Below are 115343 nucleotides of genomic sequence, written 5' to 3' on the forward strand. Positions count from 1 at the left end.
TGACGCACTGTCTGTCTGCTAGCGCTTCCGGCCGTCGGTGCACACGGGACTTGAACCCGATAAGTATAGTGCGCTGCCAAGCGCACAAAGAGGCTACTTCACAGCAGCCCCCATTTGATTCTATTCTGTCTTATCTGGAATCCGGCAACCTGATTCGTCACAAACTTCCCCTTGGTCGTTCAACACAGTCAATGGTTGTGTTTCCTGCCAAGCTTTTTCTAATGCCTGAAGAAAAACCTCACTTGGTTGTGCCCCAGACACCGCATATTTACGATCGATCACATAAAAAGGTACACCTGTCACTCCGAGATGTGAGGCTTCTTGCTCCTCACCGCGTACTACCATGGCATATTCGTTCCCTTTAAGCATAGTTGCAACTTCCTCGCCATTTAATCCAACCTCTTCGGCCAGCTGGATTAGCGTCTGATGGTCACCGATGTGCTTCGAATCTGTAAAATAAGCACGGAATAACCGCTCTGTCATTTCGTGCATTTTTCCTTTTTCTGCCGCAAATTGCGTTAATCGATGGGCATCAAAAGTATTCGTCATGACTATGGTTTCAAAGTTAAATTCTAATCCTACCATCTGTGCTTGTCTTTCCAAATTCTTTGCAGATTCGATCGCTTGGTTCCGAGTCATCCCGTATTTATTCACCAGTTTTTCAAAATAGTCGCCGTCAACATCTCTTTCTGATGTAGGATCTAGTTCAAAGCTACGGTATAGGACTTCAACCTGGTCTTTGTGTGCAAAATTATTAAGCGCGGCATCCAGCCGACGATCGCCAATATAGCAAAACGGTCAGGCATAATCGGACCAAATTTCAATTTTCATTTTATGTACACCTCTCTTTTCCTTTATCCGGCATTAACGGGCAGTAAGATCCTCTTTTCCAAAACATTTCGGAACGAAAAGAGGACTACTGCCCGTAAATGCCCGATAAGTGCAACTAACCATCAGGGTGGGATGAAGGAAAGCCCCTCCTTCTGATGGAAGTTTTCTTTATTGTATCATATGGGGTTTCAAAGCGAAAATTCAGAGTGGCCCCTTCAAAAGAGTTTAAAATCATTCCTTTAAGGAAAAATATGTAGGTCCTTCCTAGTCTTTCAACCCCAATCATTGTATGATGATGTTAAACACTTACTGATAAAGGAGGCTGTCCCTTGGAAGACTATCAATCATTTCTAGAAGGCTTATTTATCTGCGGCGAAATAGATGTCCCTACTGTCATCGACAAGGAAAAGGCGAATTTCATCGTAGACGTCCGTGCGGAAGCAAAGGAATCTGCTGGAGGTCAAGAGAATAGAAGGGTAAATATCCCTCTCGAAGCCAGTAAACCAAATCAGTCGAAAGAGTTAAAGGAAGCTATTGATCAATTGGTCGCCGCTTACAAAAAGGGAGAAAAGGCTGTTCTCCATTGAAAAGGCGGAGGTGGCCGCGCTGGAAGCGTGGCAGCAGGTGTTTTATTGGCTTTAAACAAGGCAGAATCGATAGATAAAGCAGAAGCCATGATCCTAAAAATTCGTCCTAAAGCGAAGATCTCGCAGGAGTTAAAAGAGGATTTACAGAGAATATTTCCTGACAAATAAGAGAAGCTTCTTATGCCGAGAGGGATGTAGATTCGAGGAAGTTTATAACTTCCTATGCGGAAAGAAAAACGACCCAAGGGGCGGACAACTCTGTGCCACCTCTTTGGGTCAAATCTTACTCTATGTATTGTGCAATTCGATCAGGATTAACGGATACATCTTTGGCAGCAGTGCCGTCATCATCTATCATCCTTTTCCCATAAAGGAAATGAGCGTTCCACCAGCCCTTGTCAAGGTTGGCGTTCATTTTTGAGTCTGTGACACCGATCCCCTTTTGAAAGGTATGGATAAACTCAATTTCTCCATTATCCTTCACTTCTTTTACAATCCCGACATGGCCAATCCGGCGGTAATCATCCTTTTTGTATTTCCTTGCAGTACCTGCGGTAGAAAAGAAAACCAGATCACCCCTGCGCAATTGATCCCGGCTCAATACGTCGCCACCGTCATAAATGAACTGTGATCGCGAAGTCCTGCGCAGCTTAATGTTATTTTTCCAGAAAACATATTGTGTAAGGGAAGAGCAATCAAACACATCTGTCCGTCCTGACTTCGCTCCGTATAGGTAATCAACGCCATAGTATTTTTCCGCTAACCGGATCACGGCATCCGCTTTTTTCTCCCAACCAGGCTTGTCCATTTCATTTTCAGAAATGGGCTCGTTTGGGGTATCATTTTCCTCGGACTCATCGACTGGTCCCGTTGGTTCTTCGATAATATCCTTGGTCAGAATCATCGCGTGATGATTACGAGCATCCCATTGAACATCCGCACCAAAAGCCTCAGCTATGTAACGAAGCGGTACATAGGTCCGGGAATCCATAATCGCAGATTCATATTGTCCTATGCGAAAATATAGATTTTGAGCGTCCTTACTTAGTTTAATCGACTGCTTTGCCTGATTCCAGGCAACTTTATATCCCAATTCCTCAACAACAAATCGAACAGGAACGATCGTATGATTATTGTCATTCACCCTAGGTGACCCATCTGTAAACAGAACTTGTTCATGATCCACGCTAACTGCTATCTCTTTATTTCCCCCTTGTGCATAACCTGCTTCGGCCGGAAGGGCGAGAGACAGACACAGGAGAGGAACAATCCACTTTTTGAACATAACCTTACCTCCGAAAGATGAAATTTGGGGACAATTGGATATATCCACTATAACATCCTTCGGAGGGGGATCACTGGGTTTGACGCCAAATTATACATAGGTAAAAGTTACCAGTTATTATCCTACCTGCGAATCCTCTTTTTCGAGAAGCTTATTTAATTGACTTGTTGAATCTATGTAAGACCCAGGAATCGGAAACAGATCCGATAATCTCTGAACGTTCCCATTTGCATCATGAAATACGACATGTTCGCGTGTAAACTTCAAAGGAGAATCAATCCCACAAGCTGCAGCGAGGGCAAATAATCCTTGCCTTACATTTATAATATAATTCATCACACGCCATTGTTTTTCTTCTGGGACTAATGCTTCCTGATATTTCGGGTCTGTCGTCGTTACCCCTGCTGGACACTTACCTGTGTGGCATTGCATGGCCATGATACATCCATTCGCAATCATAAAGCCTCGTGCCGAATTCACCGCATCTGCACCGATAGCGAGGGCAATGGCGATTTTATCCGCTGATATTAACTTACCCGAAGCAAAAATTTTGAACTGATTCCGTATGCCGAATTGATGTGCCTTATCCACTACAGCTAGCAGGGCGGGATAGAGTGGGAGCCCCATTGAATCTGCCATCGATTTATAGGTTGCGCCAGTCCCCCCTTCGCCACCATCAACGGTAAGAAAATCCGGAAAGATCTGCAGTTTTCTCATTGTTTCAAAGAAAGCATCTAATTGTGCGGCATGCCCAACCACAATCTTCATTCCAACGGGCTTTCCACCTTCATCTTGCAAGGTTTTGATAAATTTCAAGGTCTCTTCGGCATTGCTTAAAAAGGGGAAGCGATTCGGTGAATTGATCGTTTGGCCTATTTGTACTTTCCGGATGCTTGCCACCTTATCTGTTACCTTCGATCCCTCCAGATGGCCCCCACGAATTTTTGCCCCTTGCCCGAACTTTAATTCAAACGCCTTCACATGAGGCTCTCCGGCGTGTTGTTTAAATTCCTCCAAGGAAAAAATCCCTTCATCATCCCGATAACCAAACAAGCCGGGACCGATTTGTGCCACAACATCTGCACCGCTTTGCAAATGTTCAGGGGCAATACCGCCCTCCCCCGTATTGATCCATGACCCCCCAGCCATCCTGCTGCCATTCCCTGTTGAAAGAATATAATGTTCCCCTACCGAACCATAGGATGTGGCAGATGCTCCAAAGGGACCACGTAGCTTCCATGGAAATTTCCGCTTCGGACCAACGATAATCGTATCTTCTTCAGGATAGAGCCAACGAGTGGTTTGATCTTTTTCCAGCGTTTCACGTCGTGTAAACAAACCCTCATGGTCAATTTTGTACTTTGCTGCATGAATTTTCTCCTGATTATCTACTTTCAACTCCGCATTTAAGAGTGGAAATAACCCGTTAGCAATATAGTAGCCTGGCTTTTCAAAATCTCTTTTGGAACCGAAGCTAACCAAGTCATTCCGATATTTAGCAGAAAATACAATCCCTAAGAAGTCTGCTCTAGAAAAAGGTCTGTTTTCGTTATCGCCATCAAACCAATACTGTCTCAACTCTGGTCCCAGCTTTTCTAGCAAATATCTCATCCACCCTAGATAGGGATGTGCACGAATGATGGAATGCTGCGGTTTTCTTGCTAGTTGACGAAGCCATAGAAGAAAACAAAATGGACCGGCAAAAAAAACGACCAAAAGAATAATCAAGATGGTTAACAACAATGGACATGACCTCCCGCTTGAATTTTAGCCATTAAAGACTATCTCTCATTTTCTTCAGTCTTTCTATCATATAATCATAGTCTAGTTGATCAAGATCAGGATAAGCATCTAGCTTTTGCCTCACATGCTTAAGTTCTTGGGGAAGGTGATCATCCTTATTGCTCGTAAAAATAGAGGCAACAGTCCCTGTGATCACCCCGATGATCCCAATCCCGGACAACATAAGAACACTTGCAATGACCCTGCCAACAGTCGTTTGCGGCGCCAAATCACCATAACCCACCGTTGTCATGGTAACGATTGCCCACCAAAGGGCGTCCCCGTAGGAATCGAATTCTGGTTCAATCTCTTTCATCGGTAAAGATACGAGGAATAATAGACACATGACTAAAACAACAAGGGTATCAATTTTATATTTTCGCAATAAAAGGTCTAGAAAAGCTGTTCTACGATTCATGATGATGATTAAGCGGAGGATTCGGAAGACCCTTACAAAACGCGCGGTACGTAAGAATTGGTCCAAAGGAAGAATCGCGATAAAGTCTAAGGGATGTTCTTTAAAATACCTCCATTTATTGTCGCTTTTGAAGAAGCGGACAGAGTAATCAATAAAAAAGATGGACCAGATAAACCAATCAAAGATTGCACCCTCGTGTGGCGGGAGTTCCAGAACCAGTGAAAGGATCACAAGTACCGCAAGAATCAATTCATAAATAAGGCCAAAAGATATTTTTTTCATATAACCATCCCTTCACCACCCCATTTTATTACGTATACTAACCTATATTTTACCATAACAATTAGGGAACAAAAGAAATAGACCTTCTTCCATGACCGGATAAGGCCTATTTCTGCTCCTTAAGAATATAAGAAATCCCTAGTAAGCTCCAGTTCATTGTTTACCCCTTTGGAAAATAAAAACTGGTGTATATTCAGTCCGCCATTTCTAAAGAAAGCGGCGCTCGATTGCAAATATAATCTCCACATCCTGACAAAGCGCTGATCATACATTTGCTCGACCTTTTCCACCTGCTGTTCAAAGCGCTCAGCCCAATGATCTAGAGTTTTCGCATAATGAAGCCGCAAGCTTTCTACATCCAGGAGATGAAAGTCATAATCGGGTAATAACATGACGATCTCACGCAAAGATGGAATATATCCCCCAGGAAAGATATTTTTTTCAATCCACGGATCAACAGGGACCTCTGTCTGGTGTGTAATGGTATGAAGTAAAACTAATCCTTTTTCCCCAAGCAACTCGTGCACCGTTTTCATAAATATTGGATAGTGGGCCTTGCCCACGTGTTCAAACATTCCCACACTTGCAATCTTGTCATACGAATATCCTTTACGAGCCAACTCCGTATAATCCATGAGCGCTACGTCCACTTGCCCCTCTAGGCCGAGTGATCGAATTCGTTCTTTTGTTTTCCTATACTGTTCCTCACTAATAGTCACACCGAAGGATTTCACCCCGTATTGCTGCGCAGCTCTTAGAATAAGCCATCCCCAACCGCTGCCAATATCCAGCAACCTTTCACCCTTTTTTAATTGGAGTTTCTTCAACACATGGTCAATTTTTTGCAGTTGCGCCTGGTGCAGGGAATCCTTGGGTGATTTGAAGTAGGCACAGGAATAACTCATCGTTTCGTCCAACCACAGGCTATAGAATTCATTCCCAATATCATAGTGATGTTGAATATTTTCTTTCCGTTTACCAAGGGAAGTCAGTTTTGGTAAAAAGGACAAGCTTTTCGTCCAAAGCATCTCTTTATTCGATATCGCTAATGAGATCACATCTTCAATCTTCCCTTCAATCTCAATAGAGCCATTCATATATGCATCTCCAAAGGTAAGGGTTTTCTCCTTTAAGAAGCCTGCAATCGAAATCTTTTCATTGAATATAATCGTAACGTTAGGCTCCCCATCCCCATATATTTCAGATGTTCCGTCCCAATAACGAATTTGAAAAGCATGCCGCGGACTCAACCCTTGAAAAAAACGTTCAAGCATATACTTTTGCATACAAACCACCTTTAAGCTTACAGAATACTTTTTCTTCTTAGATTATGAAACGAATGAAACGGAAATGCAAAATTTTTCCAAACATAGGGATAAGCAATGTAAAGTTAATATTGATTTTAGTAACAGATCCATCTATATTAAATACTTAGCGACAATTTGCAGCGATCTGCTGGGATTGGAAAGGGGAAACACTTCGTGAACGGTTTACATTTCATGAAAAATAAAAGGGATGGGAAAATCCTATGAAGAATCAAGGTAAATTACGTATGGTCATTGAGATATTCGGAGTTATCTTCGGAAGCTTACTCTTTTCCTTAGGTTCAAACACTTTGTTGATTCCTTCAAACCTGCTTGCGGGCGGAATCACTGGGGTATGTATGTTGTTTTATCATATTTTCGGTTGGTCCGTAGGGACACAATATTTCCTTTACAACATCCCGCTTTTGATTTTAGGTTATATCCATTTAGGTCGGAAATTTATCATCTACACAATTCTTGCTGTATCTTCTGATACCATGTTCCTGCACCTCCTTCCGATTCGTCTCATGTGGACAGATAATATCATTCTCAATTCCATTTTTGGTGCGGTGGCAACAGGTGTCGGAGGAGCCCTAATGCTTCGGGCTGGCGGGTCAAATGGCGGTTTGGATGTATTGGGAAGGGTCATTGCCAAGCACCGAAATATTTCCATTGCCAAGTTTGGCCTGATCGTCAATGTCGTTATTGTAGCAGTATCTGCTGTATTCTTTGATGTTCAATCGGCGATGTTTACTGTTCTTTCTATATATGTTGGCGCAAAAACTTACGAATCGCTGCTAAACATTGCGGAAAGAAGTTCGGTTATCATCGTAACAGACAAAGGCCGTGAGGTATCAGAAGCACTCAATCATTCCTTACATCGAGGGGTTACTTCCTGGGAAGCCTTGGGCGCTTACTCAAATGCAGAAAAAAAGGTTATTCTCTGTATTATTGTGAATATTCAATGGTCGGAGCTATATGAAACCGTCCATCGAATCGACCCGCAAGCTTTTATCACAGCGTTGCCAGCACATAAAGTTGTGGGGAATTTTAAAAATACATGGTAGAGGGTATAGGATAAGAATATCTTTCCGCTAACCACTGATCAAATAAGAAACAAAATCCATAACGGAAAAGTTCTCCGTTATGGATTTTTTGTAATTTAGCGGGAATTTCCTATGTTATTGTTATTACTGGAGAAACACCACCGATCATAGGTTTCCAATATAAGAAATAAAATCAGATAAAGGATAAAAAAATGGATTAAAGACCAATGGGTAGACAAAGTTAGAATGCCTTCTTTTATTAAATAACCATTCAGTACTGTTATTAGGACAATTGCCGCTACTCTCCACTTCCAGGAAATTCTCTTTATGACCAACATCACATAGATAACATTCAGACAAAAAATGTAGGCTGATGCAAATGCAAAATGATCACGGATCGGGTTCGAGAACCAGCCAATATGAAAGAGAAACATGTTTCCGGTCGCAACAAGTAGATAGAACGCGCTAGCCTGAAAGAGGAAATTGCTTAAGAATAAAGTGAACAAATGTACTAAAAAGGAGGCCTCTCCTTGTAGTTTCTTATCCCAAACCTTTGCGAGGAAAAAACAGATAACAAGCCCTATGGCGGTATAATAAATTCTCCACCAAAAGTGCTGGTAAATCTCTAACCATAGAAATAACTTTTCAATGGAAAGTATAATTCCAATCACCAAGAGAATCCATCTCCAACCAAGCTGCAGCGTTCCGATCATAGCTGCAGTCATGGGAACAATAACAGCATTGGAAAAGATGGATCCAAGGATATTATCAAAGTACTTGTTACTTATTATGTGAGGGTAATATTCATAACTTCTAAAGAGTACAAGGATGAAATATTCCATACAATAAATTAATCCAGCAATAAATGTATAAACGGCAAAAACTCTTTGATTCTTGACTTTCCATAAAGTCACGGTAAATATAATCAAGCCAATGAGGCCAAGTAAACCGTACCAATAAGCAGGAGCCAAAAGAACCAACTCTTCCCGAATATTTTTACCTTTAAAACATAGGTAAAAATAGTATCAACCGTCTCGGGAAATTTATGCTAGCGAATAACCCCCATCGCCTCTTGATACTGTTCATCTCTTACATAAATTCCATCCTCAAATACCTTCGTTTCAATTCCCGATTCCTCTAATCTTTTTGACATATTTTGCAATCGGAATGGGTTTACATCAATATAAGCGATACTCCACTTGTCCAAAGATGAGGGTTTGTTTAACCATTTTTTCAAAATATTCATGGGCATATGCCCCTCCCTTCTACTAACTATTCGAAGGACACCTCTATTTTTGGGGGCATTAGGAAGGGTTAATTGCTAAGTTTCTGTGCGCTTTAACCGAACTTTCTTATCAAAATAAAATCGGTAGGATGCAACACTGACCATGATCCCACTAATTACAACAACTGCTGTGATGCTAAACATAATGACGATCTGAAAACGGACGGCCTGGTATGGTGGACTTCCCGCCAGAATCATCCCTGTCATCATTCCGGGCATTTGAACAAGACCTACCGTTTTTAGTGTATCAATGTTCGGGATCAAAATAGTTCTTACTGTTTGTTGAATCCATTCCTGTGACGCCTGATACATCGTAAACCCAAGAGCAAGCTTGGTTTCAATCAGATCCTTCGTTTGCGTATATTCCCGCTGCAATAGATGAAAAGTTAGCCCCGTAGAGGTCATTGCATTCCCAATCACCATCCCGCTTACAGCCAACACCTGCGGGGTTTCTAAAGGAATCACCTGAAAAATAACCCAGAGCGGAACCGTGATCAGCCAGCAAATGAAAATACTGCAAAAGCTTGTTATCCCTGCAAAAGGAATAGCCTTTCCTCGTTTACGCGCTGTAATAGCTGCTACCAGTGTCATAAATAGGATATAAGCAAAGATATGGAGCCAGTTCGTCAGAGAAAAAATAAATGATAACACAAACCCTAGAGCCAATAATTGGAGAAAGGCTCTTAAGGAGGAAATAAAAATTTCCTTTTCAAGTTTAAGCTGATAATACAATGAGATAGCTAAAGGAAATACAATAAATAATAGCGTAATCAATAATTCTATGAGAAGGTCCCCCTTACATTTATTTCTCTTGCTTTAGTTTTGACATTTCGATCGGCTTTCCTGTTATATTCTGAATGAAAATTTGGGTCGCTTTTGTTAGGTAGGGATCTTTCCTTAAAATAATCGAGAAATCCCGTAAGAAAGGTACTTCACGAACTTTCAAACGGACTAGCGTCCCTGCTTCTAACTCCCTTTCCACCACCGCTTTGGAAAGAAAACCAATCCCTAATCCGGCAGCCACAGCTTCCTTTACTCCTTGACTGCTGCTAAAAACGTAAGATTTTTTTACCCGAATTTGATTTTGTTCGATGACACGGTCGTTGTAAGCCCTCGTACCCGAGCCATTTTCCCTAAAAATCCAGACCAGATCATGTAAGTCCTTCATCTGAACAACTGTTTGAAAGGCCAATGGATGAGTGGGTGCGGAAATAAAAACCATTTCGTCTTTTTGGAAAGGCTCTATTGCCAAGTCTTTGCTGTTAACCTCACCTTCAACCAATCCCAAGTCAAACTCACTAGACTTTACACAATGCACGACATCCTCTGTATTGTTAATCATCACGTCGATGTCAACTTGTGGATATTGAAACGAAAATTGCGCCAAAATCCCTGGTAATATATACTCGCCAATCGTATAGCTTGCCCCTATTTTTAAACTGCCTGTCACTTTATTCTGCAGTAAGTGAATCCTTTGTTTCGCATCCTCATACAAATCTAAAATCTCAATTGCTCTGTCATAAAGGATTTGCCCTGCCTGCGTAGGTTCAACCTGTTTGGCCGAACGATGAATAAGCTTCATTCCCAGTTCCTGTTCTAGATTCTGAATTTGTAGGCTGACAGCCGGCTGGGAGAGGTGCAAGGTTTCAGCCGCTTTGGAAAAACCATGCTTTTGTATAACCGTAATAAAGATTTTCAGTGAATCGACAATCATGAAAAGTGTCCTTCTCTCTATTATCTATTGAGTACATAAAAAGTATTATTAAAATTCCTAATCCAATATATAAAGTATCGGTATTTCCCTTTTATTTCTCCACATCGTAAAGTTAAACTTACAAAAAATTCATTGAGAAAGGTGGAGCGAGACCATGCAGGCTCGAAATACGCCCCATGTTATACACGGTCCGGAAAGAAAGCAACCAGATGAAGACCCACGTTGGAGGTCCATCTTTGGAGTTGGATTTACCTTTTTTATCGCCATGATCGGTATGGGATTAGCGAAAGTTCCCCTTATTAGCCACTTGGGTTCGATGGTAACAGCGATCCTACTCGCGATTTTCTTCCGACAATTTTTTGGCTATCCTGAAATCTTGCGAACAGGGATTCAGTTTTCTGGAAAAAAGATATTAAGATACGCGATCGTCCTTTTTGGCTTCAGACTAAATGTTGAAGTTATTTTACAGCAAGGAATAGGACTTCTGCTCAAAGATGTATTCAGTATTGTTCTAGCGATTATCGTTACAATGCTTATTGCCAAATGGATTAAAGCAGAAAAAGCCTTATCGTTTATGCTTGCCGTTGGGACCGGTGTTTGTGGAGCAGCAGCGATTGCAGCCGTTTCTCCGATCATTAAAGCCAACGATGATGACACAGCCATCGGCGTAGGAATGATTGCCCTTATGGGAACTATTTTCACTATTATTTATACACTATTATTGCCGATTTTGCCGCTTACAAATATTCAGTATGGGGTTTGGTCAGGTGTCAGTCTGCACGAGATTGCTCATGTTGCCGCAGCGGCCGCACCTGCCGGGGCGGATGCACTGGCGATTGCCTTACTGGCGAAACTTGGAAGGGTCTTGTTATTGGTTCCCCTTTGTTTTCTTTTAGCCTACTGGATGAAACGAAAAGATAAAGGAACAGAAGCAAACGTAGATTTCCCTTGGTTCCTTCTCGGATTTATCATCACCAGCTTAATTGGAACCTACGCAGGGCTCCCCCAGGAACTCTTAGATGGCATTGCCGTTTTCAGTTCCTTCCTACTCACTGCCGCAATGGTTGGTTTAGGCCTTAATGTTAGTTTCCAAGCGCTTAAGCAGAAAGGTTTAAAGCCATTATTTGCGATGTTAGTAGCCTCAATCCTACTTTCCATTGTCACATTTACTTATCAAGCCTTGGGGTAAACACAAAGAAGCCAGTGATCTGGATAAAACCAGATCCTGGCTTTTCTTAATTGAAGCCACTTATCGCATAAGCATAGCGAAGAGGTGTAAAGCGTATACTCTCATATTGTTCCTGATGAAATTGCCGGATTCCTTTAAAGCTTGGGTACACATTGGCTTCGATAATCCAAACCTTTCCATTTTGATCAATCCCGAGATCAATTCCAAACTCGGCAAAATGGTGTTCCGTTTGATCCATCTTTAGACAGATTTGCTTGCTTAATTCAACAACCTCTTCGATCTTCTGCGCCACCTGGTTCGGAGAAAAACCAAAAGCTAAATAGAGAGCTTGTTGAACAGAAGTAGCATGACCTCCTTTTGCTAGGTTCGTAACATAGCTGTTAGGGATTGCATGGCGTGCCTCCATTCCGTTGCAAACCCACTTCCCTTGATCCTCCTTTTGCATGACCACACGAATGTCAAAGGGTGAGGAATTAATTTTTACAATGGGAATAAGCTCCTGAATGATATGTTTATCTGGAAATTTTACTTCTTCTTTTAAATAAGAGAAAAATTTGTTGCCAGAAAGCTGCATCTTTACGGGCTGCTTCGGCCGATGGTCAATAACAAGAAAATTTCTTCCTTGAAGACGTTGAATATAGAGGATCCCTCTTCCACGGGAGAGGTCAACAGGTTTTATAATGGCCTTAGGATGGGAGTTGAGAAAGCTATGAAGGAAGTTTTTTTCGATAGACAATATTGCGGTATGTGGAAGATGCCTACGCAGGTTGGGGTCAGAATACAAAATCGAGTGGAAATCCATTTTTGTAAAACGATAGGAATTAAAGATACGGGAATTCGTGATTTTCTTTAGTTTTTCAATCTTCTCCTCATCGTTGTGGAAGTATCGTCGGTAAATTACATTTGGAATGGGAAAAACCCCAAACTCCCATTGGGCCTCAATGTTTTTTCCATTCGGATTAAAGTAGAGTCCATGAACAATCTTCCTATCCCAATCTATATTTTCCTCCGCAAAGGCGCAGATAAATCCTTTAATATCTTGATAAATCGCAAAACGATCCATAAACTTTTGCATAAAACTGGCTGAATAGGAATGTGGACTATCACCTAGCAGAAATCCAATGGTCGGCCCAATTTCTATCGTATCGGAATTCAACCACCTAAGTTTGTAATCAATCCCATCCTTTAAATATAACCGTTGAAACAACTCATTCGGGACAACGAAATGGGAGCTGTTGTTTGGAAGAGTAGATGGCTTTATTTTAACCTTTTTGATCTGTATACTGCCAAATTGAAGGTTAATAACTCTTTCGGAATGAATGCCCATTTGCCTGCACAGTAGTTCTGAGCATTTGACGATCCTACTCATTTAGATGCCCTCCAGATCTTTGCTGTAACAAAAACTTTCCATACGCAACTGGCTGCTTATACGAATTTTCCCACATCTTCCATTCTTCTGCTTCATGGTACAGCTCTTTTCTTTCCATTAAACACAAATCAAATAAAAATAAATCGCCAGTGGGCGAGATGACGAAGTCGAATGAGATATCCGAAAGTTGCGGGAGAAAGGCCTCCAAATACATGGCTGATTTAAGGCCGATTAATTTCATAAGCTCAAAACTTGGTCCTTCCATCCAGCTAGATTGATCGTCTGCCATTTGATTAATAGAAAATGGCTTTGGTTTCGTTTTTATGGGGTGGGATTTGGAGGAATAAAGAAGGCTAATTAATCCATTAAGGCTCCATTTTCCATGTTCATTCTTTTGATATCCGGTATGAAATACATACGGATGTCCCTGCCACTTTGGAAATGGAATACACTCACGAACCATATAGGGTCCTCTGCCAAGGATGCCATTTAGGCGCTCTTTCCAATTATCCTCAGAAAAACTCCCTTTTACGTACTTTCCTTTGTTCACCGCTTGATAATGAACAAGTCCCTCTCTTTTCGTCATTTCAACCAACTTTTTGCCTGGTCCTTTTTCTCGATAAACTAATTGGTGATAATTAGGCAGCTGTTCTTGTGTGTTCGCACTCAAAACTTGTATTTTGGGCAGAAAGGGAATTAATTCCTCATTTGTCTGTAAAATCCGGATAGCCTTTATCAGACTAAAGCGACAGACCGGATTAAAAAGAGTTGATATTTTTTGCGACCGCAGTTTCCTCACTTTATTGATGGTATCAGATTTTAAATTGATTGATCGATTATAAATGGCTTTCGGGAGGGGAATAACACAATTCACCAATTCCATTTTCCGGTTAAAATAGTAGGCTTTCGTCTTGCCTTCTTCCAATTGCAAACTTTCCGGTTGTATAAAAAACACTTGAATATTCATAGCTTCCGCAAATCTATGGTATAAATCCAAGTGTTCGCGTTCTGGGTGATACATCATAAATCTACGAATCGTTCGCCCATTGACAAGAATACCCAACGATCGTTCCATATGCTTCCTCCTTGCTAGATACTATCCTATTTTAGATATAACGTCCCCTTCCTCTATACCCATATTACTTAAAGTGGATGGCTATGGTAACGGCGGATATCTAGTTCAAAAGGAAATAACTTTTCTTATTTAATTTTGACTCAGCAGGAGTCTATAAAACGTTCATAGATTTGCTTCCCTTTTGCTTTTTGCATTGATTTAGCAGATAACGCCCATAGGCTAAAGGAGATTCAAACAGCCTTCCCCAGACATCGAGCATCTTCCCCTTTACAAAACATTTTCGCTGGTCACGCAAGTTCATTTCGATAAAATAAGGATGCCCCTTCTGATCTATTCCAAAATCAAATCCGACATCTGCTAAATGGGGGATTTTTCCATCTAAATACTTCACAAATTGAATCGCTACTTCCTCCAAGTGATCCTTAATCTTTGGAGCTTTTAAAGGAGGATCTAGGATGCTTTCCAGCGGATAGCATTTCCCCCCCTGGGCCACATTGGTTAAAAAATTCCCTTTCGCAGCCACTTTGGCCACCATACCTGGTACTTTCCAAGTACCATCCATCCCTTTCTGAACAGAGATCCTAATATCAAAAGGGGCTCCTTTCCACCTGGCAAGCGGGATGGTTTCTTGAATATGGTGTCTCCTCGATAAAGCACTTGTGAGAAACGCCGTGAGCGCTTCTTTATTCATAACTTTCCTTTCCCTTACACCATGTTTAACATATTGCAGTTCCCATTCCCCATCCGACAATTTTGTTGCTTTTTTAATTCCCATCCCAACAGAACCTTTGTTTGGTTTCACAAAAAAAGATGTCCATTGATCTATACACTTATTTAGATGATCCTTGTCAAATGGGAGGGTTTGAGGCAAATAAGGACGTAATTTTTTATTTTCCGTCAAAAGTTCATAAAGATATAATTTCCCATACAAATTCCATTGATTAAAAACAATCCTACCGGTTTTCACTAATTGCTGCAGTGTTCTTTTATCACCTTGGGAATACAGCCGGGCCCGATTATAAATCACTCTTGGGATTTCCATTACTTCTTGTTTCCATTCATCATTTTCATAATAATAGACTTTAACACGCTCGGTTTCACTCGAAACATCCCTTATACGAAAGAAGCAGAGCTCTAACTGGTACTTTTTAGCTAATTTCTGATATAATGAAACTTTTTCGAAAGATTTTTTGTTGTTAATGACTCTGTTAAGAATTGAATTCCCAAGCAAAATACCTAATCGTTCCACCCCATAACACCACCTTTTATCACTTTTAACTGCTTCTTTTATCGTATTAATAACAAAATCTAGGGGTTCTAGTTTCCTGTCTAGCAAGTGGCCTATCCTTTGTATGAAGGGTCTAAGGATTGTGACTAGTGCCAGGTGGTTTGTACTTTCTGTTATAGCGAAAATAGGATCTAATCCTTCTATACATGGTTTTATCCTCTAATCTGCGGAATCCCCGCAATCCGGATCCTGCATTCACCTCGATGTTCCATATCTTCCCTGTTTTATCAATGCCCATATCAAGCCCCCATAACGTTCTCTCAGGCTCTTGATTTTGTATCAGTGAAGCTATCCTTAGGCAAAGCATATTCAATTCTTGCAGCAAATTCTGCACATTTTGTTTCTCCATATTTGAATTCTCTATGGCTGCCTCAACCGTCATAGCTCTCCCTTTTTTTGCTATATTTGTCGTGATTAATCCTTCTCGCGCAACTTTCGCATATTGACCAGTTACCACCCATGCCGTTGAACCTTTTTTCCGCTGCACAATCACGCGCAAATCAAAAGGACAATAATTAACCTCTGCTAACCTAATTCGTTGCTGAACAAGATAACGAGAATTCTTAGTCAAAACAAGGATTTGCTCTATTAGCTTTTCTTTATTCATTCTCTTCCGATTGCTAGAATGGTGGATTTCAAGTTCATCATCTGCAATCAAAGCAACCTTAAAAATCCCATTCCCTTTTGTTCCCGCAATTGGTTTTAAAATAATCTCTTCGTATTTTTGCAGCATATCAAAAACCGTTTCCACATCGAATAATCTAGTTTCCGGCAAACAGTTCCTTATCACATCATCCTTTACCAGAATATGATATCGCTCCCACTTTACATTTCTCATATTTTTTCTCTCCCTACAAAAATGGATGACAATTTTATTTCTATTAATATATGAAAATTCTTCTCTTAAGAAACGGCTAACATCCTATCAATTGAATTTATCTTATCGTTGAAAGATAGAAACACCTTATCAAAACGGGAAAAAGGACATGCCAATAATGCATGCCCTTTTAGAGATTTTCTTAATCTAAAATAATTTGATCAATGTAACGCTCTTCGTGATTTCTTTTTCGCTTTTGATTGGTGGAGTCATCCCATGTGGAAGACTCAAGAAACTGCTCAAAATTATCCAATGAATCATCATGATAAATGGAATGAGGCGTTTCCTCATTGGCCTCTTTTTTTAGAGCTTGGCTTGATTTCTTCCTAGGCTGTTCTTTCGCAAATGGAGCCATTTTTTTCGTAGTATGACCACTTGGTGTCGCTTCTTTTTTGACTGTTTCCTGACTAGCATTGGCGGGGACTTCTTTTTTAGTTTTGGGGTCGACTGTTGTTGCGGATAATGCCTTTTTTGCTGGCTGCATTATGTTCTTTTTTTGCGGTTTACGATTGACTGTTTTCGCTGGTACCTCTTTGATTTGCTGTTGGTTTGAAGAGGGGCCGGTTTCTGCTTTAAGTTTCCGACGAACTGTTTTTGAAGGCTCCTCTTTCACTAACTGTTGGTTCGAGGAAGGGGCTGTTTCTGCTTTAGGTTTCCGACGAACTGTTTTTGAAGGTTCCTCTTTCACTAACTGTTGGTTCGAGGAAGGGGCGGTTTCTGCTTTAGGTTTCCGACGAACTGTTTTTGAAGGTTCCTCTTTCACTAACTGTTGGTTCGAGGAGTGGGCGGTTTCTGCTTTAGGTTTCCGACGAAAAGTTGTTGCATTCATTTCCTTTTGAGATTTCTGCTGTCCTTGCGTTGTTATGTCTTCTTTTTTTGTTTCGCGTTGAGTTATTACTTGATTTTTTGTTGCAAGACGTCCTTTGGTTGCTGGCACCTCTTTTTTGTTAAAAAGCTTTAGATCCTGTTGTTCAAAAGACTTTCTTTTCGTTTCGGAATTGTGGGCTTTTATAATAGTTGGTTGAACCGTAGCCTTCTTTTCTATAATGACCTTCCTTGTTCCCTGATTGACAGTCTCAACATTCTTTACCCATGAGACTTTTCTAATCGACCCACTATTCCCAACCATGTCCCCGTGTGGTTTCTTGCTGTATCTCATAGTAATACAACCCGAATTTTTGAGAGCATAAAAATACTCTTTATTAAGTGTACTCATGATCTTTAATAACATTTCTCGAGCGTCTTGGTTCGCAATATGGAAGAAGGAATTTAGGTAAAATTTCATTCCGATAAGATTACTAACGATCCTTTCAATTCTATTGACAAGAAGAACATTGTTTAAGAGACGCCTATTCATTTTCCTTCGCCTGGTCCATACATTTTTATTAATAAGGACCGAATGACCAGCAATCCTTACTTTGACAAATTGGCTAAATTTAGGGTTGACTCTCCACATTAGCCTCATCATCGTTAAATCAAACTCTTTTAACCCTTGTAATAACCTCTGACGCCTTTCCCCGTGAATAGAAGTCCGTAGCCTGCCAATGTTCTTTCTCATCCGAATAAGTTGAACGATTAATTGGTTAATCTGCCTTCGAAAATCTTCCTTACCACCCGACCCAGCCGTCCGCCAAACTAAATACTTTTCCAATTTACCATCTCCTTCAAACCTATGTGCTATATCCTATTGGCGAAACGCGGAAAGGACACGGCGTTTGTTCATAGGTCCCTGACACGATTTTCAGGTTATGCTTCTATAAAAGCATAATTTAATAAACGGTACCCAAAATCTGGTGATTAAGTGGTGGAATTGTTGAGTTTTGAACTTGTCCAAAGGAGGGTGTTACAGATGAAGGACAAACCGGTCCCTCTTCTAGCCAGAGTCTGTTTCAAAGGCTTGCCTGGGCGCGCTATCTAAAAAAAGGCACGCATATGACTGCGTGCCACTTGAATTCTTATCTTCTTTTTCGTTTTTTCGATTTATTCCTTTGGTCCTTTTTATTTCTTTGGTTTCTTTCTTTAGTGATTTGGGCCATTTCAACAGTTTCTACAGTTTCGCTAGATTCTGGAGTTTCTTCTGGTTCTACAGGGTCCGGCAGTTCCACCTTTTCCCCGATGGCAATCCATGAAAACATTCCCTGATGAGGGTCTTGTATTTTTCGGCGTACAACGGTGACCGTTGCTGTCTTATTCGTCTGCTCTTTTAAGACGGCATAACATTCAACCATGTTCGTCATTGCTACAAGGACAAATGGCACACTATAGGGTTGGTCTAGTTCAACAACAACGTCAACCATTTCATCTACCCCAGAAAACTCAAAGGTACTCATTCCGAATTGCTGCAAAGTGTTTTTGTATCCTGCGTTAACCTGAACCGGATTAAAATTCAGTTTTTCACATGAGACTGCCCCATCAGCAATATGTTCAGTTTTCACTTCATTAGGAGCAATCTGATTAGCTGTTACCGCGTGGGTAGAAATGTGATTTGAGCAAATCACATCATCTCTTAAGTGTGAGCCCGTTATGCTACCATTAGCAATTTTTTCTGCCGTGATACTTTCTCCCTTTAGTTTCTCTGTGTTGATGCTTTCATCCTGAAGCTTACTAGTTGAGATGGATTGATCCTTAAGATTCATCTCTCCTATAATGTCATCCATCAGGTGTTCTTCCACGATTGAAGCTTTTTCAAGATGACGACTTTGAATCGCTCTATCTATAATGTGTGTACCAGTAATTGAATCTGGTACGATATTATTTCCTGTCACCGATTGTTGACTCAGCTTTTTGTTAGTGACACTCTGATCTGATAAATGTTTTGTGGAGATAACCAGATCTTGCAAGTGTTCTGACGAAATAATTTTCAAACCAAGGTGTTGACTAAATATACTGCTATCCTTTAAATGCTCACCGGAAAGTGCCTTCTTACGTACGTGAACCCCAGAAACAACACCATGAACCAACTTTTCACTAGTTACGCTTTGATCCTGCAACTTTTTTGTACTCACTGAACCCGCTTGTAAATGCTTTTCGGATACGGTGTTAAAGGTTAGTTTTTCACTGGTTACCGAATGATCGGCTAATTTCTCTACGGTTACACTGCTATCTTGTAGTTTATCTGTACTCACTGATCCAGATTGCAAATGCTTATCGTTTACAGCGTCTAAAGTTAACTTTTCACTAGTTACCGAGTAATCGGCTAATTTCTCTACGGTTACACTGCTATCTTGTAGTTTATCTGTACTCACTGATCCAGATTGCAAATGCTTATCGTTTACAGCGTCTAAAGTTAACTTTTCACTAGTTACCGAGTAATCTGATAATTTTTCCCAAGTTACGCTTTGATCTTGCAATTTTTCCGTACTTACTGATTCGGGCTGCAAATGATCCCCGTTGATGGAACCGGTGATTAGCTTCTCACTGGTAACCGAGTGGTCTGCCAACTTCTCAAATGTCACGCTTTGATCTTGCAGTTTTTCTGTACTTACTGAATCAGCCTGTAAATGATTTTCATTGATGGAACCTGCGATTAGTTTCTCACTGGTAACTGATAGATCGGCCAACTTCTCCACGGTTACACTACTATCCCGCAATTTATCGGTAGTCACTGATCCATCTTGTAAATGCTTATCGCTGACAGCCTCAAAAGTTAATTTTTCACTGGTTATAGACTGATCAGACAATTTTTCACTAGTCACGCTGCCAGCTTGCAGTTTCTCCATACTTACCGTTCCAGCCTGTAGGAGTTCTCCGCTTATTGAGTCAAGTGCTAGCTTTTCAATGGTTATAGATTGATCCGCCAACTTCTCCCTAGTCACACTACAATCCTGCAATTTCACTGTACTTACCGAATCATCCTGTAGATGCTCTTCGTTGACAGATCCATTGCTTATCTTTTCACTGGTTACCGAGCCATCTGCCAGCTTCTCCTCAGTCACACTACCATCCTGCAGTTTCTCCCTGCTTACCGAATCATCCTGTAGATGCTCTTCGTTGACAGATCCATTGCTTATCTTTTCACTGGTTACCGAGCCATCTGCCAGCTTCTCCTCAGTCACACTACCATCCTGCAGTTTCTCCGTGCTTACCGAATCAACCTGTAGATGTTCTTCACTGACCGAACCTCTGCTTAACTTTTCACCGGTTACCGAGTCATCTGCCAACTTTTCTTCAGTCACACTGCTATCTTGCAGTTTCGCCGTGCTTACCGAATCTCCCTGTAGGTGCCCTTCACTGACTGAGTCATTGCTTAACTTTTCACCAGTTATCGAACCTTCTGCCAACTTTTCTTCAGTCACACTGCCATCCTGCAGTTTCTCTGTGCTTACTGAACCAACCTTTAGTTGCTCTTCACCGACCGAGCCCTTGCTTAACTTTTCACTGGTTACCGAACCTTCTGCCAACTTTTCTTCAGTCACACTGCTATCTTGCAGTTTCGCCGTGCTTACCGAATCTCCCTGTAGGTGCTCTTCACCAACTGAGCCTGCGATCAGCTTTTCTCCCGTTACAGAACCATCTGCCAGCTTTTCCTCAGTCACACTGCCGTCCTGCAGCTTCTCCCTGCTCACCGAACCAACCTTTAGTTGCTCTTCACCGACCGAGCCCTTGCTTAACTTTTCACTGGTTACCGAACCTTCTGCCAACTTTTCTTCAGTCACACTGCTATCTTGCAGTTTCGCCGTGCTTACCGAATCTCCCTGTAGGTGCCCTTCACTGACTGAGTCATTGCTTAACTTTTCACCAGTTACCGAACCATCTGCTAGCTTTTCTTCAGTCACACTGCCATCCTGCAGTTTTTCCGTGCTTACCGAGTCAACCTGTAGATGTTCTTCACCGACTGAGCTATTGCTTAATTTTTCACCGGTTACAGAACCATCTGCCAGCTTTTCCTCAGTCACACTGCTATCTTGCAGTTTCTCTATGCTTACTGAGCCAACCTGTAGATGTTCTTCACCGACTGAGCCTTTGCTTAACTTTTCACTGGTTACCGAATCTTCTGCTAGCTTTTCTTCAGTCACACTGCCATCCTGCAGTTTCTCCGTGCTCACCGAACCAACCCGTAGATGCTCTTCATCGACTGAGCCCTTACTTAGCTTTTCTCCCGTTACAGAACCATCTGCCAGCTTTTCCTCAGTCACACTGCCATCCTGCAGTTTCTCCGTGCTAACCGAATCAACCTGTAGATGTTCTTCACCGACTGAGCCTTTGCTTAACTTTTCATCGGTTACTGAGCCTTCTGCCAACTTTTCTTCTGTCACACTGCCATCCTGCAGTTTCTCCGCGCTTACTGAATCAACCTGTAGGTGTTCTTCACTAATGGAACTGGCTGTTAGCTTCTCTCCAGTAATCGAGTGATCCACTAACTTTTCTGCTGTTACACTGCCATCCTGTAGTTTATCGTTGCTTACTGACCCGGTCTGTAGATGCTCTTCACACACAGCTTGATGAGCCAATTTTTCACCCGTCACCGACCGATTATTTAGTTTGGCAGAGGTAACCGTTTGATCGCCGATATGATGTTCCGAAATAGAACCTTCAGCCAATTTCTCCCCTGTGACAGATTGATTCTCAAGTTTCTCAGTAGTAATACTTTGATCCTTTAATTTTGCGGTGGTAATGGCTTCATTCTGAATATGGTCAGATGATATCGATTCAAGCTGCAAATGCTTGCCTTGAATAACATCTCCTGCCAGGTGATCGCCTGAAATGGAACCCAATGCAATCTTTTCACCCGTAACGGAATGTGAATCTAATTTCTCCGTCGTAACACTTTCATTTTCAAGTTTTGCAGTGGTTATGGCCTGATCTTCGATATGGTCCGTCACAATAGAATCCTTATTTAAATGATGGGACCCAATGGATTCATTTTTTAAATGCTTACCATCCAATGAACCTTCCCAAATGCGCTCCCCATCGATGGAACCAATGCTTAATTTATCTAATGTTACAGATCCGGGAGCTAATTTTTCTGAGGTGATACTAAAATTATGAATTTTTTCTGTTGTAATGGAATCACACTGCAGATGCTCAGTCCCTACGGAATTCGAAGTAAGGTGATCGCTAACAATAGAATTTATTGCAATATGGTCCTGCCCAATCGCCCCCGATTGAATAATTTCACCCGTAACTGCTTCTGGTGCGAGTTTTTCCCTAGTGATACTCGCATCTGCTATTTTCTCTGTAATTACGGTCTGATCTTTTAGTTTATCGTAGGTAACAGATTCAGCTGCAAGTTTAGCGTTCGTGATGGAAAGATCGACAAGCTGTGCGGAATGGACAGAACCATAAGCCAAATGCTCTTTTTGAACAGACTGTTTCCCTAATTGTTCAGATTGGACACTTCCAGCTGCCAAATGCTCTGTTTGCACGGCTTTTGGCTGTAGATGTCGGGAAGCCACTGCCCTTTCAACCAACTTATCGGAACTTACACTTTGGTTGGAAATTTTAGACTCTGTTATGGATAAATCTTTTAGTTTATCTGTGGCAACAGATTCCGGTGCAAGGTTGGACGTATGGATAGAGTGCTTTGAGAGATGTTCTGAAAGAATAGATTCTTTCTTTAGGTGATCTGATCCAATCGATTCTTCTTGAATGTGCTCAGAAGAGATGGACTCATTCGCTAATTTCTCTGTTGTAATGCTGCCATTCTTAATTTTCGAAGTTGTAACCGAATCCTTTTGCAAATGCTCGGCTCCAACAAGATCCTTAGCAAGATGCTCGTTGGCAATGGCACCATAGGCAATATGTTCCTGATGGATAGCCTCCTTCTCAATGGTCTCCCGCGTGATCGAACCAGAAGCTATCTTTTCTTTGGTAATGGCTGCATCAGCAATTTTTTCAGTAGTCACTGATTGATCAATTAACTTCCTTGAAGAGATGGATTCATCCGACAGTTTAGTGGTTGTAACAGAATAATCCGCTAAATGTTCTGAATCAATAACCCCAATTGTTAGATGCTCTTTACGAATCGCTTGAGAACCCAACTGTTCAGATTGGACACTTCCCAATGATAGCTTTTGACTTGTGACACTGCCATCCATCAATTTCTCTGTACTAACCGAGTCGTCAGCCAATTTTTCTGAGGTTACTGATCCAGGTGCAAGCTTCGGTTCCTCAATGGATTGGTCCTGTAAATGATGCGTATCAACGGAACCTGCTGCTAAATGCCCCGCTTGCACTGCCTGTGCTTGAATATGCTTGGATGCAACTGATCGTTCAGCTAGTTTTTTAGAACTGATGCTGCCATCGGCAATTTTTGATTCTGTTACTGTTTGATCCACCAATTTATCTGTTGAAACAGACTCTGATGCAAGGTTGGGGGCGTGAACGGAATGTTGTGAAAGGTGATAAGGTAAAATGGAGCCATTGGCGAGATGCTTAGCCCCAATGGATTCCGCCTGAATCTGTACTGAAGTGATCGAATCTTTGGCTATCTTTTCCGAGGTAATGGCCTCGTTCTGAATTTGCTCCGTACCAACTGAATTTTCAGCCAACTTATTCGCGGTAATACTTTGGTTTGCTATCTTTTTCGTTGTCACTGCGCCATCCTGAATCTTCTCAGTGGTAACAGAAGACTTGTTGAGCTTTGATTCAACAACGGCATTTTCTACTAATTGGTCACTAGACACCGATCCGAATTGCAAATGGTGTTCAGAAATAATTCGATCCTGTAAGTGTTTGGATTGGATGGATTCATCCGCAAGCTTTCCAGAAGTGACACTATGATCTGCCAATTTACGTGTGGAAATCGATTGATCAATAATTTTATCAACAGAGACCGATTCTGCCGCCAATTTGACGGTTGTGATCGAATGATCGGCAATTTTTGGCGTGCTAATGCTTCCATCTAAGAGATGCCTTCGCTCGATTGACTGCTCTTCAATATGCTTCGCTTGGACCGAGTTGTCAGCCAGTTTTTTACCAGTAATACTTCCATCCACCAATTTTTCGGAATGAATAGATTGGTTTCTAAAATGATCCCCTGTGATGGAGCCTGGCGCGATTTTCGATCCCGTAATCGCTCCCTCTGCTACTTTTTCGGAATGAATAGCGTGATCCTTCAGTTTTTCCACAGTCACCGCTTGATCAGCAAGCTTGGAAGTATTTACTGCCTGGTCAGCAAGGTGGGTGGAAGAAATAATTTCACTATTTAAATGGGAAGGGGCAATCGCCTTTTTCTGGATATGACTTGAACCGATTGAATCCATGGCCACTTTATCGGATGTAATGGATCCATTCTTCAAATGATAGGTACTGATAGCATCATTGGCTAATTTAGCTGTATCAATAATGTTATTTGTTAGATGGTCGCTTTGAATGGTCCCTTTTTTAATTTTTTCCCCCGTAACGCTTTGCTCTTGAAGCAATTCGGTTGTAATGCTGTTTGGACTTAGGTGTTTGGCCAAAATAGATCCTTCTGCAATCTTTATCGAATCAATGGTTTTATCGGCTAATTTCTCCGAGGTGATACTGTTGTTCATCAGCTTTTCCCCAGAGATGGAACGGTCCATCAGCTTCTTTCCCGAGATTTGGTTTTCTGCAATATGCATGTCTTCAATCGATCCTGGGGCGATTTTGCTGGAGATTACACTTTCGTTAGCGATTTTATTACTATCAACGGCATAGTCCACCAGTGCTTCCCTGTGAATACTATCAGGTTTAATTTTACTTGCATCGATCGACTGATTGGCGATCTTCTCATTCGTAACAGCCTGATCATGAATATCATCCGTATAAATAATGGCCTGCCCTGGAGCCTTCCTTCTTTCTTTTAATCTAATTTCTTTTTCAGACGATTTATTTTCCCTTTGCAATTTACCGGTTAATTTTTTATTTGTTTTCTTTTTAGGTGCAGGCTCCGCTCTGATCGTTTCATGTTGAGCTGTGTCTGATTCTGCTTTTACAACTGGTTCACTAACGGTGACACTAATCTCTTTTTCTACATCCTCCGACCAATTTTGTTTTGCGATCTCCTCATTCGGTTCCTCATCGGTCAATCCCATTTTTTTATTAAAATCGTTCATTAAGTTAAGGCTTAATGTGGTGCCTAAACCTGTGTCTTTTCCTTTAATCTTGTTTAATCCTCGACGCTTCGGATTGGCCATTTCATTCATCCTTTCCTAGACTCGTGTACTCTCCTGTAGTAAATTATTCACATGCCTAGGATATGTCACTATTTTAGAGAAATTGGGTGAATGTACAATCCAAATTGTAAAATATAGGCTTGACCTTTTCCACAAAGAAAAATAAAGAAGGCGCCCCCGGACGCCTTCCTAAAGATTCTCCTATGTTTTTTTTGCCACTCCCCAATAGTGGAAGCCAATAGCTGTCAATTCCTTTGCTGAAAGTGCATTTCGCCCATCAAACAGATAGTTTCCTCTCATCATTCTTTTGGCTCTCATCCAGTCAAGCTTTTGAAATTGCTTCCACTCCGTACACAACACTACGATATCTGCCCCATCAAACACTTGATAACAGTCCTCAGCCATCGTAATTTGTGGAAATATATTCTGGATCGGCTTCATTGCCTTGGGATCGTATGCACTTATTTTTGCTCCATTTCTAAGAAATAGGTCGATTAGCTTAATAGACGGTGCTTCCCTTATATCATCGGTTTCCGGCTTAAAAGATAAGCCAAGCAAGGCAATATTTTTCCCTTCCAAGTTTACAATCCCCTTCATTTTCTCCACAAACCAATCACACTGGGTTTGATTAACCTTCTGCGCTTCGCGGAGGATCGGCATCTCCAAATGTGCTTGTTGACCCATTGAATAAAGGGCTGCCACATCTTTTGGAAAACAGGAACCGCCATAGCCAATTCCAGCTTGTAGAAAATAAGGTCCAATTCGCTTATCCATGCCCATTCCTTGGGCCACTTCCGTTACATCTACCTCAAGCGTATCACATAGTCTTGCCATTTCATTCATAAAGGAGATTTTGGTTGCGAGGAAAGCGTTTGAGGCATATTTAATCATTTCCGCATTTTTTGGCGAGGTAAAGTATTTTGGTGCTTGCACTCCCTGATATAATTTGTTCATCAGGTTTTTCGCATTTTCTGATGCACAACCCAATATGATTCGATCCGGCCACCTTGCATCTTGTAAAGCTTTCCCTTCCTGCAGGAATTCGGGATTGGACACAACATCAAATTTAATGAACTGATCCCGTTTATTTACTTCGGATGTAATAATCTTTTTAACCCGTTCAGCTGTTCCAATAGGAACAGTACTTTTGTTTACTATTACTTTATAGCAGTCCATACATTTGCCAATTCCTGCTGCTGCGCTTTCCACATATGCTAAATCAGCCTGCCCATTTGGTAAAGAAGGAGTGCCAACTGCAATAAAAATAATATCGGCAAAACAGACTGCCTCTCTCAGATCCGTAGTAAACTGAATGCGCCCCTGCCTCATTAGGTCCTGGATCAAAGGTTCAACTCCTGGTTCATAAATCGGAAGAATTCCACTTTGCAGCTTCTTTATTTTTTCCTCATCTATATCCACACCCATAATTTGGTGTCCCATTTCTCCAAGAGAGGCTGCAGTTGTTATTCCCACATATCCTGTGCCTATAACCGCTACCTTCATTAGTGTTCCACACCCTTTTTTCATTTTGAAAAAATAGACCCCATCTATCGCATCTCTAGGTTTGGGTGTACAAGGTTTTCATATATTCAACCTGTAGTTTCAAGCCTTTTTCGATGGAAACCTTGGGGTTATAAGCGAGCATTTTCTCCGCCTTTGAAATGTTCGCCCATGTGTGCGGTGGATCTCCTGCCTGCTTTTGCAAGTATTCAATTTTGGGTTTTTTCCCTATTAGATCCCCCAACTTATCAATTACAGTATGCAGAACAATCCGTGAACGTCCACCAATATTGAAAACTTCTCCAACAAAAGGACTTTTTACAGCAAGTAGATTTGCTTCTACAGCATCGGATATATAAGTAAAATCCCTCGTCTGGGTACCATCCCCATAGACCGTAATGGGTGCGTCGTTAAGCATCGCCTTAATGAATTTATGAAAAGCCATATCTGGCCTTTGCCCAGGACCATACACTGTAAAATATCTCAGGGAAACAGTCGGGACTTGATAATTATCGGCATAGAGATGGCACAGCTGTTCTCCAGCTAATTTTGTCACCCCATAAGGGGAAAGCGGCCTCGGCAGACGTGTTTCCTCTGTGCTTCCTTCTGTTAACCCATAAATCGAGGATGAAGAGGCATAGACAAATTTATCAATTGAACCATTTTTTGCCGCCTCTAAAAGTATCTGTGTGGCCAGTACATTATTTTCAACATATTGATCAAAGCTTTTTCCCCAACTGGACCGGACACCTGGAATAGCAGCCTGATGGAATATATATTGAATACCTTTAAGTTGGTGACTCCAATCGATTTGCAAGATATCTTTTTCGAGTAGGGTGAAATTCGGATGCATACGCAGGGATTGCAAATTTCGCTGTTTCAATACTTTATCGTAATTATTTGTAAAGCAATCTACCCCCAACACTTCAAAGCCTTCATCCAACAAACGACCAGATAAAGCGGATCCGATAAACCCCGCACACCCTGTCACAAGAACTTTTGACATGCTGATTTCTCACCACCCTATGATCGATTTTTCCTTCGTACCAATCGTTTAACAATGAGCAATCCATTGCGATAAGAAAAAACGGGAGTGTATTTACTCCCCCAGCTTTTTAACGATTTTTTCACCAATTCCTTGCGCAGCTGGTTTCTTGCCTCGTAACCTTTCCGATTGGTCAATTGATCACGATGTTTTCGGCGATTGTACATGATCTTGTTGATCCAATGGAAGGGATATTTTTCTATTAATTTGACACAGATTCTGCGATCTTCCATAATCCGCCCATCGTAAGGATCATCCACCTGCCAACCGCCAACAGCCCTTACAGCTTCCGTGCGGTAACACCGCGGGTGAAGCATGTAGGTCATATAACATAAAAATTGGTACTTATTCGAGAATTTTCGGTGTCGAATAATTTGATGCACACTCCATTTGTTTTTTCGATTCGGTATCCATAATCGAATATTCCCATAGTATAATGCCGCCTTTGGATTCTTCTTCATCGCTTTAACAAATCGCTTAATCGTGTCTTTCTCCAGCCAGTCATCAGAGTCTAGCTGGAGAAAAGCTTCCGTATCCACCTCTTCCAGAGCCCTATTCATGACTCTGGAAATCCCGGCATTTTCGGAAAGAGAAATCATCCGGATCCGCTCATCTGTTAAATATTTCTGAAGCCTCGAAACCGTATCATCGGTTGAGGCATCATCAATAATAAGCAATTTCCAACGGGGATGGCTTTGCTTCAAAACACTACGCACTGCTTTTTCAATATATTCCGCCCGATTATAAGAAGGAATGACAACAGTAATTTTGGGTTTACCCATCAGAATCTTCCTCATCTTTGGGAATAATGAGCTGTGCTTTATCGCCAACATAAAAGTGGACTTTATTTTTCGATACCCCGGTCAACCCCTTTAAGTTCACTTCACGTCCAAAGACACTCTGTGAGACCGGCATATCAATATGGCTAAGATGAGATTTCTCCAGCAGGATACTGTGATCGATATGGCATTTTTCAACGTAACAATCATCTTGAATGGAAACAAAAGGTCCAATTTCCGCATCCTTCAGAACACAGTTGTCACCTATAATTACTGGACCTCTTAACGTACAGTTTTCTATGATCGTATTGTTTCCGACAACTATCTTTTTTTCAAGCCTTTTGGATAACATCCATTCATTAGCCTCTAACCAACGGCCAATCGTACCTACATCAGAATATAGTTTTTTGGTTATTGTGTAGGATATTTTGAAGCCATTGTCGATCAGCCATTGAATAGCATCCGTAATTTCATATTCTCCTCTCTTTGAAGGACGAATATTATGAACGGCTTTAAAGATACTTTGATCAAATAAATAGGCTCCTATGACCGCCAAATTACTTTTTGGTTTTGCTGGTTTTTCCTCCAGATTGATGATTTCATTCCCCTTAACAACAGCGATTCCATAATCTTGCGGATTACTCACTTGGGACAACAGAACTGCACCACTTGTTTGATCCCTTTGATATGATTCAATTAAGGTTTCCAAATCTTCAGCGATTAAATTATCCCCTAATACCAAAACAAAAGGGTCTTGACCGATAAACGCTTCTGCTGCCTTAACAGCATGAGAAATTCCCTTCTGTTCCAGTTGGTAGATATAATGCAGCTTAACCCCAAATCGCTCTCCGTTTCCTAATGATTTAAAAATGCTATCCTGTGATGGATTGACCACAATTCCTATTTCCTTAATGCCCTGTTTGATAAGATTTTCCAGACAATACTCCAAAACAGACTTTCCCGCCACAGGCAGCAAGGTTTTAGGCTGCGAGTAGGAAAAAGGCTGTAATCTTGTTCCTTTGCCGGCGCATAAAATAAGTCCTTTCAATCTCCATCACTCCTATTTAATGTAGCCTCCTCCTCAATCTTTCTCTTGTCTTGGATAGATTCACTTGTTAGATCTTCAAAAATCTGCAGATACTCCTTTGCTGTTTTTGACCAAGTGAAATTCTTTGCTAATTCCAACCCTCTTTTCCCATATTCCTCTCGTAGTTCTTCAGATTCCAATAATTTAGAAATTCCTTCGTAGAGTTCATCTCGATACCTTCGTATCGAAACGATAAAGCCATTCTCCTGATCACGAATAACTTCAGGAATCCCGCCCCGATTGCTGGCCACGACGGCTTTCGTTGAAGCCATTGCCTCAAGATTCACCCTGCCAAACGGCTCTTGCCAAAGAGAAGGAATGACAACGACATCTGCGAGTTGGTAGATATAAGGAATTTTGTCAGGCGGCACAAAATTGGTAAAGACAATATGTTTGTGCAATTTGCTGGTTTTTTGTTTTAGCATCCTGACATAAGGTGTGCTAATGTTCCTTCCATAACGCGGACTTCCTGCAATAACCAGCTTTAATTTGGGATATTTTTTGACGAGCCGAGGCATGACATTGAGCAACAAATGAATTCCTTTCGCCCTCATAAGCCTGCCTACAAATAATATAGTAGGTTCTCCTTCTTTCAAATTGAATTTCTGTCTAATTTCTGCAATTTTTTCCTCTCTTTCCGAAGCTTCCTCAAAAGGGGCTGCATTGATCCCCAAATGGACACCAAAGGCTTTATTTTTAAATGGTGGGTACTTCGTAACATAATAATTTTCCAAGTATTTACTGTTCGTTAATAAAGTGTCACAAGTTTTAGCGACCTTCAGCATCTCCGGATAACTGATATAAGGCGGAGACGCAAAAACCGTAGAATGCATATTTAAGACAATGGGAAGATCCGGGAAATTCTCTCGAAGTTTCACAATATAACGAGGTCTGTTCTCGACCAAAATAACGTCAGGCCTATGTCTCTTTAAGTGTCTAATGACCCTCCGCAAATAATATTCATAACGTTTAAACCCAATTCGTTTATAATAGAGCTTTCCATGTCTGCTTGATCTTTTATATTCCCTGCATTTTCGCGTGTAGACCGTGACCTCATGGTGTTCCTCAACCATTTGCTCGGCAACCATTTGAATGTCATGTTCTACAGAGCTTCCTATGACAGGGGGAACGGAGAAACTACCTGGACTAATGATGGCAATTTTCATCCATCAACACCCTCTTTTGACTAATTTCATTGGTATAGACTATGAGTTAGACAGGTATCCGGAAACGGCGTTTGTCCCAAATGAAAATGCCTAATCTTAAAGAGAGCCCCCCCCTTTTCGGGTAACACGTTAAAAAAGAAGGATCTCGTTTACTGAGATCCTTCTTTTTTGTCTAATAAATATTTTCCATAAGCAATAGGGTTTTCGTAGGTAAGACGCCAACGATCCATCATATTCCCTTTGGCAAAACTGTAGCGTTGGTCGCGACTATTCATTTCGATGAAGTAGGGCTGGCCCTGCTCATCAATTCCGAAATCATAACCAAGGTCCGCCAAATGCGGAAGTTTCTGATCCAAGTAATGAGTAACAGTAAGAGCTGCCTGCTCCACCTTTTTCGTCACCTTTTCGACGTGCAAATGGGGGTATGCAGATACGGCTTTCTCTAAATTCACAACCCGTCCCCCTTGTGCTACATTGCTCAAAAAATGTCCGGGGTGGGCTACTTTACATACAATTCCTGTAACTCCCCATTCTCCTGTGCCATTTTTTTGTACAGATACACGCAGGTCAAAAGGTGATCCTTCAAAAGTAGCAAGCTGAATTTTCTCTTGCAACAAATATCTGGCATTACCAGTTATCCGTTTTAAACCCAGGTATAAATTTGTATTCGACACCCTACGTTTAATCACTCGATTATTTTGCCTAAATTTAATAATAAATGATTGCTCATCCGCGTTCTCACATAAAATGATTCCTTCTCCAACACTTCCTTTTACAGGTTTTGCCAGAAAGGAAGGGAATTCCTCACACATGGTTTGACAATTTTCTCGAGTGAACAACATTGTTTTGGGCAAAAATGGGTGTAATTGGGGTTCCTCTTCAAGCAACCTGGAAATATAAAGTTTGCTGTAACGGTTCCAAAAATTATAGATCTGCACCCCTTGATCTTCTAACCATTTCATCCGCTCTAATGCCTTTGGCGTATGGAAAATTGCACGATTGTGGATAATCGACGGCAGGGAAATTCTAACTGTCCTCCAGATGCCATTTGATTCTGTGAAAGCTGTCACTCTCATCGCTCGGAGGGAAATATCCTGCAAGCGAAAATAACAGGGAGTCAATTGATACTTTTCACCTGCTTCTTGATAGAAACGCAAATTTTCATGTCCTGTGTTTCTCTTACGAATCCCTTCAATTAAAGAATCATTCACAAGGATTCCTAGCCATTCCCTTTTCATATGTCATCACCCATAATTTTTCTCCAGATACGATATGAAGAGAATAAAAATAGGTGACTTTTGGGAAAGAAATGGGCTCACCTAGAATCTGCCTCAAGCCAGTTGTAAAAAGGAAAAGCTTCTGTCTTCTGCTGTGGTTGGGACACCGGGGGCTTGCGGAAGCGCAAACTAAACTCTCGAGCCTGTTGCGGCGTGCGAATCCGGTTCCTCTGCCATTCCAGGAGGATTCGATCAATATAGCGAAAATAGAGTTTACCTGAAATCACTGCCTCACGTAATGCAGCGATGATAAGATCATCTGAATAATAATCATTATCTTGCCACATTGCCAGGTTTTCAGCTTCAATGGGGGATAAAGGCCTGCCAAACTCCTGTTCAAAAATCGTATAGAGATTGTCTCGTTGTTTTACTTCTTGGGTTGCTTTGTCTTTGGCATGAGCTGCCATTAGGTATTGTGTCAATTTTTGATATAGCGGATCAATGTGAATCAATTCAGACCGAACACCTTTGTCCATCTTGTCCTCTACTGTGAGAAAGCCGTTTTTGATTAAGCGCTGAAGCATTGAAAGGATAATCGGTTCATCCATTGTCATCCGTTCTTTCAGTTGTTCAGTTGTTGGAAAATCAAAGCCCTCGTTTTTAAAATTCATAATATGTATAACCAGGATGAACTCTAGGTCAGACAACCCTATGTCCTTGTAATGTTTAACAAGTGTTGTTGAAACGGACATGACCCCTTCCTTCAACAATTTCAAAATGAACTTCTCCATGTTTCTACACCTCACCTTTATTATACTATTTCGTTAGGTGAAATGTTAGGCTTGACCTTTCGTTAACTTTTTCGTATGAGGGTTAAGAGGACAATATGGGGGAGGTTTTAGAATTCGGACTGTAACCCGGGGGTTCCTGGTTTTTCAGTCCGAATTCACCACGGATTCGGACTGTAACCCGGGGGGTTCTAGTTTTTCAGTCCAAATTCACCACGGATTCGGACTGTAACCCTGGGGTTCCTGGTTTTTCAGTCCAAATTCACCACGGATTCGGACCGTAACCCGGGGGGGCCTGGTTTTTCAGTCCGAATTCACCACGGATTCGGACTGTAACCCAGGGGGTTCTGGTTTTTCAATCCGAATTCACCACTCCATCCCCATCTTTGCACCCCTGATTAAGTTGATGGACGGTTCGGACCATCCAACTTCTTATCCCCAAATCCAGTGGCTGCTTCTCTAGCGGACTCCGGTTGTTTTGTCATCTCTTTTTCACGAACTTCTGTATTATTACTGTTTCGTTGTTTTGAGTATTTCACAATTCATCCTCCTTCGTCAAAAAACTGCTAACATCCTTTACTATCCCTCGATCATGCTAAAATAATGTACTACCCTTCAAATACAAAAAAGTGCTATCTGAAAACTCTCAGACAGCACTCTCAAACTTACTTCTTCTCTACAAACTTTTTAATTCGCTGAATCCCTTTTTCAAGCTGTTCCATTGAAGTCGCATAGGAAATGCGCATATGGTTTGGAGCACCAAAACCACTACCTGGAACAACCGCTACAAATTCTTCTTCGAGCAATGCTTTTGCCCATTCATCTGTATCGGCGTAACCGCCCTTCTTCACAGCCTCAGACACGTTGGCGAATACATAGAAAGCACCTTTTGGCTTAATACAGTGAATTCCTTCGATCTCATTTAATAATTCGACTACGCGATTTCTCCGCTTTTCGAATTCCGTTCTCATCATTTCTAATGGTTCTTGAGATCCCTGTAAAGCCTCAAGCGCACCATACTGAGCAAAGGTCGTAGGATTGGACGTGGAATGACTGGATAGATTGGTCATCGCCGAAATTAGCTCCTGGCTTCCTGCAGCATAACCTATGCGCCATCCGGTCATGGAATAAGGTTTAGACATCCCGTTTACGACAATTGTATGTTTGTAAGCTTCTGGGCTTAAGCTTGCAACACTTACATGTTCTACACCATCGTAGACCAATTTCTCATAGATTTCATCGGAAACCATTAAGATCCCCTTTTTGATACAAACTTCACTAAGCGCCTCTAATTCTTCACGAGTATAGACACTTCCGGTTGGATTACTTGGTGAAGTAATGATCAACGCCTGCGTTTTCTCTGTAATTGCTTCTTCCAACTGCTGTGGCGTAATTTTAAACTCCAGCTCTTCTTTTCCTTCCACAAAAACAGGTACTCCACCAGCCAAGGAAACCTGCTCAGGATAGGAAACCCAATAAGGAATCGGTACAATTACTTCATCCCCAGGATTAAGAATCGCTTGAAAGATATTATATAAAACATGTTTTGCCCCATTACCGATCATAATTTGGTTTGGTTTATAATCTAACCCATTGTCATCTTTTAATTTTTTGCAAACCGCTTCTTTTAATTCGATGATCCCTGCAGCTGGCGTATACTTCGTCTTGCCTTCTTGCATTGCCTTCACAGCGGCATCAATAATATGTTGTGGTGTATTAAAATCCGGTTCACCGGCACCTAGTCCTACAATATCAATCCCTTGTTTTTTTAACTCATTTGCCTTGGCAGTTATGGCCAGTGTAGGGGATGGGGCTAACTGCTTCACTCGTGTAGATAATCTCATAAAAAAACAAACCTCCTATAGGCTCCAATGGTCCTTACTAAATTATTCCCTTTCATTCTACTTTAAACCAGATAAAATTCAATAACCTTATTAGAAAAAAAACGCATTAATGCGCTTTAAAAAGGAAATTCTCCAGTTAACGAGATTGGGGGTCAGACCTGTTGTAATTTGTTGAATAGTAAAATCCAGATCCCTTAATACTGCAGGGTTATTGATTCAACAAATTTCTACAGAGGTCTGACCCCCTTATTAAGCTTTTCAACTCACCTCTTGATGCGGTTCTGCTGCAAACTGGCGAAAGAAATCACCGCTAAGCACTTCTTCCTTCACCAATATCGCTGCGCCTTCCTCCATCAATCGACGTTTGGCAGCTAAAATTTTTCGTGTTTTCTCTAACAGATGATCTAAAATCTTAGTTGTTTCATTTTGAATCAAGTCTTTTTTCACCATATCAAATTTCACGATCCCCAGGCTTGATAACCCTGCATCAATCATTGTGTGAACTAATCGTAAAGCTTGATCAAAATCGCTTTTAGAGCCTGTACTGCGTTCCCCGTATTCTAATTCTTCTGCTACCGCGCCACCTAAACAGATCATAATTTGCTTCTCCAAATACTCTTTTGTATAGAGATAATGATCTTCCTGCGGGTTCTGACGAACATACCCAAGGGCTTGTCCACGCGGACTGACGGTAACCTGAGAAACAGAATTTGGATTCACTTCCTCGGAAACAATCGCATGTCCCAATTCATGAATCGCAACACGTTCTTTTTCCTGCTCATTGGTTTCACGATCGGTTTTTTCCCCCATCATGACTTTATCAATCGCAAAGGAAAAATGTTTGGGAAGCAATTCTTTTGATTTTTCCCGGAAAGCATAGATTGCCGCTTCGTTGGTTACACTTTCTAATTGGGCACCGGAAAAACCGTAGGACTCCGCAGCCACCTGCTCAAGGTTGACGTCGCCAGACATTGGTTTATTTTTGGTATGAATCTTCAAGATTTGCAGTCTTGCCTTTTTGTCCGGAAGATCAACACCAATTTTCCGGTCAAAACGACCTGGACGGAGCAGTGCTTCATCAAGCATGTCTGCCCGGTTGGTTGCAGCCATGATCAGGATACGTGGATGCTCTGAAGTAGATATTCCATCCATTTCGGTGAGCAATTGGTTTAGGGTTTGGTCATATTCTCTATGATGACTTCCTTCCCTTTTTCCACCAAGGACATCGATTTCATCAATGAAGACAATCCCACTGGATTGGTTATTCTTTTCCGCCATCGTTTTAACATCCTTAAATAGATCCCGAATCCGCTGGGCCCCAACCCCTACGTACATTTCCACAAATTCAGATCCACTGGCAGCCACAAAAGCAGAATTTGTATAGTTCGCCGCTGCTTTCGCCATGAGGGTTTTTCCGGTTCCAGGAGGTCCAGTAAGCAAAATCCCTTTTAAGGGACGGATGCCATATTCCGCTGCTACATCCTTTTGAATAAGAAAATCTAGCGCTTCTGTTAGTTCACCCTTTGCCCTCTCTTGCCCTCCGATATCCTCGAATTTGATATCTGTTTTTGGAACAGAGTTTTTTGCCTTTTTACCAGAACCAATAGCCATCCCGCCGCCTTGTCGCATAATGAGGAAAAGTACTACTCCCACAAGAATACCACCAATTAATAAAGGAGCGATATTAACCCCTAAAAAGGCTAGAAAGATAAATAAGGCTGGGATCATTCCAAATACGATTTCTTTACTCAAGGTCTTTCACCTCTTCCTTTAAGGGAAGAACAGCATATAGATGGTCTGTTCCATTTTGTAGGTACAAATAAACAAAATCCTCATCCATTTTTGCCATAGCCTGCTGTAATTGTTCTTTTTTCTTCATCTCTTCCATCATGAGTGGAATTTTGGTATATTCTTTCGTCTGAATAGCCTCCGCTACACCGAAATATTCATCCTCCCATAGGTCTCGCATTTTCTCTCCATATTGAGGCAGACGAATGAGGATTTCTTTCCCACCCATTTGCTCTTCCATATATTGATTGATTTCTTTGTAATCACTCACAAATTTTTCAGGGTTTTTAAAGTCAATATCGACAACGACTTGATCCTGGGTGATCTTCAAATCGTTTAGAATTAAATCATTTTTTGCTGCGATAAAATCTTGAACAGGTTGCTTGATGTAAAAATGCTGATACGTATACCACCCACCAAATAACAGGGCTAATGTCGAAATCAAAGACAACATCACGGGCATTGTACGCAATTTCATACTAGCCCCCCTTTCTATTTTTCATTTAATTTTTTTTGCAGACGATACATATTAAAGTATATCACAGGATATATCTCAGAGGGAGCAGAATGTTTTTCCTTGTTCTTTGAAAAAAAAGAGAAACTTTCCAAGTTTAGGATAGAGGTTTTGAACTGATTCAAAATTGAGGAATTCTATTCAATGGGGAACTATTTGAAGAAGTTGCGTGAATGGGCAAATAATACTACTCATTAGCTTGAGGAGTGGGGTTAATAATATAGTTACCGCGCAAGAGGGAGGTGAATGCGTGGCCCTTAAAGGATCATCCCTAAACGAATTACATGACATGCCTCCAGACATTGTCGAGAGAATTCTGAACGACCACCACATGTCATGGGTTGCACTATCATCAAGTTTTCGCATTCAGGAAGACGCAGCACCTTCATTTCGGCATCCGGATTTTTCCGCTTGGATTAAAGTTGAATAAAATTAAAACCTACCTATACCTCGCTAAAAAAGGGTGCTATGCACCCTTTTTTAGTTTTAAGCTTATAGGCGGAGCCGAATTATTTCTCAAGAGAATCAAACATCCGATTGGTTTCATAAATAATTTTTTCTTCATCAAGTGTTTTTATTTCCCCGTTATCAACAAGCATTTTTCCATTTACATAGACGTCTTTAACATCGTAACCGGACGTTGCGTAAACCAAGTGGGAAACTGGGTCATGGAGCGGATGGAAATGCGCACGGTCTGTTCGTACTACAATGATGTCCGCTTTCTTTCCAGCTTCCAATGAACCTGTTTGCTTTCCTATAAACATTGCCTCCGCACCATAACGCGTACCCATCCGTAAGGCCTCTTCTGCTGGAACGACAACAGGGTTATAGCTCACCCCTTTATGCAACAAGGCCGCCATTTTTATTTCTTCAAATAAATTGAGGTTATTGTTACTGGCTGAGCTATCAGTCCCCAGGGAAACCGTTATACCCGCTCCCAACATTTCCGGCACTCTGGCAATACCACTGGCCAATTTTAGGTTACTGATTGGATTATGAGATACCTTGACATCGTATTTCGCCAACAATTCAATCTCCTCATCGGTTAAATGAACAGCATGGGCAACTAAGGTTGGGCGTTCAAAAACCCCTAACTTCTCGAGGTGGGCAGGTGGCCTTAATCCATAATCGTTTCTGTTTTGCTCAACCTCTCTTTGCGATTCAGACATATGAATATGGATAGGAAGGTCCAATTCGTGGGCTTTCTCTACAATTTGTCTGATATAATCTGGTGGACAGGTATATGGAGCATGTGGTGACATCATCGTTGTAATTCGCCCATCAGCTTTTCCATTCCAGCGTTGAGCAAAATCAGCTGCCTCTTCCAGTTTTTGTTTCTGTACATCAACAGGGCAAAGACCGATTACCCCCCGTGCCAATCCAGCTCGCATTCCACTCACTTCTGCCGCTTCAGCCACCTGGTCCATGTGGTCATACATGTCCATAAAGCAGGTTGTCCCCGTACGAAGCATCTCGATTATCGAGAGATATGTCCCCCATTTCACATGTTCGGAAGTAAATTGTCCTTCCAACGGCCACATTTTTGTTTCTAGCCATTCCTGTAAGGGAAGATCATCTGCATAGCCGCGAAGTAAAGACATCGCGGCATGGCCATGGGTGTTTACTAATCCAGGCATAATGATGGCCCCGCGAACGTCAATCACTTCATCGTATACAGACAAATCTTCTGGAACCTCTCCAACGTATGTAATAACATCCCCGTCAAAAGCAACTGCACCTTGCCGGTATACCATATTTTCCTCGTTAACTGTAATGACAAATCCATTTGTTAGAATTTTTGGCATACTTTTTCACTCCATTCTGATGATAAAGCCATTAAAGCAGAGCGAAACAGGACTAGTCAAGTTGCTTTTGCTTAAGGAAGGCCAAAATCTCATCCAAAGACTGTTCTTTCTTTTCTGTTGTTATCGATGCAAAGAGATCTCCTATGCTTTTGATCCGCTCCATGATGTTTCGGATTGTAAAATCTGTGGGATGAAACCCTGATTGGACTTCCTCCCATGTAACAGGGGTCGAAACTGTTCCTCCCCCTCTTGCCCGAGTTGAATAAGGTGCTGGAAGTGTCCGCCCTTCCCCATGCTGTATATAATCAAAATAAAGCTTGGTTCCTCTATTTTTAACAAGACGTTCCAATGTTACCTGCTGTGGATTTTTGCCGACAATGTATTCGGCAATAAATTTATTAAGTTTTCGCGTCTGGTCATACGTATAGCGTTCAACTATAGGAATATAAATCTGCAGTCCCGATGCGCCCGATGTCTTCGCTTGACTAAACAGCCCTAACGAATCAAGGACTTCCTTTATTTTACTAGCCACTTCTAAAACAAGTTCATAATTTTCTACATCTGTAGGATCCAAATCAAACACTAGTTCGGTAGGAAACTGTTCCCTTTGATATTTATTAAAGGAAACATGCAATTCCAGGCATGCCTGATTTCCTAACCAAATCAGGGTTTCCAACTTGTTTGCAAGAACATAGTTGGTTTCCCTCCAGTAGCAACTCTCAATCCATTCTGGTGCATGTTCCGGTCTGTTTTTCTGGTAAAAAGACTTTCCGTGAATTCCATCGGGATAGCGAATCGTTGTCAGCAATCGATCGTGCAAATAGGGCAGCATGACAGGTGCGACTGCGATAAGGTAATGAATATAATCCAATTTTGTGATAGCATCCTCTGGCCAAAGAAGCTTCGCAGGGTTGGTAATCCTTAATTTTCGTTCTCCAATTTCGAGGTCAAATTCTTCACTTTTTTTCATTAACACACTAACCATGGCTAAATTTCCTTATACAGTAGCTTTTCGTTTACGTTTTTTAACTGGTTCCTTTGCTTCTGTGGCAGTCGAAGCAGCTTTCTCCTTTTTATCCTGCCGGGTGGCATCCAGACTCGCCTGTAAGGCCGCCATTAAATCGACCACTTTTGCTGCACGTGGGACATTGGGAGCCTCCTGGATTTCTTCTCCTTCAATTTTTGCATGGATGAGCTCCAACAATTTATTTCGGTAATCATCTGCATACTTTTCTGGATTAAAGTCAGTAGCCAAATTTTCAATTAATTGGATCGCCATATTCATTTCCGATTCATTTAATTCCATGTTTCCAGGCAACCCCGGTACATGTTCCACGGAGCGAACTTCATCTGGATAAAAAATGGTTTCCATGACAATACAATTTTCATACAATCGTACAGCTGCCAAGCTTTCTTTTGATCGGATGGTAATCTTGGCAATGGCAATTTTCCCTGCCCTTTTCATTGCTTCACGCAATAAGCTATAGGCCTTGTCCCCCGTTTCCTGCGGTGAGAGAAAATAGGTTTTATCAAAATAAATCGGATCAATTTGTTCTAAATGGACGAAATCTAAGATTTCAATGGTTTTCCTTGTTTCCGGAGTGATCGCGTCAATCTCTTCATTTTCCATTAAAACAAATCGACCCGGCTCGTATTCATATCCTTTTACAATTTCCTCATTTTGAACCTCACGATCGCACACTGGACAGGTTTTTATATATTTAATAGGTGTACCACATTCCTTATGCAACGTACGAAAACGAACATCTTTGTCTTCCGTGGCACTAAACATTTTAATAGGAATATTGACCAACCCGAAACTAATGGAGCCTTTCCACATTGTATGCATTAGTTTGCATCTCCTTCTTGTTTCTTTTTGTTAGCGTGCCCCAAAAAATCGACAAAAAAGACAGCCAAAATATGACTGCCTTAAGGTTCTTGATACTCTTCATGCTCTTGAAAAAAACCCTTCGATTTTTCCCGCTTAATTTGATAGTCCCTTCCATCCGATAATACGCTCACTGTTCCGTGTGTTTTTGTCTGATATACATCCAACCAGGTTTCATTCAACCGTTCAATCACATCATCAAAGCCTATTGTATTTGTTAGATCTTGAAAAATCACGGCTACATGTGCATCAACCTTCTCCAAAAAGGAGGGGCTTGATGCCTGATTGCTGCCACTGTCACTAACCTTTAAAATTTGTGACTTTAGATTATATTTTTCGATTAGTTGATATTCAATTTCATCGTTAATATCACTCGTGAACATCCACTTCACTTTATCATGTATAAGCTGAAACACTAGAGAATTTGCTTGTGGAGATAAAGATAATGGTTCACTAGGACTTAACACGCGCATTTTTAATATTTTTGCAAAAGTAAAAGTCTGTCCTTCAGTAACAGCGACAATTGATTGAACTGGTTGTGTGATTCTTTCTAAGATTGTTTGTTGTATAAGTTCAGGCACCATTAATTGATCAACAGGGTAGTGTTGTAAAATGGTATTAGCGCCATCCACATGACCATCCATCTCACCCGTTAATACCAGAGTATCAATTCTCTCGACCTCAAATTGCTCCAAAATTTCTATTATTTCATTTGCGCTTTTTGCTGATCCTGCGTCAACTAGCATCGTAAAGTTTTTAGCCAAAACCAAGGTGGATTCCCCTTCAGAAATTCCAAGGAAATGAACGCTGACTGGAAAATCTGCTATTTCGACCGGGGCATGGTGTGTGGCCATTATCGTTTGCTCTTTTGCTTGACATGCACTTAAAACCAGCAATAGGACCCATAAACCCAACAATCCAAATCTCAATCCCATTTAGATCACCTGCAATTTTTTCTCCATTTAATCTATGAAGAAAGAAGAAAGGATTATCCTAACCAATTTTTAATTAAAGGTATTAATTCATCAAATGGTTTGTAATGAAGCGTTGTTTCTGGTAAGGATTTTATAAAATATTTCCCATATCTTGCTTCCACCAATCGTTTATCAAATACAAGGACAACCCCACGGTCCGTACGGCTTCTTACTAATCGTCCAAAGCCTTGTTTGAACCGAATGACAGCTTGTGGGATAGACAGTTCCATAAAAGGATTCCCTTTATCCCTTTTAATATGTTCACTTCTTGCTTCAACCACCGGATGGGTGGGAGGCCAGAAAGGCAAGCGAACAATGACCAGGCAGGAGAGGTCATCCCCGGGAATATCTACTCCTTCCCAAAAACTGCTGGACCCAAGCAACACGCTTTTAGATGTCATTTTAAACTGTTTGGTCAATTTGCTGCGGCTGCTTGAATCAATTCCATGGCCTAGAAGACAATACCCTTCGGCAGTCAAGGGATTCTTCATTCCTTCGTATACACGTCGCAGCATTTGATGGGAAGTAAATAACACCAGCATTCGTCCATTTGTGGCCATTGCGGTTTGAATCAGGCTGTCTGTAATCTGTTCAATAAATTGTTCTTCGTTCCCAGCATTTAGTGAAGGTAAATCTGCTGGTACACATAACAGGGCCTGTTTCTGGTAATCAAATGGTGAATCATGAATCTCCGTTTCCACTTTCTCCGTTTGCAAGCCCATCCGTTTTATCACATAGGAAAAAGATTGGTTCACGCTAAGTGTGGCAGATGTTAACACGACACTTTCTTTTTTAGTAAAGAATTGCTCCTGCAGCAAAGGTCCAACATCCATCGGTACCATATTGATTCGTACGGCTTTGCGATTTGAACGTGTGTCAAGCTCCATCCAATATATACAATCCACTTTTTGTTCAAGTAATAGTTGTTGAAGCAAATTTCTTTGCCCTTGACACTCCCTGATCACTCCGTGTAGATCAGTCAGTAACCCACGAAGCGAATAGGTTAATTCTTTTGCCTGGTGAAGTTCTTCATAGATTTTCCCCAGCGATGTCACCAGCACATCGATACCTTTAATCGCTTCTTCAATAGCAACTTCCACCCCATTCGGGGCTTTTGCAAGCCAATGTTCCGAATCAAATCTACGGACTAATCTACCGGATTCCGTACCTTCTTTGGCCGTTCGAATCCCCCAGTTAAACAATTTTTGAAACATCTGCTTAACCCGCTCACGAGCTTCTGTTATGTCGAAAGTCGTTATCGTTAACTGCTCTTTTTTGACGTGTAAGTTCAGTTCAGATTGGTCCATTTCCTTGGTTAATTTTTCGATCATGCCTGTCCCTTTATCTGAATAAAGGTCAGTAAAAAGTGCATCCATCTGCAAGGAATGAAGCGATTCACCTAAATGATGGCTAGCTACATCTTCAAAATGGTGGGCCTCGTCAATAATGGCATAGGAATAAGCAGGAAGAATCCTTTGCTCGGCTCGGACATCTGTTAGCATTAGAGAATGATTGGTTATAATGACTTCAGCTTGTTGGGCTTTCTGCCGCGCCTGGTGATAAAAACACCGCGAAAACCAGGGACAAGCTCGATTCAAGCATGAATTGGCATCGCTTTGAACCTGACGCCAATAGGCCTGCCCACCAGAAGGCAAATTTAATTCCTCTACATCCCCTGTCGTCGTATCCGTTAACCAGGTTAAAATTTGTCCTTTTGATAATAAAACATCATAATTATCTATAGCGTGGTCCGAAAGGCTTAGCTCATACTTCCGCAAACAAAGGTAGTTGTTTCTGCCTTTAAAAAGCGAAACATGAATATCCCTACCGAAAATTCGTTGTAACATCGGGATATCCCGTGTAAATAATTGCTCTTGGAGCTGTATCGTGTGGGTTCCGATAACAATCTTCTCATTGCTCTCTCTTGCCCAATAGAAAGTCGGGATTAGATAGGCCAGTGATTTCCCTGTTCCGGTTCCTGCTTCCACAAGTAAATGGTAGGCCCCGGAAAAAGCTGCATAAATTCGTTCCATTAACACCTGTTGAGCATCACGCCACTCAAAACCTGGCATTTCCGTAGGAAGAATTTTCTGCAATTCTTCAAGTAATTCTTCATAATTTTCGCTTTCAATCATCTTCTTCGAATGGACTTCACTTGAAGCTTTTCTTAAGACAATCTGACGGTAGTAATCAAAGTTGTCATCATCTTCCCTCTCCAGTGTTCCTTTATTAAGACGCTGTTGTTCAATGGAGTGGATCAAATCCCCGACATTGGAAGAGAAACCTTTCGTCAAGTCCCCTAAACGTTGTAACACGGGGTAAGGCAACCGATCCAGCTTTTCCACAAGGGCAATGAGAATTTGGGCCGTTGCCAACGCATCAGAATCTGCCTGATGTGGGTTTTCATGCTCCACATCCAGTTCCATGGATAGATCAGAAAGTCGATAACCCGTTTGATTGGGTAAAAGCAACCGCGACAGTTCAACCGTGTCCAAAATAGGTCCATCGTAAGAATTATACCCGCAAGAACTTAGTGTATATTGTAAAAATCCAAGATCAAAGAATACATTATGTGCCACCAATACCGATCCATCGAGCAAAGACAATAGATCTGGAAGAATATCTTCTACAAAGGGGGCCTGCTGGACCATCTCATTCGTAATCCCAGTAAGTTGTTGTATAAAGGGCGGAATTTTTACACCTGGATTGACTAAAGTTGAATACTCAGAAACAATTTGTTTATTTTCAATCAAGACGGCACCAACTTGAATAATTTGGTCCCCTTCTTTTGCCTTGTTTCCAGTCGTTTCAAAATCCACCACTAAAAACTTTTTCAATAACGTTCACCTCAGGCTATATGCTATCCCCCATTCTACCATATCCGGCATTAAAGGGCATACTCCCAGCATTCCATCGCCTGTTCCTTCTCCCCCTTTAAAAATTGAACAAGACCAAGCATTAAGTAACTGTCTTTCATCTTCGGATTTTCCCGAATGGATTGTTTCCATTCTTTTTCCGCGGCAGTGTAATTCCCTTGAATCAGATAAGCCTTTCCTTGTAAAAAATGTCCTAACGCTCTTGTTTGCGTTTGTTCATCTAGGATCAGCTGATTACAATAACCTTTTACATGTTCCCAATGTTCTTTTCCAATCATGATCTGCACTAACCCAGCCAAGGCCAATGGATAATTTTTTTCCTGCTGAAGAACGTGCTGGAAGACTTTTTCAGCCTGTCCCCACTCCCCCATATAAAAAAGAATCCAACCATAAGAAAATTGAAAATCAGGGTTTTTCGGGGCTAGAGAAATGGCTTTTTGAATGTACTGAAGACTATATGGGTAACCCTCGGCGTGATACAGGTTCCAACCCAGGCCATGCCAAGCACTAGCTTTAGAAGGATCCAAATTAACAAGCAGTTGATAGCACAGGGCTGCATTGCCAAACTGGCGTAAATCCTCAAAACCCTGTCCAACTTGCCAAAGCAATTCCGGATCATCTGTTGCCCTGTAGATCCTTTCCATCGTCTTTTCTGCCAGAAGGAGATTACCCTCGTGTCGAAAACATTGAGAAAGCTGAAAAAGGGCTTCCCAATCGTCAGAAAATCTTTCCACATAGTTCAGCCAACTTTTTTTCGCTTCACCATATTGCCCTAATTTCATATAAACCAAAGCCACATTAAACAACGGATCACCTAATTTTGAATGAGAATCAATGGCTTTTTCAAAAATAAAAACTGCTTCCTCCCATTTTCCATTCCCAGCCATTAAACACCCTAAGGCATTTAATGCGATAGCCCGGAATAAACGATGGTCTGTTGTTTCCGATAAAAGGTGAAAATGGTGCCTGGCCAATTCAAACTGACCATCCATCATATAGCTGTATGCCAAAAACATTCGACCAATATCTAAATCAGGTTCACGTTCCAGCAATTCACCAAAATGTTTGGAAGCCTGTTTAAACATAAAAAGATTATAATAGCCCTGACCTCTTCGGAACGAGATCGCTGCATCCCCAGTTAATAAAGAGATTGTTGAAGGAGAAGATGGAGGTGGAGGTGCTGGTGCAGCCTGAAGATTGGGATCTTTTCCTTCTTTCAAGTTTAAATTTTTTACTTCCTTTAAGATTTTTGCCGCCACCTCATCTGACATCTGCTCAATTTCTTGATCAACAACAGATAATTCATCGGAGAATTCCTGTTGGAACTGCGTTATTTTTTCCTCAAGGGTTAACCAATGATCCAGGATTTCATCACTTAATGCACGTAATTGCAGCATCTCATTTCTCAACTTTTCTTTTCCTGGTTTGGAGGCAGATGTCCATTGCTCCTCAATTTCTTTCAATCGCTCCATTAAAGAAAAAAACAAATGTTGAACGAGCATAATAAAAATACCGCCTTTCTCACACAGGTCTGGTACTTTATCTTTTTCCAAAACACAAATAAAAATGCGACCTTAAAAAATGGTCGCATGAATTTCTTCCCCTAGCATTTCAATAATTTTATTTTCTTCATCCATCACTGCCACCTTTGGCTGATGATAAGCAATTTCTTCGTTTGTTAACTGACAGTACGACATGATGATCACCTTATCGCCTGGCTGAACAAGCCTAGCAGCAGCCCCATTTAGACAAATTACACCGCTTCCCCGAGGTCCGGGAATAACATACGTTTCTAACCTGGCGCCATTGTTATTATTTACAATTTGGACCATCTCATTAGGAAGGATATCAACCGCTTCAAGAAGATCCGTATCGATTGTAATACTCCCTACGTAATTGAGATTGGCCTCAGTGACTGTTGCCCGGTGTATTTTGGCTTTTAACATGGTTCTTAGCATGAACGCCCTCCTATTAAGAAAAGATTTTATTATCGATTAATCGTGTGTCCCCAAACCTAACAGCCAAAGCCAAAATAAACGGTTGTCCATTAAATTTCTCCAGTGGTTTCAGTGACGGGTATGTCAGCAACTCAACGTAATCAATATCTGCTAAAGGCTGGGTTTTAATGAGGGACATTGCACGTTCTTTGATTTCCCCCGGCTGCAGTCCCTGCTGATAATCTGCCTCAGCTTGTTTCAGGCTCCTCGATAAAACGACTGCTTGTTTTCTCGCCTCTTCGCTGAGGTAAACATTCCGTGAACTCTTTGCAAGACCATCTGGTTCACGGACAATGGGGCATGGGATAATTTCTAAAGGCATATTTAAGTCATCAACCATTTGTTTGATAACGGCAACCTGTTGGGCATCTTTTTGGCCAAAGAAGGCAAAATCAGGTTGTACAATATGAAACAATTTGCTGACCACAGTCGCCACCCCATCGAAATGACCAGGGCGGGAAGCTCCGCAAAGGGTGTCGGTGATTTCGGAAACAACAACCGTTGTTTTCATTTTATGCGGATACATTTCGGCTACCGAAGGGGCAAAGATTATATCAACCCCACTCTCATTTGCCAGTTGGCTATCTCGTTCCATATCTCTAGGGTAACGTTCAAAATCCTCTGTCGGTCCAAACTGCAAAGGATTCACGAATAAACTCATCACAACTTTTGAACAGCGTTTTTTCGCTTCCGCTATAAGGCTAAGGTGCCCTTCATGAAGATACCCCATGGTTGGAACTAATCCAATACTTTCCCCATTTTCTCGCCATTCTTTTTGTACTTTGCGCATTTCAGAAATCGTTTCGATAATTCTCATTTTCATCCGTTCTCCCCCATTTTTCTCCGAGCGAAAGGTTACTGAAAAAAATAAAACCTTCAGGCACAGCCTGAAGGTGGACATATACAATACAGAGGTATCCCGTACACGGACGGTTTGTCTGTCTCGGTCCCTAAATCAGGCTCAGAGCAGATTGTGTTCTTATTGTTTCTTTAATGATGCAAAAAGATTAATTCACTCGTGTGTTATTCCACATAGGGATATAACCACTTGCCTCCAAGTTACCATAAATTATGTGGAAGGGGAAGATGCATTTTCAATATCAGCGGAATAAACCTTTTCTATTTCCCCATTATCTTTTCGAACTAATAAAGTACCTTCCTCATTAATCCCAATGGCCAATCCCTCTAATGACCCATGAAGCTGCCTTAGCACGACTCGTTTTCCAATGGTGTTCGCATGGGCCTCCCATAAACTTTTTATGGGTGAAAAACCATATTCTATATATAGCTTATATAACTTTTCCAGATTTTCTAAAATCCGTTGAATAAGCGGGATCCGTTTTACAGGCGTGCCTACCTGGATGCGCAGAGAGGTAGCAATGTCGCGTAGTTCACTAGGAAAATCTTCGGTGTTTACATTCATTCCAATCCCGATAATTAGATAGTTAATTTGATCCGTTTCTGCATTTAGCTCTGTAAGAATGCCGCAAAGCTTCTTTTGCTCCACTAAAATATCGTTTGGCCATTTGATCTCCGCTCGTACACCCGTTGTTTCGCGTATAGCTTGTACAACAGCAACAGCCGCTAAGAGGGTGAGTTGAGGACAACGATATAGTGGAAGCTCAGGCCTTAGCAAAATACTCATCCAAATTCCAGTTCCGGCTGGTGAATGCCAGGGTCTCCCCATTCTGCCTTTTCCGCCTGCTTGCTGATCAGCGATAATAACCGTTCCATGGGGGGCGCCCCCTTTAGCTAGTTCATGCGCTTTATGTTGGGTGGAATCAATGGCCCCAAAATAATGGATTTCTCGGCCTAATTCCTTCGCTTGAAGACCTGTTTGTACTTCAACCTGGGAGGGTATATCTGGCGAGGAGATCAAACGGTATCCCGATCTGCGAACAGCTTCAAATGTATAGCCTTCTTCGCGTAATTCCTCAATATGCTTCCAAATTGCTGTTCTTGAACAGTTCAAGGCTTTACTAAGACTTTCTCCAGAGACAAAATCACCATTTGCGTCTTTAAAAATTTGCAGTATTTTCTCCTTCATTTTAAATTACCTTTCTTGCCTCAATTATTAGATTATCAAAGTGGTTATCTACTTCCCCTAATGCGGCTTTCTCAAACAGATGAGCGAGGGCTTGCCCGATCCAGGGACCGGACTCCCTGCCGAACACTTCAATTAATTGCCTTGCATTTACCCTCAATTCAGAAGGTTGGCGGATGACCAATTGCTGATTCCAGCTTTCCCATTGTTCCTTATCAATTGTAAATTCAGGAAATAGCATGGAACGAATGGAATGAGCTTTGATCATTTGTTCAGTACCATACTTAAGAATACACTTTTTCCCTTGCCTCTCACTCTTAATGTCCATTTGACAGAGGAAAACCATTTCTGCAATCTTTTTAATAGATCCTTTAGAAAAACGCCATTGTTGCAAGAAATAAGGGACATCGCTTACTTTTGTAGCAGCAAAGAGAAATGTCCAGCGATCAAGGGGGGCTTTCCGCTCTTTCATGAGGGAGAATCCTGGGTGCTGAAGGACATGTTGAAAGATGTGATTCCAATCATCAAATGGAAAAATGGATGAGTCCGAAAGCAGTTTAATCGCCAGAATAGGGTTCGGCCCCTCGATCATCTTCACTAATTCCTGATGGATTCGTTCCACGGAGATCTCTCTCAGCCAATGCCCCTCACTGTAAAGGGCTTCCCATGTATTTTCCTCAATGGTAAACCCAAGTTGCGCGGCAAAACGAACAGCACGCAGAATGCGCAGTGAATCCTCTCCAAACCGTAGTTTGGGATCACCGACAGCACGAATTAAACCGCTAGCAAGATCCTTTTGACCCCCATACGGATCAATGATTCGACCACGGAGATCCATGGCCAAAGCATTGATAGTAAAATCCCGGCGCCCCAAGTCCTCTTCAATTCGATTGACGAATTGAACAATTTGCGGCCTGCGGTGGTCTGAGTACTCAGCTTCCACCCGAAACGTTGTAACCTCAAAAGCTTGATTCTCCAGAACCACAATTACTGTTCCGTGCTTTATACCGGTAGGAATAACCTTTGGAAACATTCCAATCACTTGTTCAGGTCTTGCAGAAGTGGCGATATCAATATCGTGAACGGGTAATCCCAATAGCTTATCTCGGACATAACCGCCTACTTTATAAGCAAAAAAACCCTGCTTTTCCAAATGCTGTAGGATTTTATTCGCGCTGTCCTCCACTAATGATACCTCCCAACAGGTCAGACCGCTAAATCTAACCCCTTAATCAAGGACTTTGGATTGTCCTGAACAAAGCATTTCATAGATTTCTTCATATTCCCTTGTGATTTTATCTTGACAAAACGTATGGTAGGCACGATCCAATCCGTTCTTTGAGAGCTGTTCATATAGGGCTGGATTGGTAAAAAGGTGAGTAACCTTCTCCGCCATCCCAGCTATATCTCCAATCGGTTTCAAAAAACCAGTAATCCCATCTTCCACAACTTCCGGGATTCCCCCTGTCTGTGTAGCGACTACCGGTTTACCACATGCCATCGCCTCAAGAGCGACCAAGCCAAAACTCTCTTTTTCCGAGGTTAGCAATAACACATCCGCTAACGAGTAGACACAGGCTACATCATCCTGCTTGCCCATGAACCGTACTGCATTTGATAAACCAAGCTCATTTACCATTTGTCGAACAAAAGATGTGTCTGGTCCTTCACCAATTAGCAATAATTTGGCGTCTATCTTTTTATGTACTTCAGCAAAAACTTTAATAACATCAAATGTCCGCTTCACCGGCCGAAAATTGGAAACATGTAAAAGTATTTTCTCCCCATTTGGCGCTAGTTCTCTTTTATAATCAGACATATCCCTTGGATAATATTCTCTTTTATCCACAAAATTGTAGACCTTTTTTATTTCTTTTGTAATACCCAGTAGATCTTTCGTTTGATCAATCAAATTTTGTGAAACAGCTGTTACACAATCACTTTGGTCAATCCCAAATCGAATGATTCCGCTTAAGGAACGGTCGTATCCAAGTACTGTAATATCTGTCCCATGAAGGGTGGTGACAACCTTCAGGCGATCTCCTACCATTTGCTTTGCAAGATAAGCGCTTATCGCATGGGGGATCGCATAGTGAACATGGAGTACGTCCAGATTTTCAGTTTTTGCTACTTCCGCCATGCGACTTGCCAAGCTTAAATCATAAGGCGGGTACCGAAATACATCATAATTATTAGCCACTACTTCATGATAATAGATATTTTTGTAGAATTTCCCCAAACGAAACGGCATATCGGATGTAATAAAATGGACGATATGCCCTCTCTCTGCAAGGAGCTTGCCAAGTTCCGTGGCAATGACTCCTGAACCACCTACACTGGGATAACAAGTAATTCCAATTCTCATAACTGTTTCCCCTCATCCAAAGTATTCCATCTTTACTTGTCCCCGTGATTTGAACCCTTCAGCAAAACCCGTTCCAATCTTTCGTCCAAATAGATATTCTCTGCTTCGCACCTGGGCAAAATAACCGGTGTTTAAAGGGGTTTCTACTGTCTCTGAAGTTAGTTCAAATTGACTCTTATAGGACTCCAAAGCTGCCATCTTAGCATCATATTCAGAAGAAATATCGACACAAAAATCTGGGTCCACAAAATCATTAATGAAATAATAAAATACATTTGTAACCTTGTGGGCTTCCCCTGCTTCCGGGGCAAATTTTCGAATCCCTGCACTGAACACGGCTTCTCTGACGAGATGACTGCAGTGTTCATGGTCTGGGTGACGATCCTCCCAATAAGGGGCCAAAATGGTTCTTGGTTTACACTTCCGAATCACTTGCACAACCTTGCGGATATTTTCCTCATTGATTAAAATATTGCGATCTGGTATACCCAGACAGTGTCGTTCGCTCAATTGTAAAATCCGGGCAGCCTGCTTTGCTTCCCCCTGCCTTGTCGATACATCGCCATTAGAAGAAAGCTCAGCATAAGTAAGATCGCAAATTCCAACCGTTTTTCCGCTTTTTGCGTGCTTTAGTAGCGTTCCCCCTGCTCCGATTTCGACATCGTCTGGATGTGCTCCAAAAGCCAAAATATCGACTGTCATCCGGATTACTCCTATTCCTGGTCCAATGTTTTATATTTATGTACTACATCTCTCCATGAGAAGTACCCATCTTCCAAGGCGCGTGTTAATAGCTCCGCTGTCGCCACGTTTGTTGCCAATGGAATGCCGTACACGTCACATAACCGAAGCAATGCACTGACGTCTGGCTCATGGGGCTGTGCAGTCAGCGGATCCCTAAAGAAAATAATAAAATCCAGTGTCCCCTCTGCCACCATAGCGCCAATCTGCTGGTCGCCGCCCAGTGGACCTGACATTAAGCGGTGTATCTTCAAACTAGTCGCTTCCATAATGCGCTTCCCGGTAGTCCCCGTGGAGTATAAAGTATGGTCTGCAAAAATGGGTTCGTAGGCAATCATAAAATTGACCAATTCATTTTTCTTTTGGTCATGGGCAATTAAAGCAATATTCATTCCTTCTGCTCCTCCCATTAATCAAGCACATTTTCTAATCCATAAACAAGATGATCAAGATCCATTGCTTTTTTAATTGCTAGATTTACTCCTGGCATAAAGGACTCCCGATTTAAAGAATCATGTCGAATACTTAGGGTTTGTCCTACATGACCAAATAGCACTTCTTGGTGGGCAACCATGCCAGGCAATCTAACGCTGTGAATGCGGAATCCATTGTAGTAACCTCCACGGGCACCGTCAATGACTTCTTTTTCGTCTGGATGGCCTTGTTTTAATTCTTTTCTTGATTCAGCGATTAATTCTGCTGTCTTGATCGACGTTCCAGAAGGAGCGTCAAGCTTCTGATCATGATGCAGTTCAATAATTTCTACGTGTGGCATATATTTGGCTGCCTCTTGGGCAAATTTCATCATAAGAATAGCGCCAATAGCAAAGTTGGGGGCAATAATAGCACCCAATCCCTTTTCCCGGCACTGCTTGTCCAGCATTTCAATCTCGTCAGGTGATAGTCCTGTTGTCCCAATCACCGGCCTAACTCCAAGTCGTATCGCTGATATGGCATGTTCTAAAATAACATGCGGGTTTGTAAAGTCAACAAGCACATCGGGTTTTACAGTTTCCGAAGCCTCTTCAATGGATGTAAACAGAGGAATACCACTCAACGTTCCCTCTCCTTGCACATCTTTCCTTGCTGGAGATACGATACCCGCAACTAGTTCAAGTTGCGGATCTGCTAGAACCATCTTAACCGCTTCTTGGCCCATACGCCCGTTTGGACCGGCAATCATCACACGAATATGTTTTTTCTCCATCTGAATTGTAACTCCTTTATTGTTGTTTAATATTTTTCAGCAGTTCTAAGGCTTCCTTATGAAAAGGATCTAAACCTAATAGTTCATACAATGTTTGTATCGCTTCCTTCCGTTTTCCGTTTCTTTCCAACAAGAAAGCGTAAAGAAGTTTCGCTTGTGTATTCAAAGGATCAAGAACAACCGCTTGTTCCAAAATGTTTAGAGCATCCTGGTCGCGATCACCCATTTCAGCATAGCTTAGTGCCCTTTGAGATAGTTTTCTTGCCTTAAGCATTTCAAAATGCTGCCTATATTGCAAGCAATCAGGTCGAAGATCTAGAGCCTTCTCCATGGCTGAAAGGGCATCATCAAGGCTATTGTTGCGCGCGTAAGTGACAGAAAGCTTATAAAAGTAGGACGCATTTGTCGAATCTAGCTGAATCGCTTTATGAAACATTTCTATCGCTTTTTGGTAGTCCTTTTCAAAGATAGCTCTATAGGCCTCGTTGATAAACTCCTTTCCTGTAGCCATTTTTCATCCCATTCCTTTTTCTTTCGAGTAGTGAGAACATGGATCATGCTACAGTATATGTACAGCCTACTTTGTTCGTGTCCGCTTTCTTTTCCAAATTATACAGGATTGCCCGTTTAGATGGAAGGTTAGAGGGTTTTTAATCAGGATTCTTTTTCGTCCAGCGATTTGCATCGCGAGTATTGAATTTCTCCATCATTTTATAAAAAGCTGTTTGCAAATCGATATTTAAAGAATTGGCAAAACAGGTTAGGATAAACATACAATCTGCTAATTCCATTTCAATCGTATTTTCCGGTTCATCTTTTCGCTTTGGCTTTTCACCATAAAAATGATTCACTTCCCTTGCCAATTCCCCAGCTTCTTCTGTCAATCTGGCCATCAGTGCAAGGGGACTGAAATACCCTTCTTTAAACTGCGAAATATAGGCGTCAACCTCTGCCTGCATTTGTTTTATGGTTAAATCCTGTTCCATTTTGATACCTCACTTCCTTTATTTTACTTAAAAATTATATCACGGGGAGATAAAATTACATATTTTCAATGTCCTACTGCAAAACCTAAACAAAGAAGAGAAGGGTGGTTAAGTTCTTGCGGATAAAAAATACAATCGCTATTATTTTTGGATCTGCCATTATGGGTTTTGGTGTGAACTATTTTAATATCGCTAATCATTTGGCTGAAGGCGGAGTCACAGGAATAACCATCTTGTTAAAGTATATTTTGGGCTGGGATCCTGGATTGACTAACCTCATAATCAATATTCCACTCCTCTTCTTGGGTTGGAAGGTCTTAGGTCGTAATGCTCTGTTCTATACAATCCTTGGCACACTAAGCCTGTCCTTCTTTCTCAGCCTCTTTGGCCATTATCGGCTGCCATTGGAAGATTCCTTATTAGCTTCCCTCTATGCGGGGGTTTGTTTAGGGGTCGGGTTGGGTATTGTTTTCCGTTTTGGCGGAACAACAGGTGGAACCGACATTATTGCTCGGATACTAAACAAATATAAGGGGTGGAGTATTGGGCGCACCATGTTTTTGTCAGACGTGATCGTCATCACCATCTCCCTATTTTATCTTGACTTAACAGGGGCTATGTATACACTAGTAGCCGTCTTTATTGGATCCAGGGTGATTGATTTTGTTCAGGAAGGGGCTTATGCGGCAAAGGCTGTCATGATTATTTCTGACTCCAGTGAAAAAATTGCGGCCAAAATTATGACGGAGATGGAGCGTGGGGCAACCCTTTTGAATGCTCGCGGCGGATACACGGGGAGTGAAAAGAATGTCCTTTACTGTGTCGTTAGCAGAAACGAAATTGTTCGGCTGAAAATGCTTGTGCATAATGTTGATCCTTATGCATTCATTATTGTTAATGATGTCCATGAGGTATTGGGCGAAGGCTTTACTCTAGATGAAAATAAGCAGCCGATGGTTTGAGAGGGGCTAGAGAGATTCCGGCCTATTGGGAAAGGAGAGAAAAATAGGGGATTCGGACTCAGTTAGCGGGAACACTAGCATTTCAGTCCGAATCAATGTAATTCATCTAACCTCCAACCCCCGGTACATCCTCCAAGCCACATAGCTTAAGACAGTAATTAGAATCATTCCCATCATGCTAATCATGGCGATCGGAGAATTGCTGCTCATGTACCTAGAGAATGTCGACACATCCCGTCCTAAGAACATTTGATCTGCCTGCAAGCGGAGTTCACCCAAAGATTCCCCAACTTTTTGCCATTCCGGGGTTTTGGACCTGGTTTCCTGCAAGATCGAATTATACAGCATATCCATCTGATCTAGTTGCTTTGCCGGGTGGCTGAAAGCGAAGGCCGGCCTTAAGATTTGATAGAGATGAGTATGTTCCTGTATCGTTTTCACCAGATCTACCCGGTCCTTCCTGGCGGAGAGCAGCATCATCTTATTGATCTGCTCAGCATAGAGAGGATGAAATCCTTTCCAGATCGGCTCATTTGGGTGTGTTAACGCATCAACCATCATCCGGATTCGATATACATGCCACATGACTTCCTTTGGATTCGAATCTTCCGCAGAAAGCATTTTTTTCCCCTGTGTTAAGGTATCTCCAAGGAGCTGCCTATCTTTTATGCTTAAGTTTTTTTCTAGGTCCATTTGAATAAAAAGCTGGGTTATATCATCAATCTTTTCCTTTGCAAATTTTAGATTTCCCTCTTTGGCAAGAGTAACCATGTCCATCGAAAGGCGATCCAGTTTGACCAGGCTAGGTTGAGATGACTTTCCTTCCGCCTGGGCAATAACAGCGGTTAATAGGCCGAGGATAGCTAAGTTAAGAAAACTGATTAGAAAAAGACGATACCATTTCTTGTCCATAAAAAGACCTCCCTCCTATCACATATGTATGGGAGGGTGGACAAGATTAGACCTGCTTTTTACTTATAGGATGTGAGGTGAATTTATGTACTCCAATCTGTTTAAATAAAAGAAGACAGAATAAACTTAGGCACAAAGTCATCATTCCAACCACGTAATGATAGGGTTCTAAAACGGACGGCAGCCAGGGGTGTATTTCAAAAGTGTAATCCATAAAGTCGTTTCCAACCGTCCAAACAGCAACGAATCCAATATGCCTCCATTTAAACGTATAGAATTTACTATAAAGAATACTTTCCACCGCCATCCCGCCATGGGAAAACATGAGCATATAATCCGTCCAATGACGCTCGCCGCCCATAGCCCACCCTGCAAGAATGACAGCAACGGCCCAGACTCCATATTTAAAATTGGTAATCGCCGCAAAGGCTTCAAGGGTTGGAACTTGTCGGCCGAACAATAAAAAGATTAAAAAAAACGTAAACAGCAAACTTCCCGTCGGGCTGTCCGGAACAAAAAGGGTTAAAAACTTCGGAGTTGTTGCTGCCAGCTGATTCTTATACCAATAAAAGCCATAGATGGATCCCAGAAAATTAACAATGATTAAAGCCGATAAAAACCACGACTGTCGCAAACTGGACATAAACCATCGATAGAACAGTACCACTTTCAATCACCTAACCTTTAGAAGAAAAAACACTGACTTTTGTCAGTCAGTGTTTTTTTATATCCGTATTATTTTAGACTAGCGAGATATTCGACTAATTGATCGAGTTCTGCATCGCTTCCGGTGAACATTCCTGGAGGCATGTTACCACGTCCATTTTGAATTACATCTTTAATTTCCTCAGCAGAAAGAGTTCCACCGATGCTTGTTAGCGCAGGGCCCATTCCGCCTTGCATCTCCGCACCATGACAACCTTGACAATTGGTTTGTTTCTGCCAAATAGCCGCACCAGGGTTATCAGCTGCAGGCTGTTCTCCACCCTGTGGCTGACTAGGCGCCGCCGCTTCCCCTTGTGGGTGTTTTGCTGCTTCGTGTGCTTTGTGCTCATCCATAGCAGCCCAAGTCAGGTAAACGACAGAGATAATTCCAATCAGCATTAATGATGTTGCTACTGGACGTTTGGATGCGCGACGTTCCGGTCCACGATCCAAGAACGGTGCTAGTAGTAATCCACCAAATGCTAATCCTGGGATTGCTATGATTCCGATTAATACCCAATCCCCGGAAGCCCAAGGAAATTTCAATAACTGATACAAGAAAAGAAAGTACCAGTCTGGCAGCGGTGTAAACGAAGTATCCGTCGGGTCTGCCTTATCCGTCAACGGTGACGGATGACTAACGGTCAAAATTAAGAAAGCTGTAAGAGCAACCGCTCCAACCATCCACTCTTTTAATAAGAAATTTGGCCAGAAAGGCTCATTTTTTCCTGGAAATTCGGCATAAGAAGGCGATATATTTTGCACCCGCTTGGCAGGTACACGAGAGTCGCCCACATACTCAATGTTCTTATGGTTTGCCATTCTCCTATTTACCCCCCTCTTTACGAAGTTATAATGTCATATTCTCTTATAGAGGCCCGGAAATTCCTTGTCTCCGGATGACTACAAAGTGAACCCCTAATAACCCTAATAATGCACCAGGCAAGAAGAATACGTGTATCGCAAAGAAGCGAGCAAGGGTTTGCGCACCCAAGATTTCTCCACCTGTAAGCAAATGTTTAATAAATGTTCCGATGAAAGGTACGGTAGCTGCAATTTCCACCCCTACTTTTGTTGCAAAGTAAGCAGTATTATCCCAAGGAAGCAGATAACCCGTAAATCCTAAACCAAGCATAACGAAGAAGATTAACATTCCAACTACCCAGTTGAGCTCGCGTGGATGTTTGTAAGCACCTGTAAAGAATACTCGCAAAGTATGTAAAAACATCATTACGATAACCAAGCTCGCTCCCCAGTGATGCATACCACGAACAATAACCCCAAATGCCACTTCATTTTGAAGATATTTAACAGATTCATAAGCATTAATTACGTCTGGAACATAATACATGGTCAAAAACATTCCAGAAAGAATTTGAATAACAGTGATAAAAAACGTTAGTCCCCCAAAACAGTATACAAAAGCCGAAAAATGATGTGCGGGGTTTACATGTTCCGGCACTTCATGGTCAGCGATATCACGCCACATTGGAGTAATATTGAGGCGCTCGTCGACCCAATCATAAACTTGTTTCAACATCTACTTTACGCCCCCCCAACTGGATTTGGTTGTGCTTTGCCAAGATACAACTTTCCATCTTTAACCTCATAAGCATATACATCCAATGGTGCCGTTGGAGGTGTATTTGGAATGTTCTTCCCGTTCTTTTCATACCTTCCGCCGTGGCAAGGACAGTAAAACTCTTCCTGAAATTGTGCCTCGGTATTCCATTGAACAGTACACCCTAAATGTTTACAAACCGGAGATAGGGCAATCACGTTATCCCCTTCCTTGTAAACCCAGGCAGACAATGGCGTTTCGGTTTTATACCAACCGTCAGTTGTCTTAACCTTAAAGTCAAAGCGTTGCGGTTCATTTGTTAATTTATCAACAGTAGTTACAGGAACCATATCTCCCGCAGCACCGTCACCTTTCAAGGCTGGATCAACCGCAAAGCGCAATAAAGGAACAGTCATTCCAGCTGCTAGGAATCCGCCTGTTCCTGTGAGCATGTAATTAAGAAATGTCCGCCTTGAAATTTCTTTCTTACTCATTCTCTCTGACCTCCTATCCATAAAGATTCATCCCAATAGCAAAGAATTTTCCCTCTCGTGATTATGCGGAAAAATCCATTACTTTCAGGAAAAAAGTCCATTCGGACTGCATTCTTACACACTTATAAACTAGGACATAACAATCATAGCGAAAGGAGTTAAATAGTGTCAAGAATATCTTGTACAGCTATTCACAAAGTATTCCTTTTTTGTGTGCATTTGTGAACTTTTTTTAACAAATTTGTCACAACTCTTGATTTACAGGAATACCCTTGACTATTTTTCCCAGAAGATGGCGGATTTAGTTTCTATTTTTAACCTTAAGTAAGACTTCCATACGAAAAACGTTTACTCACTTATTTCATTCTTCCAATGCTCCATAATTGCCTTGGTTAATTTTTTCCCTTCTTTTACGATTTCAGCCAGGTTTTCTTCATCATTTTTCCGATTAATAAGATAGCAAGAAATCCCGTTGTCCTGTAATTTTTCATACCAGGTCTGATTGGTAGTGATTAGAATCTTATAGCGAAAATCGTCATTCATTAGTGCTGGTACGAAAAAATCCTGTTCAAATTGATAATAGACAGGCAATAAAAGCACCCTTCCAGTGAGCTGACGCTCCGAGTAATTACAAATTTCATCAAGCCACTTATATTCTTTAGCGGCCTCTACTCCCACCTGACCCAGCGGAAGAGAAATTAAAGGGATCATTAAGGTGTCAAAATATTCTTTTGCCCCTTCGTACTTCTCCAACTCGTCAACAGACCATTTCATTTACTAGCCCCCCCAAAAAAAATGACAACCCGGCCTAAACCGAGTTGTATAATGATCTAGTTATTCTTTTAATCGAAAACAATCTAATTGTCAACTTCTGATTCTAATTCAAGCATTCGTAATTCATTCCATTCTGCAGTCAAGGCCAAGAAATGTCCCTTATCCCCTTTGCTTAAGGCGCTATCAATTTCCTCTTGCAATTTTCGCATCCGGTGCTTACGAATGGATTGATCCATGATAATCTCCGCGAGTAAACTCATCACAGTTTCTTGCGATACACGTTGATCTTGCAATGGCCGGCCCTCCAGTACAGTTAAATAACGGGAACAAGTCAGGCGATCCCTAAAGTACACGGTAACGTATAGGTCCTCATGTGGGTTCAGACGGATGTCATGGAACGCCTTTTCTACATCATAGTATACCTTCGTCAATTTCTGAAATTGAAAAGGAGTAGCTCCTGAACAAATGGCTGAAACTATCATTGTCTTTTCACGATTTCTAAGATCTTCGGTAAAGTGAATCCGCTCAAGAAGGCGTTCATCAGATAGTATATAGTTAAAAAGCCACGTTCCTTCTTTTTTCTTAAGCTGGTAATGGCTTAAGAACCAGCGAATAAACTCCTTTTTAGCGGAAACAGTGACTACATCATCCAATTATACCTACCTCTTTTCCTATCAGGATCATGAGTTACTTCTTTTTATCCAAGACAATGGCTTTCATTGCCGAGGTTTCAACTTTTTCCATCACATACGAACCCCAGGAAGTGGTCTGATAACCCCAGTCCTCTTCGGAAAGCTTGCCTTTCCTTAATAATCCTAAGTGGACCATCATTTTTAAAATTCGTTGTTCGATGATATTTTCTTGGTCGTCATAATAGAATTTCCGTACTCTTGACTGAAGTAAATCTGCCAGAGAACGCTCACTCAACCAGCGCGATGTGACAGCTGTGCAAACCATCCTAGTCAGCATTGGCAGCCCTGGAATGGGACGTTTGTATACTCTCACCCAAAACTTGTACATTTCTAATCCAAGAAGCTCTCCAGGCAGTTGAAACGCTTCTTCAGCAAGAGGGGTGATTGAGAGTGCGGATCCTTGCTGTTCATTGATATATCCGCGATAAAAGCAGAAATCATAGAGAAGGGAGAACCTGTCTGGATAATCACGGAAATGCCTTCCATACCCAAAACGCCATCCGCCTTTTCCAATTAATTCCTCATTCACGGCAAGCAATTCCATAATTTGTTGTTGATTGCGCTTATAAATAACACCTTCACCGGTCAGAGGAGTGTCGTGGTTCATAAGATATTTTAGGAACACTTGGACATCATCAACCAAAGCCTGTCCCTCGTCACGATAAACACTAGGTTCAACGTGTTCATTAAATCCCTTTAACTCCTTATTCAAGATCGCATGGGACCATTGTTTTTTCATATCCATTGGAACCTGAAATGATGCTCCGGCATGACGGGAAAGTACACGAAAAATCCAACCTTTTTTTAGAGCAACAGAAATTAAACTCCGATATGTATCCCGATCCAAATCTTCAAGGAATGAAAACTTTGCTTTTGCCCGTAAATCTTCCAAGGAAAAAGTCGTGCGGGCATCAAACACCAAATGCATCAGGAAATGAAATTCCTCAGGCTTCAATTCTTCCAGTTGGCTAACAATCATCGATTCCTTCTTGATCGATGATAAAAGCGATTGAATCAGTTCATTTTTTGAATTGACATTACAACTGCAAGAATATGTGTTAGCCAATTGATGAAGTTGTTCGATGTCTGCATAGCTTAACATCTCTGCGAGACGCATCCCGCATCCCTCCTATGTTTTTCCAGTTCATCTTACTCCCATTATTGACCTTCTCAAGGACAGGATATACCACTGAAAAAAGAAAAAGCCCCATGCAAATTGCATGGAGGCTTATTACCTCAGAATTAAATTTACTGTTACTATGACAAACAACTGTACGGATCCCTTAACTACCAACCTGTAACCGTTCCACCCATTCCAAGGCAAGTTCATGTTCATCATCCAACTCGAGCAACTGATTTAGATATCGTTGTGCCTGGTCCACTTGTCCATTTTCATAGGTGAGCTCTACCAACTTCAACATTATAGTTTCATCCAGATCCTGCATCCTAAGTGCTTCTTCAAGCTTTGCTATCGCGGACTGAAAATTCCCCATCTTTTCGTGAATTTGACCAAGAAGTAAATAGGCTCCCAAATATTCGGGTTCATTCTGCAAAACTTCCAGTCCGAAACTTAAGGCCTCGTCCAAGCGCTCCAACTGATAAGCTGTCAGGGAGCATCCATATAATACTTCAGCTGAACGGTCATACTCCAGGCAGGCCTTGAATAATTCGTACGCTTGTTCAAAATCCCCCACTTGACTAAGCAATTTAGCTTTTCCTAAGATCGCTCCTGATTGGAGAGGGCTGTCCTTTAATTCGTCAAAATGATACCCTGCTTGCTTCATATCTCCTAAATCCAAATAAAGCTGGGCTAAGGTCAAACGAATTTCATCCTGTTCAGGGTCTATCTCCAAAATATTTTCTAAATGGTGGCAAGCGATTTCCGGCAGTTCCTGCATCAAATAGATATCAGCAAGCAGGAGCATCGCCTGGATAAAATCCGGCTCCCTTTCTAGACAATCATGAATTTCATTAATCGCTTGATCCAATTCCCCTTGATCAATCAGAATTTCCACCCGCAGCATCTGAATCTCAAGTTGTCTTTCTGTAGTTAATTCATCAAAAAAGGGCTCAATCCCATCTAACAGAGCCTTTGCCGTATCCAAATGCCCCAGATCGTAGAAGGTCTCCGCTAACTGATATAGCAAATCAGGGTTCTGTGCACTCTTCATCATTAATTGCTTCAGAACTGCCAACCCTTTTTCCACTTTTCCCGTGCGAATCCACTCGATGGCTTGATCGACCTGTTGGCCCGCTCCACTATACATATTATCACTTCCAAATCATCGGTTTCGTTCTATTCAAGTATGTGCATGCCTCCCTACGATCGGGAAAGCCAACTCATGCTCACTACGGTAACCATTATACCAAAGAATCCCGCGATTAAACCCATATTTCCTGTAGGAATCACAGTCATATGGCGAAAATCAAGGGGATCACCTAGACTGGCAATCACTTTGTATCTTAGGTTGCTCTTACCGATATCGGATGTCGGGGATGCCTGTAATTGGTCCATAGACATGATTATTTCCGAAGAGGCGATTTCGTGCCATTCCCCATTGTCTGTTTTCGAATCGGTTCCAGGGGCCCCGAAACCGAAACCGCCAAACATCATCACCCCGAAAACGAGTAAAAAAAGGACAGAGACTGACGTAAGCCACCGTTTCATGGATGAGGGTATATGAAAGAGGTTCCTGGTTATAGGCAGCGCCCATTTTTCCTCTTTCACAATCCTCTCCATAACCGAAGTAACGGCGGATGCATAATCATCCCTGTCCTGTGTAGGAAACGATATGGTTTGATCGCGAAAAAATTCGCTGCTCTCCTTCCAGATGTTATACTCCATACGACATTCTTCGCAGATCCCAATATGAAACTTTATTTTTCTCATTAAGGTGTCAGGTAACTTCTCGTCTACATACGCGGACATTAAGTTTGACACATCTATGCATTTCATGGACTGCTCATCCCTTTCACTTCTTCCATTCTAGCATCTGAAATGTAGGATTCTAGTTGACTTTTTATGCTGCTACGGGCTCTAAACAGAAGTGATTTGACGGAACTGACCGTAGAATTGAGAACATCGGCTATCTCTTTATAATCCTTATCCTCATATTCTCTCAATATGATGGCAAAACGTTGTTTTTCCGGTAAATTCTCGATTGCCAATCGAACCAGCTTTTCCCTTTCGCTGCGCAACAGTTCATACTCAGGCAGCCTTTCCCAGGTTGCTGTTGGATCGACCTTACTGTCTTCCAAATAGATCTCAGAGTTTCTACTCTTACGTAATTCGCTTAATACCGAATTTCTAGCGATGGTGTAAAGCCAAGTTGAGAAAGAGGCTTCCACATCGCGGAAGGAATGAAGACTACGGTAGGCCTTATAAAATGTCTCCTGACATAGATCTTCAGCTATATGATCCAAATTTGTATTATTCAACATATGTACAATGAATGCAAGAATTCTTTTTTCATAGCGTTTAATCAGCTCGGCATAGCACTCCACACGCCCATCTTTAATCTCTCTTATAAGCTGTGAATCAGTTAACATCTTTTCCTACCCCCTGAACTTTCTAGCTAATAAATTCTGCTCATCACTTCTGACGAGGAAGACTACAAAAAGGTTACAGGAAAAAATAAAATAAAACTCATATATACAAGCTATTCGTCAAATCCTGTCGATTTCCTTCTTGGAATTTAAGGATTTTTGGAGGACTAGAAAGAAAATGCATAGGTCTGATTCGCAGGAAGAAACCTCCCTATCAATGCTGGATTTTCCCCATCATGCGTCACTCCCCGTACTAAAACCTTACTTGGAATCATTCCCTGTGCATGTGTGGACTGACGATCTTTGGAAAAAAACAATAAGTCAGCATCCGCTCCAAGCGCCAAAGAACCTTTGCGGGGATACACACCGAATAACTTTGCCGGGATTTGAGCCATAGTTTTGACCAACATCATCCATTCATCAGTTGATTTCCATGATGATGGAGTTGGACAGGGAAAACCATCGAACCAGTAAGATTCTATAACGTATGGATCAAGTTGACTCATTTTTTTCTGCCAGATCAATTTTTCAGCGGGAGTGATATGTAATATAGTCCGTTTCCGTATCGTTGACTTCATTTTACTGTAAGGAACAATAAATGGAAGCGGAACTTCATTTAATAGGCTTCGATCCGGCGACTCAAGATGAAAAATGAAACCAAGACGTTGAAGTCTTGGAATGAGGTCCCGCCAATGGATTGGAAACTGCCCCAAAGAAATCACTTTCACAGATCTTCTTCCAAGCCACTCTAAAGACTCTTTAGACAAGTTAGAAAGGCTCACCTGATATACAAAATCTGCTTGTCCATCCGTCACGAAAGATTTCGTTTCAAACTGTTCCTTCAACCTTTCAATGCTGCACTCTTTGATTTGGGTAGTAATCCCAGACTGAATCGCTATATCCTCATCCCCTGCCTTGACGGATGCGATAAACCCTGGCAGCACATAAAAGGAACTGGCATCGACCACCTGCATCCCTTCGCGTTCTGGAATACTCTCTCTTATCTCCGCGATGACACCGCCCGAAAGGAGTATGTCCTCACGTTTAATTCCAGATCCATAGACTAAACTGCCACCTTTAATTAATGTCGTCATATATTCCTCCTACCTCGAGTAAGTTTCTTTTTTTCCTGCCCATTTATGTTGCTGTTTTAGCCTCATACGTTGATTGGTTACCTGGTCCTCGTCAACGATCTCAATGGACCTGCCAATAGATAGGAAAACAAAGCTAGCGACAAGAGCAAAGATGTCCGTCCACGGATAAACCATAAAAATTAAACGTGTAGGTTCAGCGATTAACCCGGACCAACTATTGGAAAAAATCATTAACCCATTCAGATGTGATGTTGTTAACGATAATTCTTCTAAGAAAGCAAAAAAGGCAAAAGGCAATTGAAGTAGAAAGTGGAGCATAAGATGATGCAAAAATCCAAAATGAAAGGTATTTTTGCCTATGTAACCTAGAACAATAAAAGAAAGAAACGTCATGCCCCCTATTGCCATGATAAACACCTCATATAAACGTGAAACCAAATCATTCTGTGGAAATAAATGCCATAAAGAAAATGGGATGACCCAAAGCTTAATGACTACTAAAGCAGTGATTACACCTATCGACATAACCAAGTAGATGAGTGAACGTTGCAAGTTTTCTCCTTCCCTTCATCCGCGTCTCAGGTATTACGAAAACCAACCGAACTCCAACCATTGCATTCACTTTTTGCAATTTTTGTCGCATTGCTTTTTCTAAAAGGATATGTTTGTCCGGTTGAAAAGATGACAAGCTTTCTATGGGGATCATACTTTTTGTCATTTTTTTTTAAGCTAAATTTAAGAAACAAGGGGTTAAATAAAGATAACAAAGAAATTAATCTGATTAGCACGTGAGGAGGAATCATATATGTCAGGATCAAAAACAATAAAAACAGTCGCTGTTTCATTTCTCGCTGGATCATTGCTTACAGGAGCTTTTTGGCTGGGGGTCGATAATGCCACTTACTTTAACCCAGCGAAAGAATCTGTTTCAGCAAAAGCAACTACTTCCCAAAATACATCTATTCAACAGGCATCATTATTAGAACAAAAAGACACAAACGTGATCGCGAAAATGGTCGATGAAGCGGGACCCGCTGTCGTAAAAATTGAAACGGAGTCGGTTGAAAAAGGAACCATGTCAGAAAGAGATCTCTTCTTCCGACAATTTTTCGGAGGTGATCCTTTCCCACAAGGGCAGCAAAAGAAACAAAGTTTAGGGTCCGGTTTTATTATCAGTAAAGACGGATATATCGTAACAAACAATCACGTCATCGAAGCTGCCGACACAATTAAAGTGAATGTAACGGGGACTAAAGAAAAATACGATGCAAAGGTAATTGGAAGCGATCCTGAACTGGATCTAGCTGTGCTTAAAATTACGGCAAAAGAAGATCTTCCAACACTGAAGCTTGGTAATTCAGATCTAATCCGCGTAGGTGATTGGTCTGTGGCCATTGGTAATCCTTATGGGTTGGATCATACAGTAACGGTTGGAGTGATCAGTGCCAAAGAACGTCCATTGAACATTGGGGAAGCCCGGTTCAAAAACCTCTTACAAACTGATGCTTCCATTAATCCAGGGAACAGCGGTGGACCATTATTAAACCTTCAAGGAGAAGTTATCGGAATTAATACCGCGATTAATGCTGAAGCTCAAGGGATCGGCTTTGCCATTCCGATCAATACTGTGCAAGAAGTGCTTGATGACTTAATCCATAAAGGCAAAGTATCTCGTCCTTGGCTTGGTGTCTCCCTTCAGGATCTAACTCCTGAATTGCAAAAGTACTTTGGGATTGACATGAGTGAAGGGGCAGTGATTGGTTATGTTGCAAATGGAAGCCCTGCAGAAAAGGCTGGTTTCCAACAGGGGGATATCGTTGTAGAGATAGATAAACAGAAGGTGAAGAGCGCTGATCAGCTCGTAGAAATGGTTGGAAAGAGTAAAGTCGGAGAGAAACATCAGTTTTTACTGTATCGAAATGGAAAATTTGAAACGGTCACTGTAATTATCGGGGAAAAAAACTATAATAGTAAGGAATAGCACCAGATAGTCTCAGGCACCGTAGCCTGGGACTATTTTCGGGAAGGTGAAATGAGTGAAGAAAACCATTTTGGTGGTAGATGATGATCATAAAATTGCCACGATGCTAAAACGTGCCCTTGAATATGAAGGGTATGTCGTGACAGTGGTTCATAGTGGCGAAGATGCGTTGATTGCCATTCACGAGAATTCCTTTAGTCTCGTTATCTTGGATATTATGCTACCAGGATTGAATGGTTGGCAAATCTGTCAGGAGATTCGTTCGTATTCTCCGATTCCAATTCTTATGCTAACAGCAAAAGATGAAATTGAAGACAGGGTGAAAGGCCTAGACCTAGGCGCCGATGATTACGTAGTCAAACCCTTTGCGCTAGGAGAATTGCTTGCCAGAGTTCGTGCCCATCTTCGGCGTAGAGCCTCTGCTGCTGAAAAGACAGAATCCTTAACCTATCATGACGTCACTCTCAATCTAAACAGTCGGGAATGTACTCGGGGTGGGAAAAAGATAGATTTAAGAGGAAAAGAATTTGAACTACTGGAGTACTTTCTCCTTAACCCTAACAAGGTTCTTTCTAAAGAGCAGATTCTGAACCAGGTATGGGGGTATGATTACAGCGGGGAATCAAATGTTATTGAAGTGTATATTGCCACCTTGCGTTCTAAGTTAGAAACTGGGGGGCATTCCAGGGTAATTCAAACGGTTCGCGGACTTGGTTATGTATTGCGGGAGGGGCCTTAATATGCCCATACGATTGAAGCTAGCTTTATGGTATAGTGGAGTTTTTCTCATCATCATTACTCTATTTTGTACTTTTATATATTTGTTTTTTACCCATCGTGAGATGAACCAGATTGACAACCATCTAAGTGAAAGGGCGATTGAGGTCCACCATTCGATCAAGCTAATCGATATTTACCCCTTTCCGATTCAAAGCCTTGTCCTGCCGAATATCGATGTTTTTTCATCCCCAGAAATCCTTTTGCAAATTGTGGATCCGAAAGGCAATGTCCTTTCACGTTCTAATTCATTGGGAAATCAAACACTTCCAATAAGCAAGAGAGCGATTGAAGAGATTCGGCAAAATAAGGACTACTATGAAACATCCCAGGTTCACGGTTATCAGTTTAGAATTTACTATCTCCCTTTAATCTCGGGAGAAAAATTGATCGGAGTACTAGAAGTCGCCGGTTCGCTGAAGAACATTCAACGCTCAATGACCAACCTGCAATGGCTGCTTGCAATCGGGGCTGTCTTGACTGCTACTTTTTCAGCAATCATTGGCTGGTTTTTAGCAGGGAAATCCTTAAATCCAATTCACAAAATAATCCAAACGACAAAAGAAATCGAAAAAGAGGGACGCTTGGAACGGAGAATTTCGTATCAAGGGCCAATGGATGAGATTGGCTTGCTATCAGGTCAAATCAATTCCATGATGGAAAAAATTGAAACCATGTATCGCGAATTGGAAGAATCCTACGAAACACAGCGCCGATTTGTCGCCGATGCAAGCCACGAGCTGCGAACACCCTTGACATCCATCCGGGGAAATATGGAATTTTTAAGGATGCTCTATCTGGAAAAAGGCGAACTATCCATGGACGCGATGGAAGACATCATCGAGGAAATCGAGCGGGTTTCCCGAATGATTCACAATCTCCTGGCTCTGGCACGGGCTGATGCTGGATATAAAATGCAAATGGAAGAGATCGAATTAAAAGATTGGGTAAGTGAATGGATCAACCAGGTAACCCTGCTCTCAACAGATACGGTGCCGTTTCTCCATGACCCGCTTGCACAATTGGAAGGGGTAAGCATCCGGGGAAATCGAGACTTTTTACAGCAAGTTTTTTTGATTCTTTTCGAAAATGCATTTAAATACACAAAGGTGGGTTCCGTCGGGCTCCATTTTACCACGACAGAACAAAATGTCATCTTTACTGTACAGGATACAGGTGTTGGGATCCCCACAGAAGAGTTAGATCTTGTATTCCGTCGCTTCCATCGGGGAGCCAATGCAAGAAAATTCCCCGGAACGGGTCTTGGTTTGTCGATTGCAAAATGGGTAGTAGAAAAACACGGGGGTACGATTGAGATTCAAAGTATACTCGATCAAGGAACAAAGGTTAGTGTAACCCTTCCAAGGATCTAGTTTATTTGATATTTGATATTTTTCCCATTAGCGCTGCGACAACATCGAGCATCTCTGTCGTTTGACTTAGCGTATCCATCATTTTCCTACGGTTGACCTTTATTTTTGGTAATCGAAGCTGTTGTTTTGTCGGTTTAGCAGCAGGTAAAGCATTTCCCGCTTGTCTGCTGCCCGGCATAAACCGAGCCGGTGGCTTCAACGTGGGAAACTTCATCTGGGTAGGCAAAACAGCTGGAGGCGCAAATTGTGGAAACATGTTCTTCAAGCCATCAAACAACCCTTTTTTCTTCGTTGTTGAAGGCTCCTTCTTCTCTTTAGGCTCCGCCTTTTTCTTTTCCTTTTTTTGATTTCGTTCTTGAATCATTTGGCTCATAAATAAATGAGCATTCCTCGCGATCTTTTCATTATCAACAGACTGCCCCGGTTTAAAATATCGCAGGCCATCCGGATGCTGCATCAAGTACAATAGTGTCTCCGGCTTGTTTTTTAACCACATTTGATTCTCCTTCACCCACTGGTACAGAATGGGGTTTGTTGCCAGTTGCATCTTAAATTCCTTTTTCTTCAACGCTATACACTCCTTTTGATAAATAACTTCACGAGACATTAAAATTAAACAATTCCTCTTACATGATATTGCTACACGGGCGAACGTGTATAGGCGATAACCTATTTCCCTTGAACTTGGGCGAACTGAACCGGGAAGTTTAGCTCGAATAGCGTTTTCTTAAGTGACGGAAATTTCTCCACTATGCTTTCCGTCTCCCCGAAATTCGGGCGAGTGCCCAGGGCGTATGCCCATACCAATCCATAGAGGTGTGCGTAGTATGTATTGTTCGTTAGGAACTAAAACATCAAAAGGAGGAAGACATATGAGTTCTTGGAGCGGAATTTTTAACGATGAAGGGTTCCTGATCATCCTTGTTCTTTTCATCCTGCTAGTTATTGTTGGTGCTGGTGACGATTAATCAGCAGAACAAAGAAAAAAGCCCTAACTAACAATTAGGGCTTTTTTCTATTTAAGAATCTGCTTTAAGGTGTCATCAAATCCAGGGAAAGAAACATAAATCGCATCATCGCCCTGGATAATCGTTTCCCCCTCGGAAACTATACCCGCAATGGCCATCGCCATGGCAATTCGATGATCTCCATAACTGATGCATTCAGCTCCATACATCTTTGCTCCACCTTCAATAATCATTCCATCTTCGGTAGCTTCAATTTTTGCGCCCATTTTTCTTAATTCAGAAACCATGGCATCAATCCGGTTCGTTTCCTTCACCTTTAATTCCTCGGCATCCTTGATAATAGTCCGCCCTTCTGCTTGGGTAGCCAATACGGCAATGATTGGGATTTCATCGATTAAACGGGGAATAATTGCCCCACCTATTTCTATCCCTTTTAATGCGGAATAGCGCACAACGAGGTCAGCCACAGGTTCCCCATTCCAAACCCTCTCCTGCTTCAATTCAAGGTCTGCCCCCATCTCCCGAAGCACATCAATCATTCCAGTCCTTGTTGGATTGATTCCTACATTTTTAATGGTTAGAGACCCGCCAGGAATCATCGCAGCAGCGGCTAGAAAAAAGGCCGCAGACGAGATATCACCAGGCACTTGAATCTGTTTCGGCTGGACGAGCAGCTGCCCGCCACGAATCGAAACTCCACCAAGAAAAGATTGAACCTCAACCCCAAAGGAAGACAGCATCCGTTCCGTATGGTCGCGGGATAAATGTGGTTCATACACCGTTGTGGTTCCTTCAGCACGCAGCCCAGCCAAGAGAATTGCTGACTTTACCTGTGCACTGGCCACAGAAGAATGATATTCGATCCCTTGGAGTTGTCCACCTCGAATCGACAGCGGTGTATATTCCCCTCCCTGGCGGCCATCGATTTTCGCCCCCATTTGACGTAAAGGGGTAACGACGCGCTTCATCGGACGTTTAGCAATCGATTCATCTCCTACAAGAGTAGAGTGAAACGGCAGTCCCGACAGAATTCCCGAAATGAGACGGATCGTTGTTCCAGAGTTCCCTACATCAAGAACCTCATGAGGTTCTTCTAGTTGATCAAGGCCACCACTTTCCACAACAACCTGGTCCCCATTTTGCTCAATATTAACTCCCATTTTCTTAAAACAGCTTATCGTACTTAGGCAATCGGCACCAGGTAAAAAACCGGAAATGACCGTCTTTCCTTCCGCAAGCGAACTGAACATAACAGCCCGATGGGAGATCGACTTGTCACCAGGTACGGTTATACTTCCAGAAATTGTACTGGCTTTTGTCACTTTCAGCATTCTTGTGTTCCCTCCATCTTTACTGCCTTAAACGAATACACGTGAAACACGACAGCAATTATTCCCGTGAATAAACACGATATCCTTCTTCCGTTAACACGACGCGGGCTTTCTCCATATCCTCTTCATTTCGAAACGTGGTTAACAGGACGCCCATAATATCTTCACGAATTTCCATAATTCTTATATTGGTAATACTGATATCTTTTTCACCCAATAGTGTCGTAATTTTACCGATAATTCCCGGAATATCAGGGACATCAATATATAAATCGTACAGTGGGGCAATCGCACCCTTTTTGCGTTCTGGAAGTTGATCGCGGAAGTCTCGCGCTTCCCGAAAGAAGGTTTCTATCTTATCTGCGTCCGCCTCTTTGACAAAATTTATAATTTCGTCGAACACATTCCGCCAGTCTTCCGCGAGCTCCAGCATAACCTTGCGATTATGCAGGAGAATGTCCCGCCACATAATCGGGTTACTGGAGGCAATCCGCGTAATATCGCGGAATCCGCCAGCTGCCAGCCGGTGGTACCATGGAGAATGTTCATTATACTCACCGACTTGCTTTACTAGGGTAGCCGCAATAATATGTGGAAAATGGCTAATTGCACCAACAACCCGGTCATGTTCCGCAGGATCAAGGACAACAATCCTTGCCTTTGTGCAGGTCAATAGATCTCTTAAGGATTGGACAACCTCTTGCGGAATGGAGCTATCGGGGGTTAATACATAATAAGCATTTTCAAATAAACGATCATGTGCTGCCTCAATCCCGGTTTTATGCGAGCCAGCCATTGGATGACCGCCAATGAAATACACATTCTTTTTTTGAAAATCTCGTGTCCACTCAAAAATGGATCCCTTCGTACTTCCTGTATCAGAAATAATCGCACCCGGCTTGAGTGAGGTATATCGCAAAAACGAAATCAACTCAAAGAGCTTTCCTACGGGTGAAGAGAGAAAGATAAAATCAGCCTCTTTAACAGCTTCAGCTAAATCAACCGTGCCCTTGTCAATTACACTTAAAGCAAGGGCCTTTTGTAAATTTTCTTCATAAATATCAAAGCCAATAATTTCAACATCCTTATCTTTCATCGAGAGGGCCAGGGAGCCGCCAATTAATCCCACTCCCAAAATCGCTACACGCTTCACTATTTACACCCCACGACCTTCTAATACCTCGCGGAAGGCTCCGATAAAGGTATCATTCTGTTCAGTACTGCCAACAGTCACACGAATTCCTGTAGGGAAACCTAGGGCAACACCTGAGCGAACGATAACTCCTTTGCGTAATAGGGCGTTAAAGATGTCATTGCCATTTTTTCCGGTGTCAACTAAAACAAAATTCCCCTCAGAAGGGTAATAGGAGAGTCCCATCTCATCAAATGCTTTGTAGAACTGTTCACGACCTTTGGCATTTTCTTCTCTGCATTTCTTTACAAATTCTTGATCTTTTAAGGCCGCAATCGCTGCTGCCTGAGCAATCCGACTTGTATTAAACGGTTCTCTTACACGATTTAGTTTGTCTATAATCGCCGGGTCTGCAACACCATAGCCAATCCGCAATGCTGCCAAACCATATATTTTGGAGAAGGTTCTTAGGATTAAAACATTGGGGAAATCTGGCAACAAGGATAAGGAATTCGGATACGCATCGTTTGTTACATATTCACAATAGGCCTCGTCCAATACGACTAAAGTGGTTTCTGGGACTTGTTTTAAGAAAGAAACGACTTCATCTTTTGAATTAATTGTTCCCGAAGGGTTGTTTGGATTGCACACCCAGACTATTCGAGTATTCTCATCGATCTTTTCAAGCATCGCTGGGAGATCATGAACACCATCTTTAAGGGGAACTTCGATGACCTCGGCCCCTTCAACGGTCGCTGTTGTTTTATAAACCGAGAAAGTAGGAACAGCCATTACTGTATTGGTTCCTGGCTGCAGATAAGCCCTTGAGGTCAACATGCACAGCTCGTCCGAACCATTACCAAAGACTAACTGTTCTCCCTTTACATCAAGAAAAGAAGAAACAGCCTCACGCAATTCCATGGCAGCCCCATCCGGATATATAGCTAATTGACTCAATTCCTTAAGGATTGCTGGCTGAACCTCGGGAGAACTGCCAAATGGATTTTCATTGGAAGCAAGTTTGATGATCGAGTCTAAACCAAGCTCTCTTTTTACTTCTTCAATTGGTTTTCCTGGTTGGTAAACTGGTAAATCTACGATTTGCTTTTTTGGCAACATTAAAATCCACTCCTAGAGCAATTTTCCTTTTATTCGACATAACGGGCAGTACACCTCCACTAAGGGGTCTAACACCTGAGAAAAGTAGGTTAAGTGGGGGATAACTGCCCGTAAATGTCGGATTAGTACAACTAACCACCAGAGAGGGATATTCATCCCCCCTCCTGATGGAAGTTTTCTTTATCTTACTCCACATTTCAAGTTTTGTACAAATCTTTTTATGTTTTCTAGCCCCTTTTCCGCTGTATCGGCGTTCTGCAATAGTTCGCTGTTGGCCTCAATTGTCTTCACAAGCGCACTTCCTACAATCAAACCATCAGCAAAGGGGGCAAGCTGCTGCATCTGTTCCGGTGTAGAAATTCCGAATCCTACAGCGATTGGAACCTTGGAATTTGCACGCACTTCCTTTAAAAAGTCTTCGACACCATCTGATAATTGATTCCTTGTCCCAGTTACACCGAGTGATGACACACAATAAATAAATCCTTCGGCTTGTTCGGCAATCTTTCGGATTCGCTGTTTCGATGTTGGCGCAACAAGGGAAATCAGCGGGATCGAGTATTGTTTGGAAAGAGCTATGACCTCACCGCTCTCTTCGACTGGCAGGTCTGGTATAAGAATACCATCTACCCCCTGTTTCCTCATCAATTGAAACAGCGATTCTATCCCGTACTGAAGAACTGGATTATAATAGGTAAACAATATAACCGGAATCGTCAGTCCTTGTTCTCTCATTTGACCGGCCAGACGAACGCACGTTTCGATGTTCACGCCATTACGCAAAGCTCTTGCCGATGCGCCTTGAATGGTCGGTCCGTCTGCTAACGGGTCAGAATAAGGTACACCCAATTCTAAAATATCCGCACCTGCCTGCTCTAAGGCCAAAGCAATTTTTACTGTCGCCTCTAGTGAGGGGTCCCCCGCTGTAATAAATGGAATAAATAAAGGCGTAGTGCGTGATTGAAATTTCTTTTCTATTTCCTGTTCTCTTACAGCTATCACGCTTATCATCTCCTCTCCAAGAATACCTAGATTGATTATCTGTAAAAACTCCGGCCATTTTTACTTGAATCTCATTTCTAGACGGTTTAACCGGAATTCTTCCGCTATTAGTCCTCTATTTCGTTAGATAGCCCTGGATTGCTTCCACATCTTTATCTCCACGGCCCGACAAACAAACAACTAACAAATGGTCGGATGGTAAACTTGGTGCCAATTTTAACACTTCGGCAACCGCATGCGCACTTTCTAAAGCAGGGATAATCCCCTCTGTCGTACACAGCAACTGCAAGGCCTCAAGCGCTTCCTGGTCTGTGATCGGGTGGTAACTGGCTCGTCCTGATTCCTTAAGATAAGCATGTTCAGGACCTACCCCCGGATAATCCAATCCAGCTGATATCGAATAGGGTTCCGTAATTTGCCCCCATTCGTCCTGCAGTAAGTAGGTTAAAGCACCGTGAATAACACCTTTTTTCCCTTTGGCAAAGGTTGCAGCATGCATATCCGTATCCACGCCATGTCCCGCTGCCTCTACACCAATTAATTGCACATCATGATCCTGGATAAAAGGGTAAAACATTCCCATCGCATTGCTTCCGCCCCCTACACAGGCGACCACCGTATCAGGCAGACGGCCTTCCTGCTCGAGGATTTGTGCTTTGGTTTCATCCCCAATAATTCTTTGAAAATCGCGGACCATCATCGGGTAGGGATGTGGACCAACAACAGAACCAATTAGGTAAAACGTATCATCTACGTGACTCACCCAATAACGGATGGCTTCATTGGTAGCATCCTTCAATGTCTTTGTACCGGAATGGACAGGAATCACTTCAGCACCTAACAATTGCATGCGAAAAACATTCAGCTGCTGTCTGCGAATATCCTCCTCACCCATAAACACCTTACACTCTAAACCCAGTTTTGCGGCCACTGTTGCGGACGCTACACCGTGCTGTCCTGCCCCTGTTTCAGCAATGATCTTTTTCTTTCCCATGCGTTTGGCCAAAAGTCCTTGGGCTAAGGCATTATTTAACTTGTGAGCCCCCGTATGGTTGAGATCCTCCCTTTTCAGGTAGATCTTTGCTCCTCCTAAATGCCGTGTGAGGTTCTCCGCAAAATAAAGGGGAGTCGCCCTTCCAGAATAATACTTATAAAGGCTTTCCAACTCTGCCTGAAATTTTGGATCCTCCTTTGCTTCATGAAAGGCGATTTCCAATTCTTCGATCGCATTCATTAACGTTTCCGGTACGTATTTTCCACCAAATTGTCCAAATCGCCCATACTGGTCAGGTACGATTCCCATTGTTCTCCACCCTCTCCAAAAATAGCTCTATCTTACCTATATCTTTTACTCCGTTTGTTTCAATTCCGCTCGAAACATCAACGCCATGCAACGGCCAGGATTCAATTAAAGAACAGACATTTTCTGCATGGATTCCGCCCGCTACCAACAATTTTACCTTATATTGCTCACACCAAGTATAAAACTTGGGAATCTGTTCCCACTGGAAAGTCTTCCCAGTGCCACCAGCAACCGTCGGTTCGTAGGTATCGAGAAGCAGGTAATCAATCACCTCGGCATATTGTTCCATTTTTCCCGCTAGGTCCGAACCAACCGGAATCGCTTTGATGACTTCGACTGCATAGTTTTGCTTGACCTCTTTGCAGAATGACGCTGATTCTCCACCGTGCAGTTGAACGATATCCAATTTCCCTAGCTGAAACACAGCATCCAGCTCCTCTTCCGTTGGATTTACGAACACCCCAACTTTTTTCAAGCCTGCTGGAACCGCTTCCTGCAGCGCGGGAAAATCCTTCAGCTGAACCTGCCTTTTGCTTGGTGCAAAGATAAATCCAACCATGTCCACCTTCTCCGGATCAAGCTGTGCAACACTGGCCGGATCGCGAAATCCACACAGTTTGATAAGTTTGCTTAGTTGACTCATCTGCCCACCAAATCCGTTACGGCAAGCGAAACATCCGCCTGTCTCATGAAATACTCTCCTACCAAAACCGCTCGAACTCCTATAGATTGCAAATACTCGATGTCCTTACGAGAATGAATGCCACTCTCACTAATGACAGGAATGGAAGCTGGGACATACTGTATCAGTTTTTCCGTCGTTTCAAGACGCGTTTCAAAGTTTTTTAGATTTCGATTATTAATTCCAATCATGCTAGGGTTCGTTGAAGACAAAACCTTTTCAATTTCCTCTTGATTGTGAACCTCAAGCAAAGTATCCATCCCAAGCTCCTTAGCCTGCTCGGACAGGCTTTGCAGCTGCTCCTTGGTGAGGATGGCAGCAATTAAAAGAATGCAATCCGCACCAAGTGATCTGGCTTCGTAAACTTGCAAGGGATCAATGATGAAATCCTTGCGAAGCAATGGAACGTTGGAAAACTGGCGAATTTGCTCTAGGTATTCCTTGCTACCCTGAAAAAAGACCTCATCTGTCAATACAGACATCGCATCCACCCCAGCACTCATGTACGCGTCGGCAATGCGGAGAGGATCAAAATCAGGGCGAATCAGCCCCTTCGATGGGGATGCCTTTTTCACTTCGGCGATCACGCTAACAGAGCGATGACTGTTCAGCAGATTGTTCATAAAGGGTCTCGGCGTTGGCGCTGAGGCCAGAAGTATTTCCAATTCTTGCGTATTTAACCGATCTTTTAATTGTTCGATTTCCTTCTTCTTCTGTTCTACAATTTTATGAAGCACGAATAAGTCCTCCTGTCACTTCAATCAGCTGTTCAAGCTTCCTATTCGCTAACCCTTGGTCAATCAGATCGGCAGCCAGCTTTACACCTTCATGAAGGGACCCACATTGATCAGCAACATAGAGAGCTGCGGCGGTATTGGCAAGCACAATCTCACGGTTTGCTCCTTTTTCTCCACTGAATACATTGCGGATAATCTGTGCATTTATTTCTGCTTTACCACCAGACACTTCTTCCAAGGCATGTCGATTTAATCCCAACTCTTCTGGTGTCAGACGATAGCTTTGAATATCCCCGTCTCTTAACTCTACGATGTTTGTTGGAGCGGACACGCTAATTTCGTCTAAACCATCATCACCGCAAACTACGAGGCAGCGTTTCAGTCCAATTTCGCGTAGAACAAAAGCGACCTTCTCGACTAATTCCGGATCGTACACTCCTATAATTTGCCGATCTGCCCGCGCTGGATTCGTTAGCGGACCAAGTAAATTGAAGACGGTGCGAAAACCAATTTCTTTACGGGTCCCAACAGCATGCTTCATGGCCTGATGATAAAGCGGTGCGAACATGAAGCAAAGATTGGTTTCCAACAAACATCTTTCTGTTTCACTTTCCCCAAGAGTAATAGCGACTCCCAGTTTTTCCAGCACATCGGCACTCCCACTTTTACTGGAAACAGCGCGGTTTCCGTGCTTTGCCACGCGTGCGCCACCTGCCGCGGCAACGATCGCCGAGGCTGTCGATATATTAAAGGTCTTCCCCCCATCGCCACCTGTTCCACAAGTGTCAATCAGGTTCTCTGCCGGAATATTCACTCTTGCTGCCTTTTCCCTCATCACTAAGGCAAAACCTGTAATTTCATCAACCGTTTCACCCTTCATCCGTAGTGCAGTTAAAAAACTGGCCAACTGGGAAGACAATACCTCCCCATTCATCACCAAATTCATGGCGTCGATAGACTCTTCTCTGCTCAAATGTTTCCCTTCAACCACCTTATTTAATAGCGCTTGAAACATGCTCATCATCCTCCTCTAGTCTCCGAATTTGCTTGGCTGCTTGAATTGCCTTAAGCATTGCCTTCGCTTTATTCTCTGTCTCTTCAAATTCCTTTTCTGGCACTGAATCTGCAACAATCCCGGCACCCGCTTGAATGTAGGCTTTTCCATTCAAATAAGTAATCGTCCGTATCGTAATACAGGAATCCATATTTCCAGAAAAACTTAAATAGCCAATTGCGCCAGCATAGGCATTTCTTGCCATCGGTTCTAATTCGGCAATGATCTCCATCGCCCGCAATTTGGGTGCGCCGCTGACCGTTCCTGCTGGAAAACAGGATATCAATGCATCAAATGCATCTTTATCTTCTTCTAGCCCGCCTGACACATGGGAAACGATATGCATCACATGGGAATACATTTCAACTTCCATTAATTGCTCGACTTGCACAGAACCAAATTTGGACACCCTCCCTAGGTCATTGCGACCAAGGTCAACCAGCATATGATGCTCCGCTCTTTCCTTCTCATCGGCTAGCAAATCCCGTTTTAATGTTTCATCTTCTTGTGCGTTTTTCCCTCTTTTTCTTGTACCGGCAATAGGACGATTTTCGATTCTACCATCCTCAACCCGGACAAGTAGCTCAGGCGATGTTCCTACAACGATTTCCTGATCAGTAAACTGTAAAAAATACATATATGGCGAAGGATTTAAAGAACGGAGAACGCGATAGACATCGAATGGTTCTGCGGGTTCAGCCACCTCAAACCGCTGGGAGAGCACGACCTGGAAAATATCACCTGCGGTAATATAATCCTTTGCTTTCTCTACCATTTCTATAAATTCCTGCTTGGTTAAATTTGAAGTTACATCCAATGGAATCTCATCCTGATCCTGAGGTAAAATGTAGAGTTCTCGGGCCTGATCTTTCGTTTGGTGGATCATGATCGCCAATTGACGAATTTTCGCGCAGCAGGCTTGGTATTTTTCGCTAATAGCCGATTGATCATCCCCTTCTTCAATATGTAGATGGCTAATGACCTGAACCTCTTGCTTTAAATGGTCAAATGCAATAACAAGATCGGTGAACATAAATTTAATATCTTGCATCTCTAAGTCATTTTGTTTCGCTGTTGGGAGGTCTTCATAGTAATGGAGGATATCGAATCCGAAGTAACCTACCGCGCCACCGGAAAACCGGGGCAGATCAGCCTGCACTGGACTGCTGTACCTGGCCATTTCTTCACGAAGATATTCAATCGCATTCCCTTTCTTATGAAGCTTTTCACCGTTTCTCTTAGTGATTGTAATCTTGTCTTTCTTTGCCTCCATAATCATCATCGGGTCAATACCGATAAACGAATATCTTGCCCATCTACTTCCGCCTTCTACGCTCTCTAGCAAGAAGGATTGATTTCTACGCAGTTTTTGGTAAATGCTAATCGGGGTCTCCTGATCAGCCATAAATGCCATACGAATAGGAATAAAATTATAATGCTCGGCAAGCCCCATGGCTTGCTCTTGGGAAGGATAATACACGGCGGGCCACCTCTCCTTATTTTTCTGGAGAGAAGGAAATTGAGGTTTCTATTTATTTTTAATAGCAGTCTGTTTGCTAATAAAACAATAAAAGCCCAGGGATGCCCTGGGCTGAATATGAAAAATAGACGATGACCTAATGATGATCACCACTAAATACATATCAGACTCTGCTTCCTCAACTCAACTCTTCTCTTCAGTCTCTGCTCTTCTCAAACAAACTCATAAGCTAACTTCATTTTTCTTAGTTTATTACAGTTCAATACATGTGTCAATAAGAAACCTGAGATCCTTAGGAATTCCTTGAGACTAAATCAGGTCGAAGTCTTTTTGCTTCACGCAGAAACACATGCCGGATTCCATCGATTGGTTGATCAGTGTTTACTAACATCATAATACGAATACATTTCTCAAGACTTCCGGGTACTGGCATTTCATTGGAGCACATTAATGGAACTAGTTCCCAGTTTCGAATCGCTCTAATCGCTTTCGCCGGGAAATCCGCATTCAAATCATGTGTAACGGTAATGAAAATTGCCGCTACTTGATCTGGTGTGATCTGGTTTTGCTCGATGATTTGATCAGCCAGTTCCCTTGTTGCCTGTAATATTTCCTCTGAGTTATTTTCGGAGACAGTTATCGCCCCACGGATCCCCCTTACTCCCACCATCAATTCACCTCTTTTAAGATTTTCAACGTTTCTATCACCTGGTCATCAGCTATTCCTTTTACGATCTCAACGGATCCGATATTTTTAGGCAGGACAAAAACCAATTGTCCACCTGAGGTTTTTTTGTCATGTTTCATCGCTGCCAGCATTTCCATGGGATCAAAATGATCGGCCAGGCGAACGGGAAGCTTAAATTTCTTTAGAATGTCTATCGTCCTTTGGGAAACCCCCAATGAATTGTCAACCAGACCTATCCGTTCAGCCAACAAAGAAGCGGCAACCATCCCAATCGCCACAGCTTCTCCGTGTATCAGCTGTCCGTAGTGACTTAAGGACTCCATCGCATGGCCAAAGGTATGGCCTAGGTTGAGGATCGCCCGTCGCCCTTTCTCTGTTTCATCTTCTGAGACAACCTGTGACTTGATTAAACATCCTTGATGGATGGCTTGTTCAATATAAGGCGATTGCAAGTTTAATAGATTTTCGGCATGCTTGTCCAACCAATCGGTAAATTCCTTGCTCCAAATCAATCCATGCTTTACAACCTCCGCAAACCCGGCATAAATCTCCCGCGAAGGAAGGGTTTGGAGAGTTTCCGTATCATAAAAGACTAGACTTGGTTGATGGAATGCACCAATCATATTCTTTCCTACTGGGTGGTTAACCGCTACCTTACCGCCTACGCTGCTGTCATGAGCCAAAAGTGTTGTAGGAATTTGCACGAAGGGTACCCCGCGCATATAGGTAGCCGCACAAAATCCCCCTAAATCACCAACCACTCCCCCGCCTAAAGCCAAAAACACAGATTTCCGATCCATTCCGGCCTTTAACGCGGAGGTAGTCACTTCTTCAAGCTGCGCCAACGTTTTTGCCTTTTCTCCGGCAGGGACAATATGGTAGGAGCAAGAGTATCCCTTGGACTGCAAAATATCGAGAACCTTATTCAAATAGTGGGGAGCAACTCGATCATCGGTCACAATAAACAACTTGCGATCGGTTGAAATCCCCCGCTTCTCCAGTTCTTCCGGAAGCAGCGGGAAAATTCCATTTCCTATAAGAATGGGATAGCTGCGTTCTTTTAGATCGACAAGTAGCTGCTCCATTATCTGCTCTCCAAGTATTCTTTATATTGTTGTACACTTTGCTTCATTTGCTCCAGGTTATCGCTATGGAATGTTTCGCACATAGCTCTCGCCAATTCAATCGCCACTACAGTTTCAACAACAACAGCGGCTGCTGGCACAGCACAGCTATCCGAGCGTTCAATGGAAGCGGTAAACGGCTCCTTTGTTTGTAAATCGACACTTTGCAAAGGCTTGTACAAGGTTGGGATGGGCTTCATGACACCGCGCACAACAATCGGCATGCCGGTTGTCATTCCGCCTTCCAGGCCGCCTGCACGGTTTGTGCGACGGGAGAACCCTGTCTCCTCCGTCCAGATGATTTCATCGTGAACTTGTGAACCAGGTTTTGCTGCCGCTTCAAATCCGATACCGATTTCAACACCCTTAAAGGCTTGTATACTCATCACAGCCTGTGCTAATCGGCCATCAAGCTTCCGATCCCACTGTACATGGCTTCCTAACCCAATCGGAACTCCTTCAGCAATTACCTCAACAATACCTCCTAAGGAGTCGCCGTCCTCTTTTGCCTTGTCAATTAGATCCATCATTTTCTGAGCAGCCTCGGAGTCTAAACATCTAACCGGGGAGTCTTCTGTAATTTGCTTCAATTCGGAAAGCGGAACGGAAACCTCTTTTGCTTCCACTTCACCAATTCTTTTGACATGACTGCCCAAATCTATTTCGAATTGTTCCAGTAATTGTCTCGCGACAGCACCAACCGCTACGCGGACCGCTGTTTCTCTCGCACTGGAACGCTCCAAGATATTTCTCATATCCTGCTGATTATATTTTAATGCCCCGTTTAGATCAGCATGTCCTGGGCGCGGGCGAGTAACTTGTCGCTTTACTTCATCTTCCCCATCCCAGGGTTCTGGGCCCATAATATGCTGCCAATGTGTCCAGTCCTTATTCTCCACAACAAGGCAAACCGGAGCTCCCGTTGTAAAACCATGGCGAACGCCACTCACGATTTTCACTTGGTCTGTTTCGATTTGCATCCGACGTCCACGTCCATGACCCTTTTGTCTACGGCGTAACTGTTCATTTATTTTATCAATGGAAATAGGCACATTGCTTGGCAACCCTTCAATAATGGCCGTCAATTGTGGACCATGTGATTCACCAGCAGTTAAATATCTCATCTGTTCTTCCTCCACCCTTTAACGCTTTTAAGTGATATTATATTATAGCATTCAATAAAATGATAGTGTAAATACCAAGACGGGTGATTTTCTAAGGAGAAAAAGTCCCGTCTTGGGACTTTTTCATTTGCTTATGCTTGCTCTGTTTGATAGGCGGAAAATCCCCGGCCTAGCGATATTTCTGGTTTAGAATCTATTAACATCTCCGCGATCTGCTCTTGGTTTGTCCCTAGGACCTGGGCACATTCATCCGTCGTCAGCAGTCCGCGATAATAAGCTTCAATGACCTTCCGTTTGTCCATTTTATCCCTCCTTTATTTTCCCTGTTATCCCTATTTTTGGGGAATGGCTGGAAATATATACATAAAGGAGCTGTGAACATTTAACAGTTCTTTCTTTCCTGTACGGTAGGAATCCTGCGAATCAATTTTTTGTTGTAATGGTAGAATAGTTCTCCTATCAGGATGGAGGACAATGTACTACTGCAAATAGCAAATAGTGTTTGACCTGGAGTATAATACGAAGCCGCAATAATGCCAATAAAGTTCCCTAAAATTGTACCAGCTATGAGAAACATCCCATATCCCGCCAAATCAGCCCTTGCATCGGAAAAAAGGCGGGCTTTCAACATAAATTTCGTCCCATGCTTATAAAATGTATAACACATTAAAGTAATTAATAGAAACTTGAAAAGCACGGCTTCTCCCCCTAGGATTTATATTTTTTTGTAAAAAAAGGTATCTTCTGCTTCAAACTGATATTTTTGTGGGTGAAAAATTTGTTCTGTACTTCCCACAAATAAAACACCACCCGGGCGTAGGGCCTGACTAAATTTTTGGTACAGTATATGCTTTGCCTCTTCCGTAAAATAGATCATCACGTTGCGACAGATGATTAAATCATAATTTGTCTCAAAAGGATCTGCCAATAAGTTATGTTTCTTAAAATTAATCGCGCGTTTAATCTCCTCAGAAACACGATAAGTGGTGCCTTCCTTGGTAAAATACTTGGACAGCAGGTCTTTCGGACAATCCTGCAGAGAACGATCCGAATAAAGCCCAAGTTTAGCTTTTGCCAGTGCCCCTTCATCGATATCCGTAGCAGTAATTTGCAAATCCTTCAGGTTTAAAGATCTAAGCATAATCAAAGCAAGGGTATATGGTTCTTCTCCTGTTGAACAGGCCGCGCTCCAGGATTTCACCCGTCCCTTTTCTCTTAGAAGCCGAGGTAAGATCTTATTATTTAATACATCCCACCTGCCCGGATTGCGGAAAAACTCCGAAACATTTATCGTCATCCGATCAAGAAATTCATAATAAAGCTCTTGATCCTGATTCATCGCATCAAAATACTGCGCAAAGCTCGAATAGCCCCTTTTCAACCTAAGTGAGGTTAAACGGCGCTTCATTTGAGCTTCCTTGTACAAAAGCAAATCAATGCCAGTCTTGCGCTTCACATTCCCAATAAATTGGATAAAATCTTGGTCAACCATAGGCTTCTCTTCGTACCCCATCCGTATAAATATGTCTAAATCTATCTTTATTAAGTTCGATGTGGGATACAGGTATTCCTTCTTAGAAATAAAAAAAGGCATCCCTCAATTACTGAAGGACGCTCTTTTTTTATTAGATCCATTTATTAACCGTTTTGTCGTAATCGGTAAGATCTTCTTTAAACCAAAGGGCCATTTCACGTTGTGCACTTTCTGGGGAATCGGAACCGTGGATGATGTTCATTCCTACGCTAATTCCGTAGTCTCCACGAATAGTTCCTGGTGCTGCATCAGCTGGGTTTGTTTTACCCATCATGTTACGTGCAGTTGCAATTACATTTTCTCCTTCCCAAACCATAGCAAAAACAGGGCTTGAGGTAATAAAGCTAACCAATTCTCCAAAGAATGGTCTTTCCTTATGTTCAGCATAGTGCTGCTCAGCCAAATCTTGGCTGACACTCATTAGGATTCCGCCAACAAGCTTAAATCCTTTCTTTTCAAAGCGGGAAACAATGTCCCCGACCAAATTTCGCTGTACCCCGTCAGGCTTAATCATAATAAAGGTTCTCTCAACTGCCATCGATAATACCTCTTTTCCTTTTATGTAATAGCCCAAATAACTGGGCAACTTATTCCGAATGTGATTTTACCAAACTTTTCTATGCAAATGCAACTGAAATAAATGATCTGACGAATAACACTAATACTGCCTCTTACCAATAAAATTCGCTAGATCATACAAAGTTGCCCTGCTCGATGTATCTGGAAGATCATCCAACCAGGACAACGCCTTTTTCAAATATTTATCTGCCAAACATTGGGCATAATGAATACCGTCACTTTGGCGGATATATTCGATCGCCTTGTCCATTCCGTGGTTTTCTGAACGTAACAGGTACTGTAGTTGCTCGGCTGATTTCACATCATGATAACAGTAAATAGCCGGGAGGGTAATATTTCCTTGGCGCAGATCATTCCCGGAGGGTTTGCCCAACTTTTTTTCGTCGCCGACAAAATCGAGAATATCATCCGTAATTTGAAAGGCCATTCCGACATGATATCCATAATTGTACATTGCTCGTACAACTTGTTCCGTTGCACCAGCTGCAATCGCTCCCAATTGACAACTGATGGCAATTAGTAGGGCAGTTTTTCGCTTAATCCGATGCAAATACCGTCTCAAGTTTTGATTCCAGTTGTGAAAATCACGAATTTGCTCTACTTCCCCCACGCACACTTGTACAATAGCCTTGGACAATATTTTATGTATCCTTGGCATACCAAGTTCGGTGACTGTTCTCAGACCTTCAGCAAGGATATAATCACCTGTATACATAGCAATCCGGTTATCCCATTTCGCCTTAACTGTTAACTGTCCTCTCCGTTTCTCAGCATCATCGATAACATCGTCGTGAACCAAGGTGGCCATGTGAATTAATTCAAGCGCAACAGCCACATTTTTTAAACGCTCTAAATCATAGGTCCCCAATTTCCCGGCTAGCAAAACGAAAACAGGGCGAATCCTTTTTCCCCCTGCTTTCATTAGGTGACTTGCAGCCTCACGAAGCAACCCATGCTTGGTTGTAATCGATTTCTCCAGTTCTTTTTCTATAAAATTCATATCAGATCGCATTTGCAAATAAATTTCAGCCAACTTCATATGGTCCACCTTAAGTTAATTTAACTTTATCATTTGCTCCCCATACAGCAACTTCAACAGCTCTTGGTAAAAGCCCTAATTCTGCTGCACAGCGGTAGTAATATTCGATGCCACGTTTTTGCTCGTTGTCAAAATCATGACATAACCCGGCAAAGTATGCTTTCCAGAAAGGATAATCACCGCCGAAGTCTTTTTGTACTGCTTTAATAATATCATCAATCTTGACGTTTCCAAGCTCTTTCGCTCGTAAAAATTCAAGGTGAATGTCCTTAAGCAAGGATGGCCGCTGTTCTGCTAATTCCTTTCTCACGGTCCACAAGGCGAAAGTCATCCACATCCCTGTTTGTTTATACCATAATTCGCCCAAATCGTAAATATAATAGCTTGGATTCCTTAATTTTGCAGACAGTGCATCATCCCCAATTAACAAGCAAGCGTCTGCCTTAGCCATCATTTCGTCTAAAACAGGTGTCATTGTCATGTATTGCGGACGTAATCGATAAAACTTTTCCAATATTATTTTTAGTAAATTGACGGAGGTAGCTGAAGAACTTGTGAGGGCTATAAGGGGCTCTTCTAGAGTTTCCAAAGGTGTTTTCGTAAATAAAAAAATCGAGCCGACAGGTCCTTTTGCACTGACAGACAGATCGGAAAGTACTACACAATTGTCTGCCTGTTCCCCGTAAGCAAACGAAGATACGGGTCCCAAATCAAGTTCCCCTTTGGCAAGGAGACGATTGAGTTCTGCAGGAACTTTATGTATGAATTCTGCCCGATCAGCAAACTCTTTTTCTCTAAAAAAATAAAAAACCGGAAGTATATTTGTATAAGCGATTTTCCCTATCCTAACTTTCTCCATTCTGATGTTCCCCCCAACGTTGAAATAACGAATGCGGAAGTTCTAGCATATCCATAGCCTTCCCCACAACAAAATCCACCAAATCGTCTAGCGTTTTTGGCTTCTGATAAAATCCCGGAACGGCAGGCAAAAGCTTTGCGCCAATGCGTGAAAGTTTTAACATATTTTCCAAATGAATGGAATTAAGAGGTGTTTCTCTTGGCACTAATACTAGCTTCTTGCCTTCCTTAAGCATGACATCCGCTGACCTCTCGAGCAAATTCCCTGATGCACCGTGGGCAATCCCACTTAAGGTGCCCATTGAACATGGGATAATAATCATCGCATCTAACCGATAAGAACCACTAGCAATAGGAGCTGAAAAATCACGTAAATGGTGATAGTGCAGCTCCCCTGTTTTAGTTTGTCGGAAATAGGTTTCGATTACCCTGTTTCGATCTGTCGTATCCCATTCCAGTTCTTCTTTAAAGACTTGCCAACCGGCCTCCGTGACCACAAGATGAACCTTATGATCTTGCTTTAGAAGTTCCTGTGTTAAACGAACCCCATATACTGCGCCACTTGCGCCGGTAATTCCAACCGTGAAAATCTTCCTCATTACCTCACCATCTTACCCAAAAACTTGACTTTTTAACTGCTGCCGAAAAGCGTCAACCATGTTCTGCAATTCCCCCTGGACCCGGGGTTGCTCGAGCTGGTTAACTTGAGTGGCAATCTCATCAAGCAATTCTAAGGCTTGTCCTTGTAACCAAGCACAGGATTCTTGAATGGTCCGATCCTCAAGGAGCTTGGACAGCTGAATTTTGACGATTTGCCCCCAGCGAAAAGAGAGAAGTTCGTCAGTTAATCGTTCTACACGAATAAAATTGATGATGATATTTCTCCAGAGATTCCTTCCTCCATCCTGAACATACCGGGAAAGAAAAGAAAGATATAATCCCGAATCAATCGTATTCAACAAAGCTAATAACTGATCCGCACTAAGCTTTGATAAAGAAGTGTAAACCTCCGTCTTCACTTCGTTTATTTTAAGAATACTGTCAGCAAGGCTTCGAACTAGTTCAATGTCTTCAATTTGTGATAGCAGATAATAGTACTTGCTGCTATAAAAATCCCCTGCTAGCACAGCTAATTGCCGGGAGCGAATCTGATTCAAATCACGATATGTGGTTAAAGAAACCTTCTCATGGCAATCCAGTCCGATTTGGATAAGCAGAGTAGGTACTGCATACTTTTTAATATTCTCCACAGTGACATTAGAATCCAGTAAAAACAAAAAAAGAACCTGCAACCGTACAAGTGGGACGGGAGGGATATCCACGTACTGCTGAACAAACTCATTTTCCGCTTGTTTTTTTATTTCATTTATGATGTCTGAGATCTCTCCGTGGAATTGACTTTTAAAAAAATTCATTACCGATCCCCCAAGTTAAACAATGCCTAAAGTATAGCACACCGAATGAAAAATTGACTATGGATTATTATATCTTTATTAAGATAAATTTTTAAGCTCATTTTTGAATCTTTTCTTGCCAGAGGACACCAAAGGATATATTGGTTAATTTGTGAAGCAAGGCCTTTTTATCCTTTTCTGCAGATACTGAGGATAACTCCTCCAGCAACTGGTTGGATCTTTCTGCTGACAAAGCTATAAGAACTTCCTCATTTCCCTTTTCTTCATAGAGGACACGCACATAAAGCCCCTGTACATTGCTTGTTAAGAGATAAGCCGTATAGACAGATTGATAGAGCTCATCGTAAATATCATTGACATAGACGGGTTTGTCCGCTGTCACCTTGTAATCAACAGAAAGATTATGGTTTTGCCATTGGACCCGAGTAATCGCCATTTGCGAATTTACTTGTGTCATTATGTCAACGAGATTCGTCTGATCTAAAACGATAGGTTGGGAAATTTTAAAAACTGGCTGTAGCATTTCATTTTTTTGCATGCTCCCTTGAAAAAAGATCGAGAGCATGATTGCTAATAAAGTAGATAAAATCAGTGCAGCAAACATATTCCGTGTGAAAACCATCCAGGATTCACCCCTCTCTTACTTCATTGTACGAGACCGGGCGACCATGTATGACCGTCCACACGGGAATACTTTTTCCCTTCCCAATGCGGGAAAAAAGCAGGCACCGCCGCCTGCTCCTTCTAGTAGTTTCCTATTCTTCCGTCGTGTCAATGATTCCATGTCGTGTCTGGATAATGGCCTTGCCCCTGATTTTGACAGCAGAAGTATGTTCGGTAAATTGGGCAATCATCACTTCACCCTTGTCCAATTTTTCTGAATGATGGAAACGCGTTGATTCCCCTCTTGTCATTCCAATCACACTAACCCCGTTTTCCTTTGCCTTGATCACAAAGAATTCCGTTTGCATTGGATACCCTTCATTATTACTCATTTGCCCTTCCCCCCTGGCTTCACTTTCATCATGATTTTAATTATTAGTATACCAGAAATTAGCAGTTTCATGATGCAAAAAATGAGCCTTTGCAAATGAAAGGAAAAGCATTCCTTATCCTTTGATCAGGCTAAACACTTCAGCTCTTGCTGCTGCATCATCAACAAAACATCCCCTGACAGCAGAGGTGATTGTTTTTGCTCCTGGCTTTTTTACTCCCCGCATAGTCATACACATATGTTCCGCTTCGACGACGACAACGACACCGTGTGGTTCCAATTCCCCCATGATCGTGTCAGCCACCAAAGAAGTAATCCGTTCCTGTAGCTGTGGTCTTTTGGCTACCATATCAACAGCACGGGCCAGCTTACTCAATCCTGTAACTCTTCCACCCTTCGGAATATAAGCCACATGCGCATGACCGAAAAATGGTACTAAATGATGCTCACAAGTGGAATAAAAAGGAATATCTTTTACAAGTACGAGTTCTTCATGGTCTTCACTAAATATTACTGAGAAATATTCTCTAGGATCTATCTTTAAACCTTGGAATATTTCTTCATACATTCTCGCCACTCTTGCAGGCGTCTCCGCCAATCCCTCTCGGTCGGGATCTTCACCAACAGCCTCAAGGATCATACGGACTGCCTGCTGTATTTTTTCATGGTCTACCATTATTTTCGCCTCCTACTCCAAACAAATTTAATCATAGCATTGGACTACAATAAATGCAAAATAGTTTATGCTAGTGTATACTTAAATGGGTATTTGCGAAAGAGTATATTTTTGTGTGTAATCAGATAAAGTGTAGAGCCCAACTAAATACATTTAGCTAACGACGTAGAAGACAAAGAAAGAGGGTAACAAAAATGGATAGGGGATTGAAATGGGTTTCTATATGGAGCACTATTGGAATGTTTGTTGTGCTCATTATGGGAGCTATTGTGACAAAAACAGGTTCAGGGGATGGCTGTGGCAGTTCCTGGCCGCTTTGCCATGGGAAATTTGCCCCTTTGGCTAATTTGGAATCATTAATTGAGTATAGTCACCGTTTAGTTTCTGGGATTGTGGGTATTTTAGTTTTCACACAAGGAATTTGGGCGTGGTACAAGCAAGGACATAAATCAGGGGTCAAAGGTTTTGCCTTCGGTGGAATGTTCTTCACCGTGCTGCAAGCGTTACTTGGAGCTGCCGCTGTCGTTTGGCCACAGTCAGACGCAGTGCTTGCCCTGCATTTTGGATTTTCGTTAGCAGCCTTTGCCTGTATCTTACTGCTGACCATTTTAATTTTCGATGGGCATCGCCTAGCAGCGACGTCAACTGCACCAATCCCACCAAAAATAAAAATTGGAATTTGGTCGATCACCATTTACTCCTATGTCGTTGTTTATCTGGGGGCCTATGTCCGCCACAGCTCTTCAGGATTGGGCTGTTCGACCTGGCCCGATTGTAATGGGCAATGGTTTCCTGGTTTTACAGGTCCTTCCGGGATTCAATTTATCCATCGTCTGGCGGCCTTGATTTTCCTTTTATCTGTATGCTGGCTGTATATAGAGATATCTCGCCACTGCCGCAACCGAAAGGATCTCTATTTTGGCGGTCTGCTCTCCCTAGTACTTGCCGTGGCTCAGGTGTTAAGCGGTGCCGTTGTTGTTTGGACTCAATTACAATTGTTTCCTGCCCTTCTGCATAATATGATTATTTCCTTTTTGTTTGGGATCCTGTGCTTTATGTGTTTTCAAACCTTGGCAAGGAAGCAAAGCAAAGATGAGATGAAAACGAACGAAACAAGGGTCGCTAGTCTTAATCGGTAGAAACTTAGGATGAGAATCGGGCTAAGCCCGGTTCTTTTTATGTTCTGTCTCGAGAAAAATGCCGTAAAATGTGGAGATTTGGCGTATTTTATATACAAAAAGCCTTGAACTTCAGCTTTTTCTATATTAATATAAAGCATGTTACGAAATATGAAATTCAAGGAAATAGGTATAAAATTAACCATTCTGGTTAACAAAGATGAATAATACCAACTCATTGGGAGGAGGTGAAATGATGAATAAAACAGAATTAGTTGCTTACGTTGCTGAATCAGCAGAATTAACAAAGAAGGATGCTACTAAAGCGGTTGATGCCGTTTTTGACGCTATCGAAAGTGCTCTTAAGAACGGGGAGAAAGTTCAACTCATCGGTTTTGGTAACTTCGAAGTGCGTGAAAGAGCAGCTCGGAAAGGCCGCAACCCACAAACGGGTGAAGAAATTGAAATTGCTGCTAGCAAGATTCCTGCCTTTAAACCTGGTAAATCCCTTAAGGATGCTATTGGTGGCGGAGAAGCGTAAGCGACAGGCCATACGGTATCGCTATTATTAAACTAAAGCAGCATTTTTACAAATAGAAGTTATACATAATAAAGGACCGCTTGTGAGCTAGCGGTCCTTTATTTGTTTAAAGTATAATGGCTATTAACCCACCCGATCCCTCATTAATGATTCGCTGTAGAGTTTCCTGTAGCTTGTAACGTGCGTTTTCCGGCATCATGCCAAGTTTGGCGGAAATGCCTTCGTTTACGATAGAATTAAGGGAGCGTCCAAAGATATCAGAATTCCAGATGCTTAATGGATCATCCTCAAAGTCTTGCATCAGATAGCGAACCAATTCCTCACTCTGTTTCTCAGTTCCAATAATTGGCGAGAACTCTGATTCAACATCGACACGGATCATATGAATGGATGGCGCGGTTGCTTTTAACCTTACGCCAAACCGGCTGCCTTGGCGAATAATTTCTGGCTCATCCAAGGACATCTCCTGAATAGATGGAGGGGCAATCCCATAACCTGTCTGCCGGACCATATTCAGCGCCACGGCAACGCGGTCGTATTCCCGTTTGGCGTGGGCAAAATCCTGCATTAATTGCAGCAGATGATCCTTTCCTCTGATTTCAACCCCTACTACCTCCATCAGCACCTGATCATAGAGATGATCTGGCGCATATAGATCAATTTCCGCTATCCCTTGCCCCATATTCATATCAGATAAGGAGGCTCGCTCAATGAAATCGAAGACATCGAATTGACCTACCACACGATCCACATCGCGCAGGCGACGGATTTCCTTGACCGTTTCTCTGACGCTCTCTTCATAGCTTTGGCGCAGCCAATGGTCTTCATGAAGCACCATCACCCAGCTAGGCAAGTTCACATTCACTTCATGGACCGGGAACTCAAATAAAACTTCCCTCAATGTATTCATTACATCGGACTCAACCATCTCATCAACGCTCATCACAAGAACAGGTACATCATATTTTTCAATTAATTCAGCGCGAAGATCCTGAGTTTCTTTGCGGTTCGGATAGATCGAGTTGATTACAATAATAAAAGGTTTGCCTACTTCTTTTAATTCTGCAACGACTCTTTCTTCGGCCTCAATGTAACCTTCGCGTGGAATTTCAGCAATCGATCCATCGGTTGTGAGCACAACACCTAAAGTGGAGTGGTCTTGGACAACCTTCCTGGTGCCCATCTCGGCGGCTTCCTCAAAAGGAATCGGCTCATCATACCAAGGGGTATTGATCATTCTTGGTCCATTCTCGTCCTCGTACCCTTTTGCTCCTTGCACAGCGTATCCTACACAATCGACTAATCTAACGTTAATCTTTAATCCTTCAGCCACTTGAATTTCCACAGCCTGATTCGGAACGAATTTCGGTTCTGTGGTCATAATCGTCCGCCCAGCGGCACTTTGCGGCAACTCATCTTTTGCTCGGACGCGATCTGCTTCAGATTGGATGTGAGGAAGAACAACTAATTCCATAAAACGCTTAATAAATGTCGACTTGCCTGTTCGAACAGGACCAACCACACCTATGTATATGTCCCCTCCCGTTCTTTCAGCAATGTCTTTAAAGATATCTACTCGTTCCACTTGGATACCTCCCCTTCTTTAATTGCAACTAATCATAAGTGACACTTCATACAAATTAGGACACTATAAATATATGATTCAGAAATTCTGTTATGCTAAGATGTTTTCTTTTTACAAAAAAAAGAGCGACCCACAGGCAATCGCTCTTCATCCATCGTCACGCATTACCTATACTTGATTCTTATGTACAGGCCTCTGCAAATATGACATTCCGCATAGGAAAGTATTTACTTCTTCTAAGGATGGATACATCTTCTTCGAATCGGCTTCGATAGAAGATTCTCTTATTCTATTTCAACTTCTATTTAAACGGCGCCAAGGACACTTTCCCATTTATTGAGTCATAATAAAATGATTTAACCGGGACATAAATCGAATTTTGCGGGATGATCTCCCGTACATCCTCAAATGAAGCCGCCTGCAAATTGTTATTCTTTAAAACGAGTTCTAAATCCTCCGTGTAATCAACTCCAACCTGACCCGTTGAAGACATAATAATCGGCAGTTGCTTCCCAGAAATTGGACTCTCAATCGTTTGCGCTTGTTTTCCTATCCCAATTTGACTGAAATTGATGGTAAAGTAGCCAGGCCTAATGACCCCCTCAACGGGCAAGCTGTTATTCTTTTGATAATAATAGGAAACACGGGATTGTACAGTGGACACAGTATCCACGACTCTTAAATCCAACAATCGTACGGTTGGATTGGTTTCCACATCCGTTAAGACGAACAAATAGGGCCCACCCTGTTCAAAGGCTCCTCCTGGCACATAGGGCATATAACGTGGAACGAGCCCAGAGAAATCAATCACATATTTTTCAAAAATCGGTGTATCTGCCTCTTTAGTTAAAATAGGGAGCACTTTTGTTGCCTCGTGAAATTCATCGATCGCGGCTTGTACCATGGATACCTGTTCCATGAGCGGTAGTTGGTTCTCCATCAGTCTTTCCTTAGGGTACATGCATCCACTAACGAAAAGGATTGACAGCATGGTTACACCAAGTATCAGTAATCTAATCTTTCTCATTTTCTTTCTTTTCATGATTTCCACCTTGTTGTTGTATCTTTTCTTTTACGACAGCTTTCCATTTTTCCTCCGGGATAGATACTTCTGTATTTCCATAGATCCTTGTTTGACAGGCTAAGCGATACCCCGAACAAAGCGCTTCTTCCCCAACTAAACGGATTTCTGATGTGGATGGGTCTGAAATCAGAGCATCCTTTGACAAAATCATCACCTTACATGTTGTACAAGATCCATTTCCACCGCAGCGGTGTCGAATCGGAATTCTATTTTTTAAGGCTGTTTGCAAAAGATTATCACCACTTCTTGCTGTGACCCATTTCCCTCTTGGTTGAAACAGAATTTTAATCTTCATAACAGGACAACTAGGATTAAAAGAAAGGATGGGATCAAAAGTAGAAAAGCAAAGGCCGATACAAGGAATTTTGGTATACCGGTTAATTTTCGGCGGGCAAACATAATCGTAAAGTTGGCGATAAACATTAATAAGATCGCCACTAAAGATGACATTTCTTTATCCATAAACTCACAATCCTTTTAATTTCAAGATTAAAATACTATTTTTTCACAGTCCATGTCCTATTATACCAAAACGCACCATCCTAGGCCAATTGAATAATATAGTGGTAAATGCATTCGAGGGGAGCACCATTATGGACTATAGACATTGGAGAAATCCTGCTTTTTCGGGACCAAAGAAGAGAAACGTTGCCGCACGTAAACCAAAGCCCGCGGTTGAAATCATCACTCCCAAACAGGAAACAAAAAATATGAAGATTTCCTTGCAAAAAATAAAGGATCAATTTAGAGAAGCCCGTGAGCAATTACAGCAAATTGAAACAACAATGGACACCTTATATACCGTATTGGACACCATGGAGAGGTTTGGCAAACAAAAAGTAGGCAGAGGGAACAAAACGCAAAGTAATTTACTGAAGTCTTTCCAAAATATTGATTTTAAGCAGGTCATGGATCTTCTTCAATCTCCCTTGGTGCAGGCTTTAATTGAAACGATGGCGGAGGAAGATGAACCGAGTCCGGCTTCCTCTAAAAAAAAGCGGGAATAACATTTCCGCACAAAAAAAAGGGGTAACAGTTCAACTGTTACCCCTTCTGACTGTATCCTAGCCTGTTAAAGGCTGCATTTATTGAAACCCAATATAGTCTATGTGGACGAATCAATGACTGTAACATCCTTTAAAGCCCAATCTTGGATAGCTTGGGTAAGTTTCTCTAATCAAGTTTTTTATTCAAAAGAGATAACACAGTTTTCATATCAGCCTGTTTGATATCATTGTTTCGCAAGTACTTGATGATTTTTTCTTCTTTTTCTTTATCCAGCTGCACATTTGCCATTTTAGAAAGTTGTCGAATTAACTGCAGCATTCTTCCTTCATCAGAAAGATCATCTTTATTCACCTTACTTGCAAACACTTCAAGTTGCTTAGCATCTACCTTTGTATTGGTTTTCTTCTGCAACTTTTCCAGCAGCTTCTTGGAAAAACCTTTTGACATAACGAAGTCCTCCTCGTAAGTAGGTTCTAGACTATCTTATGAGGGGGACATTAATTATGTGCTACTTCCTCCATCTCATGTGTCTTCAGTCGCCCCATCAGATCCTCTACTGCTTTACGAGGTTCCTTATTTTCAAATAGGACTTGATATAATTGCTGCGTAATGGGCATTTCAATCCCACATTGGAAGGACAGTTCATACGATGCCTTGGTTGTTTTTACCCCTTCAACTACCATCCCCATCACAGATAAAACCTCCTGCAGGGAATGACCTTGTCCAAGCATATTTCCTGCTCTCCAATTGCGACTATGCTTGCTTGTACATGTCACAATGAGATCTCCCACACCTGCTAAGCCAGAAAAAGTTAGTGGGTTGGCACCCATATAAACCCCTAACCGACTAATCTCCGCCAAGCCTCTCGTCATTAAGGCAGCCTTTGCATTATCTCCAAACTGTAGTCCATCTGAAATTCCTGCACCAAGGGCAATAATATTTTTTAATGCACCACCAATTTCTAACCCCACGACATCCGGATTAGTATAAACACGAAAATGTTGATTGATCAGCGCATCTTGTGCCTCCTCAGCGGTTTTGATGGAGTTTGAAGCAACAACAACGGTTGTTGGCGACCTTTTGCTTACTTCTTCTGCATGACTGGGGCCGGAGAGAACGGCAATTCTTTCATGAAGTGGAACCGGGAGTTCCTCCAGTAGAATTTCCGAAATCCGTTTATGAGTTTCTAGTTCTAACCCTTTAATGGCATGAATAATCAGGGCCTCTTGTGGTATGTACCCGCTCACCTGTCGAGCCACTTGACGAATGCTATGGGAGGGGACAACAAATAGGATCATCTCTTTTCCTTCGACAACCTGTTCCAGTTTACTTGAAGCCTTGATTGTATCTGGAAGTTGAATGCCCGGTAAGTATTCTTCATTGGTATGATTCCTGTTTATTTCATCTGCCTGTTCCGATCGTCTGGCCCAGATCTCTACTTGATGCGCATTATCTGCCAGAACGATTGCTAGTGCTGTTCCCCAACTCCCTGAGCCAACTATACCAACTCGCAATGTTCCCCCACCTTTCTTCCACCTCAGGCATTACGATTTTTTGCTTCCAAGCTTCCGCTCTGTCCCATTTAACAATCGCTTCACATTCTCCCGGTGTCGATAGATCCCCAAGATGGCAACAATAATCCCCAGGATAATATAAGATGATGGATCATGTCTAAAGTACATAAAAACCGGGATCATCACCAATAAAATAAGGGAGCCAAGAGATACGTACCTCGTAATTGCAATGAGGACGATGGCCGTCAACACAGAATACAAGGTTGGGAAAAAGGAGATCGTGCCCAATACACCAATCGTCGTAGCCACTCCTTTCCCCCCTTTAAATCCAAAAAACACGGGCCAATTATGCCCAAGAATTGCGCCCAATCCAGCCATGGCTGTTGGCATTGGATCTCCTGCTGACAGACCGGCAAAGATTAGAACAGCTGCAACACCTTTAAAAGCATCAAGTAAAAGCACCAAGATCGCGGGTCCTTTTCCAATCACCCTCAAAGTATTGGTTGCACCTGCATTCCCGCTCCCATGTTGACGAATATCAATTCCCGCTACTTTTTTTGTAATAAGATAACTAAAACTAATAGAACCTAATAAATAGCCCACTAGAATGGACAAAAAATTAATCACTACAGATTCCCTTCTCCCATTAATCTTCTGCTTTATTTCTAACAATCATACGCAGTGGAGTTCCTTCGAACGGAAACGCCTCTCTAATTTTATTCTCTAAATATCGTCTATATGAAAAATGCATAAGTTCAACATCGTTGACAAAAAGAACGAAGGTCGGTGGCTTCACAGAAACCTGTGTCGCATAATTAATCCGCAGCCTCCTCCCTTTGTCTGTAGGCGGCGGAGTGACTGTCGTTGCCTCCTGGATAATATCGTTTAAGACACTTGTGGAAACTCTCATTGCATGCTGTTCCGCAACCTCTTGAACTTTAGGGAGGATTTGTTGAATCCGCTGCTTCGTGTTTGCCGACACAAAAAGGATCGGTGCATAACTCATAAACTGGAAATGGTCTCGAATACTTTGGGTGAAGGTTTGGAACGTTTTATCGTCCTTCGCCAATACATCCCATTTATTCACGACAATAATTGCTGCCCTTCCTGCCTCATGGGAATAACCAGCGATTTTTTTATCTTGTTCAATGATCCCTTCTTCAGCATTAATAACAACCAGGCAGACATCCGAACGTTCAATGGCCCGCAAAGCCCGAAGTACACTATACTTCTCTGTGGATTCATAAACTTTTCCGCGCTTGCGAACACCAGCCGTATCAATAATGACAAAGTCCTGCCCCTCCCTGGTCAGCTGGGTATCGATCGCATCCCTCGTCGTGCCTGCCACATCGCTAACAATGACTCGCTGTTCCCCCAAAATCGCATTAACAAGGGAAGACTTCCCCACATTAGGGCGGCCGATAAACGAAACCCTGATTACATCTTCATCGTATTCCTCTTCTTTGGTCTCGGGGAAATGTTTGATCACTTCATCAAGTAAATCCCCAATCCCCAAACCATGTGCACTGGAGATCCCAATCGGTTCTCCAAAACCCAATGAATAAAATTCGTATAGTTCATTCATTCGGGTTGGATTATCTGCTTTATTTACTGCTAAGACAACTGGTTTTTTGGAGCGAAAAAGCATCTTAGCCACTTCTTCATCATCGGCAGTGATTCCCGCTGTGGCATCCACAACCAAAATAATGACATCGGCTTCATCAATAGCGAGTTCTGCTTGATAACGGATTTGCTGAAGAAAAACATCTTGATCATCATAGGCAATCCCACCTGTATCAATCAAATGAAATGGATGATCTAACCATTCTGAACTACTGTAAATGCGGTCTCTTGTAACACCCGCTACATCTTCAACAATCGAAATTCGTTCACCTACAATTCGGTTAAAAAGAGTGGATTTCCCCACATTTGGTCTTCCCACTATTGCTACAACTGGATTAGCCATCTTTATCCAACCTCACTTTCAAGGATTTATATTACTCGATTTACCGGATTCTTGCAATTGGAAACCCCATAATCAACCAGATGTTTCCGCTTTTTTTCTGCGAAAGACGGTAATCCATTTTCCGTAACTAAACAATCCGCGTACAATTATTAACATACTGAAAGTTATCCAGCACAAATCAAGGAAAGATGGCGATCCGAAGAAAAACTGTGCCGATTTTCCATAAATATAATACTGAAACCCTACCTCATTTAATGAAAGTCCGAAAACGATGATAATAAACTGCTGAGTGGGTCCTTTCGCAGCAATAACCGTCAGCAAAGCCGCTAAAGAAGCAATCATATAACTTTCTTCAAAGATCATTAAAACTGGATCCAATCTTAAGACTAGCTGCAGAAAAAACAAACAAGTCCCAATCAAAAATCCTGCCGAAACCAAATGCATCCGGCTTTTCTCCGATTGCTTAAGCCAAAGATATACAGCCATTATCTGTAGCACTGCAAAAAGGACAGAGAAATTTCTGAGCATAGGCAGGTCCACAACCCTATTCCCTCCAATTAAAAGAAAGAGTAGAATCCATCCCAAGATTCCTTTGCGAATCCCCTGTTGCTCAAGGAAGCGGTCAAACACACCCAACATCAAAAACAAAAATAAAAACCAATTGATAATCAATCCTGTTATTCCAGCAACCATATCCATTCTCCTTCTTCTATCGCTTCTATAGCCTTCGAGGTTTTTATTTTCATTATTCCTCAAAAAGGAAAGAAAAATCATTGGGACGAACAATTGTCTCGGACTCAATAAAAAATATCAGACCCTAGCCGTGATTTGTCGAACAAAAAAGAAGTTACGTCCCTCCGGGCTATACGAAGGGAGTGTAACTACTTTGTTAAGTGTATTCGACAAATTTCAGCTAGGGTCTGACCCCACTGTTACCTGCTGATTTTTGGATGGTCCGTTAAGAAATATTTGAACGTCAACTTATCTTGGACGGGAATCCATGCCCCAACTCCTTTTTGGGTTACGTTCTTAATAACCAACTTCTTTTCATTTCCTTTAATGTGAAGATACACTTCCCCGTAAAGGACGTTTCCTCTTTCGCTAGCTGCTGGAATAAATGCATTAAGATAACCAATTTTTTTAGGAGGCACCCTCATGATCGTGTCTAATTTTGTTCCTTTTCCAATTGTACTTTCAAATGCCAGATTCAATCCCGTTTTTCCTTTAGCATCAGCAATCATTAATTTTTTCACTTCATCTTCGGCCATTACTTGTGTGGTTAGCCCCCCGTGTGCAGTGAACTCCTCATTTTGCTCATATGTTAATTCAATAGTTTCCCTGCCACCACGATTATCATATTTGTTGCTGTTTGCTTCTTTATATTCCCAATTGACTGAGGTTTCCTTGGAATCATAATGAAGCGCCCAATTTCCCAAATAGATATTCGCCTTGAATCCGATAGCCAATTTGGAGGTTTGGATGGTTGTTTCATTTAATAAACGAATTAAGTTGGGATTTTCGATTTCATATTCCGTTGTCCTAAATAGTTCTAAGGTTGAAGCGCTTGGCTGAACATATTCCGGATCCATATCCGGGTTTGGATACGTATTTTGCCTGGAGATATCCTTTACTGAATCGGGGATTTTCAATTTTCCCGCGGAAGCATCCGCGACAAGGCTTTGACCGATCCCAAAAGATAAGATCAGCAAAAAGGCAATCGAAACATAAAGAACTTTTTTCATAAAAACTCCTCCATCTGCTGCCTGCTGCTTTTAACTGTTTATTACCCAAAGAGATGATTTTCTTGTCTTAGTATGAGCACTTATGGAAAAAACAGTGGAGGAAAATATTAGTAAATATTGTATAAGATTCTATTAGAAGTTTGGTTTTCGCTTTTCAGCAAAGGCCAAACAACCTTCTGGAAAATCAATGGGATCCACATAATTCCAAGGTATACTCTGCTTCCATTCACACGCGGCAACCGCTTTTTTCACGGCTCGCAAGGATGCCCCCGAGTTACTGACAATCGTTTCCGCCAGATTTAAAATATGATCATCCAATTTTTCATTCTCAATCAGCTGATTAAGCAGTCCGTTTTGGTATGCTTCTTCCGCATTGTAAATTTTGCTTAAATACACAATCTCCTTAGCCCGACTAGCCCCGATTATGCGGACGATTCTCCTCATAAAAGAGGGGCCGACTGTAATTCCCAGACGTCCCACGGGAATTCCCATCCGGGTGTTCTTTGTTCCTACTCTGATGTCACATGCAAGTGACAGAACAAATCCTGCCCCTAAAGCTGGACCGTCCAACGCAGCAATCACAGGAATCGGTAAACTTTCATAAACGGAAATAGCTTCTTCCATGTTTACAAAGGCTTGCTCTGCTTCTTCCAACGACATCTCACAAAATTCCTTAATATCTGCACCGGCCGTAAACTGACCTATCGTTCCGCGAAGAATGAGGACCTTGTTCTTGGGATTGGACCCGGCTTCCTTTCCAATCTTCGCTAACTTCTTCCACATATTTGATGTTAACGCGTTCCTTGCGGCAGGTCGATTGATCGTAACGATTGCAATCTTGGCAGTTTCCTGTAGGGTAATCTTTCCATCGGGCATTCTCTTAATTAAAATCCTCAAATCCTTCACCTCATTTTATAGGGGTCGATTGTCGACATTTACATGCTATCAACACATTTCAAAATAGTCAATATATTCATGTGATTATTCACTTAAACCCCTCTCTACATATTTTTTAAATTATGTTGAAACACATACGAATAGGACTGGCGAAAAGCTTCATAGGATGGAAGGAAGAAGGAGGTGGCAGTGAAGATGGCATTCTACACGACGGTAGTTAGCCTATTAGGCATCAAACTGCTGAAAAATGCAGATGGTCACTTTTTCATTAAAGTATGGAGGGGGAAGGTTCGACCAATTAAAAGCTAGATGAATGCCTTTAAACTTAGAAAACATAAAAATGACAGGAATTTTCTTTCCTGTCATTTTTCATTTCTCTGACTAAAATGTGTACAATCAATGCCCCTCATGGCGGCCCAATGATAAGAATCACCAGATATTACCACTGGGACATCCGATATCGTATAAATGTTGGAAACACCTAGTGCGGTCATGATCAATCGAACCTGCTCATGGATACGAGAAACAACGGAAAGGCCCTCTTCAAGGTCAAAATCTTTGACCAGACGAAGAAAAAATCCCGCCATACCTACCGAAGTTGCACCTAAGGCTAGCGCTTTGACAATTTCCAATCCGTTTGTAATGCCACCCGTTGCAACCTTGTCTACCTTGGTTATGGAAGATAGTTCAAGAAGGCTTTGCACAGTTGTCAAACCCCAATCGTTTAACATCTCAAGTGGAATCATGCGACGTCTGTTTTCAATTTCTGCAAAGTTCGTGCCTCCTGCCCCTCCGATGTCAATGGCCTGAATACCTAAGTCAACTAGACGTTGGGCAGCATTCTTCGACATACCAAAACCCACTTCTTTAACAAACACTGGACAATGAACAATTTTAACAATGTCTTCGATCCGCTTACAAACCCCTCTAAAATCTCTGTCCCCTTCAGGCATAATTAATTCCTGCATGACATTAAGATGAATTTGTAAACCATCTGCTTGGATCATATCAACTGCTCTTAGAGCTTGTTCTGTCGTTGCTTCTGCCCCTAGATTTGCAAAGATAATCCCATTGGGGTTTACTTCGCGAACCACGGAGAAGGATGACTGAACGGAAGGTTCTTTAATTGCAGCCATTTGTGAACCCACAGCCATCGCCAGCCCTGCTCCTTCCGCCAGAAGGGCTAATCTTCTGTTGATTTCGTAGGTCTCGCCTGTTCCACCTGTCATAGCGTTAATAAGAATCGGCGAACTTAAATCAAGTCCGCCGATTGATGTAGAGAGCGAAACATCTGCCATCGAAGATTCAGGTATGCAATTGTGTACGAACTTCACATCTTCGAAGCCATGCTTTCCGCTGATTCCAGTTTCAATAGCATATTGAATATGTTCTCTTTTCCGTGAAGTTCTTTCCATGAAACAATCCTCTATATTAAGATTTTAATTTTTTAGCTAAGTCCCCAAGGCGGTCGCCGATGGTAATACCCATTCCACCGTTGTCAGCTTCATAATTGGCAATTTCCTTCTTAGTAGCCTTTACTTCTTTTTCTTCTTCAACTTCACGAATACTTAAGCTGATTCGTTGTTCCGCAGCGTTGATATCCAAGATTTTCACTTGGACTTGCTGTCCCTCCTCAAGGACTTCACCAGGACTTCCAATATGGCGGTTTGATATTTGAGAAATATGAACCAAACCTTCTACTCCTGGTGCTACCTCAACAAAAGCTCCAAAGCTAACTAGCCGTTTAACGGTTCCAGAGACAATCGAACCGACTTTCAACTGAGATAAAGAAGTTTCCCAAGGTCCAGGCTGGGCTTCCTTCATACTCAAGCTAATTCTTTCATTTTCTTGATCGACTTTTAGAATTTTCACCTTCACCTTGTCGCCTTCACTTACAACATCCGATGGTTTATTGACACGTTCCCAGGATAATTCGGAGACGTGAACAAGCCCATCAACGCCACCAATATCAACAAATGCTCCAAAATCGGTTAAGCGTTGAACAGTACCTTCAAGAACAGCCCCTACTTCAAGTTGGTCAAATAGTTGATGTTTTTGTTTATTCTGTTCATCCTCCAGAACAGCGCGGTGAGAAAGAATCACTTTATTCTTCTCGCGGTCTAGTTCAATGACTTTTAAGCTTAAACTTTTTCCTTTGTAATCCGAAAAGTCTTCCACAAAATGACGTTCAACATGGGAGGCAGGAATAAATCCGCGAACCCCAACATCAACGACTAGTCCACCTTTTACCACATCAGCTACTGCTGCTTCAAAAACAGTACCTTCGGAAAATTTCTGTTCCAAATCATCCCATGCTTTAATCGCATCAACTGCTTTTTTGGAAACAAGAACTTCATCCTTCTCTTCGTTGATTTTAATTACTTGGAAGGTCATCTCCTCACCTTCAGTAAGTACATCCCCTACCTTTTCAATATGTAAACTGGAAACCTCACTAATCGGGAGTATCGCTTCTGTTTTGTAACCGATGTCTACTAGAGCTTGCTTTGCATCTACCTTCGTTACTTTTCCTTGTACTGTGTCACCAACCTCAAAGGATCTTACTTCTGCATTTTGCATTTCTTCAGCCATGGACCATTCCTCCTTCATAATCAAACCATAATTGCCTTTTTTCTATCTCAAATATTTTGTAACTATTAATTGATAAATAATGGCTTTAGGATTTAGTATGAACAAATTGTTTTGTTTGATGCAAACACGTGATGACAAAACTATCAGCTGTATTCATCAATTAATTGTTGTATTTCCTTCATTATTTTTCCGCTTGCTTCCTCTGTTAACGCCGAAGTCACTTTTTGTTGGCGTAATTCAGTCATATTAATCGGCTTCCCATAAACCACTCTCATCGATTGGAACATCTTCCAATCCCCAATAACAGCTGTAGGAATAACCGCTGCTTCAGACTTTAAAGCGAAGAGTGCAGCTCCCGGGTATGGCTTCCCAAGCTTCCCATCTTTGCTTCTCGTCCCCTCAGGGAAAATTCCTAAGACTTTACCTTCCTTTAAAATCTGCAGGCTCTTTTTTAAAGCACCTTTATCACTCATTCCTCGTTTCACGGGATAGGCTCCAAATTGCTTAACCAAATAGGAAATAACAGGAATCTTAAAAAGTTCCTCTTTTGCCATGAAATGGACTTGTCTCTGTATTGGCGATGCGATAAAAGGGGGATCAAGGTTATTTTTATGATTCGAGCATAAAATTACCCCCCCTTGTAAAGGAACATTCTCTAGGCCGATGATCTCCCACCGATAGACAAATCGGTAAAGGATCCGAAACATCCCGCGGAATAATCGATACAAAAACATCTTTTCGTTCCACCCGCCTAGTTTTGGGTTTTATTTTTACAAAGTTCGATAATCCTACTTACCACTTGCTCTATTGTCATTCCAGTTGAATCAAGAATAGTGGCGTCCTCTGCACAGCGAAGAGGGGCGACCTCCCGATCACTATCGGTCTTGTCCCTAAGTTGAATCTCCAATTGTAAATCAGCAAGATTTGCATCATGGCCTTTTTCAAGCATTTCCTTATATCTTCTCATGGCCCTTTCTTCAATCGAAGCGGTAAGAAACACCTTGACTTCTGCATCTGGAAGTACGAACGTTCCAATATCTCGGCCGTCCATAACAACACTCTCTTGACCAGCCAATTTGCGTTGCAAGACCATCATTTTTTCTCGAACCTTGGGGTGTTTAGCAACCAATGAAACTTGGCGACTGACATCTGGATGTCTAATTTCTTCGGTTACGTCACGATTGTTAAGAAAAACCCTCTGTCCGGAAGCTTGCTGCTGCAGTCCAATCGAAATACGATCTAAGAGACTTGCAAGTTCTTCTTCGTCAGAAAGGGATACTCCCTCATGCAAAGCAGCAAGTGTTAAAGCACGGTACATCGCCCCAGTATCTATATATGTATATCCCAAATGTTTTGCAGTAAGCTGTGCAACTGTGCTTTTCCCAGCACCAGCTGGTCCATCAATAGCAATATTCATTAGTCATCCCTTTCCTGGAGGTTAAAGGTTCATAGTTGGCTCTGCCCGCCAATCGAAAAAAAGCAGGATTCTGCCTGCTTACATGCTCAATTGAATATTTGATTTCCTTTGATTGAAGAGCCAAGATCTTTAGGTCAGCCAAACAGCCAGTCTATTCAATTTACCTTGATAGTACCATAGTGTTCCTTAAGATGCAACGCCTTCCAACTGCTCTACCTCAACGATCCACCCACGAAAGGTATCATTATAAAGCAATAGCTGCGAGCCCATTAGGAGCAAGACAAGAAAAATGATAACCAAAATGATAGCTTTTTCGATTGAATTTGAAAATTGGCGGAACCTTTCCTCATAGGAAGGATATTTATCTCTTCTCATAGCCATCGCCTCCATTCCCATTATTTCCAGAAATGGATAGAGCTATAATAGCTAATAAGATCCTTTCCTTCTTAGTTCCACCTAACCATCTTTCCCGTTTCCTCATCCAATGGTACTTCAATCGCCAAAAATCCTTCCCCAATATCTGCAACCCTCGATTTGTAGGTTTTTTTGGCCTCAGCTTGATCTTTAGTAAGCATGTTCATCCTTAATAGAGTGCTAATACCAGGGATCATTCCTGAAACCTCCATCTTTTTCTTTATGAAGGTTATTATACCATTTAGAATAGGTGCTGCGTAGCTTTTCCTTTCAAGTGCAGACCCTTACCGAAGTTCATCTAGGTATTTCAATTTTTAATTAAGAGTCTGACTCCGTACTAAAAAAGGAGTCTCCATCTGGAAAACTCCTTTTAAATCGTCTTAGTTATCCGATCTTGCCGGGCTTATCCAATTTTTCAACAACCTCTTCATCGCCGTTTTCAACATTTATAAAGATTCTAAATGCCTGGTCACTTACCGTTCCCATAAATTCATAGCACAGAACCTCATCATTATTGTCATTTAAGACCACAGCTTTCCTTGACTCTTGTACTTTGAAGTTAGGATTGACTTCTTTTCTAGCCTGTTTCATGGAAAGTTTTGGCGTAACGAACTTCCGGTTCTCTTTGTGGTTAAAAATGAACTGTTCCGCCTGATATCCAACCACCTCACCAGTATCCAAGGCAACCTTAACCGTCAAGGCGTCAGGATATATTCTTACGCCATTTTGACTATACACATAACTTAATACTGCTGTATTGTCGTATTGTTCAGTTGTATAGTTCTCCATGTTTTTCAAACCATGTTTCTCGAGAAACGCCTTGCCTTTCTGCACTGCCTGCTGGATGTCCAATTTCTGTTTGGCAATGTTTCGATTATTAATCATCCAGACAACGTGTCCGCCTTTTTTCGTGACATCTAGATGGATCGTATTGTTTCCTGCTGGTTTTGTAACAGCTACACTAATCGCACTGTATTCATGTCCTTTTCCACCCCGGTCAACCTTGACATTTGCCTGGCCTGCTTGAATTCCCAAGAATTGCAAAGCAATTTTCTTTGCTTCTTCTTCTGTAATTTTCTTCCCTGTCAGGTTTTTATCACTAAACCTTTCTTTATTCTGCAAGGTCTGAATACCTGGACCAAAATCAATATCTGAATACTCATTTACCGTTTTGTCAATCGTCCGAAATCCATCAATGATCGTATTGTCCAAGTTTTCCTCTTCCGAGGCAAGAGCCGATTCCACATCCATCCAGCGCAGTTTTTGATCGATGACTTTCGACTGTACCCTTCGAAGTTCAGATTGGATCTCTACTGCACGTGAATGAAGGGTTTTCAAATTTTCATATTCCTTCTCCGAAAGGGGGTCTTTATTTAAATCACGGACCGCTGTTTTGTAGGCGAAATCCCCTATTTTCGCCAGAAATTCTTCGGTTTTACTAAACGACATCAAAGCCAATGGGAGTTGTCCCACATCCGATCTGGCCACAGATGAAATGCGCCATACGTTGCTCATTGTTCCATCGATTTGTCTACGTGAATTAATCGCTAAAGTTTTTCCTAACTCGTCTTGCAATTGATCCATATGGAAGGTTAAATCGTGAAAGGCGCGTTGGTATTGATTTTCTGCTTTAATTAAAATGGAATTTTTCTCTTGGTTCTCCTGATAGCCCCACATCCCAAGTCCAATCACTGCAACAGCTAAGATCGGCGTTAGTACACCGGCAATTTTTGAGTACATTCGCTCCACTCCTTATCTACAGAAAATATGCTTGCCAATCCGTTTGACTTGTGGTCTGCTCCAAATCCATGCTGATGTTGCAGTTGCCGGATTAAAGTAATAGGTACATCCTCCAGTCGGATCCATCCCATTCAAGGCATCTTGGACCGCCTTTTTTGCATTCTCATTTGGAGTGAGCCAGATTTGTCCATCTGCGACAGCCGTAAAGGCGCGTGGTTCAAAAATGACTCCGGAGGGTGTATTGGGAAAAGATGAGCTTTCAACCCGATTAAGAATGACTGAAGCAATGGCCACTTGACCGATGTACGGCTCTCCGCGAGCTTCACCGTAGACTGCGTTCGCCATGAGTTTAATATCATTTGCGGAATGCCCATGTGCTTTATAGGTGGCCTGTTTTCCCTGATGAACATTCTCTCGTTTTGCAGTAGGGTTATATTTTGTTTTGCTGACTAAAAGTCTTTGCGTCTTACTTCCGACTTTGCCGTCTACCTTTATGCCAAAATCCTTTTGAAATTTGCGCACTGCCCAATAGGTATTCCAGCCGAATTTCCCGTCTGTCACATCCTTTAAATATCCGATATACTTCAATCGTTCCTGAAGTTCAACAACATCTTGCCCCGAAGAACCTCGCTCGAGAACCCTCCCGCTAAATGTTTCCTGACTTGAAAAATGAGGCAACGTAAACATCATTCCACAGATCATAAGGATAGAAACTAAACAGATGGATATAACTCTCATGTTGTTTGTCACATTCATTTCCTCCTGCTGACACAGATAATTTGTCTTGAGCATATTGTTAGTTCTATCCAATTCAATTATTCATTCATTACCAATTTGAGATGGAGGTAGATAGTTGATACAAAAAAGAGCCAACCCGGCAAAGGTTGACTCCATTTCAGTCTAATTAGAACATTTCAGTAGAGATATCAAAGTCTTTTTCATTACTGCACAGGCATTGTTTAAACCCTGTTTCAATGGTGCCTGTCTTACTTTTCTTGCCTACTAAAGTAAACCGCTCTCCGCACGTGTTGCAGCGAATTTTCACCTTATAGCGGTCCCTCTGATCTAACATGATTTTAACTCCTTTCCATAAAAAAACTTTCTTACCTTATTTTGTTCAGATCGAAGTCGTTTTAGACCTTCTTTGAACTTGTTTGACCCTCCGCAATGAAATAAACCAAAGAACAGCCATAAAGGGAACAAGCAGCCAAGTAAAATGTTTTTCGATGGAATAAATAAAAAAGTCGTAGAATCCATGTAGTAATACGGGGATGATCAAAGAGCACAATAAAAACCGTCGTTGTGCTGCTCTATTTTCATGAAACTTTCCTTTTCCCAAATAGTAACCCATGGTTACCCCAAACAAAGCGTGGCTTGAAACAGGTAAGAGGGCTCGTAATAGGGCTGTCTCAATGCCATAGGAATATAAGTAAAAAAAGTTCTCTAAGGTAGCAAAGCCAAGTGAAACGCCTACAGAATAGACAATTCCATCATACGGCTCGTCAAATTCCACATGCTTATAAACCAGATAATACACAACAAACCATTTGAAAAATTCTTCTATTAGTCCAGAAACAAAAAAGGATTTCCCAATCACGTTGAATTGAATTTCTTCTTGTAGCCCAAACTGTAAAACCATAACCGGGAACACTAAAAGGATCCCAGAAACAAAGGTTTTAATAACAAGGTGGAGCGGCTCTGTCTGGTATTTATCCTTTAAATAGAAATAGCTCAAAAGGGCAATTCCTGGTGCAATAGATGCGCCAATCGTGGCAATCATTTTCTATCCCCTTTTCTTATGCTCGGAAGTGAACATAAAAATAGATACGAATATCGTAACATGGTTTTTACGAATAGAGAATATAAGTACGGAAGGATTTATCTGGATGAGGAGATTTTGATTTTTTGGCATCTGTTGTAATGCAAGGAAAAGGGACAAAAGAGTACCCATGTAATTGCCTTTTGTTCCCCTTTTTCCCCTGTTTTTTATACCCATCCTCGAAAGCGTGCCGCCTCAGCCATCTTCTTGCTCCCAACCATATAAGCTGCGAGTCTCATATTTACTCGTCTGTTTTCGGCTGTCGTGTAAACATTATGGAAGGCCTTCACCATGACTTCGCGTAATCTACTTTCAACCTCTTCTTCTGACCAATAGTAGCCCTGGTTGTTCTGGACCCACTCAAAATAGGAAACTGTCACCCCTCCTGTACTTGCCAACACATCGGGAACAAGCAATGTTCCTTGCTCCGCAAGCATCTGGGCAGCCTCTAGATCGGTCGATCCATTCGCTGCCTCAACCACGATTTTCGCCTGAATTTGCTTTGCGTTTTCCATCGTAATTTGATTGGCAATAGCAGCTGGAATCAGAATATCACATTCCAGTTCTAACAATTCCTTATTGCTAATCGTCTTGTTAAAAAGTTTCGTTACAGTACCAAACGAATCTCTGCGGTCTAGAAGGTAATCAATATCAAGACCCTCCGGATCATAAATGCCGCCGTATGCATCCGAAATGGCTACGACCTTGGCCCCTTTGTCATTAAGGAACTTCGATAGAAAGCTGCCCGCACTACCAAAGCCCTGAACAACAACGTGTGCTCCGTTTAAATCGATACCTTTCTTTTTCGCCGCCTCTTCGATGCAGATGGTCACTCCTTTTGCAGTGGCGGACTCTCTTCCATGTGTACCGCCCAAGACCAGCGGTTTTCCGGTCGTAAATCCTGGGGATTCATTTCCCCGAATCCGGCTGTATTCATCCATCATCCAAGCCATGTATTGGGAATTGGTGTGGATTTCTGGAGCGGGAATATCCTTAGTAGGACCGATAACTTGACTGATGGCTTGAATATAAGCACGAGTTAATCGTTCTAGTTCACGAAATGACATTTCTCTCGGATCACAAACAATCCCGCCTTTTCCACCGCCAAAAGGCAAATCTACAATCCCGCATTTGAGACTCATCCATATCGCCAAGGCCTTTACTTCATCTTCCGTCACTTCGGGATGAAACCGAACACCGCCCAAAGTAGGACCCACGGCATCATTATGCTGGGCACGATATCCGGTAAAAACTTTTACCGTTCCATCATCCATTCTTACCGGCATCCGCACGCATAGAATGCGCACGGGATCTTTAAGCAGTTCATAGACATGCTCTGAATATCCCATTTTTTCCAATGCCTCTTTTATTGCATTTTGAGTGGAAGTCAGAACATCTAAATTTCCTGTGGGTGCCTGTGGTTTCGTTGCTACTCTTCTTTCTGCCATGATGACCACCTCAAGACATTTGGTTGATTAACGCTTTAAACAGGGTAAAACCAGAGTCAGACCCTAAAATAAAAAAAATAACCATTGTTGTTAAGTATACAACTTAACCAATCTGTTGAGAAGAACATTGAAATCTTCCGCTGTGGCACAACCTTCCCCTATTGTATCCAAAATTCTCATTTCCCTTCTCAACCGTCCTAGCTTCGAAGGGATTGCTTCCTTCATTTCCTAGAGACAGACCTGTTCACTGGCTTTTCTGGCACCACAAAAACCGGGCAATAGAAGTTGCCCGGTTTTACATCTAGTCTATTTAAAATGGTGGCAAATGGTCTGTATAGCATGATCTCTAATTACAAGTTTCCCATACTCTGCCAGAACATATTTTGTTACTGTCGAAGCCACTCCGTATTCGGACAAAATGGCGATGATGCCGTTATACAATTGCTGGTTCTCCATATCCACTTCGTCTAAGAGAAAATAGTATTTATCGTTATATAAGTATATGCTTCCGCCATCTTCTAAATTTAGTTGAACTCGATGACAGGCTTCTATTAAGTGTTCCATGTCTTGAAAATAATAAATAACATCTTCACTCTCTTCAAGAGTGACTTCCATTTCGTAAATATCATCTTCATAGTCCCCATCATCATCGCCTGAGGGCTGGCTCTTACCCCGTGTTACAATAACAACCATCCCTTGGGCTGGCATGGCAAACACTTCAACAGCCACAGGTCCCATGACTTCGAACCCTAATTCATGATAAGCCTGCTCCATCATGTCATTAAACAAATCATGGACCTTAGGTATATCACGCCATATATCTTCTTTCTCTATCCCTCTCTCATGTAGATCATCGAATGTTAGGAAAATCCTTATTTTATCTTGACTTAGGCGTTCAACGCGCATGCACGACCCTCCTCTGCCAATCCCTTAGTACTATAGGTTATGAAGAAAGGCTCCGATATGTTCTAGATGCATATCTATTAATTTGTTTTATGATACCACGTCCGACTCCATTGAACAACATAAAAAGCTTATGGGTAAAAAGAAGTTTAGTACAATTATACCACGCTTTTAGCTGCATTCTCACGCAGGATTTAGGCAATCCCAATAAAAAGGGTCTTTAAGTTGTTTGGCGGAAAATTGCCCTCAGCTTTTTTTGCCTTCGCATTGCAAACAGTTGCCTCGTTCCATCATAGGCTGAAAACAAAAATACGATAATTAAAGAGGGAAAGAAATGCTTACTGAAGAAAACAAAGACTAATAGGGAAGCCAACAGCATTGTAAGAATTCCCTCTAGGCGACTACCCTGATGAATATTCCCATAACGAAAAACGATTTTCACACTTTGTTTCAGCACATGGCGAAGAATCAAATAAGCCCCCAAAAAGAGAATGGCTGATAGAAAAACGTGAAAAGGCCGGAAAACCAAATAAGTAATCCATTGATCCGCCATACTTAGTGACGATTGGAGGGGGGGGATGACCTTTTCTGAGGCTAGGACCAAAAACCAGGATAGGACTAGCAAAATCAAGTTTAGAAAAAATATTTCTCTCCCCTCCCAATCCCCTTTTCTTCATGAAACACATAGTGTCTGAAAGATGTTCCTTTTTACTATATGACCGAAAAAAATAAAATATGAAAAGGGATTCATTCCCTTTAATGACAGAAAAAAAGAAAAGGACTATCCTATTTTATTTTAGGACAACCCTTTTCATTGATTTTATAGATAATCGTTTTCGTGCTTTGCTTTTAGCTTTCTCCAGCGTCTTTCCACTTCCTGGCGGAATTGATCAAGTGTTTCTGCATATTCAGGCTTGGTTAGATGCTTTGTCTTACCCATAGAATTTACCCATTCGATAACATCTACACGCTTTCCTTTTTCTTCAGGATCATAGGTAATGGTTGTAACGCCATTTTCCACCTCATAAATAGGGAAGAAGCAGGTATTCGTAGCTGTTTCGATAATTTTCGTTCCTTGTTCGTCTGGGGACTTCCAGTTTAATGGGCAAGCAATGAGGATTTTCCCGTAAACTGTCCCCACATTTTGTGCATACCATTGCGCCTTTGCGGCTTTTTTCAATAAATCTTGCGGGTATGCTTCACTACCTGTGAAAACATAAGGAATATTCGTTGACGCCATAATCTGTGCTGTATCCTTGTGATGGAATACCTTTCCACCCTGTTTCTTGCCGACATTGGAAGTTGTCGTCATATGACCAAGTGGTGTTGAATAAGACATTTGGCTTCCTGTATTCATATACCCCTCATTGTCATATTCCAACATAATCATTTTATGATTACGCAGCGCCGCACCAATTGCTGATCCCATACCAATGTCCATTCCACCGTCACCAGTAACCATAACAAAGGTAAAATCATCTGCTACTTGAATTTCACCGCGTCGTTTTAATTCATAGAATGCCTCAACCATACCGGATAAAGTAGCTCCACCGTTTTGGAAGAGGTTATGGATGTAGGATTGTTTATGCGAACTGTATGGATAACCTGTCGTTACAACCATCGCGCAACCCGTTTGGAACAGGGCAACAATATCCCCCTCGATTCCTTTGAAGAACAATTCAAGTCCCGGGAAGATTCCGCAGCCCGGACATGCTCCGTGTCCTGGTGCAATTCGCTTTGGCTTTCCAGTTAAACTACGTAAAGGAGGAATTCTTACGTTTAATTTTCCAGTTTCCTCATTTTGGGTTACCTTGATTAAACCGCTCTTAAAGGCATCTCCGTGCAAAGGCTTTAATACACGTCTTGGCTTTAGTTCACCTTTCCCAGGTGTTTGGCCATAGTAATCAAATGGCTTTTCTACGAATCCTTTTTCTACTGCTTCCAAACCTAGTTCAAAGAACTTCTCGGCATCGCTAGCGTAAAAGTCTTTCCCACCCACACCGAAAATCCGGCTAATGACCATCGCATTATTGTGATCACTTTGTAGTGCTGATTTGATTTCATGGGTCATATTGGCACCGTGGCCGCCGTAAGAGTCGGCACGCTCACCAATAACGAGAGCTTTTACGTTTTTCAGTGCCTTTTGAATATCTTCCACAGGGAATGGGCGAATCATATTCGGGCTAATTACCCCTACCTTTTTCCCTTTCTGTCTTAATTTATCTACTACATCCTTTGCTGTTTCAGCCGCTGAGTTTAAAACAAATACAGCAACTTCGGCGTCATCCATTTGATACAAATCAAGGATTGGGTATTCACGACCAGATAATTCAGCGTATTCCTTGGCGATTTGCTTGAATACGTCATAAGAGCGGTACATTGCTTCAGACTGCTGGTAGTTATTATTGATCAGGTCCGGATCATTCATATAAGGTCCAATCGTTACAGGGTTCTCTGGATCAAGCGCAAATTGGAATTCCCGCGGCTGTGGTCCGATGAAATCCTGAACGACTTTTGAATCTGAAAAATATTGTACTCTGCGTTTCTGGTGGGAAGTAAAGAACCCGTCGTATACCACCAAAACTGGAAGACGAATCTCGCTGTGCTCTGCTAATTTCAGAGCCATAATATTCATATCATAAACGGCTTGTGGTGTTCTCGCCATCAAAATTGGCCAACCGATATTTAAACCGTAATACAAGTCAGAGTGGTCACCACGAATATCTAGTGGTCCGCTGATGGCACGAGTAACTAGGTTCATAACCATCGGAAAACGGGTTCCAGATTGTACAGGCAGCTGTTCAAGCATGTATAGGAATCCGTTTGCAGATGTGGCATTAAATACCCGCGCCCCTGCAGCGGCGGCACCGTAACAGGATCCAGCTGAACCGTGTTCCCCATCCGTTGGGATGAGCACGATGTCATGCTCACCTTTCGACTTCATGGCATCCAAAAATTGGGCCACTTCGGTCGAAGGGGTGATTGGGAAATATCCCATAATATGATAGTTGATTTGTGCTGCAGCCATGGCAGCCATTTCATTTCCGGATTCAAAAACCAGGCTCTGTTCTGGTTTTGTTTGTTGTAGATTTACCTTTTCTTTTTCAAAATCGATCGCCATCTATTTTCATCCTCCATTCCCCAATTACTTAAGCCATTATAAATTTGTGAGGAACACGTTGCTCATCCGCATAGCCTTGCTCTTCCCTTAATTCTGTAAGGGCTGAGGTCGGGCAGATGACTACGCATTTCAAACAACCTTTGCAATATTGGTAGTCGATTCCCTGCAGGAACATTGTTGGGCGTCCCTTTTTGTCTGCTCCTTCTTCCCATACAAAGCACATATCAGGGCACACATTATCACAGGCTGCGCAGTGAATACATTTGCTGTCATGGAATTCAGGCAGAAAACCTTGGCGGGATCCGCTTAAATCTTTAAGAATACTGTTTCCGGGGTTGGTAATCATCCCTCCCAAAGGTTGTGTTTCATAACCCAAGGTTGGCTCCGGACGTTCAAAGGGTCGCTGTTCAGCATCCTTCGGCGCTTCATATACCTGGAAGGTAACTTCCTGATATCCCCGTTCAAAGGTCCGAATATTAGGTTCGACAAAGTGTGGATATTTCTTTTCGAAGGTTTTTCGAATGACCTCCTTCATTGCTTCAGCATCTAAGAAGTCACAAACTCTAAATAGAGCTCCTAACATCGCGGTATTAATTTTCGTCTTTTCCTCGAGGGCAATTGATAAGGCATCCACTACACAAAGAACACCATATTCAAGCTTCAGATCTTTTTTTACTTCTTCAAAGCTTCTGGTCGTGTTGACC

General features: G+C 42.0%; 118 protein-coding genes (1 of these 118 running past the window's edge). 13 read left to right on the forward strand and 105 right to left on the reverse strand.

What is annotated here, in order from left to right; all coding sequences use genetic code 11:
- Window positions 1-120: 120 nt before the first annotated feature.
- Window positions 121-831, reverse strand: a complete 711-nt coding sequence (locus J2Z37_RS16460) for a DsbA family oxidoreductase (protein WP_209811390.1) — start codon at window positions 829-831, stop codon at window positions 121-123.
- Between the two features lie 329 nt (window positions 832-1160).
- Between J2Z37_RS16460 and J2Z37_RS16465 the strand changes: the two genes are divergently transcribed.
- Both J2Z37_RS16465 and J2Z37_RS16470 read left to right on the forward strand, forming a co-directional pair.
- Window positions 1161-1418 carry a hypothetical protein gene (locus tag J2Z37_RS16465; protein ID WP_209811391.1) on the forward strand — a complete coding sequence of 86 codons (258 nt, stop codon included), beginning with the start codon at window positions 1161-1163 and terminating at the stop codon, window positions 1416-1418.
- Window positions 1419-1445: 27 nt separating this feature from the next.
- On the forward strand, window positions 1446-1586 hold the full coding sequence (locus J2Z37_RS16470; protein WP_209811392.1) for a hypothetical protein: 141 nt from the start codon (window positions 1446-1448) through the stop codon (window positions 1584-1586).
- Between the two features lie 115 nt (window positions 1587-1701).
- Here J2Z37_RS16470 and J2Z37_RS16475 read toward each other — a convergent pair whose 3' ends face one another.
- The 4 genes from J2Z37_RS16475 to J2Z37_RS16490 form a co-directional block, all read right to left on the reverse strand.
- Complete coding sequence (locus tag J2Z37_RS16475; RefSeq protein ID WP_209811393.1) at window positions 1702-2703, reverse strand: stalk domain-containing protein; 1002 nt, start codon at window positions 2701-2703, stop codon at window positions 1702-1704.
- A gap of 117 nt (window positions 2704-2820) precedes the next feature.
- The gene (locus tag J2Z37_RS16480) at window positions 2821-4446 is read right to left on the reverse strand and encodes an FMN-binding glutamate synthase family protein (RefSeq protein ID WP_209811394.1); all 1626 of its coding nucleotides are present in this window, start codon (window positions 4444-4446) and stop codon (window positions 2821-2823) included.
- A 31-nt stretch (window positions 4447-4477) separates the two neighbouring features.
- Window positions 4478-5185, reverse strand: coding sequence for an ion transporter (locus tag J2Z37_RS16485; protein ID WP_209811395.1), 708 nt, complete (start codon window positions 5183-5185; stop codon window positions 4478-4480).
- 119 nt (window positions 5186-5304) lie between these two features.
- Entirely contained in the window at window positions 5305-6471 is a 1167-nt protein-coding gene (locus J2Z37_RS16490) for an SAM-dependent methyltransferase (protein ID WP_209811396.1), read from the reverse strand.
- Between the two features lie 242 nt (window positions 6472-6713).
- Between J2Z37_RS16490 and J2Z37_RS16495 the strand changes: the two genes are divergently transcribed.
- The gene (locus J2Z37_RS16495; protein ID WP_209811397.1) at window positions 6714-7556 is read left to right on the forward strand and encodes a YitT family protein; all 843 of its coding nucleotides are present in this window, start codon (window positions 6714-6716) and stop codon (window positions 7554-7556) included.
- A gap of 95 nt (window positions 7557-7651) precedes the next feature.
- Here J2Z37_RS16495 and J2Z37_RS16500 read toward each other — a convergent pair whose 3' ends face one another.
- The 4 genes from J2Z37_RS16500 to J2Z37_RS16515 all read right to left on the reverse strand — a co-directional run bounded on the left by J2Z37_RS16500 (window position 7652) and on the right by J2Z37_RS16515 (window position 10534).
- Window positions 7652-8506 (reverse strand): hypothetical protein, encoded by an 855-nt coding sequence (locus tag J2Z37_RS16500; RefSeq protein WP_209811398.1) that lies wholly within the window; start codon window positions 8504-8506, stop codon window positions 7652-7654.
- A 77-nt stretch (window positions 8507-8583) separates the two neighbouring features.
- Window positions 8584-8781 carry a hypothetical protein gene (locus J2Z37_RS16505; RefSeq protein ID WP_209811399.1) on the reverse strand — a complete coding sequence of 66 codons (198 nt, stop codon included), beginning with the start codon at window positions 8779-8781 and terminating at the stop codon, window positions 8584-8586.
- 75 nt (window positions 8782-8856) lie between these two features.
- Window positions 8857-9594 (reverse strand): ABC transporter permease, encoded by a 738-nt coding sequence (locus J2Z37_RS16510; RefSeq protein WP_209811400.1) that lies wholly within the window; start codon window positions 9592-9594, stop codon window positions 8857-8859.
- Window positions 9595-9622: 28 nt separating this feature from the next.
- The gene (locus J2Z37_RS16515) at window positions 9623-10534 is read right to left on the reverse strand and encodes a LysR family transcriptional regulator (protein WP_209811401.1); all 912 of its coding nucleotides are present in this window, start codon (window positions 10532-10534) and stop codon (window positions 9623-9625) included.
- A 154-nt stretch (window positions 10535-10688) separates the two neighbouring features.
- Here J2Z37_RS16515 and J2Z37_RS16520 point away from each other — a divergent pair, with 154 nt between their 5' ends.
- A complete protein-coding gene (locus J2Z37_RS16520) occupies window positions 10689-11723 on the forward strand; it encodes a YeiH family protein (protein WP_209811402.1) in 1035 nt (344 codons plus the stop codon).
- Between the two features lie 46 nt (window positions 11724-11769).
- Here J2Z37_RS16520 and J2Z37_RS16525 read toward each other — a convergent pair whose 3' ends face one another.
- The 17 genes from J2Z37_RS16525 to J2Z37_RS16605 all read right to left on the reverse strand — a co-directional run bounded on the left by J2Z37_RS16525 (window position 11770) and on the right by J2Z37_RS16605 (window position 37104).
- Window positions 11770-13092, reverse strand: coding sequence for a YheC/YheD family endospore coat-associated protein (locus J2Z37_RS16525; RefSeq protein WP_209811403.1), 1323 nt, complete (start codon window positions 13090-13092; stop codon window positions 11770-11772).
- The gene (locus J2Z37_RS16530) at window positions 13085-14167 is read right to left on the reverse strand and encodes a YheC/YheD family protein (protein ID WP_209811404.1); all 1083 of its coding nucleotides are present in this window, start codon (window positions 14165-14167) and stop codon (window positions 13085-13087) included. Before J2Z37_RS16530 ends, J2Z37_RS16525 begins: the two co-directional genes overlap by 8 nt.
- 151 nt (window positions 14168-14318) lie before the next feature.
- Window positions 14319-15416, reverse strand: a complete 1098-nt coding sequence (locus J2Z37_RS16535) for a YheC/YheD family endospore coat-associated protein (RefSeq protein ID WP_209811405.1) — start codon at window positions 15414-15416, stop codon at window positions 14319-14321.
- A 112-nt stretch (window positions 15417-15528) separates the two neighbouring features.
- A complete protein-coding gene (locus J2Z37_RS16540; RefSeq protein WP_209811406.1) occupies window positions 15529-16293 on the reverse strand; it encodes a YheC/YheD family protein in 765 nt (254 codons plus the stop codon).
- A 181-nt stretch (window positions 16294-16474) separates the two neighbouring features.
- Entirely contained in the window at window positions 16475-17983 is a 1509-nt protein-coding gene (locus J2Z37_RS16545; RefSeq protein ID WP_209811407.1) for a hypothetical protein, read from the reverse strand.
- A gap of 304 nt (window positions 17984-18287) precedes the next feature.
- On the reverse strand, window positions 18288-25433 hold the full coding sequence (locus J2Z37_RS16550; protein WP_209811408.1) for a WIAG-tail domain: 7146 nt from the start codon (window positions 25431-25433) through the stop codon (window positions 18288-18290).
- A 180-nt stretch (window positions 25434-25613) separates the two neighbouring features.
- On the reverse strand, window positions 25614-26915 hold the full coding sequence (locus J2Z37_RS16555; protein ID WP_209811409.1) for a UDP-glucose dehydrogenase family protein: 1302 nt from the start codon (window positions 26913-26915) through the stop codon (window positions 25614-25616).
- A gap of 55 nt (window positions 26916-26970) precedes the next feature.
- On the reverse strand, window positions 26971-27918 hold the full coding sequence (locus J2Z37_RS16560) for an NAD-dependent epimerase/dehydratase family protein (RefSeq protein ID WP_209811410.1): 948 nt from the start codon (window positions 27916-27918) through the stop codon (window positions 26971-26973).
- A 17-nt stretch (window positions 27919-27935) separates the two neighbouring features.
- Complete coding sequence (locus J2Z37_RS16565) at window positions 27936-28739, reverse strand: glycosyltransferase family 2 protein (RefSeq protein WP_209811411.1); 804 nt, start codon at window positions 28737-28739, stop codon at window positions 27936-27938.
- The gene (locus tag J2Z37_RS16570) at window positions 28732-29784 is read right to left on the reverse strand and encodes a glucose-1-phosphate thymidylyltransferase (RefSeq protein ID WP_209811412.1); all 1053 of its coding nucleotides are present in this window, start codon (window positions 29782-29784) and stop codon (window positions 28732-28734) included. Before J2Z37_RS16570 ends, J2Z37_RS16565 begins: the two co-directional genes overlap by 8 nt.
- Complete coding sequence (locus tag J2Z37_RS16575; RefSeq protein WP_209811413.1) at window positions 29781-30989, reverse strand: glycosyltransferase family 4 protein; 1209 nt, start codon at window positions 30987-30989, stop codon at window positions 29781-29783. The genes J2Z37_RS16570 and J2Z37_RS16575 overlap by 4 nt, the downstream gene beginning before the upstream one ends.
- A gap of 149 nt (window positions 30990-31138) precedes the next feature.
- The gene (locus tag J2Z37_RS16580) at window positions 31139-32227 is read right to left on the reverse strand and encodes a YheC/YheD family endospore coat-associated protein (RefSeq protein ID WP_209811414.1); all 1089 of its coding nucleotides are present in this window, start codon (window positions 32225-32227) and stop codon (window positions 31139-31141) included.
- Between the two features lie 77 nt (window positions 32228-32304).
- Entirely contained in the window at window positions 32305-32997 is a 693-nt protein-coding gene (locus J2Z37_RS16585) for a DnaD domain-containing protein (protein WP_209811415.1), read from the reverse strand.
- A 395-nt stretch (window positions 32998-33392) separates the two neighbouring features.
- Window positions 33393-33533 carry a hypothetical protein gene (locus J2Z37_RS16590; protein ID WP_209811416.1) on the reverse strand — a complete coding sequence of 47 codons (141 nt, stop codon included), beginning with the start codon at window positions 33531-33533 and terminating at the stop codon, window positions 33393-33395.
- A 126-nt stretch (window positions 33534-33659) separates the two neighbouring features.
- Window positions 33660-34838: a pyridoxal phosphate-dependent aminotransferase gene (locus tag J2Z37_RS16595; protein ID WP_209811417.1), complete on the reverse strand. Its 1179-nt coding sequence runs from the start codon at window positions 34836-34838 to the stop codon at window positions 33660-33662.
- A gap of 258 nt (window positions 34839-35096) precedes the next feature.
- On the reverse strand, window positions 35097-36590 hold the full coding sequence (locus J2Z37_RS16600) for an AAA family ATPase (protein WP_209811418.1): 1494 nt from the start codon (window positions 36588-36590) through the stop codon (window positions 35097-35099).
- On the reverse strand, window positions 36583-37104 hold the full coding sequence (locus tag J2Z37_RS16605; RefSeq protein WP_209811419.1) for a hypothetical protein: 522 nt from the start codon (window positions 37102-37104) through the stop codon (window positions 36583-36585). Before J2Z37_RS16605 ends, J2Z37_RS16600 begins: the two co-directional genes overlap by 8 nt.
- Before the next feature lie 286 nt (window positions 37105-37390).
- Between J2Z37_RS16605 and J2Z37_RS16610 the strand changes: the two genes are divergently transcribed.
- Complete coding sequence (locus J2Z37_RS16610; protein WP_209811420.1) at window positions 37391-37570, forward strand: hypothetical protein; 180 nt, start codon at window positions 37391-37393, stop codon at window positions 37568-37570.
- 79 nt (window positions 37571-37649) lie between these two features.
- Here J2Z37_RS16610 and J2Z37_RS16615 read toward each other — a convergent pair whose 3' ends face one another.
- The 16 genes from J2Z37_RS16615 to J2Z37_RS16690 all read right to left on the reverse strand — a co-directional run bounded on the left by J2Z37_RS16615 (window position 37650) and on the right by J2Z37_RS16690 (window position 54023).
- A complete protein-coding gene (locus J2Z37_RS16615) occupies window positions 37650-38945 on the reverse strand; it encodes an amidohydrolase family protein (protein ID WP_209811421.1) in 1296 nt (431 codons plus the stop codon).
- 52 nt (window positions 38946-38997) lie between these two features.
- Window positions 38998-39930: a non-homologous end-joining DNA ligase gene (gene ligD / locus J2Z37_RS16620; RefSeq protein WP_209811422.1), complete on the reverse strand. Its 933-nt coding sequence runs from the start codon at window positions 39928-39930 to the stop codon at window positions 38998-39000.
- Between the two features lie 12 nt (window positions 39931-39942).
- A complete protein-coding gene (gene ku / locus J2Z37_RS16625) occupies window positions 39943-40794 on the reverse strand; it encodes a non-homologous end joining protein Ku (protein ID WP_209811423.1) in 852 nt (283 codons plus the stop codon).
- An 80-nt stretch (window positions 40795-40874) separates the two neighbouring features.
- Entirely contained in the window at window positions 40875-41768 is an 894-nt protein-coding gene (locus J2Z37_RS16630; protein WP_209811424.1) for a ComEC/Rec2 family competence protein, read from the reverse strand.
- Between the two features lie 53 nt (window positions 41769-41821).
- A complete protein-coding gene (gene dinG / locus J2Z37_RS16635; protein ID WP_209811425.1) occupies window positions 41822-44644 on the reverse strand; it encodes an ATP-dependent DNA helicase DinG in 2823 nt (940 codons plus the stop codon).
- Between the two features lie 50 nt (window positions 44645-44694).
- Window positions 44695-46185: a tetratricopeptide repeat protein gene (locus J2Z37_RS16640; protein ID WP_209811426.1), complete on the reverse strand. Its 1491-nt coding sequence runs from the start codon at window positions 46183-46185 to the stop codon at window positions 44695-44697.
- A gap of 72 nt (window positions 46186-46257) precedes the next feature.
- Window positions 46258-46641, reverse strand: coding sequence for an aspartate 1-decarboxylase (panD, locus tag J2Z37_RS16645; protein ID WP_209811427.1), 384 nt, complete (start codon window positions 46639-46641; stop codon window positions 46258-46260).
- 13 nt (window positions 46642-46654) lie between these two features.
- Entirely contained in the window at window positions 46655-47497 is an 843-nt protein-coding gene (gene panC / locus J2Z37_RS16650) for a pantoate--beta-alanine ligase (RefSeq protein ID WP_209811561.1), read from the reverse strand.
- Window positions 47498-47749: 252 nt separating this feature from the next.
- On the reverse strand, window positions 47750-48727 hold the full coding sequence (locus tag J2Z37_RS16655) for a biotin--[acetyl-CoA-carboxylase] ligase (RefSeq protein WP_209811428.1): 978 nt from the start codon (window positions 48725-48727) through the stop codon (window positions 47750-47752).
- Window position 48728: 1 nt separating this feature from the next.
- Window positions 48729-49910 (reverse strand): CCA tRNA nucleotidyltransferase, encoded by a 1182-nt coding sequence (locus tag J2Z37_RS16660; RefSeq protein ID WP_209811429.1) that lies wholly within the window; start codon window positions 49908-49910, stop codon window positions 48729-48731.
- 42 nt (window positions 49911-49952) lie between these two features.
- The gene (gene bshA, locus J2Z37_RS16665) at window positions 49953-51089 is read right to left on the reverse strand and encodes an N-acetyl-alpha-D-glucosaminyl L-malate synthase BshA (RefSeq protein WP_209811430.1); all 1137 of its coding nucleotides are present in this window, start codon (window positions 51087-51089) and stop codon (window positions 49953-49955) included.
- 12 nt (window positions 51090-51101) lie between these two features.
- Window positions 51102-51791: a bacillithiol biosynthesis deacetylase BshB1 gene (gene bshB1 / locus J2Z37_RS16670; RefSeq protein WP_209811431.1), complete on the reverse strand. Its 690-nt coding sequence runs from the start codon at window positions 51789-51791 to the stop codon at window positions 51102-51104.
- Window positions 51792-51802: 11 nt separating this feature from the next.
- The gene (mgsA, locus tag J2Z37_RS16675; protein WP_209811432.1) at window positions 51803-52222 is read right to left on the reverse strand and encodes a methylglyoxal synthase; all 420 of its coding nucleotides are present in this window, start codon (window positions 52220-52222) and stop codon (window positions 51803-51805) included.
- 17 nt (window positions 52223-52239) lie between these two features.
- Window positions 52240-53037: a 4-hydroxy-tetrahydrodipicolinate reductase gene (gene dapB, locus J2Z37_RS16680; RefSeq protein WP_209811433.1), complete on the reverse strand. Its 798-nt coding sequence runs from the start codon at window positions 53035-53037 to the stop codon at window positions 52240-52242.
- 16 nt (window positions 53038-53053) lie between these two features.
- Complete coding sequence (locus tag J2Z37_RS16685; RefSeq protein ID WP_209811434.1) at window positions 53054-53548, reverse strand: tetratricopeptide repeat protein; 495 nt, start codon at window positions 53546-53548, stop codon at window positions 53054-53056.
- 139 nt (window positions 53549-53687) lie between these two features.
- Window positions 53688-54023 carry a nucleotide pyrophosphohydrolase gene (locus J2Z37_RS16690; protein ID WP_209811435.1) on the reverse strand — a complete coding sequence of 112 codons (336 nt, stop codon included), beginning with the start codon at window positions 54021-54023 and terminating at the stop codon, window positions 53688-53690.
- A 116-nt stretch (window positions 54024-54139) separates the two neighbouring features.
- Between J2Z37_RS16690 and J2Z37_RS16695 the strand changes: the two genes are divergently transcribed.
- Window positions 54140-54985 (forward strand): YitT family protein, encoded by an 846-nt coding sequence (locus J2Z37_RS16695; protein WP_280922228.1) that lies wholly within the window; start codon window positions 54140-54142, stop codon window positions 54983-54985.
- Window positions 54986-55087: 102 nt separating this feature from the next.
- Here the strand turns inward: J2Z37_RS16695 and J2Z37_RS16700 are convergent, their stop codons facing one another.
- From J2Z37_RS16700 to J2Z37_RS16760, 13 genes are all read right to left on the reverse strand, one after another.
- The gene (locus tag J2Z37_RS16700) at window positions 55088-55897 is read right to left on the reverse strand and encodes a sporulation protein YpjB (RefSeq protein WP_209811437.1); all 810 of its coding nucleotides are present in this window, start codon (window positions 55895-55897) and stop codon (window positions 55088-55090) included.
- A gap of 46 nt (window positions 55898-55943) precedes the next feature.
- A complete protein-coding gene (locus J2Z37_RS16705) occupies window positions 55944-56564 on the reverse strand; it encodes a DUF1405 domain-containing protein (RefSeq protein ID WP_209811562.1) in 621 nt (206 codons plus the stop codon).
- A gap of 68 nt (window positions 56565-56632) precedes the next feature.
- Window positions 56633-57424, reverse strand: a complete 792-nt coding sequence (locus J2Z37_RS16710; protein WP_209811438.1) for a menaquinol-cytochrome c reductase cytochrome b/c subunit — start codon at window positions 57422-57424, stop codon at window positions 56633-56635.
- Window positions 57425-57470: 46 nt separating this feature from the next.
- Complete coding sequence (qcrB, locus tag J2Z37_RS16715) at window positions 57471-58142, reverse strand: menaquinol-cytochrome c reductase cytochrome b subunit (RefSeq protein ID WP_209811439.1); 672 nt, start codon at window positions 58140-58142, stop codon at window positions 57471-57473.
- A 5-nt stretch (window positions 58143-58147) separates the two neighbouring features.
- Complete coding sequence (locus tag J2Z37_RS16720; RefSeq protein WP_209811440.1) at window positions 58148-58657, reverse strand: QcrA and Rieske domain-containing protein; 510 nt, start codon at window positions 58655-58657, stop codon at window positions 58148-58150.
- Between the two features lie 348 nt (window positions 58658-59005).
- Window positions 59006-59431, reverse strand: a complete 426-nt coding sequence (locus J2Z37_RS16725) for a DUF2487 family protein (RefSeq protein WP_209811441.1) — start codon at window positions 59429-59431, stop codon at window positions 59006-59008.
- A gap of 83 nt (window positions 59432-59514) precedes the next feature.
- Entirely contained in the window at window positions 59515-60084 is a 570-nt protein-coding gene (locus J2Z37_RS16730; RefSeq protein WP_209811442.1) for a ReoY family proteolytic degradation factor, read from the reverse strand.
- Between the two features lie 34 nt (window positions 60085-60118).
- Window positions 60119-61240 carry a hypothetical protein gene (locus tag J2Z37_RS16735; protein ID WP_209811443.1) on the reverse strand — a complete coding sequence of 374 codons (1122 nt, stop codon included), beginning with the start codon at window positions 61238-61240 and terminating at the stop codon, window positions 60119-60121.
- 166 nt (window positions 61241-61406) lie between these two features.
- A complete protein-coding gene (locus J2Z37_RS16740) occupies window positions 61407-62390 on the reverse strand; it encodes a tetratricopeptide repeat protein (protein WP_209811444.1) in 984 nt (327 codons plus the stop codon).
- A 53-nt stretch (window positions 62391-62443) separates the two neighbouring features.
- Window positions 62444-63079 (reverse strand): anti-sigma factor family protein, encoded by a 636-nt coding sequence (locus J2Z37_RS16745; RefSeq protein ID WP_209811445.1) that lies wholly within the window; start codon window positions 63077-63079, stop codon window positions 62444-62446.
- Window positions 63076-63672 (reverse strand): RNA polymerase sigma factor, encoded by a 597-nt coding sequence (locus J2Z37_RS16750; protein ID WP_209811446.1) that lies wholly within the window; start codon window positions 63670-63672, stop codon window positions 63076-63078. The genes J2Z37_RS16745 and J2Z37_RS16750 overlap by 4 nt, the downstream gene beginning before the upstream one ends.
- A gap of 164 nt (window positions 63673-63836) precedes the next feature.
- Window positions 63837-64763 (reverse strand): hypothetical protein, encoded by a 927-nt coding sequence (locus J2Z37_RS16755; protein ID WP_209811447.1) that lies wholly within the window; start codon window positions 64761-64763, stop codon window positions 63837-63839.
- Between the two features lie 9 nt (window positions 64764-64772).
- Complete coding sequence (locus tag J2Z37_RS16760) at window positions 64773-65315, reverse strand: hypothetical protein (RefSeq protein WP_209811448.1); 543 nt, start codon at window positions 65313-65315, stop codon at window positions 64773-64775.
- A 253-nt stretch (window positions 65316-65568) separates the two neighbouring features.
- Between J2Z37_RS16760 and J2Z37_RS16765 the strand changes: the two genes are divergently transcribed.
- From J2Z37_RS16765 to J2Z37_RS16775, 3 genes are read left to right on the forward strand one after another with little or no spacing between them, the layout of a single operon-like run.
- Window positions 65569-66744: a trypsin-like peptidase domain-containing protein gene (locus J2Z37_RS16765; RefSeq protein ID WP_209811449.1), complete on the forward strand. Its 1176-nt coding sequence runs from the start codon at window positions 65569-65571 to the stop codon at window positions 66742-66744.
- Between the two features lie 55 nt (window positions 66745-66799).
- Window positions 66800-67483, forward strand: a complete 684-nt coding sequence (locus J2Z37_RS16770) for a response regulator transcription factor (protein WP_209811450.1) — start codon at window positions 66800-66802, stop codon at window positions 67481-67483.
- Window position 67484: 1 nt separating this feature from the next.
- Window positions 67485-68894, forward strand: a complete 1410-nt coding sequence (locus tag J2Z37_RS16775; protein WP_209811451.1) for a sensor histidine kinase — start codon at window positions 67485-67487, stop codon at window positions 68892-68894.
- 1 nt (window position 68895) lies between these two features.
- Here J2Z37_RS16775 and J2Z37_RS16780 read toward each other — a convergent pair whose 3' ends face one another.
- Window positions 68896-69462 (reverse strand): hypothetical protein, encoded by a 567-nt coding sequence (locus J2Z37_RS16780; protein ID WP_209811452.1) that lies wholly within the window; start codon window positions 69460-69462, stop codon window positions 68896-68898.
- 304 nt (window positions 69463-69766) lie between these two features.
- Between J2Z37_RS16780 and J2Z37_RS16785 the strand changes: the two genes are divergently transcribed.
- A complete protein-coding gene (locus J2Z37_RS16785) occupies window positions 69767-69862 on the forward strand; it encodes a YjcZ family sporulation protein (protein WP_209811453.1) in 96 nt (31 codons plus the stop codon).
- 47 nt (window positions 69863-69909) lie between these two features.
- On the opposite strand, the gene aroA is transcribed toward J2Z37_RS16785, so the two are convergent.
- The 23 genes from aroA to folE form a co-directional block, all read right to left on the reverse strand.
- Window positions 69910-71193: a 3-phosphoshikimate 1-carboxyvinyltransferase gene (gene aroA, locus J2Z37_RS16790; protein ID WP_209811454.1), complete on the reverse strand. Its 1284-nt coding sequence runs from the start codon at window positions 71191-71193 to the stop codon at window positions 69910-69912.
- A gap of 58 nt (window positions 71194-71251) precedes the next feature.
- On the reverse strand, window positions 71252-72349 hold the full coding sequence (locus J2Z37_RS16795; RefSeq protein WP_209811563.1) for a prephenate dehydrogenase: 1098 nt from the start codon (window positions 72347-72349) through the stop codon (window positions 71252-71254).
- Complete coding sequence (gene hisC / locus J2Z37_RS16800) at window positions 72350-73444, reverse strand: histidinol-phosphate transaminase (RefSeq protein WP_209811455.1); 1095 nt, start codon at window positions 73442-73444, stop codon at window positions 72350-72352.
- Window positions 73445-73624: 180 nt separating this feature from the next.
- Window positions 73625-74455 carry a tryptophan synthase subunit alpha gene (gene trpA, locus J2Z37_RS16805; protein WP_209811456.1) on the reverse strand — a complete coding sequence of 277 codons (831 nt, stop codon included), beginning with the start codon at window positions 74453-74455 and terminating at the stop codon, window positions 73625-73627.
- A 106-nt stretch (window positions 74456-74561) separates the two neighbouring features.
- Window positions 74562-75749 carry a tryptophan synthase subunit beta gene (trpB, locus tag J2Z37_RS16810; RefSeq protein ID WP_209811457.1) on the reverse strand — a complete coding sequence of 396 codons (1188 nt, stop codon included), beginning with the start codon at window positions 75747-75749 and terminating at the stop codon, window positions 74562-74564.
- The gene (locus tag J2Z37_RS16815; RefSeq protein ID WP_209811458.1) at window positions 75733-76392 is read right to left on the reverse strand and encodes a phosphoribosylanthranilate isomerase; all 660 of its coding nucleotides are present in this window, start codon (window positions 76390-76392) and stop codon (window positions 75733-75735) included. The genes trpB and J2Z37_RS16815 overlap by 17 nt, the downstream gene beginning before the upstream one ends.
- The gene (gene trpC, locus J2Z37_RS16820; RefSeq protein ID WP_209811459.1) at window positions 76389-77168 is read right to left on the reverse strand and encodes an indole-3-glycerol phosphate synthase TrpC; all 780 of its coding nucleotides are present in this window, start codon (window positions 77166-77168) and stop codon (window positions 76389-76391) included. The genes J2Z37_RS16815 and trpC overlap by 4 nt, the downstream gene beginning before the upstream one ends.
- Window positions 77158-78183 carry an anthranilate phosphoribosyltransferase gene (gene trpD / locus J2Z37_RS16825; RefSeq protein WP_209811460.1) on the reverse strand — a complete coding sequence of 342 codons (1026 nt, stop codon included), beginning with the start codon at window positions 78181-78183 and terminating at the stop codon, window positions 77158-77160. Before trpD ends, trpC begins: the two co-directional genes overlap by 11 nt.
- The gene (gene trpE, locus J2Z37_RS16830) at window positions 78161-79702 is read right to left on the reverse strand and encodes an anthranilate synthase component I (protein WP_209811461.1); all 1542 of its coding nucleotides are present in this window, start codon (window positions 79700-79702) and stop codon (window positions 78161-78163) included. Before trpE ends, trpD begins: the two co-directional genes overlap by 23 nt.
- 292 nt (window positions 79703-79994) lie before the next feature.
- A complete protein-coding gene (gene aroH / locus J2Z37_RS16835; protein WP_209811564.1) occupies window positions 79995-80369 on the reverse strand; it encodes a chorismate mutase in 375 nt (124 codons plus the stop codon).
- 2 nt (window positions 80370-80371) lie between these two features.
- The gene (aroB, locus tag J2Z37_RS16840; protein ID WP_209811462.1) at window positions 80372-81475 is read right to left on the reverse strand and encodes a 3-dehydroquinate synthase; all 1104 of its coding nucleotides are present in this window, start codon (window positions 81473-81475) and stop codon (window positions 80372-80374) included.
- The gene (gene aroC, locus J2Z37_RS16845; RefSeq protein ID WP_209811463.1) at window positions 81475-82638 is read right to left on the reverse strand and encodes a chorismate synthase; all 1164 of its coding nucleotides are present in this window, start codon (window positions 82636-82638) and stop codon (window positions 81475-81477) included. The genes aroB and aroC overlap by 1 nt, the downstream gene beginning before the upstream one ends.
- A gap of 131 nt (window positions 82639-82769) precedes the next feature.
- Window positions 82770-82940 (reverse strand): hypothetical protein, encoded by a 171-nt coding sequence (locus J2Z37_RS16850; RefSeq protein WP_209811464.1) that lies wholly within the window; start codon window positions 82938-82940, stop codon window positions 82770-82772.
- A gap of 80 nt (window positions 82941-83020) precedes the next feature.
- Entirely contained in the window at window positions 83021-83335 is a 315-nt protein-coding gene (locus tag J2Z37_RS16855; protein WP_209811465.1) for a hypothetical protein, read from the reverse strand.
- A gap of 18 nt (window positions 83336-83353) precedes the next feature.
- Window positions 83354-84130 (reverse strand): CheR family methyltransferase, encoded by a 777-nt coding sequence (locus J2Z37_RS16860; protein WP_209811565.1) that lies wholly within the window; start codon window positions 84128-84130, stop codon window positions 83354-83356.
- A 133-nt stretch (window positions 84131-84263) separates the two neighbouring features.
- Window positions 84264-84710, reverse strand: a complete 447-nt coding sequence (gene ndk, locus J2Z37_RS16865) for a nucleoside-diphosphate kinase (protein ID WP_209811466.1) — start codon at window positions 84708-84710, stop codon at window positions 84264-84266.
- A gap of 120 nt (window positions 84711-84830) precedes the next feature.
- Window positions 84831-85790: a heptaprenyl diphosphate synthase component II gene (gene hepT / locus J2Z37_RS16870; protein ID WP_209811467.1), complete on the reverse strand. Its 960-nt coding sequence runs from the start codon at window positions 85788-85790 to the stop codon at window positions 84831-84833.
- Between the two features lie 10 nt (window positions 85791-85800).
- A complete protein-coding gene (locus J2Z37_RS16875; RefSeq protein WP_209811468.1) occupies window positions 85801-86649 on the reverse strand; it encodes a menaquinone biosynthetic enzyme MqnA/MqnD family protein in 849 nt (282 codons plus the stop codon).
- On the reverse strand, window positions 86636-87247 hold the full coding sequence (locus J2Z37_RS16880; protein WP_209811469.1) for a UbiX family flavin prenyltransferase: 612 nt from the start codon (window positions 87245-87247) through the stop codon (window positions 86636-86638). The genes J2Z37_RS16875 and J2Z37_RS16880 overlap by 14 nt, the downstream gene beginning before the upstream one ends.
- A gap of 12 nt (window positions 87248-87259) precedes the next feature.
- Window positions 87260-88063 (reverse strand): heptaprenyl diphosphate synthase component 1, encoded by an 804-nt coding sequence (locus J2Z37_RS16885; RefSeq protein ID WP_209811470.1) that lies wholly within the window; start codon window positions 88061-88063, stop codon window positions 87260-87262.
- Between the two features lie 97 nt (window positions 88064-88160).
- A complete protein-coding gene (locus tag J2Z37_RS16890) occupies window positions 88161-88685 on the reverse strand; it encodes a hypothetical protein (protein WP_209811471.1) in 525 nt (174 codons plus the stop codon).
- A gap of 133 nt (window positions 88686-88818) precedes the next feature.
- Window positions 88819-89058: a trp RNA-binding attenuation protein MtrB gene (gene mtrB / locus J2Z37_RS16895; RefSeq protein ID WP_245203875.1), complete on the reverse strand. Its 240-nt coding sequence runs from the start codon at window positions 89056-89058 to the stop codon at window positions 88819-88821.
- A gap of 114 nt (window positions 89059-89172) precedes the next feature.
- Window positions 89173-89733 carry a GTP cyclohydrolase I FolE gene (folE, locus tag J2Z37_RS16900; RefSeq protein WP_209811472.1) on the reverse strand — a complete coding sequence of 187 codons (561 nt, stop codon included), beginning with the start codon at window positions 89731-89733 and terminating at the stop codon, window positions 89173-89175.
- Between the two features lie 239 nt (window positions 89734-89972).
- Here folE and J2Z37_RS16905 point away from each other — a divergent pair, with 239 nt between their 5' ends.
- Together J2Z37_RS16905 and J2Z37_RS16910 are read left to right on the forward strand one after the other, a co-directional pair.
- Window positions 89973-90872: a COX15/CtaA family protein gene (locus J2Z37_RS16905; RefSeq protein WP_209811473.1), complete on the forward strand. Its 900-nt coding sequence runs from the start codon at window positions 89973-89975 to the stop codon at window positions 90870-90872.
- A 235-nt stretch (window positions 90873-91107) separates the two neighbouring features.
- Window positions 91108-91392, forward strand: coding sequence for an HU family DNA-binding protein (locus J2Z37_RS16910; RefSeq protein WP_209811474.1), 285 nt, complete (start codon window positions 91108-91110; stop codon window positions 91390-91392).
- Between the two features lie 106 nt (window positions 91393-91498).
- Here the strand turns inward: J2Z37_RS16910 and spoIVA are convergent, their stop codons facing one another.
- The 4 genes from spoIVA to J2Z37_RS16930 all read right to left on the reverse strand — a co-directional run bounded on the left by spoIVA (window position 91499) and on the right by J2Z37_RS16930 (window position 94523).
- Window positions 91499-92977, reverse strand: coding sequence for a stage IV sporulation protein A (spoIVA, locus tag J2Z37_RS16915; RefSeq protein WP_209811475.1), 1479 nt, complete (start codon window positions 92975-92977; stop codon window positions 91499-91501).
- 301 nt (window positions 92978-93278) lie between these two features.
- Complete coding sequence (locus J2Z37_RS16920) at window positions 93279-94019, reverse strand: hypothetical protein (protein WP_209811476.1); 741 nt, start codon at window positions 94017-94019, stop codon at window positions 93279-93281.
- Entirely contained in the window at window positions 93991-94356 is a 366-nt protein-coding gene (locus J2Z37_RS16925; RefSeq protein WP_209811477.1) for a 2Fe-2S iron-sulfur cluster-binding protein, read from the reverse strand. Before J2Z37_RS16925 ends, J2Z37_RS16920 begins: the two co-directional genes overlap by 29 nt.
- Window positions 94353-94523: a DUF2768 family protein gene (locus J2Z37_RS16930; protein WP_209811478.1), complete on the reverse strand. Its 171-nt coding sequence runs from the start codon at window positions 94521-94523 to the stop codon at window positions 94353-94355. Before J2Z37_RS16930 ends, J2Z37_RS16925 begins: the two co-directional genes overlap by 4 nt.
- 131 nt (window positions 94524-94654) lie before the next feature.
- On the opposite strand from J2Z37_RS16930, the gene J2Z37_RS16935 reads away from it, so the two are divergent.
- Window positions 94655-95068, forward strand: a complete 414-nt coding sequence (locus J2Z37_RS16935; protein WP_209811479.1) for a hypothetical protein — start codon at window positions 94655-94657, stop codon at window positions 95066-95068.
- A 166-nt stretch (window positions 95069-95234) separates the two neighbouring features.
- Here J2Z37_RS16935 and J2Z37_RS16940 read toward each other — a convergent pair whose 3' ends face one another.
- The 22 genes from J2Z37_RS16940 to J2Z37_RS17045 all read right to left on the reverse strand — a co-directional run.
- Window positions 95235-95516: a stage VI sporulation protein F gene (locus J2Z37_RS16940; RefSeq protein ID WP_209811480.1), complete on the reverse strand. Its 282-nt coding sequence runs from the start codon at window positions 95514-95516 to the stop codon at window positions 95235-95237.
- Window positions 95517-95566: 50 nt separating this feature from the next.
- A complete protein-coding gene (locus J2Z37_RS16945; protein WP_209811481.1) occupies window positions 95567-96583 on the reverse strand; it encodes an NAD(P)H-dependent glycerol-3-phosphate dehydrogenase in 1017 nt (338 codons plus the stop codon).
- A gap of 30 nt (window positions 96584-96613) precedes the next feature.
- Entirely contained in the window at window positions 96614-97207 is a 594-nt protein-coding gene (gene plsY / locus J2Z37_RS16950; protein ID WP_209811567.1) for a glycerol-3-phosphate 1-O-acyltransferase PlsY, read from the reverse strand.
- A gap of 22 nt (window positions 97208-97229) precedes the next feature.
- Complete coding sequence (gene der / locus J2Z37_RS16955; protein ID WP_209811482.1) at window positions 97230-98549, reverse strand: ribosome biogenesis GTPase Der; 1320 nt, start codon at window positions 98547-98549, stop codon at window positions 97230-97232.
- 72 nt (window positions 98550-98621) lie between these two features.
- Window positions 98622-99242, reverse strand: coding sequence for a YphA family membrane protein (locus J2Z37_RS16960; protein WP_209811483.1), 621 nt, complete (start codon window positions 99240-99242; stop codon window positions 98622-98624).
- A 239-nt stretch (window positions 99243-99481) separates the two neighbouring features.
- Complete coding sequence (locus tag J2Z37_RS16965) at window positions 99482-100291, reverse strand: YfkD family protein (protein ID WP_209811484.1); 810 nt, start codon at window positions 100289-100291, stop codon at window positions 99482-99484.
- Window positions 100292-100423: 132 nt separating this feature from the next.
- Window positions 100424-101197 (reverse strand): enoyl-CoA hydratase/isomerase family protein, encoded by a 774-nt coding sequence (locus J2Z37_RS16970; protein WP_342453848.1) that lies wholly within the window; start codon window positions 101195-101197, stop codon window positions 100424-100426.
- Window positions 101198-101550: 353 nt separating this feature from the next.
- A complete protein-coding gene (fni, locus tag J2Z37_RS16975; protein ID WP_209811485.1) occupies window positions 101551-102603 on the reverse strand; it encodes a type 2 isopentenyl-diphosphate Delta-isomerase in 1053 nt (350 codons plus the stop codon).
- Window positions 102604-102619: 16 nt separating this feature from the next.
- Complete coding sequence (gene rpsA, locus J2Z37_RS16980; protein WP_209811486.1) at window positions 102620-103777, reverse strand: 30S ribosomal protein S1; 1158 nt, start codon at window positions 103775-103777, stop codon at window positions 102620-102622.
- Between the two features lie 143 nt (window positions 103778-103920).
- Window positions 103921-104511 (reverse strand): lysophospholipid acyltransferase family protein, encoded by a 591-nt coding sequence (locus J2Z37_RS16985; protein WP_209811487.1) that lies wholly within the window; start codon window positions 104509-104511, stop codon window positions 103921-103923.
- Between the two features lie 17 nt (window positions 104512-104528).
- On the reverse strand, window positions 104529-105194 hold the full coding sequence (gene cmk, locus J2Z37_RS16990) for a (d)CMP kinase (protein ID WP_209811488.1): 666 nt from the start codon (window positions 105192-105194) through the stop codon (window positions 104529-104531).
- 186 nt (window positions 105195-105380) lie between these two features.
- The gene (locus J2Z37_RS16995) at window positions 105381-105569 is read right to left on the reverse strand and encodes a hypothetical protein (protein WP_209811489.1); all 189 of its coding nucleotides are present in this window, start codon (window positions 105567-105569) and stop codon (window positions 105381-105383) included.
- 71 nt (window positions 105570-105640) lie between these two features.
- Window positions 105641-105805, reverse strand: coding sequence for a flagellar brake domain-containing protein (locus J2Z37_RS17000; protein WP_209811490.1), 165 nt, complete (start codon window positions 105803-105805; stop codon window positions 105641-105643).
- A 187-nt stretch (window positions 105806-105992) separates the two neighbouring features.
- Window positions 105993-107348 carry a germination protein YpeB gene (ypeB, locus tag J2Z37_RS17005; RefSeq protein WP_209811491.1) on the reverse strand — a complete coding sequence of 452 codons (1356 nt, stop codon included), beginning with the start codon at window positions 107346-107348 and terminating at the stop codon, window positions 105993-105995.
- A gap of 12 nt (window positions 107349-107360) precedes the next feature.
- Window positions 107361-108098 (reverse strand): spore cortex-lytic enzyme, encoded by a 738-nt coding sequence (gene sleB, locus J2Z37_RS17010; protein ID WP_425340335.1) that lies wholly within the window; start codon window positions 108096-108098, stop codon window positions 107361-107363.
- Between the two features lie 154 nt (window positions 108099-108252).
- The gene (locus J2Z37_RS17015; RefSeq protein ID WP_209811492.1) at window positions 108253-108420 is read right to left on the reverse strand and encodes a hypothetical protein; all 168 of its coding nucleotides are present in this window, start codon (window positions 108418-108420) and stop codon (window positions 108253-108255) included.
- Window positions 108421-108465: 45 nt separating this feature from the next.
- Window positions 108466-109128, reverse strand: coding sequence for a glutamic-type intramembrane protease PrsW (gene prsW, locus J2Z37_RS17020; protein ID WP_209811493.1), 663 nt, complete (start codon window positions 109126-109128; stop codon window positions 108466-108468).
- Between the two features lie 206 nt (window positions 109129-109334).
- Complete coding sequence (locus tag J2Z37_RS17025; protein ID WP_209811494.1) at window positions 109335-110615, reverse strand: Glu/Leu/Phe/Val family dehydrogenase; 1281 nt, start codon at window positions 110613-110615, stop codon at window positions 109335-109337.
- A 306-nt stretch (window positions 110616-110921) separates the two neighbouring features.
- Complete coding sequence (locus tag J2Z37_RS17030; RefSeq protein ID WP_209811495.1) at window positions 110922-111521, reverse strand: genetic competence negative regulator; 600 nt, start codon at window positions 111519-111521, stop codon at window positions 110922-110924.
- 217 nt (window positions 111522-111738) lie between these two features.
- Window positions 111739-112071, reverse strand: coding sequence for a hypothetical protein (locus J2Z37_RS17035; protein ID WP_209811496.1), 333 nt, complete (start codon window positions 112069-112071; stop codon window positions 111739-111741).
- A gap of 267 nt (window positions 112072-112338) precedes the next feature.
- Window positions 112339-114639, reverse strand: a complete 2301-nt coding sequence (locus tag J2Z37_RS17040) for a thiamine pyrophosphate-dependent enzyme (protein WP_209811497.1) — start codon at window positions 114637-114639, stop codon at window positions 112339-112341.
- A 28-nt stretch (window positions 114640-114667) separates the two neighbouring features.
- Window positions 114668-115343: the 3' portion of a 2-oxoacid:acceptor oxidoreductase family protein gene (locus J2Z37_RS17045; RefSeq protein ID WP_209811498.1), read on the reverse strand. Its footprint extends 323 nt past the window's final position; only the last 676 of its 999 coding nucleotides appear in the window; its start codon lies off the right edge, out of view; its stop codon occupies window positions 114668-114670.

The sequence above is a fragment of the Ammoniphilus resinae genome (assembly GCF_017873965.1).
GTDB lineage: Bacteria > Bacillota > Bacilli > Aneurinibacillales > RAOX-1 > Ammoniphilus_A > Ammoniphilus_A resinae.

Excerpts from the sequence above, each read along its gene's own strand:
- J2Z37_RS16475 (WP_209811393.1), bottom strand. The coding sequence starts at position 2,703 with ATGTTCAAAAAGTGGATTGTTCCTCTCCTGTGTCTGTCTCTCGCCCTT.
- J2Z37_RS16485 (WP_209811395.1), bottom strand. The coding sequence starts at position 5,185 with ATGAAAAAAATATCTTTTGGCCTTATTTATGAATTGATTCTTGCGGTA.
- J2Z37_RS16490 (WP_209811396.1), bottom strand. The coding sequence starts at position 6,471 with ATGCAAAAGTATATGCTTGAACGTTTTTTTCAAGGGTTGAGTCCGCGG.
- J2Z37_RS16495 (WP_209811397.1), top strand. The coding sequence starts at position 6,714 with ATGAAGAATCAAGGTAAATTACGTATGGTCATTGAGATATTCGGAGTT.
- J2Z37_RS16505 (WP_209811399.1), bottom strand. The coding sequence starts at position 8,781 with ATGAATATTTTGAAAAAATGGTTAAACAAACCCTCATCTTTGGACAAG.
- J2Z37_RS16515 (WP_209811401.1), bottom strand. The coding sequence starts at position 10,534 with ATGATTGTCGATTCACTGAAAATCTTTATTACGGTTATACAAAAGCAT.
- J2Z37_RS16520 (WP_209811402.1), top strand. The coding sequence starts at position 10,689 with ATGCAGGCTCGAAATACGCCCCATGTTATACACGGTCCGGAAAGAAAG.
- J2Z37_RS16525 (WP_209811403.1), bottom strand. The coding sequence starts at position 13,092 with ATGAGTAGGATCGTCAAATGCTCAGAACTACTGTGCAGGCAAATGGGC.
- J2Z37_RS16530 (WP_209811404.1), bottom strand. The coding sequence starts at position 14,167 with ATGGAACGATCGTTGGGTATTCTTGTCAATGGGCGAACGATTCGTAGA.
- J2Z37_RS16540 (WP_209811406.1), bottom strand. The coding sequence starts at position 16,293 with ATGAGAAATGTAAAGTGGGAGCGATATCATATTCTGGTAAAGGATGAT.
- J2Z37_RS16550 (WP_209811408.1), bottom strand. The coding sequence starts at position 25,433 with ATGGCCAATCCGAAGCGTCGAGGATTAAACAAGATTAAAGGAAAAGAC.
- J2Z37_RS16555 (WP_209811409.1), bottom strand. The coding sequence starts at position 26,915 with ATGAAGGTAGCGGTTATAGGCACAGGATATGTGGGAATAACAACTGCA.
- J2Z37_RS16560 (WP_209811410.1), bottom strand. The coding sequence starts at position 27,918 with ATGTCAAAAGTTCTTGTGACAGGGTGTGCGGGGTTTATCGGATCCGCT.
- J2Z37_RS16565 (WP_209811411.1), bottom strand. The coding sequence starts at position 28,739 with ATGGGTAAACCCAAAATTACTGTTGTCATTCCTTCTTATAATCGGGCG.
- J2Z37_RS16575 (WP_209811413.1), bottom strand. The coding sequence starts at position 30,989 with ATGAAAATTGCCATCATTAGTCCAGGTAGTTTCTCCGTTCCCCCTGTC.
- J2Z37_RS16580 (WP_209811414.1), bottom strand. The coding sequence starts at position 32,227 with ATGAAAAGGGAATGGCTAGGAATCCTTGTGAATGATTCTTTAATTGAA.
- J2Z37_RS16585 (WP_209811415.1), bottom strand. The coding sequence starts at position 32,997 with ATGGAGAAGTTCATTTTGAAATTGTTGAAGGAAGGGGTCATGTCCGTT.
- J2Z37_RS16595 (WP_209811417.1), bottom strand. The coding sequence starts at position 34,838 with ATGAGATTATCTACACGAGTGAAGCAGTTAGCCCCATCCCCTACACTG.
- J2Z37_RS16605 (WP_209811419.1), bottom strand. The coding sequence starts at position 37,104 with ATGAAATTGCGTACAATGCCCGTGATGTTGTCTTTGATTTCGACATTA.
- J2Z37_RS16615 (WP_209811421.1), bottom strand. The coding sequence starts at position 38,945 with ATGCCAAAAATTCTAACAAATGGATTTGTCATTACAGTTAACGAGGAA.
- ligD (WP_209811422.1), bottom strand. The coding sequence starts at position 39,930 with ATGGTTAGTGTGTTAATGAAAAAAAGTGAAGAATTTGACCTCGAAATT.
- ku (WP_209811423.1), bottom strand. The coding sequence starts at position 40,794 with ATGCATACAATGTGGAAAGGCTCCATTAGTTTCGGGTTGGTCAATATT.
- J2Z37_RS16630 (WP_209811424.1), bottom strand. The coding sequence starts at position 41,768 with ATGGGATTGAGATTTGGATTGTTGGGTTTATGGGTCCTATTGCTGGTT.
- J2Z37_RS16640 (WP_209811426.1), bottom strand. The coding sequence starts at position 46,185 with ATGCTCGTTCAACATTTGTTTTTTTCTTTAATGGAGCGATTGAAAGAA.
- panD (WP_209811427.1), bottom strand. The coding sequence starts at position 46,641 with ATGCTAAGAACCATGTTAAAAGCCAAAATACACCGGGCAACAGTCACT.
- panC (WP_209811561.1), bottom strand. The coding sequence starts at position 47,497 with ATGAGAATTATCGAAACGATTTCTGAAATGCGCAAAGTACAAAAAGAA.
- J2Z37_RS16655 (WP_209811428.1), bottom strand. The coding sequence starts at position 48,727 with ATGAAGGAGAAAATACTGCAAATTTTTAAAGACGCAAATGGTGATTTT.
- bshA (WP_209811430.1), bottom strand. The coding sequence starts at position 51,089 with ATGAGAATTGGAATTACTTGTTATCCCAGTGTAGGTGGTTCAGGAGTC.
- bshB1 (WP_209811431.1), bottom strand. The coding sequence starts at position 51,791 with ATGACAGTCGATATTTTGGCTTTTGGAGCACATCCAGACGATGTCGAA.
- mgsA (WP_209811432.1), bottom strand. The coding sequence starts at position 52,222 with ATGAATATTGCTTTAATTGCCCATGACCAAAAGAAAAATGAATTGGTC.
- dapB (WP_209811433.1), bottom strand. The coding sequence starts at position 53,037 with ATGGAGAAAAAACATATTCGTGTGATGATTGCCGGTCCAAACGGGCGT.
- J2Z37_RS16685 (WP_209811434.1), bottom strand. The coding sequence starts at position 53,548 with ATGGCTACAGGAAAGGAGTTTATCAACGAGGCCTATAGAGCTATCTTT.
- J2Z37_RS16690 (WP_209811435.1), bottom strand. The coding sequence starts at position 54,023 with ATGGAACAGGATTTAACCATAAAACAAATGCAGGCAGAGGTTGACGCC.
- J2Z37_RS16700 (WP_209811437.1), bottom strand. The coding sequence starts at position 55,897 with ATGGACAAGAAATGGTATCGTCTTTTTCTAATCAGTTTTCTTAACTTA.
- J2Z37_RS16710 (WP_209811438.1), bottom strand. The coding sequence starts at position 57,424 with ATGGCAAACCATAAGAACATTGAGTATGTGGGCGACTCTCGTGTACCT.
- qcrB (WP_209811439.1), bottom strand. The coding sequence starts at position 58,142 with ATGTTGAAACAAGTTTATGATTGGGTCGACGAGCGCCTCAATATTACT.
- J2Z37_RS16720 (WP_209811440.1), bottom strand. The coding sequence starts at position 58,657 with ATGAGTAAGAAAGAAATTTCAAGGCGGACATTTCTTAATTACATGCTC.
- J2Z37_RS16725 (WP_209811441.1), bottom strand. The coding sequence starts at position 59,431 with ATGAAATGGTCTGTTGACGAGTTGGAGAAGTACGAAGGGGCAAAAGAA.
- J2Z37_RS16735 (WP_209811443.1), bottom strand. The coding sequence starts at position 61,240 with ATGCGTCTCGCAGAGATGTTAAGCTATGCAGACATCGAACAACTTCAT.
- J2Z37_RS16740 (WP_209811444.1), bottom strand. The coding sequence starts at position 62,390 with ATGTATAGTGGAGCGGGCCAACAGGTCGATCAAGCCATCGAGTGGATT.
- J2Z37_RS16745 (WP_209811445.1), bottom strand. The coding sequence starts at position 63,079 with ATGAAATGCATAGATGTGTCAAACTTAATGTCCGCGTATGTAGACGAG.
- J2Z37_RS16750 (WP_209811446.1), bottom strand. The coding sequence starts at position 63,672 with ATGTTAACTGATTCACAGCTTATAAGAGAGATTAAAGATGGGCGTGTG.
- J2Z37_RS16755 (WP_209811447.1), bottom strand. The coding sequence starts at position 64,763 with ATGACGACATTAATTAAAGGTGGCAGTTTAGTCTATGGATCTGGAATT.
- J2Z37_RS16765 (WP_209811449.1), top strand. The coding sequence starts at position 65,569 with ATGTCAGGATCAAAAACAATAAAAACAGTCGCTGTTTCATTTCTCGCT.
- J2Z37_RS16775 (WP_209811451.1), top strand. The coding sequence starts at position 67,485 with ATGCCCATACGATTGAAGCTAGCTTTATGGTATAGTGGAGTTTTTCTC.
- J2Z37_RS16785 (WP_209811453.1), top strand. The coding sequence starts at position 69,767 with ATGAGTTCTTGGAGCGGAATTTTTAACGATGAAGGGTTCCTGATCATC.
- aroA (WP_209811454.1), bottom strand. The coding sequence starts at position 71,193 with ATGCTGAAAGTGACAAAAGCCAGTACAATTTCTGGAAGTATAACCGTA.
- hisC (WP_209811455.1), bottom strand. The coding sequence starts at position 73,444 with ATGTTGCCAAAAAAGCAAATCGTAGATTTACCAGTTTACCAACCAGGA.
- trpA (WP_209811456.1), bottom strand. The coding sequence starts at position 74,455 with ATGATAAGCGTGATAGCTGTAAGAGAACAGGAAATAGAAAAGAAATTT.
- trpB (WP_209811457.1), bottom strand. The coding sequence starts at position 75,749 with ATGGGAATCGTACCTGACCAGTATGGGCGATTTGGACAATTTGGTGGA.
- J2Z37_RS16815 (WP_209811458.1), bottom strand. The coding sequence starts at position 76,392 with ATGAGTCAACTAAGCAAACTTATCAAACTGTGTGGATTTCGCGATCCG.
- trpD (WP_209811460.1), bottom strand. The coding sequence starts at position 78,183 with ATGTTTCAAGCGCTATTAAATAAGGTGGTTGAAGGGAAACATTTGAGC.
- aroB (WP_209811462.1), bottom strand. The coding sequence starts at position 81,475 with ATGGAGCAGCTACTTGTCGATCTAAAAGAACGCAGCTATCCCATTCTT.
- aroC (WP_209811463.1), bottom strand. The coding sequence starts at position 82,638 with ATGAGATATTTAACTGCTGGTGAATCACATGGTCCACAATTGACGGCC.
- J2Z37_RS16850 (WP_209811464.1), bottom strand. The coding sequence starts at position 82,940 with ATGGACAAACGGAAGGTCATTGAAGCTTATTATCGCGGACTGCTGACG.
- J2Z37_RS16860 (WP_209811565.1), bottom strand. The coding sequence starts at position 84,130 with ATGGTTGACCAAGATTTTATCCAATTTATTGGGAATGTGAAGCGCAAG.
- ndk (WP_209811466.1), bottom strand. The coding sequence starts at position 84,710 with ATGGCAGTTGAGAGAACCTTTATTATGATTAAGCCTGACGGGGTACAG.
- hepT (WP_209811467.1), bottom strand. The coding sequence starts at position 85,790 with ATGAAGTTGGCTGAAATTTATTTGCAAATGCGATCTGATATGAATTTT.
- J2Z37_RS16875 (WP_209811468.1), bottom strand. The coding sequence starts at position 86,649 with ATGGAGAAAGTTAGGATAGGGAAAATCGCTTATACAAATATACTTCCG.
- J2Z37_RS16880 (WP_209811469.1), bottom strand. The coding sequence starts at position 87,247 with ATGAGGAAGATTTTCACGGTTGGAATTACCGGCGCAAGTGGCGCAGTA.
- J2Z37_RS16885 (WP_209811470.1), bottom strand. The coding sequence starts at position 88,063 with ATGAATTTTTTTAAAAGTCAATTCCACGGAGAGATCTCAGACATCATA.
- J2Z37_RS16890 (WP_209811471.1), bottom strand. The coding sequence starts at position 88,685 with ATGGTTTTCACACGGAATATGTTTGCTGCACTGATTTTATCTACTTTA.
- mtrB (WP_245203875.1), bottom strand. The coding sequence starts at position 89,058 with ATGAGTAATAATGAAGGGTATCCAATGCAAACGGAATTCTTTGTGATC.
- folE (WP_209811472.1), bottom strand. The coding sequence starts at position 89,733 with ATGGTAGACCATGAAAAAATACAGCAGGCAGTCCGTATGATCCTTGAG.
- J2Z37_RS16905 (WP_209811473.1), top strand. The coding sequence starts at position 89,973 with ATGTTTGTTGTGCTCATTATGGGAGCTATTGTGACAAAAACAGGTTCA.
- J2Z37_RS16910 (WP_209811474.1), top strand. The coding sequence starts at position 91,108 with ATGAATAAAACAGAATTAGTTGCTTACGTTGCTGAATCAGCAGAATTA.
- J2Z37_RS16920 (WP_209811476.1), bottom strand. The coding sequence starts at position 94,019 with ATGAAAAGAAAGAAAATGAGAAAGATTAGATTACTGATACTTGGTGTA.
- J2Z37_RS16925 (WP_209811477.1), bottom strand. The coding sequence starts at position 94,356 with ATGAAGATTAAAATTCTGTTTCAACCAAGAGGGAAATGGGTCACAGCA.
- J2Z37_RS16930 (WP_209811478.1), bottom strand. The coding sequence starts at position 94,523 with ATGGATAAAGAAATGTCATCTTTAGTGGCGATCTTATTAATGTTTATC.
- J2Z37_RS16935 (WP_209811479.1), top strand. The coding sequence starts at position 94,655 with ATGGACTATAGACATTGGAGAAATCCTGCTTTTTCGGGACCAAAGAAG.
- J2Z37_RS16940 (WP_209811480.1), bottom strand. The coding sequence starts at position 95,516 with ATGTCAAAAGGTTTTTCCAAGAAGCTGCTGGAAAAGTTGCAGAAGAAA.
- der (WP_209811482.1), bottom strand. The coding sequence starts at position 98,549 with ATGGCTAATCCAGTTGTAGCAATAGTGGGAAGACCAAATGTGGGGAAA.
- J2Z37_RS16960 (WP_209811483.1), bottom strand. The coding sequence starts at position 99,242 with ATGGTTGCTGGAATAACAGGATTGATTATCAATTGGTTTTTATTTTTG.
- J2Z37_RS16965 (WP_209811484.1), bottom strand. The coding sequence starts at position 100,291 with ATGAAAAAAGTTCTTTATGTTTCGATTGCCTTTTTGCTGATCTTATCT.
- fni (WP_209811485.1), bottom strand. The coding sequence starts at position 102,603 with ATGGAAAGAACTTCACGGAAAAGAGAACATATTCAATATGCTATTGAA.
- rpsA (WP_209811486.1), bottom strand. The coding sequence starts at position 103,777 with ATGGCTGAAGAAATGCAAAATGCAGAAGTAAGATCCTTTGAGGTTGGT.
- J2Z37_RS16985 (WP_209811487.1), bottom strand. The coding sequence starts at position 104,511 with ATGTTTTTGTATCGATTATTCCGCGGGATGTTTCGGATCCTTTACCGA.
- cmk (WP_209811488.1), bottom strand. The coding sequence starts at position 105,194 with ATGAATATTGCTATTGATGGACCAGCTGGTGCTGGGAAAAGCACAGTT.
- J2Z37_RS16995 (WP_209811489.1), bottom strand. The coding sequence starts at position 105,569 with ATGAGAAGAGATAAATATCCTTCCTATGAGGAAAGGTTCCGCCAATTT.
- J2Z37_RS17000 (WP_209811490.1), bottom strand. The coding sequence starts at position 105,805 with ATGATCCCTGGTATTAGCACTCTATTAAGGATGAACATGCTTACTAAA.
- ypeB (WP_209811491.1), bottom strand. The coding sequence starts at position 107,348 with ATGTACTCAAAAATTGCCGGTGTACTAACGCCGATCTTAGCTGTTGCA.
- J2Z37_RS17015 (WP_209811492.1), bottom strand. The coding sequence starts at position 108,420 with ATGTTAGATCAGAGGGACCGCTATAAGGTGAAAATTCGCTGCAACACG.
- prsW (WP_209811493.1), bottom strand. The coding sequence starts at position 109,128 with ATGATTGCCACGATTGGCGCATCTATTGCACCAGGAATTGCCCTTTTG.
- J2Z37_RS17025 (WP_209811494.1), bottom strand. The coding sequence starts at position 110,615 with ATGGCAGAAAGAAGAGTAGCAACGAAACCACAGGCACCCACAGGAAAT.
- J2Z37_RS17030 (WP_209811495.1), bottom strand. The coding sequence starts at position 111,521 with ATGCGCGTTGAACGCCTAAGTCAAGATAAAATAAGGATTTTCCTAACA.
- J2Z37_RS17035 (WP_209811496.1), bottom strand. The coding sequence starts at position 112,071 with ATGGCGGATCAATGGATTACTTATTTGGTTTTCCGGCCTTTTCACGTT.
- J2Z37_RS17040 (WP_209811497.1), bottom strand. The coding sequence starts at position 114,639 with ATGGCGATCGATTTTGAAAAAGAAAAGGTAAATCTACAACAAACAAAA.